Below are 105905 nucleotides of genomic sequence, written 5' to 3'. Positions count from 1 at the left end.
TTATCAATAGGTTAGATGCTGTATTTGCACGAGATGCGCGCAAATTTGCGTAACCGATGCGTACCAAAAAATACCAAGGATTTACAAAGCCTTACATTCATGAGCGGCACCGCCGTTGCGCAGCGTGTTGCGCAAGACGCTGCGCAAGAGGGAGAGCAAAGCCTGATGTCCGACGAACGTTCCGATCTCCTGTCTGGAGCGCCTGCTATCGCCGCATTTCTCGGGATCCCAGAAAGGTCCGCGCGTTATCGGATCGCTTCGGGGCAAATACCGACCTTCAAGTTTCCAGGGAGCACGACGATATGCGCGAATCGATCGACGCTCACAAAATGGATCGCGGATTGCGAAGCTGCGGCGCTTCGAGAAGCTGGCGGCGGACGCCGGCAGGATGGCGTTCAATGAGCGCCGCACCCGAAAGCCAAAATCGCGCCGAAGGGTCCCGCTCTCACGGGGCAATTCCGGAACATGCTTGCGAGGGTTGTGAGGGTTCCGAACGGGCGTCCGGGGGGCGTGGGGGTGCGGGGGCGGTTATAGCTGCCAGCCTGTTTGAGGGACAAGCCGTGCGCTTCTCCATCGTGGATGGTGAGCCGTGGTTCGTCGCGGCCGATGTCTGCGCGGCCCTCTCGATCAGCAAATATCGTGATGCGCTCGCCCGGCTCGATGCCGACGAAAGGGCGTCCACTATTACCGGCACCCCTGGCGGGCCTCAGTCGGTCGCGACCGTCTCGGAAGCCGGTGTGTTCCGGTTGATCTTCTCGTCTCGGAAGCCGGAAGCGGAACGGTTCAAGCGTTGGCTCGCTCATGAAGTGCTGCCAGAGCTGCGGAGAACCGGCCGCTACGGTGCGCCGGCCGCGATGCAGCCCGGAAGCCGTGACTTCTCGGCAGCCTTACGCGCCGTGAAGGAAGCCCGGATGCTCGGCGGCAAAAGGGCGGGTCTGGATGCGTGGGCCGCGTTCGGCTTGCCGACGATCCAGCCGGAGCTTGAGCCGGAACGAGCGGCACGCTCAAAGGCGCTTGCTGTGTCTGATGGCGGGGCGATCGAGCGCTGGTGGGGTGCGCGCCTCTCCGAAGGCTCGTCTCTGGCAGCGGAAAGCCGTTGGTTGAACCTGGTGGCCTGTGATCGGCTCTTTGCGGATTACTGGTCAACTGGCGATGAGAGAACGGCGGATGATCGCTCGTCGCGCACCGCCTTTGGCATGGGTCTCCGGCGTCTCGTGCCTCGCCTGCAACGCAGCCGCCGTACAGTGGATGGCTCTGCGGGGCGGGCCTGGTGCTATGAGCTGCCTGCGCTCGACGAATGCCGGGAGCATTTTCAGCGTGTCACCGGCCGCGCCTTGGCGTAACCTGTGATCCGACGCGGGAGAGAGACCTGTCTTAAAGGGGTAGAAGCCCTCTCCGCGTCCAAGTTGTCCAACCTTGAAAGCCGCTCCGGCGTGAGGTTGGACGCTGCAAGTGCTTGATTTTGCACGGAAGTCCAACCTGTCCAAGCTGTCCAACCTTGTTTCCTCGTGCGCGCGAGATGCGCTTATGAACGGGCAGGCGATTGGAGCGCGTGTTCTTCTCCGGCAAAGTCGAAAATAGGTTGGACAGCTTGGACAGGTTGGACACGAGCCGATTTGACAGGCTGGGGCTCTTGGTGCTGACGTTGCTGCCGGTGGCGTGGCTGATCGTGCACCACGTTCACCACCTCGCCGGGGCTCTGCTCCAAGGTGGTGATGTGGCAAGTGTTTGATGCACAACGCGTTTCACCACCTCCACCACCTTCACCACCTGTTTTGCCTCACGCGCGAACGATGCTCTGCCGTTTGGCGGGTCCATCCCGGTGAATTTTCTTGGGAAACCCAAACGAGGTGGTTAAGGTGGTGGAGGTGGTGATGAGCCAACGAGATCAATGGCTTAGCCGTGCACCACCTCTGAGTTTGTATTCTCCGAGGTGGTGGAGGTGGTGATCTGGCTGGCGGCTTGACCCCTCGGTTCCAGATCGATGAGGGCCAGTTAGATTTTCTCGCCCTTCGGCTCTTCTTTGCGCGCTGGTATTCTGGCGGGGAAGGGCCTGCGGCGGGCTGTGGTATGTATCCCAGCCCAGTGCCAGCCATCCTGAACGTCGCCGGTCACGTCCGCGCGTGGGCGCGAGATGCCAACCCACATCCCGCCTGGCTTCAAATCACCAGGAATGTTGGGGGCCTGGCCATCGAGGTGAGGATGCACGACGAGGTAGGCGGCCGAGGTCTTCTGACGCCACCTGTGCCAGGGCGTCCGAAAGCTCATGATTGCCATGTGGGTCACAGTCGTAGGAGTGTCGCCACGGTTCATTGCCGTGACGATCAATAGCCCTTCCTGATCTGGGTCGCCGTGCGTGCCCAGCAGTGTCATGTTCGGGGCAACAGAGATGCTGATGCGTGGGCCGCTCTCGATCCATCGTCGCAGTTCGAGCAGCAAGGCCGCCGTTGCCACAATCGCCGCATATGTCGCAACCCAAGCTTCTGCGTTCATCGGATCGCCTCCTAAGATGGGATCGAGAAGCATAGCGGGGGGCGGGTCAAAAGTCTGGAAGGCCCCTCCGGCGCGGACCCGCGTCCCCCTCATGCAGAGATTTTTTTCCGCTAATCTGAATTTCTGAGCCGGATTATTTCGGCAGCGCCGTGTCCCGCGCAGTAAGGGCATACAAAAACAAGCTATATCAATGAGTTAAGAGCGTGTGGCCGTGCCAGCCACGCGCTCTTTTGCGTTCCAACACGATTATTTTTCCTTACCCTTGGAGAGACTTATGACTAGCGATCACGAGCGCGAAATTCTGCTGGCTGAAACACTGGCCTTCCTCAGAGCGCAAGAGGCCGCCGGCCGTTCCCTCGAGGGCATCGTGGATGTCCTGTTTTCCTACGCCACTAGCCTGAGCAAGGATGTGCATGGCCACGAGGTGACGGCGGCTGTGCTGTGGAAGCTGGGCGCGACGAGCGAGCGCGAGGCGATGGAAGCCAAGGGCAACCTCGGCACGGCTGTTGAGCAGATGCACGCGAAGATCATCAACACGTTCGGAGCGCTAGCAGGGTCCGGGGTAACGGACGACGAGATCATGGACGGGTTCCTCGCCCTGACCGTGAGCTGGGGCCGCAAGCGCTACGGGTCGGCCTTCATGGCCGATCACCTCAAACTTCTGACCGACCGCATGGCCCGCGAAGCCGCCACGCCGAACGGCCTAAACTGAAGCTTGCGCTTCGAACGCTTCGCTGCCTATTTTGAAGCGTCCGAATCGGGACGCCATCAACGCGACGTTGAGGCATCACCCGAACGGCCACCTTCAGGAACCGGCGGGACGCCGGGCCGCGAAGCTAAACGGGCTCTCCGAGAGCCGGTGCTTTGACGTGCGAACGGTGGCCATGGATAACACCCGCTTCTCTACACCTCTGGAAATCAAGGTCGCGGCCGACGCAGGCGGCGGCGTGGTGGCCGGCTATGCCTCGACCTGGGGTGGCCCGCCCGACAGCCATGGCGATATCGTCGCCAAGGGCGCTTACCTCCGCACGCTCGCGGAGCACAAGGCCGAGGGCTCGCAGCCGCTGATGCTGTGGGCGCATGACCAAGCCGAACCTATCGGCCGCTGGACAGAGCTTCGCGAGGATGAGCGGGGCCTGTTTGTCCGGGGAACTCTCAACCTCGACACGGCGCGGGGCAGGGACGCTTTCGCTCATGTGAAGGCGGGCGACGTTTCCGGCCTCTCCGTGGGCTACATGCTCGGACCTCACGGCTTCAAGAGCGGCGGGAATGGAACCCGCATCCTCACAGACGTGGACCTGTTTGAAATCTCCGTTGTGGCGATCCCGTCGAACCGGCGGGCGCGCGTGCATCTCGAATCCAAGCGCGAGCTGGAAGAGCTGCTGACGAAATCCGGACTGCCGAAACAGGCAGCCGTCCGCATCGCATCGGGGGGCTGGCCGGCATTGGCCGGTGCCGATCCGGAAGAAGCCGCCCTGAAAATCCGCAACGCAGCGGCACGCATCACGCGCGCTGCCGAACTCCTGAGGAAAGCATGATGAGCACGCACGCAATGCCCCGTGGCCTGGCGGCCCTGATCGCCGCCGGTGCCCATATTCAGACGAAAGCCGAGCCGGATGGCCTGGACCTGATCACCAAAGCCATCGAGGACAACACAAAGGCGGCTGGCGACCGCTTTGCCGAGATCGAGAAGAAGGCCAAGGCGACCGACGCTCTCGTTTTCGACATGGCGCAGAAGATGGGGAGCAGGGAGAGCTATGGCGGTGGCATTCGTTCTCAAACGTGGGGCGAACAGTTCGCCCAGTCCGAACACCTTAAGAGCTTTGCCAGCGACTTCAGCCGGCCCGGTCGCATCCGTGTCGAGATGAAGAACACCATCACCAGCTCGATGGGGGCGGGCGGCGATCTGGCCACGCCGCACCGCGATGACATGGTGAACCTGCCGCGCCGCCGCATGACGGTGCGCGACCTTCTGCCGACCATCAAGATCACGAGCGGCAGTGTGGAATATCCGAAGCTCGTCGGCCGCGAGAACAATGCCGCACCGGTTGCGGAAGCAGCTCTGAAGCCGGAAAGCGGTCTTTCCTTCGAACTGGCGACCCTGCCGGTTCGCACCATCGCGCACTGGATTCCGGCTTCGCGCCAGATTCTGGATGACGCGCCTCAGCTCGCGGGCCTGATCGACAGCGAATTGCTGTACGGGCTCGAGCTGAAAGAAGAGGCGCAGCTTCTCAACGGCGATGGCACTGGCCAGAACCTTAGCGGCCTCGTGACGAACGCCAGCGCTTTTGTGCCGCCGTTCGCGCTCGCCACGGCCACGATGATTGACACGGTTGGCCTCGCGATCCTGCAGAATGCCCTCGCGGACCTGCCGGCCGATGGCATCGTGATGCATTCCAGCGACTGGATGCGCATTCGGCTGCTGAAGGACGCAGACGGGAACTACATCCTTGGCCCGCCCGGTGCGCAGGTGGAGCCACGCCTCTTCGGACTTCCTGTGGTGGCCACGCCGGCCATGGCCGTGGATCGTTTCCTCGTCGGCAATTTCGAGGCCGCTGGCACGGTCTATGATCGGTGGGAGGCGCGCGTGGAGGTGTCCACCGAGCACGCAGACTTCTTCACCCGCAACCTCGTCGCCATCCTCGCGGAGGAGCGCCTGGCGCTGGCTGTGAAGCAGGCCAAGGCGCTGACCTACGGCGCATTCGGCAACGCCGAGTGATGGCCGCCGCCGTCTCCGCACGCTCCCTCCGGCCGCATGACGGGCCGGAGGGACAGAAATGGCCCGGCGACGTCTACGAGCGCAGCCAGAGCGATGCCGTCCTTCTCACCTCAAAAAGGGTGGTTGAGGTCGTGGCGACAGCCCCGCGCAAGAAGCGTAAGGGCAACATTGCGGCTGTCTGAAAAGGCCGCTCGTTTTGAAATCGGGTGCCGAGTGATGAGGCTGAACCGGTCAGGCCAATAGCGAAAAGCCACCTCCCTGGCACCCGCGCGGCGACGCGTGTTCTTGAAGGGTCAAGGTGGCGAGACTGGAGTTAAGTTTCACACGGTCCTGCACCAAGCTGTGAGCGGTCCGTGTTGATCGGTGCCGGTGTTGCTGAGCGCGCAAGTTCAAATCGCGCTCGCTCCAAGCCGAGGCACACAAATGATGCCGGAAGCCAACTCCGGTCGGGATGCCGCAATTAAATTAAGAAATTTACTGGAAATACGCAAATTCCGCCGTTAGATCGTCCCATATGCTGTTGAAGAGGTCCTGACATGCTGCTGCGCTTCGCAGTCAAGAACCATCTTTCGCTCCGAAATGAGCAGGAACTTTCCCTTGTTGCGTCGTCGCTTAAGGATGACGAAAGCGGTCTGATCGAGGTCGAGAATGTAAGGCTTCTTCCGTCCATCGTTATCTACGGCGCGAACGCATCCGGAAAGAGCAATCTCCTCAACTCGCTTCAGTTCATGCGCAATGCCGTCGTTCATTCACACGAGCGAGGTAACGCAGGCGACGCTCCGGTTCGGAGACGTCCCTTCGCTTTAGACGGTGCGGCTCTTAAGCAGGAGTCGGAATTTTCAATAGATTTTATCGCTGACAATGTTCGTTATAGCTATGGATTCCGCTGCACCGATTCCGCATATACATCTGAATGGCTTTATCAATATCCAAACGGTCGATCTCAAATGCTGTTTGAGCGCGAGAAGGATGTATTTACGTTCGGGCGATCTCTTAAGGGTCGCAACAAAGTAATTAGCGATCTAACCAGGGATAGTGCTTTATTTGTTTCGGTTGCTTGGCAGAATAGCCACGATCAGCTTTCCGTAGTCGCTAATTATTTTGCGGCCACTTATGGAAAGGTTGGAAGTCAATCGTACTTTTACGGGCAAGAATACATTGATCCTCGGACAATAAAATATTTGAGTTATGTTGGTACGGGTATTTTTGATTACAGAACAGTCGAGGCAAAAATATCCGAGGCCACGAAAGCTTTCCAGCTCGGCTTTGTAAAGCTAGCGAAAGAATCCTTCGGTGAAACGTTTGAACCCCCGGACGTGGAAAAGAGGATCGAGCTAGGACATAGAGGTTCGACCGGCCTAGCGTACCTTCCTTTAGCTCGGGAGAGTTCAGGAACCAAGCGGCTGCTCGATATCTTGGGAGCGGTGTTCAACGCTATCGATGAAGGCACATTGGTAGTCATCGATGAGATAGATGTCAGTCTGCACACTTTAGCTTGTGAGGGCATCATTAATCTGTTCAAAGATAAGACTATAAATAAAAAAGGGGCTCAGCTCATCGCCACAACTCACGATACAAACCTACTTCGGTCGCCCTCATTGAGGCGAGACCAAGTGTGGTTTGCTGAGAAAAATGAGGTAGGTGAGAGCCATATTTATCCGCTCACGGACATTCATACTCGGGTTGGAGATAACTTGGAGAAAGGTTATCTTCAGGGACGATTTGGTGCGGTCCCCTTCTCGGCGGACCCGGCCTCGTGTTTCGGTGACGAATGGCTCCAAGACATTTCTCGAAGCTCGCTAGAAGACCGGCATTCCGACAGCCAAAACGGCGATTCATAGTTTACTGCGAAGGGCAAAACACGGAACCGCATTACTTTCAGGCTCTAATGGGGCGCTACCCAGGGTGCTTAGTGGAGCTGAAGTGTGTTGGTGGTTCCGGCGTTCCGTTCACCGTCGCGGAGAAAGCCGTGGAAAAACTCCGAGCGATCCGAGCCGCGAACCGTCGGCAGGAAAGAAGCTCATTCGAGGAAACGGATCAAGTTTGGGCCGTCTTTGATAGAGACGAACATCCTAAATATGATGAAGCGGTAAAGCTCTGTGAGGCACGTGGAGTAGGCGTTGCAAGGTCAAATCCTTGCTTCGAGCTATGGCTGATTTTGCACATAGAAGATTGTGAGCAGTGTGCAAGCCGTCATGATCTGCAAAATTATCTGAGAAAGATGCGTCCTGAATATGATCCAAATAAGTCAAAGACGCTAGACTTTGCTGCTCTGGTAACTTCCGTTGAAGATGCTGAGAAAAGAGCGAAGGTGCAACTTGCGAGACGGAAGCAAGATAGTAATCCGTTCGATCCACCTTCAACCTCAGTCGGAGAATTGACGTCGCGAATGAGAATGGCCGCGGAACGCTTCAGGGGCTAGCAAGACAAACTTGCGCCTCACGCAAAAGGCTGGCGACCTTGCGGCGCGCCGGCTCTGCGGGCATTGTGTCCGTGGGTGTGAGAACCCGGATCTGGAATAGACACGCGCTCCGATTGGCGTCGGGGGCGTGCGACGTGGATGGCTCTTGGCGGAGCCTGCCACAAGAAGCGGCGCCTTGGCGGGCGCGCTCAACCTGGCCTTTATGGCCGGGGGCGGTGCGCCATGTCCAGAGCTTAGCGGCTTAAAAGCGCGTCGACTTGTCTTCCAGGCAGGTTCTCACCCCCCGGCTGCCCGGTCTGTCACCGGGCGCGGCTGTGAGAAGCCGATACCTGGAAGCTTGAGTTATGATCATTCCCAGCATGATTGAGCCGGCCGGTGCGCCTGTCGGCATGAGCACGCTCGATTCCATCAGCGCAGCGATGGACCGCCTCGAAGCCTTGCACGCGGAAGCGGCGCGCGAGGTCGCGCTTCATGGGCATATCCGGGCCTATATCGAGGGCACGATAGAGCGGTTTATCGGCCTTCTCGATACAGCCGACGCGCCGTTCGAGGATCTTGAAGAGGGCGGTGATCTCGAGCCGAGCTTCGGGGCCTCCGAGGGTGGTCACCTAACCCGCTGGGGACATGGACCGATGCCTGGCGAGGATGAATGCGAGCCGGATCGCGACGACGAGGAGGACGATCCGCTCGAAGAGGATGACCACGGCGGCGGCGATGTCCAAGACGAGCCGCACGACATGCACGACGAGGGCGATTTAGAACCCTCGCTCGGTAGCCGCGATGCCGTGGTGAACCAGGGCGGCTGGGCTTTCAGCCACGGCCCATGGGGCTACGACCTCGAGCTCGAGGCGCACTGACGCACATGCCCGGCCGCACCGCACGGCCGGGCTTCTTTCGTTCAGCGAGGAGCAAAGACCATGGCCAGCGTTGCGAAGCGCGTGTGGGACTACAAAGGCACCGAAAGGTCAGCGTGGGTGGTTCGGTACAAAGAAGGTGACAAGCACCGGAGCCGCCAATTCGAGAGGAAGAAGGACGCCGACAGCTTCAAGCGCAAGATGGAGCGTGAGACAGAGGACGGCGTGCATGTTGCAAAGTCAGAAGGCGAGAGCATCGCGGACCTGTCCGAGAGCTTTTTGCGCATGCAAGAGCTGCGGTGGCAGGATGGCCGGATCAGCCGAGGGGCTTACAAGAACCTGCGGCAAGCAATCGATAAGTCTATTGTCCCCCATCTCGGGAAGCGCCTCGCGCATGAGATCACCGGCCCGGACATCGACGCCTTCTATGTGGGCCTCCGAAAGGAAGGCGGGCTGGCTCCCGTTACGGCGAAGGAGAGGCTGGTGAAGCTGGGGCAGCTCATGGACCACGCACGAAGCCGCGGGGCCATTCGCGTCAATCTCGTCCCCGAAGCCCTGAAGCGACTGCGTGGCGTCGTATCGCCTCCTGTCCGGACGTTCACGCCGGCGGAAGTGGAGAAACTGCTTCGCGCTGCTGAAATGCGGCGGAAGGGGCAACACCCAGGCACGATGCGGCTCGCACGGTGCTTCGTACACATCGCGGCATTCTGCGGCCTGCGTTATGGCGAGATCGCCGGGCTAACCGTGGACCGCATCAATTTCGCCGCCGGCGTGATCGAGGTCCGCCACAGCCTCGATAGCTGGGACAACCTCAAGGAGCCGAAAACGCGAGCGGGGCTCCGAGACGTGCCTATGCCGAGCCATGTTGCGGCGCTGCTTCGCGAGTGGCTGGCCTCCGACTATGTGCCGAACGATCGACGTTTGGCCTTTCGGGTGCGGCTCTCGCGAAGCGACAAGGGGGCGGGTGGGTTCATTCATCCCGGCAGCTTCCATACAGCCTATTGGCGTCCGCTTCTGGAATCCGCAGGATTGGAGGCTGAGGGAGACGAACGGCTGCATTTCCATGCTTTGCGCCACTTTGCTGCGAGCTGGATGATCCGAAACCTAATGCCACTCACGGACGTGGCCTCGCTCCTCGGCCACAAGCGGTTCGACATGACGTTGCAGGTGTATGCCCACCCCATCGTGGGCGGGAACCAGCGCGCCGCAATGTTCCAGAGCATGGCTGACCGACTTCTAAACAGTCCTCAGATCGAAGGCGTGGCGCACGAGATTGCGCAAGACGCGGCGGAATAACTCCGCAGCGTACGCAAGGCTTACGCATGAGCGCCTAAGCCGTTGAGAACAAACGCTTCGAAAATATCATCACAATGCTTTGCGAAGAGCGCCTGGCGCTGGCCGTCTATCGGCCGGAAGCCTTCGTGTACGGCGACTTCGGCCGCGTGGCCTGACCTGAAAACAATCAACAACGATGGGCGGCGCCCGCCCATCGTTCTGTCTCCTTGGAGGAATGCCATGTCGTTGAACACCTATGCCGTCAATCGTGGGCATGAAGGCGACCGCTTCTATCGAGAGGGTGAAACGCGCGACCTGGACGCCGGCCAAGCGACGCACCTTGTGAAGCTTGGTGTGCTTTCGCTGATCGGCCCTGCCAAGATGCCGACACCACAGCCGACAGAGACGGAACGGATTGCCGCGGATCTCACGCAAGCGCGGGATGACGCCGATGCCGAAATGGACCGGATCGCAGCCGAGGTCGTGGACGCTCGCGTGAATGCGGACACGGAAATCGCCCGCATCGCCGCCGAGGTGGTCGAGGCGCGAGCCAATGCTGACGCCGAAATCGCTGGTTTCGCAGCCGAGGTGGAGAACCGTCGCGTGAAGACTGAAGCGCCACCGGCCAACAAGCTGGAAGACGCCGGCAACAACAAGGGCGATGAATTGCCTCCGCTGGAGGCGAAGCATCGTGGCAGCGGTTCTTACTCGATCATGCGAGGCGATCAGGAGGTCGTCGAGAAACTGACGAAGGATCGGGCGGACGCTTTCAACAAGGCCGATGCCGCAGGAAAGCAGGCGATCCTGGCCGATCTTGGAAAAGGCGACTGACGATGACTCTTGTCGTCGTCGGAGTTCCGATCGTCGTTGTGACGGCTGCCCAGGCGCGGGCGTCGCGCATGTTCGAGGAATCCGACGACGACGCGTATATCGAGATGTTGCTGCGTGCCGCGCAACAATCCATCGATGGGCCTCATGGAACACTCGGGCGCGCGATCGGCGAGCAGGTGCTTGAATATGCATTTTCCGGGTTCACGCAGGGGTCTGGATGCGCAATCCGGCTGCCCATGCCAGACGCCAAATGCATCGTCAGCGTCACGTTCGGCGACGGCGATACGATCGCACCTGATCGATACGGTCTTGCAGATGGCGTGCTTTCACCAGCCCACGGGTTCTATTGGCCCGCAGGAATGATTCGCGTCCGTTATCGTGCTGGGTGGGACCAAGCGGATGTGCCGGAGCCGATCCGGATCGCCATCATCATGATGGCGGCTCAGCTTAAGAATATCGGGTTGGTTCAGCACGGCATCCGGAGCGAGACGGTAGACGGAGTGGGCCGCTGGGACTTTGTGCTCCCCGACGCCGCGGCGGCAGCAATCCGCAACGCCGCAGATGCATTGCTGCAGCCCTTTAAGGTGTACCGCGTATGACGCCCGGTCAGGCGCGCGCCACCTATCGGCGAATGCTGGGCAGGCGTGGCGAAACGATCTCCGTCCGGCGTGGCGGTAAGGAACACCCGGCTCTGGCCCGCGTCACCGGCTTTGCGCCGGAGGAGTTGGTCGGCGAGATACAGCAGGGCGACCGCAAGGTGATCCTGTTTGCCGAGGGCCTCGGCATCGAGCCGACTGACCAGGATGACCTGATTGTTCGCGGCTCTCGGCTTGCCATCAAAAGCGTGGACGACAGCACCCGCCGCGTGGCCGGCGAGCTGATCGCCTATGAGATCGTGGCGCGCGGCTGATGGCGCTTCGCACCCGCATCGATCCGATCGCGCGCGACATCGAGTTGCTGATCGCCGCCGATCTTTCGCCCGAGGCGCAGAGCCGTGCATTGGCAGCTTTCGCACGCGAGCAGCTTGCCGATGCCCAGACCACCAATGAGAAGGCGCTCGGCCGTGTGCCGCCGCACGTGACCTTCGTGGACGGCCAGCAGGGCGGCGATGTCGATCGTGTCCGGCCGAATGGCTCGGTCGTGTTCGAGTTCAGCCTGCTCGAGGAATTGTTCGAATGGATCGCCGATCAGCTCGTGCTGCATGCGCCGCAGCTTACCGGACGTTTTGCGGATTCGTTCCTGTTCCTCGCTGACGGCACCGAGGTCCCGACCGGGGCTCCGGCGCCTGAAGCCGGGGAATACGTGTTCATCAACACCCAGCCCTACGCTCGCAAAATCGAGCGGGGGCTGTCCGACCAGGCCCCCGATGGCGTGATGGAGGCCGTGGCAACTCTGGCCTCGAAACGGTTCGGCAATCTGGCCCGGATTCGCTTCAGTTTTCGTGCGCTGCGCGGGCTCGATACGCCCGATGATCGCCAACCCGCAATCGTGATCACGGTGTGACATGGCTTCTCTGGATGTCGTGAGCGCGATCGAGACCTATCTGGCCGAGCGCTGGACGGCCTGCCCCATCGTGGGCGCGCTGACGTCCCGTGATCGCCCGAAGAACGGCGCTGATTTTCTGGCCGTGCAATACCCGGTGGCGAACAGCGAGCAGCTGACCATCGGCGCGCCTGGCAACAATGTCTGGCGCACGGAAGGCGCGATCCGGCTGGTGCTGCACTTCGACCGGCAGACGAGCCGGGAAACGGCCCTGCAGCGGGCGGATGAACTGGCGGCGCTGTTCCGTGGCAAACACATCGGGCCGGTGCTGACGTTCGCTCCCAGCCCGCCCACGATCAACGATGACAATGACGACGGGCTTTATTTCCGGCTGTCGTTCGCGGTTCCCTACCAGCACGACCTGATCGGCTGACCAGCTTCAAGATGCCAATTGGCATCTTGCTCTTCACCCTCGCAGGAGACTTCCATGGCTTTCGCTTCCAGCAGCGAGGCGCGGATCGCGCGCGTCGTAGAAACGGCGTTCGGCATCACGCCGGCGACACCCACGTTCATCACCAGCCGCGTCACCGGCGGCGGCCTTCGGACCAACAAGGCGACGGCCACGTCTGACGAGCTGCGGGCCGATCGCAACGTGACCGACGAAGCCATGGTCGGGCAGGACGTTGCCGGCTCCTACCCGTTCGAGCTGAGCTACGGCAGCTTCGACGATCTGTTCGAGGGTGCCCTGTTCGGCGCCTGGAACAACAACGTCCTGAAGAACGGTGTCGCCCGGAAGTTCTTCACCTTCGAGGAAACGCTCGAGCTCGGCGCGACCGACAGTTTCTCGCGGTTCTCCGGATGCATGGTCAACACAATGTCCCTGGCGATCGAGCGGCGCGGCAAGGTCACGGGGTCGTTCGGCCTGATGGGCCAGAAGGAGACTTTGGCGAGCGCGATCGTCACCGGCGCGACCTACACGCCGGCGAGTGCCGAGCCGATCATGAATTCCTCGTCGCATGTCCTGGCGCTCAACGTCAGCGGTGCGGCCGCCCAGCCGAAGGTCGCGAACCTCAACTTCGAGGTGAACAACGGGCTCCGGACGCGCGCGATCGTCGGCTCGCTCTATTCCGAGGAGTTCGGCGCCGGTCGCTGCGAGGTGACGGGCACGCTGGAAGCCTATTTCGAGAGCAACGAGCTGTATCAGCGCGTGCTCGACCACGGCGGTGGCGCTCTGTCCGCGACGATCGGGGCCGCGGCCAACAAGAAGTATGCCTTCCTGTTCCCGAAGATCATCTTCGGCGATGGCGCCCGGCAGATCGGCGGCAACGGCGACGACGTCATGATGTCGATCCCTTGGCGCGCCGTGTTCGATCCTGCCGAGGCCTGTTCGATCAAGATCACGAGGGCCGTCGCATGAAGACGGTCCACATCCTCGAACCCTTCACCGGATATCCGTCCGGCAAGAAACGTGCCTTCGCCAAGGGCGAAGAGCCGGAGCTGCCGAACGATTTCGCCGACCTCATTGTCAAGAAGGGTCATGCCCGTGAGCTGACGCTTGGCGATAAGCCAGCGACCAAGAGGGTTGGCGAATGAGCGCGTCGCTTATCTCCCTCATCCGCGAAATCGCAGCCGACACCGGCGATCGGTCCGACGAAGAGATTGCCGAGGATCTGCGCGCCCAGCTTCGCGCTGAGATGACCGAGATTCAGGCGAGTGGCGTGCAGCAAACGATCACCATCGCATTGAACCCCGGAACCTATTCTTCGGAAACCCTCGAGCAGCTGTTCAAGCAGATCAACGATGGTCTGCGGGATGGCGGCCCCTTTCACCAGTGACAAGGACACAGCATGAAACTGTCGACCATTAAGACCGACGACACCCGCCGCCAAACGGGCGATTGGGTGCGCAATATCCCGGAGATGGGAGATCTGGAACTGAAGGTGCGCGGTGTCGGCAACGACGATTACCGGCGGCTTCAGGATAAGCTCATCCGTGAAGTCCCACTGCATGAGCGGCGCACGGGCCTTCTTCCCGCCACGCAGGATCGCGTCACTGTCGAGCTTCAGGTCGAGACCCTGCTCGAAGACTGGCGCAACTTCACCGACGATAACGACAAGCCGATTCCGTTCACGAAGAAGAAGGCTCGCGAGTTGTTGGAGGATCCCGACTTCATCATGTTCCGGGATGCTGTGGCCTACGCTGCGACGGTGGTCGCCGAGATCCGCGACGAGGCGAAAAAGGCCGACGTCCAGGACTGACGAACGCCCTGCGCTGGGAACTGGCGTGGGGCGAGCATGTTGCTTTCCTCGAGGAGCTGGCGGCGGAAGGCCCGACGCCGCAGGCGCTGCGCGAACAGCCCGAGCTTCCCGAACATCTGTTCTCGCTCTGGGACGCCTTCCACGAGCTCTCGACCGACCGGCAGATCGGCATGGCCGGCGCCGGTCCCATCATGTTCTCGTCGATCGACCGTTATGCCTGTCGGTTCGGCATCGAGGGCGATGATTTCGACCTGCTGGCCTCCGCGATCCGCGCCATGGATGCGGAATGGCGAGAACATATGGCGCGGCAGGGAAAGACGAAACCATGAGGTTTCGCCCTACGATGGGGCGAAACCCTGGAAGGCAACCATATCTGACGTGTTGGAGGGACCATGGCGAATATCGACCTGAAGACCCTGCTGGATGATGTGCGGACGCGGCAGAAAGCTTTGCACGATCTCATCCTGTTCACTGATCGACAGGCGATGGCGCTCCTGCGGCTATATGCGACGCTGTCGCTTGCGTTGACCTCTGCCGGTGTGGCCAGCCTGCGTCCCGGATCGGCCATTCCTCTGGCGGCTGGACTGGGGCTGCTGGTGGCCTCGGCGCTTTTCATCATAGGCGCGCTGCTCTGCTTCCAGGCCATGAAGCAGGCCTCTATCGCCTTTCCGGGACGCGACGCGGAATTCTGGACCTGGGCACGGCGTGATGACGTCACCGAAGAGGCCGCGCTGGGAGCTTATCTGGATCAGGCCGGGACCACATTCGCCGAGAACTACGATCTGAACGCCACGACGGCGAAACACCTGGCGCGGGCGAAACGGCTCGGTGTGGCCGCGCCCGCGCTGGCACTCATCGTCGCTGTCGGGGCTCAGCGTATCTTCGGCTTGTGAACGTCACCCTTGGCGCCGCGCCGATCCGGTGGAGGAGGTGGGGGCGGCGGCTGTGGCGGGTCTTTGGGATCGGCCATGGTGTGGTCTCCAATGCGGGCCGATCCGAGCACAGAGCTAAACGGGAGTCGAGCATTCGGGTTTGCGCCACGGTGGCGCAAACCATGGGGTTTCGCCGTACGGCACGGCGAAACCCCTGAATTTCGTGCCACGGGGCCCGGAAAACGAGAAACGCCGTGCTCATAGGCGACAAGCAGCGCAAGGGCGTGGCCGTGCCGCGGGCGCTGGTCGAGAACCTGCTCAACGGCGTCCGGCTTATAAATTGAAAGGGCGGAGATGACCTCTCTCAGCACCATCAAGCGGCTGACCGTCGAGGGCAAGACGGTTGGTCTCGATAAGGTGGCGGCGGATCTGCACGCGGTCGAGGCTGCCCAGGAAGGGGTAGCTCGTGCTGCCGAGACGACGGCGAAAGTCACGGAAACTTCCGCGCGTCGTCAGCTTTCTGCCTCTCAGGCGTACGAACGGCAGCGGCGGAACCTCGATGATACGGCCCGAGCGCAAGCAACTTTCGAGCGCGGGCAGAACACGATCAATCGCGCGCTGCAACAGGGTGTGATTGATGCCGAAGAGGCGGCCAGGGCAATGCGGCAGGTCGAGGCCGCTTATCAGGCTGCCGGGATGCGTTCCGCGTCGGCGGTTGACCAGTCGAGCCTCAATCGTCTTCTCGGCGTGAACGACAATCAGGCCGGTGCCGCGCGAGCTTCGGCGGCTGCGTTCGAAGATGCAGCTCGGGAAGCCGATCAACTCGCCGCGAAAGCAAATGCTCTGAGGGGCTCGCTCGACCCCGTCGCCGCGGCTCAGCAGCGTCTCAATGCCGAGTTGGCTGAATATAATTCGCTTGCGTCAGCTGGAGTCATCAGTAGCGGCGAACTCGCGCAGGCCAATGCGATGGCGCATAAGCGCTTCAGTGCCATCGTCGATCCTCTGGATCAGGCCGGGAAGAAAACCGGTCTGGCCGCGCATGAGATGAAGAACCTCGGGTTCCAGCTGAATGATGCCGTCACCATGCTGGCGTCGGGATCGAGCCCGTTTCAGGTGATGGCCACGCAGGGCGGGCAAGTTTACCAAAGCCTGTCTTCCGCGCCGGGCGGCGTCGGGGCCGCCCTGAAGGAGGTGGCGGCCTTAACTGTGACATGGATTGCGCGCCTTTCGCCTTTGATCGCCGTCACGGGGTTGGTGGCCGGCGGCGTCGGCCTGCTGACGCGCTCGCTGAATGAAGGCCGAAAGGATGCCTTGTCCTACGGCGATGTGATGAAGGCCGTGTTCCAGACGATCGGGGATCGCGTCAGCGATCTGTTCGGGCTGGGTGCCGCATCAAAGCTGCTGGACAGCGTTCTCGACGATATCTCCAAGGGCTTCTCCATCGTGTTCGACAACACGATGCGCGGAGCCGACCGGCTTTCGATCAGGATTGCTCATGATTTCAGGGAATTGCCGGACGTCTTCCGGATCGCCGGCGAGAATGCCGCGAACAATTTCCTGCAGGGTATCGAAGCGCTGGTGAACGGTGCGATCGACCGGCTGAACAAACTGCTGGCTTTCATGAGGACCATTCCGGGGCTGGGCGCCGCCATGCCTTCCGATCTGGGCAAGATCGAAATGCCGAAGGTCGACATCGGTGGTGCGGCCGCGGCTGACCGCGTGGCGGTCGGGCGCGCGCAGATGGAGAAGGATTTGGCGGCCACCAGCAAGACCGACTATGCGGGCGGCTGGTACAGCGACATTCTGAAGAACGCGAACGACAACCAGGCCGAGGATGCGAAGAAGAAGGCCGGCGGCGCGGGCCGTCAGCCCCGCGCGTCGGAATATGAGCGCGACACCGAGCGGCTGAAGGAACAGACGGCGGCGCTGCTCGACCAGGCGAAGACGTACGACATGACCGAGGGCGCGGCGACCCGTTACACCGTGGCGCAGGATCTGCTGAGGGCAGCGGCGGAATCCGGCATGCCGATCACCTCGGCACTGACAGAGCAGATCAACGCCACCGCCAACGCCTACGCCGATGCCAAGCTGAAGCTGGAGGGCGCGCGCATGGAGGTCGAGAACCGCGGCCCGTTCGAGGCCATGCATGCGGAGCTTGCCCGCCTCGAGGAGCTGAAGAACGCCGGCGCCATCAGCTGGGACACTTACGCCAATTCGGTGGTGAAAGCGCGGGCGACCGCTCATGGTGCGGTGGCCGGCATGGCTTCGGATGCGGTCGGCATCCTTGGCCAGTTGTTCGAGAACAACAAGGCTGTGGCGATCGCGGAAGCCATCGTCTCGACCTATCAGGGTGTGGCGAAAGCGCTGTCCTATTATCCGCCGCCGATCTCCTATGCGATGGCGGCGGGCCAGCTCGCTCTTGGCATGAAGCAAGTCGCCTCGATCCGCAGCACGACGAAGAATTCGAAGTCGGCGTCGGGAAGCGTGGGCGGCGGGGGATCCGCAGGTGCGGGCTCGGCCACGCCGGCGGCACCTGCGCCGGAGGAGCCGAAGCAGATGACGACCATCGTGCTGAAAGGCGATGTCTATTCGAAACAATCGGTAGAAGAGCTCTTTCGGCAGATCAACGATGGCCAGAAGGACGGCTACCGCATCAACGTGGTCGCCGCCTGATGATCGTCATCAGCAAAAGCCTGGCACTCGCCTACCGCGAGAATCCTGTTTTGTGGGCGGACACGCCCGTTTTCGGCTGGCGCAATGTGGTGACGTTTTCGAACATCAACGCCGACAAGGAGGCTGCGGCGTTCCCGGCTGCGAACCTTGCCAACGAGAGCACCGGCCTCCGCTGGCAAGGCATCGATGCCGGCGCTCATGTGCTCACTGTCACTCCTCCTATGGGCGAGCCGCTCGATTACGTGGGCCTCGCTCGGCACAATTTCGGTACTGGCCGGATCGGGGTGCGGGTCGAAGCCGAAGACCCTGATGATCCCGGCTCCTTCGGCATGGTGGTCGAAGACTTCATGCCGGCCAATGATGCGGCCCTTTTTGTTCGTTTCGCGCCTGTCATCACGACTGCGCTGCGCATCATCCTGATGCCAGCCATGGGGATCAGTCCGCGCGCGGCAGTGCTCTATGCCGGCCGAGCAACCGTGATGCCGCGTGGTGTGGAGCCCGGGTATACGCCGCTGGTGCATGGCATCGAGACCGACGTGCAGAACAATCGGTCCGAGCGCGGCAATTTCCTCGGGCGCATCGTGCGCAGCCGGCAACTCACCTCTTCAGTGAGCTTTCGCTTTCTCGATGCCGCGTGGTTTCGGTCCGAGATGGTGCCGTTTATCCGGAGCGCACAAGAGGCGCCGTTCTTCTTCGCATGGGCGCCGCAATCGCATCCCGACGAGGCCGGCTATGCGTGGCTGAAGGATGACCCGAGCGCGACGATCGCCAATCCGGACGGCAGCTTTGACCTGAACCTCTCCATGAGCGGGATCGGCTGATGTTCGCGCTGACCTTCGTCGAAGTGGATATCGATGTCTGTGGTCTGAACTACGGCGTCGCACCGTGCTCGGCGGTCCTCGGGGTGAAGAGCGACCGCAAGTGCTTCAACACGATCAAGACGTGCCAGGCGCGGGCGGACTTCACGAACAAGCCGGTGACGCTGCGGTTTGCGGTGCCGACCGACGATCTGCCGCCCGATATCGATGCTCTGCCGTGCATCGAGGACGTGTCGTTCAGCCCGGCCACGATCTCGCTCGGAGAGAACCTGGGCATCCGGGCGACATTGTCCGTCACGTTCTCGGATATCCTCCACAGCGACACCGGGCCGGGATTCGATCCCTACTGGCGCGAGCGCGGCTATGACCCTTATCGGCAGGGCACGCTCTGGGGCCGGTTCAGGGCGCGCCAGCCTTACCTTTTCGGTCGCAACATTCGGCTGATCCGCGGCGCGCTCGGCCAGCCGCTCGACCAGATGGAGACACGGCACTTCATCCTTGAGAGCTTCGAGGGACCGACGCCGGACGGCACATACACGCTGAAAGCCAAGGATGCGCTGGTGATGGCCAGCGGCGATCGAGCTCAGGCGCCCAGGATGTCCAACGGCTTCCTGGTCGAGGCCATCACGGCCGATGCCACGACCGCCACCTTGTCACCGGCTGGCATCGGTGACGTGGAATATCCGGCGTCCGGCCTGGTTTCGATCGGCGGAAAAGAGGTGATGTCGTTCACTCGTGCAGGCGATGTGCTGACCTTCACCGGGCGGGGATTGAAGAACACGGTGGCAGAGCCGCACGACGCACAGGATCGGGTGCAGGTCTGCCTTGAAATAATCGCCCAAACGCCGGCCGCGATCATCGCGCTTCTGGAGCAGAATTACGCGTCAGTCGCGCCGGGCTTGATCCCTCTGCCGACATGGGAGGGTGAATCTTCGGCGTTTTATCGTCGCCTGTTGTCACGAACGATCGCGGAGCCGACGGCGGTCGAAAAGCTGATCGCCGAAGTGATCCAGCAAGCCCAGCTTACCCATTATTGGGATGACGTAGGGCGTCAGTTGCGGTTTGGCGTGCTGCGGCAGATCTCGACCGATACGGCGGTATTCGATGAAGACGCCATCATGGCCGGTAGCCTCGATATCAGGGAGCAGCCGGATCGGCGCACTTCACAGGTCTGGATTTACTTCGCCCCCATCAATCCGCTGAAGAAGGTGGACGATGCCGACAATTATCGCTCTTGCCTCCGGGTTATCGATCTGCAGGCGGAGGGGGATTACGGCACGCCGGCGATCAAGAAAATTTTCGCGCCCTGGATCCCGGCTTTCGGACGGCAGGTCGCGCAACGCACGGCCGATATCCAGCTCGGGCGGTTTCGAGATCCACCGCGCCGTTTCAGTTTCAGCCTGTCTAGGACGGGTGGCATCACACCGGTGCTGGGCCGAGGTTACATGATCGAGGCTGGTGTGCTGCAGCAGGATACAGGCGAGCCGGACACCGTCCCTATCCAGATCACACGCCTCACGCCGAAAGATGGGCAATATGACGTCGAAGCTGAGGAGATGCGGTTCATTTCCTTCGACGACGGCGATCTCGGCAACAAGACGCTCATCATCGACGCCAACACCTACAATTTGAACCTGCGCAGCGCGTACGATCAGTTCTATCCCGCGCCGGTTGATGGCGATGTCGTGACGGTCATCATCGAAGATGGCGTGATCGTAGGGTCGAGATCTGCGCTGTTGCCAGCCGTGGACGTTGGTGATTGGCCCGAAGGCGTGGTTATCGACATCAAGCTCTATGGGCGAATCCAAGGCCGAGGCGGCGATGGCGGCGGAACAACGGACGGGGCGGGTCTTCATCGCCCTGGAGACGCCGAAAATAGATACCCGACGGCCGGCGGGCCCGCGCTTTACGTGAGGTATCCGATCAACATCTCCGGCGGTCAAATATGGGGTGGTGGTGGTGGCGGTGGCGTTTATGTCGGCGAGGTGCAGGGCAATTATTATCTGGGCCTGGCTGGCGGCGGCGGCCAAGGCCAAGATGGCGGCATGACTTACCCCATCAAAACCATTAGCGGCACGAATATGGGCACATCTGGGAATAGTGAAGCTCCCGGAAGCGGCGGGAACCAGGGCACGGCTCGCGGCGGTAACGGCGGCGGCGCCGGACAGCCTGGTGGAGATGCCAATGGCCGAGATCGCGCAAATTTCAAATATGGCGGTGCGGCCGGCACTGCCATCGACGGCATTTCCTTCGTGAACGTCTCCGGGGCCGACATTCGCGGCCCGCAGATAAACTGAGGCACACACCATGGCAGATCTTGCACGCTGGCAGGGTTCGATCACGGACCTGGCCGGCACCGTCATGCCCGGAGCCCAGATCGAGGTGCGGGACGAGGCGACCGGCAATCTCGCCGCACTCTTCTCGGATCGCGCCGGAATGGCGCCGCTGGCCAATCCGCTCGCAGCGGATGCCGAGGGATATGCGTTCTTCCATGCGACGGGCGGTGCCTATCGCATCACTGCGAGCCTGGGCGCTTTTTCGCGGGTCTATCGCTTCGTGCCGATCGGGACCGCGGCGGAAATCGATGCCGAGGATCTGGTGCAGCGCTCCGGCGTGGAGTTCGAGGGGCCGGTGTGGCTCGCGGCCGATCCGGTCGAGGCGATGGAAGCGGCCACGAAACGGTATGTCGATCAGCAGCAAGGAGGCGGTGGCGAAGAACCGGAGGTTCGTCGCACCATCAAGTTCGTCGAGGGCGCATATACGCTTCAGCCGAGCGATGTCGACAAGGTGCTTTACTTCAACTTCCTGTCGAACAGCACATTCGCCCAAACCATCCCGATGAACACGTTCCAACGCGGCGACCAGATCGATCTCGTCTATACGGGTCATGGCAAAGCGCAGTTCTCGGCCGCGAGCGGTTTCACGCTGGTGAATGCCGATGGCGTCACCTTCATGGCCACGCACGGCGCCATGGCGACGCTGCTGTTTCTCGATCCGAATATCGCCTTGCTCGGAGGCCGGGTTGGTTGACGGCCTTCTCCTCGCGATGAACTTCATGTTCGGCGCGATCGCGGCTCGCTACGTCGAGCCTGTCGATCCGGTCACGCCCGGCAATGTCACCTACACGTCGGGAACCAACAATTTCACCGTGCCGGCGTACAATACGCTCGTCATCGAGATGTGGGGCGCGGGCGGCTCGGCCGGGGCGGCGCGAACCGATGGGCCTGAAGGCCTCGCTTCCACGATCGCCGCGCTCTCGTTGACAGCTGGAGGAGGCGGCGGCGGCAAGAGAGGTGAGAACGGTGGATCCGGCGGCGCGCGCGGTTCGGCGTCTGGTGGAGACGTCAACACGCAGGGGGGCGCAGGCGGCACCGGCACGAGTCAGATTTCCGGAAGCGGCGGCAATTCTCCCAATGGCGGGGCGACCATCCCCGGAGACAAGGTGACTTCGGTGAAGTCTGGCAACGTTCCGGGCGGCGGCGCCGGGTCGGCCTACAACGCGTCGTCCCGATCGGGCGGCGGCGGTGGGGGTGGCGCTTACCTGAAAAAGACCTTCACGCCCGATGCCGGCGGCCCGCAGGCCGGGGTTTCGTTGTCCGCGATCGTAGGGGCTACCGGAAGCAACGGCGCCCGCGGAGAAATCAGAATTTCGTGGTCCTGACCGCTTTCCAGCCCGCCCCTCCGGCGGGCTTTTTCATGAGGTGAACAATGGCCGAACTGCCTTTCCCGAACTATTCGCGCGGGCCGAATTCGCTCGGCACGCGCATGCGTGTCATCGCGCCCGGCAATGCCAATCTCGATCCGGTGCCGAAAACCGTCACCCATCTGACCGGCGGCGATATCACCATCGTGCCCTTCGCCAATCCGGACGGCGAGGCCATCGCCTTCAAGGGCGTGCCGGCCGGCTGGATCGCGCCCTGTGTGGTGCGGCGTGTGACGGCCGCGACCGGCACCGTGGCGACGGTGGAAGGCTGATGCTCGGCATCGAACTCTCCCTGCCGGCGCTGGCGATGCGCGGAGGCAGCGGCGTTCCGGTTCCGCCGGACGGCTTTGCGCTCCTGATGCTCGACGGCGCTTATCTCACGCTCGATGGTCTCTATCTCGCTGTGCCCGCCTAGTCGCCATCTCGTTAATCCTTGCAATCGGCTGCCTTAGGCGGCTTTTTTCATGCCCGAAGGAAAGCCATGGCTGACATCATCGACCTCGCAAACCCCGGAACCCATGCGGCCTCGCTGCAGGCTGCGCTGCTGGCGCAGAGCGGGCGTGTTCCGACCATCGCCGCGCTCGGCGACAGCATCACCGCCATGGGCGGATCGTTCGTGGCCAACAGGGTCAAGAACGCGCGCGGCTACACGACCTGGATGACGATGCTTGGCGGCCAGCGCTTCTGGATGCCCGACGAGTTCAATTTCGGCGTGGCCGGCCAGCGCACCGACCAGATGCTGGAACGGCTGCCGGCGGTGCTGGCGGCGCGCCCCTCTGTATGCGTGGTTCTGGCAGGGACGAACGACATCCTGCCGATCTCGGGGCGGCCCGGCCTGACGCCTCAGAACAGCATGGATAATCTGCAGCAAATCTTCGACCGGTTGGAGGCGGCCGGCGTCATGGTGATTGCGCTTCCTCCACTGCCCCGATCCGACACCCCCTTCAACGCGGACGACCGCAAAGGCCATGTGCGCCAGATCCGCGAATTCATCCGGGCGCAACGTTATCTCCGCCGCAATTTCCATGTCGTGGATTGTGCCATGGCGCTCGGGGATGCGGTGACGGGCGGGCCGAAAACCAATCCGATCGTGATGCCCGACCTTCTGCATCCGAATTGCCATGGGGCCTATCTGATCGGGGCGGAGATCGAGAAGGTGCTGCGAACGCTCCAGCCGACGGCTCGTGTTCCGCTGGCCGACGCGACTGACCTCTATCACGCAACGCTCAACCCGCGAGGCAACCTCTTCCCCAATGGCCTGATGCTGGGCACCGGCGGGCAAATCGGGGGCGGCGCTACGGGCGTGATGGCGGATGGCGTAAAATCCACCAATGCCCTGCCGGCCGGTGTGTCGGCAATATTCAGCAAGGAGCCGCGTGACGAAGGCGGCGAATGGCAGGTGCTGGAACTGTCCGGCTCGATCACGAACAATGCCGCGCCGACGCGCATCAATATCTGGCCGGTGACGCATTTCAACGCTGCGGTTCAACCGGGCGATGTCGTCGAGGCGTTCTGCGAGTTCAAGGTTGATGCTGGGGCCAAAGGCGTCTGCTGCACGTCGCTCGTGCAATATCTCACGGGTGGAACCGCGTCGAAATTTGCGGCGGACAATTTCGGGCAGGGCGCAGATCCGCTGATCCCGCCTGTGGCGCATGGCGGCACGATGAGAACGCCGCGTCTGACGAAGACAGATTCGACCTATGCCGGTGCAGGAATCGAAGTGTGCGTGCAGGCTACGCCCAGCGGCACGCAGGAGGTGGCGCTGAAGCTGTATTTCAGCGCCCTCGAAATGCGCAAGGTGCTGTAGACGCCGGATCAACCCGCCGCTGCGCCGCCCGCCCGCGATCTCGCCGGCGGGCTTTTTTATGCCCTCACATCATCGGAGAAGACCATGCCCCGCACTTCCGCGGCCGGCATCGCGCAGCTCGTCGCGGACGAGGGCGAGGTGCTGACGGCCTATCGCGACGTTGCCGGCGTCTGGACCATCGGCGTCGGCCTGACGAAGGCCTCTGGCGTGGTGACGCCGAAGGCCGGCATGACGATCACGCGCGCTGAAAGCCGCCACCTGCTCGGCCTTGCGCTCGAGCGCAATTACGAGCCGGCCGTGGCCAAGGCCATGCCGGGGGCGAAGACGCACGAATTCGACGGCGGGTTGTCGTTCCACTTCAACACCGGCGCGATCGGCCGGGCGTCGTGGGTCACCTCCTGGCGCAACCGGGCCAGCGCCGCCGCGATCCGGACGGGCCTCGGCCTCTGGAACAAGGCCGGCGGCAAGGTGGTGCGCGGCCTCACTTTGCGTCGCCAGCGCGAGGCGGACCTCATCCTGCTGGGCAAGTACGCGCACGGCATCACGCCGGCGGTGCGGGACGGTGCGGATGTGGCGCCGGGCCCGATCGAGCCGAGCGGCGTGCTGCGGCGCGGCGCGAAAGGTGAGGTCGTGGTGGAGCTGCAAAAGGGGCTCCAGACGCTCGGCCTCTACAAGGGCGCGGTCGACGGGGATTTCGGAAAGGACACCGAAGATGCCGTGCGCGCGCTGCAGAAGGCGCACCCGCATCTCGTGGTCGACGGCATCGCCGGGCCGGCCACGCGGGCGCAGCTCAAGCGCATGCTCGATGCCCGAAACAAACCGGCTATCGCAGCCGGCGGCGGGGTGGCCACGGGCGGTGGCGGCGCTGCTGTTCCGCCAGACGGCGTACCCGCCGGCTGGATCGTCGGCGGCGTGGCGGCCGTCACCGTGCTCGTCCTCGCCTTCCTCGCCTGGCGCTACCGCGACGAAATCCGCGCCTGGTGGGCCGTTTTCAAGGAGAAGCTGTGATGATGATCGAAACCCCGCGTTGGTTCTGGCCGGTCTGGATCGCGCTTGGCCTTCTCACCGTGCTGCTTGCCGTTCTGAACATTGCGGACGTCATCGCGATACCGTGGTGGCTCGTGCTGCTTCCCGCTCTGCTGCCGCCGCTGGCTGCGGTCTCGCTCTTCGCCCTGCTGGTGCTGGCTTGGATCGCCGGAGGGTCGCATTGATGGATTGGGCCTCTCTCGGGCGAAAGCTCATCGCGGCCGGCGCTCCGGCCATCGGCGGCGCGCTGCTGGGGCCGGCCGGCGCGGCGGCGGGCAAGATCCTCGCCGGCGTGCTCGGCGCGGAGCCAACGCCGGACGCCGTCTCGCAGAAGGTGGATGCTGTCCCGCCCGGCGAAATGCGAAAGGTGCAGGAGGACGTCATTGCGCAATGGGAGGCCATGGCACGCATCGCCGAAGCCGAGACGGCAGCGCAGGCGCAGACGGCCGTAGTGGCGGTGGAGCAGGTCAACCAGACCATCCGCGAGACTGCGGCGGGTGATGGCCTGCTCGGCAAATGGCGTGGCGTCCATGCCTGGGAGCTGACGGCGGAATGCCCGCTGTGGTTCCTGCTGTTCGCCTACACCGTGGTGTTCGATCCGGTGGCCTTGAACGCGCTCGTCGCGGCCTCCGGTCTCGTCAGCATCTACATCGGCGCCCGGTTCGGCGTGATGGGCGTGCATGTCTGGCAGGGCTCGAACGAACGCCAGGCAGCCACGAAGATCCTGCCGCAGGCGGCGGCCGTCATCGGCAGCGTGGTGCGGCGCTGATGCCGGCGCTCATCCTCCGAAATGCCGTCAGCCACTTCCGTGCGCGTGCCACCGAGTGGATCGCGGCAGCCGGCCTTACGGCATGGGGCGTCTCATTGCTCCGCAATGAATTCGCCTTCGCGTCTAGCCCGAATTTCGACAACCTGGCCGCTATGGCGTCGGAATGGCAGTGGGGCCTCATCTGCGCGGCCGTGGGTGCTGTGCGGCTGATCGCGCTGCTGGTGAACGGTACCTACGACGGCTTTCAGTATTCGCCGCATTTGCGGGCCGCCACAGCCTTCATCGCGTGCTTCGTCTGGTGCTCCATCTGGATCGGGTTCCTGCCGAGCCCCACGGCGACGGTGGCGTATTTCATGATTCTGGCTTTCGAGATCAACAACGTCAGCCGGGCTGCGGCGGACATCGGCGCTGCAAAGGTGGAACATGGCCGCACCCGTTCCTGATCCCGGAAGCACGAAGGAATTCCTCGACTGGCTGATCTACGGCGTCGTCGGCGTCGTTACCCTGCTGTTCGCAAAGCTCTCGACCTCGAAGGGAGAAAAGGAGGCAAAGGCCAAGGGTCCCGAATTCCTGGTGACGGGCGGCGGCTTCATGGACATGGAGCCGGTGCGCGATCTGGCTGCCCAGGTGATGGGGCTGTCCAAGTTCTGCGACATCGCCTTCAAGGAGTGGAAGGCCTGTCACGAACAGCAGAGGCGGATTGCCGACGAGCTCGAATGCATCCGCAAGCTGATGCAGGAGCGTGCGGAGGAAGAGCACATCACAGCCGAAGTCGAGCGGCGGGTGAAGGAGGCCCTGCGGTCGGTCGACCGATCGGGATAGTGGCGGGGGCAGGCTTGCGATCGATTGCACGCCGGATACCGAACCGATTGCCAACATAAAAAAGGCCGGGATCAACCGGCCTTCTTTCTGAAGGATTGAAACCCTCGCCAGTACATCCGTGACTGAGGGTCGATAAATCGCTCATGCAGCTCGAAGATTTTCTGCCGACGTTTTGCCGGTGCGGCTGTCTCTCACAATATCGAAGGCGATTTTCTGCCCTTCCATCAGGGGCGGCATGCCTCCGCGTTCAACAGCGGACGCGTGAACGAAGATGTCCGGACCACCGTTGTTAGCCGCGATAAAGCCAAAACCTTTTGTGGTATTAAAAAACTTTACGGTACCATTTTCCATGACGATTTCCTCTCAACTGGCAAAATGCTCGACCAAAGCCACTGACCCTGATCGCGTTATTATCGACAATTATTGGGAAGATCGTCAGCGACGCCAAAGCGCAAAAAACAAAGTCCAAGAAAAGCTCGACTTATATGAGTTAGTGCAGGTGCGAACTTATAACAAGCGCTCGCTCAAGAAGTATTTTTCTTATCTGTAACCTAGGAGCGCCTGTTTCTGAATTGTCTGACCAAAACTCTTTATCCCGCCGGGGCAGTAGAATCTTCCACATTGCGGGTCAGACGTTCCAGCTCGACTTGGTCATAGGGATTGCCCTTTTCGTCGATAATCACAACTCCGTCGAGACCATCTTCTATGAGGCGCTGGACAGCATTTAGCGCCTCACGGGCGTCCTCGGCGGTGATGGACATGCCGCCCCCCGTATTCACGTTTGGCGAGGACCTGATTGTAAACCGCAATCTTTTGCGCCTTTCAAATGGAAGCGACGGCACCTGACACGACGCGAATGTCGCATTCCCGAACCATGCGTTCACCTTTCTCGAGGGCGCTTTTGATCCGATATTGCAATTCACCATCACTGCCTTCCGGCATTTGGCAAATGATATCGTAAGACCCGGTCTCTGCGGCAAGCTGAACTACAGTGCGCATTACCGAAGTTCCAACAGAAAATTCATGAACTTTTCTCATGCGGATTACATGACTGTTTGGCGCCGATAATTCAATGACGAAGAATTATTGGAAAGGTAAAATAAAAAAAGTTCCTATTTCTAAAGATAATGTTTTGGTCGTCCCAACGGAGGGGTGTCATCGGCTTACGCTCGCCAAGCTTGCTGGCAATGGAAGGCTATGAGAACGAGATGATTGTCTACTAAAATTATAGGGTTTTTGCGCAACGCTTGGCGATAAAGTGAGCGAGGCCTATTTTTGAGGCATTGCGTAAAGGCGCCAAGGAGTTAAGGGAGAGGCTCATATTTCTTCAAGAGGTGACCGTGATCGACGACCTTTCGATGACTACGGGAGATCTGGTCGCGCTCATCGCCAAAATGAGGGCGAGAATCGTGGATGAGGCGATCCCAGCCGCCGAGAGGGTCGGAAACCCAAAGCTCGTATTCATCCTCCAGCTTGCATTGGGCGAACTCGACACTGCGGAGGAGCAGGCTCGCGCGCGGCATTAACCCATGTCTAGCCGCTTCAGCTTCTCGGCTTTAGCGACACTGGGGGCAAGCTCAAGGAGGGCCATGTTCATCAAGTGCTTGAGCACCTTCATATCAGCGCGATCGGCCATCTTGTGCAGGTCGATGCAGGCATCGGCGATGCGATCGAGATCCTTGCGGCCTCTCAGGAAGCCCATGGCTTGGCCGGGCGTCACATCGATGATGGTGCCGACCAGCATCTTGCGACCAGACGCGTCCACAAGCCCGCAGCCTGAAGAGAACAGCGTCCGCTCTTCTCCGTTCACATCCAGGCAGTACGTTTCCACGTAGTTTTCGCACTTTACTGCCGCATCACGCACGCGGGTCATGATGCGGTCGAAATCAAGAGGATTGATGAACTGCTTGGCGTACTCCTTCGCTGGAGTACCGTCCGCAGCTTTGACCGGATCGACTCGGAAGAGTTGGGCCATCCGGGTGTTGGCCCATTTTACGTCTGCTTCGACATCGTAACGATACGCGGCGACGGCAACTTCAAGATCTGACATCAGAGGCACTAAAGGATGCAGGAGGCGCCTAATGCGCGTCCTAAGTGCCTGTTTTTGTATCGGCTATACCAAAGTCGAGATAGAGATATTCTACGTAGCCAGCGCCTTTGATGAGCGAGGCGTTACAGAAATAGCGCACCTAGCGCGACCGTCGCCATTCCCATGGCTTGAGGAACGTCCCGCGCCAAAGGCCTCGCTTTGCTGCCCGGGCGTCACGCTCGGCGGGCGCGTATTTTCCCCGGCTGAACGCCGGATAATCGACGGCTAGGCCGCGGCGCACCAATGCGTCGGCAACATCCTGCCTGCCGGCCGTGCAACGCGCCACGGTACGGCCGTAACGATCGACATTGACCGGGGCACAGCGAGTCGGCCGACCTGCCTCGAGCAACTCGTCGAGCGCATCCGCCGCTTCCTTGCCACAGCGGTACGTTTTTCCAACCTCGTTCCGGCAGGTCTGTTGCCCCTCCGGCGTGTCAATGCCCCACAAGCGGACCCGCTGGCCGCGAATCTCGATCGTATCGCCGTCAATGACCGATGCGCGGCCGATGATGGGAGAGGCGCCCCAGGCGGGCGTGATGAAGGTAAGCGCGACGAGCGTGAATAAAGAAGCCTTCAAGGGTGCGGGCAAGTGTAAGGGATGCTCCGAATAGGTTTGACAAACGCAAAAATTATCGTTGTGCATCAACGGGCGTGGCTGCATGTACGAAGCTGGCAAACCTATTGAAACTAGTAGAATAATTCTCTCCCCTTGGGAGCACCATTTCCTCTCCATTTCGAGCTGGATGCGTGGGCCTGCCGAGGTTGCGGTCGTCGCTGCCGAAATCGGTGTCAGGAACCTTGGCGCATGCCTCCGCACGCTGATCATCGGCAAGAAGCCACCCGGCTGGCCTGCATTCCGTAAACTCGCGGGCTCTTGGTGCCGGGAAGGCGAAGCGTGATCGCGTCCCGATAACCGCCGTCGTCAGACGGCCGATCCTCGGCTGTGATGGATGTAGAGGTAGATCAGGCCAATGGGCGCGATAAAGATGGCGAAGGACCAGCACAGCGCCATCGTCATAAGCTTCACGATGAGCACCAGGACGGCGCTGAAGAAGAACAGATTTCCGCCCGTGATGTATTCGACGATGCTTTCATAGACGAAGCGCGAATACGGATACAAAAAGGTGTTTGCCGCGATTATCGCATAGATGCTGAACGGCGGTGATTGTTGTTGATCTCCCAGGGTCAAAGTGGAGATCATCAATGTTGTGAAGATGAGACCGAAGAGAAATTGGCGAATGTAATATCGTGCGGACAAGCCACCGAATGTTTTCGCGATAACGGAGCGCATCCAAACGTCCTCACTGGGCGGCCATTCAAGCTAGCCGCTGATGCTAAGCCGTTGAAAAAGGCCAGATTCGACCCGGCAGTACAAGCAATCGGCGGCGCCTACCCATTCCGGTCCAAGCCGGCCGGGTTTGGCGGCATCGCCTTTATCGCTGCGCAAGCTTGCTGAGAAAGGCCACTTCTTCGGCTGTGTGGGCTCTCGTTAGCGCGTCGTTACGGGTCGGGAAGCGCCCGAACTGACGGATGACGTCGGCGTGTTCTATGGCGAATCGAAGATTGTAGGGATTGCCGAGTTCCTCGAATTTGCGAACCGATTCCGCCTGAATGTCATGGTCTTCGGCGTGCATCATCGGGAGATACAGGAACGCCCGGCGTTCCGGCGGGTAGGATTGCTCCCACCCCTGCGAGATGGCGTATCGTGTGAGCTCCAGCCCCAAAGGATCGGCAGCGAAGGCTTCCGCTTTGCCGCGGTAGATGTTGCGGGAAAACTGATCGACCAGAATGATCGCCGCGAGGAGGTTCTCGGGCGTGTCCTTCCAGCCCTCGGCGCGCGTGGCGACGACCCTGTCCCGCGCGGTGCGAAATCTGGTTTCGATCTCGCGGTCGAGTGCCTGATCCTGCACGAACCATTTGTCCGGCGGCGTGTCTTCAAACCAGAAACTCAACACGTCATGGGCGGTCTCGTCGGGGTTCTTCATCTCTGCCAGTTCCCTCTCCGCATGATGAACATGCCGGCTGCCGCCGATCTGGAGCGCGGCCGTTTCGGCCGTGGATTCTGATGGGAAATCCCATCAGCCTTCAAGTGACTGTTCCACTTCACTTTCCGCCCAGGCTTGACACTCCGCTTCCTTGCGGGTTTTGACACCTCGGTTTCCCGCACAGCTTGCCTCCGCAACTGGCGCGGATCAGTCGCAGAGCAACGAGGGGTCGGGCTATGAGCAAATCGAGACGCTTGTCGGAGCAATGGTACCAGCGCGGCCTGTGGCTGGTGTCGGTTGCCTTCGCTCTCTGCCTCGTCGGCTTCGGCAGCCTTCTCATCGCGGATCTGCCGCAGGTGGAACGGCGCTTGCAGCTCGAGGATTTTCTCGACCAGGCATCCGTTGAGCCCCTCCGGACCGCTCTCGAGGATGCGCAATCCGCTCACGCGTCGGCGTCGTCGGAACTCGATCAGCTCAACCTCAAGCTGGCGGCTGCCCGCAGCGCCTACAACAACGCCCGCGAGACCTTCACAAATTGGCTGGACACAAGGAAGGCCACGAACCTCCCGTCGCAGGACGATGAACTGATCGCGCGGACGTCCGCGCTCGATGCGTTGAAGGCCGAGCAGGAAAACGCCGAGAGAGCCGTTCAGGCACAGAAACAGAAGATGCTCGATGCCCGACAGAGCGAGGCTGCGGCGCGCGAGCAATTGTATGTCCTGCGTGGCGACGCCAGTGAACGCCTCACGGCCGAAAGCAGGAAAGCCGAACTGCGCGTCTTCGGCTACCGCCTTGCGCTGACATTGCCGCTGCTTCTGGTGGCGTTCTGGCTTTTCCGAAGGCACCGCAAGGGCTCCTGGTGGCCTTTCAGCTGGGGCTTCATCTTCTTCGCGCTGTTCACCTTCTTCGTCGAGCTTGTGCCCTATCTGCCGAGCTATGGCGGTTATGTTCGGTACGGCGTGGGTCTCGTCCTGACCGTTGTCGTTGGCCGGAGCGTCATAATTGCCCTGAACAATTATCTTGCCCGGCAAAAGGCGGCGGAGCGGCAACCGGACGAGCTGCGCCGCAACGAGCTGAACTACGACACAGCGCTCGGCCGCCTCGCGAAGGGCGTCTGCCCTGGCTGTGAGCGTGCGGTGAATTTGAGCAGCGGCGACGTCACCTTCTGCCCGCATTGCGGCATCGGCCTGTTCGAGAATTGCCGCACCTGCAATACCCGCAAGAGCGCATTCTCACCCTTCTGCCAGGCCTGCGGCGTCCCCGCCGCCGCGCCGGAAGGTCAGCCGATATAGCGTTTCGAGCGATGTGGAATCGTCGCGCCAAGAGACATCTGGAATGCCGGCTTGATGCGAACTCTGCCGGCCTTCACGGCCGTTTCAGCGCCGGCTCCAGAACGTTTCTCCAGGCGAAGCGTGCGGCGCGTTCGAAGGCCTCATCATTGTCTCCTCGCAGGGATAGCACCTGGGAGGCGACGATTTCGCCTGTCGTCACATCGATCATTTCGATTTTGATCCAGCCGATGAGGGTGCTCATCTTCTGCACGTCGCCGTAGACGAGGTATTCGGCATCGGCCGTCTTCGCGATCGTTCTGAGCAGCGCGCCGCCTCCCTCCCGCAGGGAGCAGATTGGCTTGCCGCAGGCCAAGGGCTGGGCCGGAATGCTGTGGTTCGAGAGTTCCTCGCGAATGGTATCGGCCAGGATCTTCAGGCGCTTTGCATGAGCGGCCGTCTGGTCGGAGAGTTCGCCCGACGTGTCGGTGTAGTCGAAATCGGCCACGAGCACGCCCGACGCCGCGTGCGCAGGTGCGGGCAGTAGGGCCGCAAACAGGACAGCGCAGACAGTCGCTAATTTCCCTGTCGCTGCAAGTGAATGACCGTGCATGTTTGCTTCCTCCGCTCGTGTTTTCTTCGTTTTTGAGCATCGCGTTCTTCGCAGCGCTTTCTGCGAACTTGATGCTCGTCGAGCGGAAAGAAAGAGGCACGGTGTCAGCCGATGCGGTTCTCGCAGGCCACGCCGTCGCGGAAGCAGCGCATGTTGTGGAACGTGACCCGGGCGATCTCTTCCAGCGCCTCCCGGGTCAGGAAGCCCTGATGGCCCGTGACCAGCACGTTGGGGAAGGTCATCAAGCGTTGGAACAGATCGTCGTCGATGATGTCGGACGAGCGGTCGTGGAAGAACAGTGCATTCTCCTGTTCGTAGACGTCGATGCCGAGATAGCCGAGTTGGTGGCTCTTGAGAGCGGCGATCACGGCGCCTGTGTCGATCAGGCCGCCGCGCGATGTGTTGATGAGCATGGCGCCGCGCTTCATGCGGGCGAGCGAGGCGGCGTCGATCATGTGCCGCGTGCCGTCGGTCAGCGGGCAGTGCAGGGAAATGATGTCGGAGCGCCGCAGCAGATCGTCGAGCCCGGTCAGCGTGCCGTAGGGCGCAAAGGCCTCGGACGGGAAGGGGTCGTGGCCCAGAACGGTGCAGCCGAAGCCATGGAGGATGCGGGCCAGCGCCAGGCCGATCTTGCCCGTGCCGACAATGCCCGCCGTCTTGCCGTGCAGGTTGAAGCCCAACAGGCCGTTGAGCATGAAATTACCCTCGCGCACACGGTTGTAGGCGCGGTGCGTGTGGCGGTTCAGCGTCATGACGAGGGCCAGCGCATGCTCCGCCACCGCTTCCGGTGAATAGGCGGGCACGCGGGCCACGAACAGACCGAGCCGGCGGGCGGCAGCGATATCGACATTGTTGAAGCCCGCGCACCGCATCAGAATGGCGCGCACCCCATGGCCGTGCAGAGCCTCGAGGACCGGCGCGTCCAGCACGTCGTTGACGAAGGCGCACACCGCGTGGCTGCCTTGGGCCAAAGCGGCCGTGCGCAGGGAGAGGGACGCCGGCTCGTAGACGAGTTCGAACGGGCCTTCGCCGCGATGATTGTGCAGAGCCTCATCGAGAAAATGCTGGTCGTAAGGCTGCGTGCTGAAAACGATCGTTCGCATTGGGCCCCGTGATGTGCCTTTCCTGGCCGGGAGGGTCCAACGCGCGGGCTCCACACGCAAGGCGCAACGATACGGGGTGCCTGACATGGCGCAGCCGCGCCTTCAGAAAAGGACGCGGCTGCGGAAAAAGGGGCCGGCACTATCGCTGCGGCCCGGAAGGCAAAAGACTCAGTCCTGCTTGTCGCTCGGCTCTTCGTCGTCGAAATCCTCCTCGTCGACCTCCTCGAAGGCCTCCGCGAGCACGTCCATGATTTCCTCGACCTGATCCACGCTGGCGCTAAAAGTCAGCGTGGTGCCCACGCTGGTCTCGATCGTGATGACGAGTTCATCCTCGCTGCGCACATCGACCTGGATGCCGGTGAACTTGTTGTCGGCCATTCGTCTTCTCCCGCTTTGCCGTTGTGAACGCAGATGCGAGCGGTTCGGTCCCACATCCGGCTAAAAAGGTTTAAAGTCCCGCCCTGTCATTTTTATGTGTGGCGTCACATCGTTGCGCTATCAAGACGGCGGCCATTGCGCAGATGTACGGCCACCATCCTCGCCAATGGATCGCGGAGAGAACAATGGACAAGGACGAGCTGATTCGCCTTCGTGCCTATGAGATCTGGATTCAGGAAGGGCAGCCCGAAGGGCGCGAGCGGGAGCATTGGCTGCAGGCGCGTCGCGAGATTCTGGGCGATGGCGCGCCGGAGGAGGGCTCCTTCGAGCCACGGGCCGCAGGGCGCCCGGATCGCCGCTGATTGCGAGGTTCTGATGGACGCGCAGCGCCCGATATAAGGGACCGCGCGTCCGGCGAGCCGAAGAAAGCCTAGGGCCACCAGGTGTTGGGGCAGGCGCCGGTATCGGCGATTTCCGAACGGGGCATCATGATGGGAAACCGCATTCCATCATGAACAAGCGTGCCATCACCGGCCGGGAGCGATCCGCGCCCGCGAATCTGGCGAGCCAGCGAAGCGGCGGCCGCATGCGATCCTTCCATGGTTCCGCGCATGTGGGCGTCGGCCGGTCCGTCGTCGGTGTGGAAATGCTCGCACAAGGACGCGCAGGCCTCGCGCTCCGCATCCACCGCTTCCTGGAGTGCGGCGGCGCCGGCTTCGGCCAGTCGCCGGATGTTGAAGCTGCCGCTGACTTCGGTGCGGCCGTCGGGGCAGAGAAGTTTGAGCCGGCCTTCGCCGGTGTTCATCTCGAGCAGACAGCGCTCGAGAGATCGGGTGATGATCTCGACAGTGTCCATTGACGCGTCTCCCACGTGCCGCCTCTTGCCGAGCGGCTGAAGGGGTGAGCTTAGGCCCCCTACGTTCCACCGCAAGGATATGATTCGCACGAAGTCGAGATCGTGCGGGTTCGGTTCACGGGCGATGAACAAGGTGCGGAGGATTGCAACGCCGAAAGACACTTTTCGAGGGCTCGTGCGTTGGACCCGCATATCCGGAGGGACCAGACATGAAGATTGTCATCGCCATTGCCGCCCTGTTCGCCAGCGCGCCGGCCTTCGCCCAGGGCGCTCACAGCACGACGCACGGAAAGGGCATTCCGCAGGAGGAGGCGATGGTCAGCTGCACCAGCCAGGCGGAAGCCCAGAGCCTCCCATCAGACGAGCAGAAGAAGCAATTCGTGATGGCCTGCCTTACGGGCGCGGCCGGCAAGGGCCCGGCGGCAAAAGCCGCGCCGGCCGAGCAGCAGCGTCAGGTGTGCGAGCAGCAGCGCGACCATCTGGAACTCGCGGGCGGCGAGGGCGAGAATTTCGTCCAGGCTTGCGTCAAGCGGAACGATGATCTCCTGCGGCAGACACCCGGCTGATCGCCGTCAGATCGTCGGGAACTCGTCCATGATGGCAGGCACCCGATCCGGGATCTCGCGGGCCAGGAAGCCGAGCTTTCCCACGGAATGGGCAAGGCGGCGGCCCGCCTCTCCGTGCAGGAACACGCCCCACAGGGCGGCCTGCGCGGGGGCCGCACCGCGTGCCAGAAGGCCGCCGATGATGCCGGCCAGGGTGTCTCCCGATCCGGACGTGCCGAGGCCGACGCTGCCGCCGGTGTAAAGCCAGTCGCCGCCCTGCGCATCGACGATGCGGGTCGTGCTGCCCTTCATCACCACCACCGCACCAAGCGTATCCGCGACCTTCCGGGCCGCAATGACGGGATCGGCCTCGATCTCTTCGCGGGGGATGCCGAGCAGATTGGCCATTTCTCCGGCATGGGGTGTGATGATCGGCGGCATCGGACGTGACCGCATGTCATCGACCATCGCCATCAGACCGCACAGGGCCGCCGCGTCCAATACGAAAGGGAGGCCGGGCGCTGCCCGCAGCAAGCCGGCTGTCAGGGCGTCGGCATCCGCGTCCTCGCGCATTCCGGGGCCGATCACCAGGGCGTCGCAGCGGGTGATCTTCTCGCTCAGAACCTGCATTGCCTCGGGTGCGAAGCCGCCATGGCCGTTTTCCGGCAGTTCCATCACCAGCGCTTCCGGCATGGCCAGGCCGAGCGCGGCGGCGCGGCTTGCGGCGGTCGCGATCTGCAGCTTGCCGGCACCTGACCGCAGCGCACCGAGCCCGGCCAGCAGAGCCGCACCCGGCACATCCCGGCTGCCGCCCACGATAAGGACGCGCCCGCGGTCTTCCTTGCTGCCCTCTTGCGGCTCGGGCAAAGGCAGGGTGCGCAGAAGCTCGGCGTCGAGCGGCTGCGGGCGGCTCATCGCGCGGCCACGTTGGCGTCCGGCTCGGCCGTGACGGGCGCTCCATGCTCGCGCACCGGCGCCACGAAATTGAAGCGCTCAAGCTTCAGGCAGCCGTGACGGCCCTTGTCCGGATCGAAGCGATATTCCGTGATGGAGCAATTGGCCACGTCCTCCGCGCGGTCGATGGCCAGGATCTCTTCCTCGGTCATGTTCTCGATCAGGTAGCGCAGGCACAGCACCACCACTTGATGCGCGACGATCAGCACGCGACAGCCATCATGGTGCAGGCACATCGTATCGACCGCGCTGCGCAAACGCAGGATGACGTCGCACCAGCTCTCGCCGGCCGGCGGGCGATGATAGAATTTGCCGAGCAGGCGACGGAATTCGGCCTGGTCTGGATAGAGTTCCGCAATGCCGGCGCCGGTCAGCCGGTCCAGCACGCCGAATTCCTTTTCGCGCAGCCGCTCGTCGAGCACCAGATTGTCGGTTTCCGGATGGAATCCGCCGGCGTCGCGGATCAGTTCGGCGGTGTGAATCGCGCGGCGGTAGGGCGAGACGAGCACCACTTGCGGCCGCTCGTCCGGAGCCATCTCGGCAAACCAGGCGCCCAATGCGCTGGCCTGCTCCTCACCGCGCGCGCTCAGAGGAACGTCGACGTCGCGGTCCTCGATGTCGATGCGTGAAAGGCCCGAGACCATCGCGGCCTCGCGGGCCACGTTGCCGGCGCTTTCGCCATGCCGGACGATCCAGAGCTGTTGCGGCCAACGCTGCGGCATCACGCTTCTCCCCTGCCTGAACATTATCGGAATGGCCCGGCGCGACGGATTGGCCGCCCGACGCCGGAATAACTCTGCCGAAGGCCGGAAGGTTCAGCCCCTCCGAACGTCTTATTGCGGGCGTGGCGATCCTGCCTGTCCCGGCATAGACTGCTTGCGGTCCCGGCGGGAAACGTTACCTTCCAGGGCAAAGAAGGGAGCCGGCTGAACGGCTTCGGTGCGATAGGAAGAACGCTCATGGCCCGCTCTCGCAGCATCGGAAGGGCGCAGTAATGGCGGTTGTGCCCGACATCGCCACCCGGGTGTGGAACCACACGTTCAAGCTGGACCCCATCGTCCGCAGCCTGCTCGATACCGATTTCTACAAGCTGCTGATGCTCCAGATGATCTGGGGCAAACATCGCGACAAGCAGGTGACGTTCTCGCTCATCAACCGCACGACGCGGGTGCGCATCGCCGACGAGATCGACGAAGCGGAGCTTCGCGCCCAGCTCGATTTCGCGCGCGGCCTTCGCTTCTCGAAGCGCGAGATGATCTGGCTGGCGGGTAACACCTTCTATGGCCGACGCCAGATCTTCAGCCCGGACTTCCTGGCATGGCTGAAGGATTTCCAGCTGCCCGATTACGAATTGCGCCGCGTCGACGGGCAGTTCGAGCTGCATTTCCACGGTCCGTGGAGCCACACAACGATGTGGGAGATCCCGGCGCTCGCGATCATCAACGAATTGCGCTCGCGCGCCGCGCTGCGGGAATTCGGCCGCTTCGAGCTCGACGTGCTGTATGCGCGCGCGAAATCGAAATTGTGGGAGAAGGTCGGGCGCCTGCAGCAATTGCCGAACCTTGTCATCTCCGATTTCGGCACGCGCCGTCGGCACAGCTATCTGTGGCAACGCTGGTGCGTGGAGGCGCTGAAAGAAGGGCTGGGCGGGGCCTTCATCGGTACCAGCAATGTGCAGATCGCAATGGAGGCCGACCTCGAGGCGATCGGCACCAACGCCCATGAGCTGCCCATGGTTACGGCCGCCATGTCGGACACCGACGATGACCTGCGGCAGGCGCCGTATCGCGTGCTGCAGGACTGGCAGCGTTATTACGGCGGCAATCTCCTGATCGTCCTGCCCGACGCCTATGGCACCGAGGCATTCCTGCGCGAGGCGCCGCCCTGGGTGGCCGACTGGCGCGGCTTCCGGCCGGATTCGGCGCCGCCCATTCCGGCGGGCGAGACCATCATGCGCTGGTGGGAAGAGCATGATGTCGACCCGCGCGAGAAGCTCCTGATCTTCTCCGACGGCATGGACATCGATAGCATCGAGGAAACTCACCGGCATTTTGCCGGCCGTGTGCAGATGAGCTTCGGCTGGGGCACCAATCTCACGAACGATTTCCGTGGGCTGTCGAACCGCCCCGACCTCGATCTCGGCCCGATCTCGCTCGTCTGCAAGGTAACGCAGGTCAATGGCCGGCCGGCGGTGAAGCTGTCCGATAATCCGGCCAAGGCCACGGGCGAACCGGCCGACATCGCGCGCTATCGCCACGTGTTCGAAAGCCCCGAGCTGGAAACGCGCGAAGCGCTGGTCTGAGCCGGACGGGGACGCGCGGGGCACCGCAGACGGCCGGCCCTGCGAGGCCGTAATGTCCATCCCGCAAATATACCACCAAAGATGGTTGAGGCTGGAGCCGAGTTGAGATCAACTCGGCTTCCAACTGCGCGACTCGGCATGAGTTGGAAGAGGAAAACACAAGATCAGGGCTGGTGTGCTGGGCGCCGCCGGGGCGAGATCTTCAAGACCGGGCCGATGAAGTTGGAAGAATAAATCCGCCAACGGAAGGAAACGGGCATGTGGCAACAATTATATGACCCCTTCGGCAGCGTGTATCTTTCGGCCGCGATCGCTTCCATTCCCATCGTCGCGCTGCTCGCCCTCATCGCCTCGAACGTGGTGAAGGCGCATGTGGCGGCCTTCATCGCCCTCGTCCTTGCCATTCTCGTTTCCGTCTTCGTTTTCACCATGCCGTTCGGCCTGGCCACCCGCGCCACGCTGCTCGGCATCGCGACCGGTCTGTTCCCCATCGGCTGGATCGTGCTCAACGTCATCTTCATGTACCGGCTGACGGTGGCCACCGGGCGCTTCCAGATCCTCGAACAGACGATCGGCGGCGTGACGGCGGACCGCAGGCTCCAGCTGCTGCTGATCGCCTTCGCGTTCGGCGCCTTCTTCGAAGGTGCGTCCGGCTTCGGCACTCCGGTGGCGGTCACGGGCGCCATCCTCATCGGCCTCGGCTTCTCGCCGCTGGCGGCGTCCGGCCTGTCGCTCATCGCCAACACCGCACCGGTGGCCTATGGCGCTCTGGGCACGCCCATCGCGGCGCTCGGCAGCGTCACCGGCCTCGATCCCTATCTCCTGGGCGCCATGGTGGGGCGGCAATTGCCGTTCTTCTCGCTTCTGGTGCCGTTCTGGCTGATCTGGGCGTTCGCGGGCTTCCGCGGCATGATGGGCGTATGGCCGGCCATTCTGGTGGTGGCGGGCAGCTTCGCGCTCTCGCAATTCCTGATCTCGAACTACATCAACCCCTGGATCGTCGATATCGGCGCCTCGCTGATCTCGATGGCCTGCCTCATCGGCTTCCTGCAGATCTGGCAGCCCAAGAAGCTCTGGCTTTCGCCGGCGCTGCGCTCCAAGGACGAGTCGGCAGCGACCATGCCGCCGCGCAATTCCGAGGAAAAGCCCGCACCAACGCGCGAGCAGGTGTGGGCGGCGCTGATGCCGTGGATCATCGTGTGCGCCATCCTGCTGGTGTGGGGCTCGGGCTGGTTCAAGAACCTCGTGAACCCGATCTTCACCTGGAACTTCCCCGTTCCCGGTCTGCACAACCTCGTGGAAAAGGGCCCGCCCGTCGTCGCCGCGCCGGTGACGGAGAGTGCGGTGTTCGCCTTCACCTACGTGTCCTACACCGGCACGGGCATGCTGCTGGCGGCGCTTATCTTCGGCGTCGTCGTCGGCTTCTCGCCGTGGCGGATGTTGAAGGAATACGGCAAGACCATCGTCCTGCTGCGGGCCTCGCTGCTGACCATCGCGGCCATGCTCGCGATCGGCACGCTGACGCGGTATTCGGGCCTCGACGCAACGCTCGGTCTGGCGTTCGCGAGCGCGGGCTTCCTGTATCCGTTCTTCGGCACGCTGCTCGGCTGGCTGGGCGTCGCGCTGACGGGTTCGGACACGGCGTCGAACGTCCTGTTCGGCGGCCTGCAGAAGATCTCCGCCGAGCAATTGGGCCTGTCGCCCATCCTCATGGCGTCGGCCAATTCGTCCGGCGGCGTCATGGGTAAGATGATCGACGCGCAGTCCATCGTCGTGGCCTCGACGGCGACGGGCTGGTTCGGCCACGAAGGCACGATCCTTCGGTTCGTGTTCTGGCACTCGGTGGTACTGGCCTGCCTTGTCGGCGGCCTCGTCATGCTGCAAGCCTATGTCTATCCGTTCACCGAAATGGTGATCCACTAGACGCCCAAACCGCCCGGCCGCGCTCCCGTGCGGCCAGGCTCACCCAGGGAGGGGATGCGCATGGCGAAGATGTCGGTTGTCCGGATCGTTGCGGCCATCTCTCTCCTGGCCATTCCTCTCGTCCCGGCCGGTGCGGCGTCGCGCCCACCCGTCGGCGGCGAGAACGGGATGGTTGTCACCGCTCAGCATCTCGCCTCCGATGTGGGGGTTGAGGTGTTGAAGCGTGGTGGCAATGCCGTCGATGCGGCGGTTGCCGTGGGCTATGCGCTGGCCGTTGTCTATCCCACTGCCGGCAATATCGGCGGTGGCGGCTTCATGACCGTCCGCTTCAAGGATGGCCGCACCACCTTCCTCGATTTTCGCGAGCGCGCGCCCAAGGCCGCCACCCGCACCATGTATCTCGATGCGCAGGGCAATCCCGTGCCCGGCCTCAGCACCGACGGTTTCCTCGCGGTCGGCGTGCCCGGCACAGTGCGCGGCCTGGAACATGCCCGCGAGGCCTATGGCACCCTGCCAAGGCCGGATCTCCTGGCCCCGGCCATCGCACTGGCGCGGGAGGGCTTCACCCTCAAAGCCGGCGATGTCGCGTCCTTCAAGGAGGGCAATGAGGATCTGGCCAAGGACGAGGCCTCCGCGAAGATTTTCCTGAAGGACGGCTCTCCGCTCGCCGTGGGGGACCGGTTAGTCCAGACCGATCTCGCCGCAACGCTCGCAGCGATCTCCGAGAGCGGAGCGGATGCCTTCTACAAGGGCGCGACCGCGGATGCCATCGTCGCCGCCAGCCAGGCGCGCGGCGGTGTGCTCGCGAAGGCCGATTTCGAGGATTACAAAGTGCGCGAGCTGCGCCCGGTCGAGTGCGGCTATCGCGGCTACACCATCACGTCCTCACCGCCGCCGAGCTCCGGTGGCGTCATCATCTGCGAGATCCTCAACATCCTCGAGGCCTATCCGCTGGCGAGCCTCGGCTTTCACTCGGCCGATGGCGTGCATCTGATGGTGGAGGCGATGCGGCACGCCTTCGTCGATCGCAATTCGGCGCTGGGCGATCCGGCGTTCGTGGAAAACCCGGTCGAGAAGCTGGTTTCCGATGATTACGCCGCGGAAATCCGCGCGAAGATCAGCCGCTACCGAGCTGGCGTATCGGCCAATCTCATGCCGCAGGGCTTCACCGAGAAGCCGGAGACGACGCATTATTCCATCATCGATCGCGAGGGCAATGCGGTCTCCGTCACCTACACGCTGAATGGCTCGTTCGGTGCGCGGGTCATGGCGCCCGGAACAGGCGTGCTGCTCAACAACGAGATGGACGATTTTACGCAAAAGCCCGGCGTGCCGAATCTTTATGGCCTCGTGCAGGGCGAGGCGAACGCCATTGCGCCCGGCAAGACGCCTTTGTCATCCATGAGCCCGACCATCGTCTCGCGCGACGGGCAGCCTGTCATGGTGATCGGCAGCCCGGGCGGGGCGCGCATCATCACCATCACTCTGGGCGTGATCCTCAATGTCATCGAGCATGGCATGGACATCCAGGAAGCCGTGGATGCGCCGCGCATCCATCATCAATGGTTGCCGGATGTGGTGACGATCGAGCCGCGCGCGCTTTCGCCGGACACGATCCGCATCCTCACCGAGATGGGCCACAAGGTTTCCGGCGATGCGGACTGGCCGATCTGGGGCGAAGCAGCCGGCATCCTCGTCGGCGGGCCGAAGCTCGGCGCTGCGGATCTCGCGCGCAAGGAACGCTATTTCGGCGCCATCGACAGCCGCGCCGGCGCTGGAGCGGTCCGAGGCTACTGACCCTCGGGCGTCGCGTCCAAATCTACAGATTCTGCATTGTTGATCTGGGAGCGCAAAGCTTTCCGGGAACGATAATCTTTGCGTGGCACGGAACACGCGGCCGCATGTGGTTGTTCTCAGAATAGTCGCCGGAGGGCGATTTCTCTTAGCGATGGGGACACCAGACCGATGGCTACCACGACCACTTCCGGCACCAATCCCTCGTCCGGAAACACCAATACGAACAATACGCTTGGCAACGCGGCGCAGGACGTCAAATCTGCGGCGCAGAACCTTCAGGCGCAGGGCAAGGATGCCCTGAACGAAGGCGCGCAGAGCCTCAAGGAAACTTCCCGAGCCGTGGCCGGTGATATCCGCGCCGAAGCCTCGACGCTCGCCCAGGGCGCGGCCGACAAGGCCAAGAGCCTCGCCGAGGAACAGAAGAACGCAGGCGCCGAGCGCCTTTCCAGCGTTGCGACGGCAGTCGATCGCGCGGCGGACGATCTGGAAGAGGCGTCTCCCCACACCGCGCGGCTGATCCGTCAGGCGGCTTCGCGAGTCGATCAGTTCTCCGCCGACATCAAGGACCGTTCGGTGGAAGATCTGATCAGCACGGCGCGTGATTTCGCCCGCCGCCAGCCTTTGGCAGTGTTCGGCGGCGCGGTGGTTGCGGGCGTCCTCCTGTCGCGCTTCCTGAAGAGCACGGCTGAGCCCGAGACCCCCGTCTATCGCGGTCAGGGAAACCGCAACACCTCCATCGGCCGCCCGCGCAACGATTGGTCGAACGACGATGATTGGTCGCGCGACGACCGCGCCATCGGTGATCGCGCCGACCCCGTGACCGGTGAGGATCCGCTGTCGCCGGCGCAGCCGCAGCCCGGCAATTTCGGCACGGTGCGAGGAGGTTCGCGCAATGAGTTCTGATCAGGATTTCGAGCGCAACCGGTCCTTGCCGGGCCTCGTTGCCGACCTGTTCGGACAAAGCTCCACGCTGTTCCGCAAGGAAGTGGAGCTGGCCAAGGCGGAATTGTCCGAAAAGGTCACGCAGGGCTTCATCGGCATCGGCATGCTGATAGGTGCGGCGGTGCTGTTCATCTCGGCGCTGAATGTGCTGCTGGCCGCGGCCGTCACCGGGCTGACCGAAGCGGGGCTCGCCCCGTGGCTGGCCTCCATCATCGTCGGCGTGGCGGTCGCCGTCGTTGGCTACATCCTTCTCAATCGTGGCACGGCTGCGCTGCAGACGTCCAACCTCGTGCCGCGAAAGACCGCAGATCAGCTCGCGCAGGATGCTGCGCTTCTCAAGGAGCAGGCTAAATGACGCACGACGCATCCAACAAATCGAGCAGCGACATCGAGCGTGAGGTCGAGAGCACGCGCGCGGGGCTCGAAACCACTTTGGGTGAGCTGCGCGAGCGCGTGCAGCCACGGGCCGTGGTCGACGAGATTTGGGAATTCGCAAGCGGCAGCGGCGGCGGCGAGTTCGCTCGCAATCTTGGCCGCAGCGTGAAGGACAATCCCATCCCCGTCGCCCTCATCGGCGCCGGCATCGCCTGGCTCATCAGCGGCAAGGGCACGCCGTCCCTCGGACGATCGTCCTATTCATCCGTCGATTATGACGAGGACGATTATTATTCGGGCGCTCGCCGCTTCGGATCATCACCGTCCTATTACCGAGACGACACTGTTTCCACACCTTACAGCCGCTCGGATTTCGAGGCTGAGGGTTATGAACGCTTCCAGAACAAGGAGCCCGGACTCATGGACAAGGCCAGAAGCGGACTGAAAGGCGCCGGTGAAAGCCTTTCCAATGCGGCGAAGAGCGCGGCGGACGCGGTGTCCGGTGCGGCATCCTCGGTCAGTGGCGCCGTCAGCGATGCGGCGTCTTCGGTGTCCGACAGCGTCAGCAGCGCCGGCGACCGGGTGTCAGGTTCGACATCGCGGCTGTCGGAGCGGGCCTCCTATTACGGAGATCGCGCCAGCGAGCAGGCGCATCATCTGCGCGATCGGGCATCGCATCTCGGTGATCAGGCATACCGCACGGGCCGTCAGGCCACCCGCCGCGCCGGGGAGATCGCGGATCAGCAGCCGTTGCTGGTCGCTGCTTTCGGCCTCGCCATCGGCGCCATCATCGGCGCCTCCTTCCGGTCGACGCCCACCGAGCGCCGTCTTGTGGGCGAGCAGGCCGATCGTGTGAAGGAGCAGGCCGCGCAGTTGGCCCAGCAGGGCTATGAGCGTGCGGCGGAAGCCGTCAGCAATACCTATCAGGAAGTGAAGGGTGAGGCGCAAGCCCAGGGCTTCACGACCTCCGACGCCAAGGACGCCGCTGGCTCGCTCGGCGATCGCGTGCGCGCCGTCTATGAAAAGGGCAAGGAGACCCTGACCGAGGAGGTCAAGTCCACCGCGTCCGAGGCCGAAAAGAAGGCAGACGATGCGTCGGGCAAGCTGGCCAGCGACATCAACAAGCCGCAGGATTCCTCGCCGAAACCCTACACCAGCATCTGACGATCTCGTTTGATCGTCAAAACCCCGTCCGTTCCGCGGACGGGGTTTTTTATGCTCTGAACTCCAGGTTCAGGCTCAACGATATTGGATCAGGGCCTTCCGTCGCAGATCGGAGACGAACTTTTCGGATTCGCCCTTGCTCTGCTCGCCCGCCAGCTCGTTCTGGATCTCCTGACGCAACGCCGTGTCGTCGGGCGCATCCTTCTTCTCGCAGACGACGACGAATTCGAGACCCGAGCTTCCGGGCGTTACCGGCATGGTCTTGCCGGGCGACAGCTTCGCCATCTCGTCGCGCAGATTGCCCGGCAGCTGGGCGCTCATGCGGATCACACGCGGCTTGGCGGCCACGTCGCGGATTTGGCGGGCGGACGCCACGGCCTGGTCGCAGCTGGAGACCTGCTTGCGGAAGGCCTCGGCCTGGTTGCGACGCTGCGCGGTATAGGCCTGGCTGGATCCCTGCGGCACGACGAACACGATCTGCTGCAGGACGTAGCGGAACGATTGAGCCTGACCGCTCTGTTTGCGCTCCATCATCTGCGCGGCGATGTCCTTTTCGGACACGCCGGATTTGGCCTTGATGAGCGCCGGGATCAGCTTGCGCTGGATCAACTGGGTGCGGATGTTTTCCTTAAAGGTGCGGGAGCTGGCTCCGGCCTGTGACAGGGCCTGGCCGAGCTGCGCCGAAGACAGCTTCATATTGCCGGCGATGGCGTTGAAGCGCTCGTCCACGTCACCGTCGGAAATGGTGAGGCCGCGCCTCTTGGCCTCCTGCTGGATGAGCTGCTCGTCGATCAGCGTCTCGAGGGCTTCCTTGGCGGACACGTTCTTGCGCTGGGTGATCTTGACGAAGGCCTGCCGCTCGCTGATCTCGGTCGTGGTGATCGGCGTCTGGTTGACCAGCGCCTTGATGCGCGTCTGCGCATGAGCCTCGTGCCCGCCCGGCAATGCCACAAGAGCAGCGGCGGCAAAGCCGGCAAGAAGTAGAGTGCGGGCGCGCATGCGGAACGTGGCCATCGTCGACATCGTCTCTTTCAGCAAAGGGAGATCACGCGATCTCCCTACCTAAAGGCCATGCAACATTGCCGAGAATTTGGCAAATGCAGACAATCGGCCTTTTCTTTTCATCTCAGCGCTTGTCGTCGATCCGGTAAAGCTCGTGACAAGAGCTGCAATTGGCGGCAACGACCTTGAACGCCGCCTTGAAGCTGTCTTCGTCGCCGGTCTGCCCGGTTGCGGCCTCGGCGTCGGTGGAGAATTTGACCAGGCGGGTTTCGAAATCGGCCTTGTTCTGCCAGATCGCAGGTGACGACTTCACGCCCGGCGATCCTTCGGCGGTGCGGGAATCGTCGGGAAAAAGACCGGCGAACATCTTGGCCCGGCTGGACATGGTCCGAAACGCCTCGCTTGCCGCAGCTCCGTCGAACTCGGCCTGTCCGCGGTTCATGCGATTGACCTGTCCGAAGGCACGGCCAACCTCCTTCATCGTGGCTTCGCGCTCGGCGCCGAGATCGCGGCTTTGAGCCATGGCGAAACTGGCGGTGACGATGAGACCACAGGCGAGCAGGGCAGTGCGCATGCATTCCTCACGAATGACGGATGGGCGCACAGCCTAGCTTGGAAGGTTTCAAAGGAAAACCGCTGTTTCACTCACGTTCGCGTGCCGGTCACGGGTTGAACCGGATCGGCACGCCAAGGTTCATCCGACCCGCCATTCCGGCGGGAATGGGCGGGATGCTTGCCGAGGTCACGGCGTCGCGCGCTGCGGCATCCAGCGCTGGATTGCCGGATGACCCGGTGACCCGCACCCCCGTCACCTGGCCGGACGCCAGGATCGTGAAGCTGACATGCACCGTGCCACCGCCGCTTGCACCGGACGGGCGGCGCTTGCGGCGCTCGATGGCCGCGCGCACCCGTCCCGTGTAGCGGTTGATCTCGTTCGGCGTGGCGCGCGCGCCGCTGCCGGCCACCTCGCTGCGCTGCCGCGTTGATGCGGCGGCGGCCGAGGCGGCGGAGGCTTGCGACGGTTTGGGCTTCGGCCGCTCCGCGCGTTTCACCGGTTTCGGCTTTTCCGGCTTCTTGGGCTTGGGCTTCTCCACCACCGGCTTCTTGATCACCGGCTTCGGTGGCGGGGGCGGCGGCATCGCGACCACGGCCTCTTCCGCGGGCGGCGGAGGCGGGGTTTCCACGATCTCCTCAGGCGGAGGCTCGGGGAGGGGCTCCGGAGGGGGCTCCTGTTCCACCACCTCGGGCGGCGGCTCCTGAATTTCCTCGACCGGCTCCGGCGGCGGCGGCTCCGGAGGCGGTTCGACCACTTCTTCCACGGGTTCGGGAGGCGTTTCCTCGACCCGCTCTGGCGGCGTTTCCTCGATGGGCTCCTCGACCGGCTCGGGTTCCGGTTCGTCGGGCTGTTCCATCGCGGCGATGGATTCGGTTTCGCCGGCGGTTGCGCTCTCGGTCTCGGCCATTGCGGGAGCAAGGTCGATCGTGATCGTCATCTCGCCCGGCGGCTCGATCGGATCCGGCGGTCGCGAATAGGCGATGGCGAAGGCGGTCCCGGCATGGAGCAACGCCGCGACCGTGAAGGCCGTCAGAAGGCGGCGGCGGTCACGCTTGCGCAGACGCTCCTCAAGGGCGTGCGGGTCTTCGATCTGGAAACCAGCCGGTTCAACCATGGCGATCGTCGCGTCCTAGGGCGTGGCCGGCTGGGGTGCGGCGGGCGCGGGCGCCGGTGCGGAAGGCGCGGCCAGTGCCGGCTCTGCCGGAGCGGCGGGTGCCATCGGAGCCGGGGCGCTCGATCCATCGACGGGCGCGATTGCGGGAGCCGTCGGTGCGCCGCCGGCCGCCATTTCAGCGATCAGCGAAACTTTCTGAAAACCGGCCATCGAGACCTGGCCCATCACTTCCATGATGCGCCCGTAGGGGATGTCGCGATCGCCGCGCACCAGAACCACGCGCTGGTTGTCCTCTGCGGAGAGAACGGCAAGCCTGGCGACGATCGTATCCTCGGTCAGCTCTTCCTCGCCTAGGAACACCTTGCCCTCCTTGTCGATGGAGACGACCGTGGGTTCCTTCGGCTCGGTGGATTTCGCGGCCGCCGTCTTGGGCAATTGCACCGGCACGCCCACCGTCATCAGCGGCGCGGCAACCATGAAAATGATGAGCAGGACGAGCATGACGTCGACCAGCGGCGTCACGTTGATGTCGGAGACGGGCGTGAAGCCGCCGTCCTCGGATTCCCAATTGCCGCCGTGGCCGCCGACCTGAGCGCCCATTATTCCGCTGCCTCGGCGCGGGTCAGCGTGCGGTCGCGGGCGAGCCGGTTGCCGAGCTCGGAGATCACCGCGCTGGTGCGGTAGGCGATGCGGCCGAGATCGACGGAGAATTTATTGTAGGCCATCACGGCGGGAATCGCGGCGACGAGGCCGATCGCGGTGGCGAACAGGGCCTCGGCGATGCCTGGCGCCACCACGGCCAGACTGGTGTCCTGGCTCTGCGCGATGGCGGAGAACGAGTTCATGATGCCCCACACCGTGCCGAACAGGCCGATGAACGGGCCGGCGGAGCCGATGGTGGCCAGGAAGGGCAGCCCCACTTCGACGCGGCGCAGGCGCGCCGTCATCGCGCCCTTCATGGCGCGCTCGATACGGTCGCGGCGCTCGGCGCGGGATTCGGTCGAGTCATAATCGTGCCAGGCGGTCATGCCGGCGGAGAGCACGCTGTTGGGCAGGTCGCCCTTCACGTTCGCGAGATCGCCGGTACGTCCGGCCGTCTCGAAGGTACGCAGATGGCGCTTGATGGCCGAGAACCGAACGAGTTTCTCGATGATGATGGTCCAGCAGATCACCGATGCCAGGGCCAGCATCACCATCACCGATTTCACGATGATATCGGCCTGGAGGAAGAGGCCGAGGAAAGAAAGATCGTGCGCCTCGTTCATGGCGAACCTGTCTGCATAGAAAAGGAAAAACGGCCGAGCCGAGCCGGAGCCACCGCCAGGCTGTGTGGGTCTTTCCTTTCCTCGTACGCCAGCGATGTCAACCTTATTCTGCAAGTCTAAAATTAGAAGAACTAAAAAGTAGAAAGATTCTGAATGTGTGTACGGCCCAGGTCCGAGTGTTCGTCCGATGATGATCTCCGACTTTGGGCTGATTATTGAAAGTGTGCTGAAGCTCTCGATGTCTATATCTTTGCAGTACAGGGGAGCGTTGCAGTATTTCCAGCTGGCTGGATATGTGGTCCGGTGCGGTTGGAGAGTGGCGGGACTTTCAACGAGACTCTTCGGCGATTTTGCGCTACCTGCATGCCCACTGAAGGAACGGCGCGGTGCTCGCGCGGGGCCGCCGTTCGCGGAGGGTGTCAAGGAATTGATGGCTGTTGAAGAGAAGCCTGTATCGCGTCGGCGTTTCAGCTTCAGGCGGGCCGCGCTTCCGGCTCTCATTCTCGTTGCGGGAATGTTGTGCACCGTTCTGGCCAGTGCCCAGCTCATGCGGCAGGTCGAGCAGGTGGAGAGCGCCCGCTTCAACAATCTCGTGCAGGATCAGGCCACGGCCATCGTGGACCGCATCGACACCTATGTGGCGTTGTTGCGTGGAGCTGCGGGATTGTTCGCGGCCAGCGGCGATGTCACGGAGGAGGAGTTCCGCGCCTATTTCAGCCGCCTGAACGCTGTCGAACTCTATCCGGGCGTCCAGGGCATCGGCTACGCCACGATCGTCGCGCCGACCGAGGTCGAGAGCTTCGTCGCGCAGCGGCAAGGCGCGCGGCCGGGATTTGCCCTCAGCCCCGCCACGCCGCGGGATTTCTACACCAGCATCGTCTTCCTGGAGCCGCAGGACATCCGCAACGAACGTGCGATCGGTTTCGACATGTTCACGGAGCCGCGCCGCCGTTCCGCCATGGAGCGCGCCCGCGATACGGGCGTCCGGGCCGCCACCGGCAAGGTCGTGCTGGTGCAGGAGGAAGAGGGGCGCACCTATCCCGGGTTCCTTCTGTACGTGCCGGTCTACGAGACCTCCGACGACAACTTTCCGCAAACGGTCGAAGCGCGCCGCGCCGCCCTCAAGGGCTGGGTCTACAGCCCGTTCCGCACCGGAGACCTGTTCACCAAGGCGTTCGGGCTGCGCAATCGCACGGGTGAACTGCAATATGCGATTTATGACGGCAGCGACGCCGATGAGGCCGATCTGCTGTTCCGCTCCGGCGCGAATGCTCCCGGTCGTTACACCGCGCGCCATATCCTCGATGTGGCCGGCCAGACCTGGGTGATGCGGGCCAGCAGCACGCCCTCCTTCATGGAGGATTCGAACCGGGCGCTGATCCCCTATGTCATCGGCGGCGGATTGCTGACGACGCTCTTCCTGTTCGCGGCCTCGCTGGCCCAGTCCCGTGCGACGGCGCAGGCGCAGATCGCCCGCGAGGAACTCAGCGCTGCCAATAGCGGGCTGGAACATCGCGTCGAGGAGCGCACCGCCCAGCTGGAAAGTGCCCGCCACGCGCTGGAAACCCTCAACCGCAATCTGGAGACGCGCGTGTCGATCCGCACCGCCGATCTGCAGGAAGCCAATGAGGAGATGCAGCGCTTCACCTACATCGTCAGCCACGATCTTCGTTCGCCGCTCGTCAACGTCATGGGCTTCACGAGTGAGCTGGACGTTGCCCGCGAAAGCCTGGCGAAATTCTATCACGATGCGGTGAAGCGGGAGCCGGGCAACGCCGACGAGACCGCGCGCCTCGCCATCGAGGAGGATCTTCCGGAGGCGATCGACTTCATCCGCTCGTCCACCGCGAAGATGGACCGGCTCATCAACGCCATTCTCAAGCTCTCGCGCGAAGGCCGCCGGATCCTGGCGCCCGAGCCGATCGATCTCACGGCCTTGATGGAGACGATCGCCAAGAGCCTCGCTCAGCAGATCGACACCGCAGGTGCGGAGATCGAGATCGAGCCGTTGCCCGAGATCGTCTCGGATCGTGTCGCTCTGGAACAGATCTTCAGCAATCTGGTCGAGAACGCCGTGAAGTATCTTGCTCCCGGCCGTCCCGGACAGGTAAAGGTGCGAGGTTGGAGCGAGGGAACGACCATCGCCATCGATGTCGAGGATAATGGCCGGGGCATCGATGTGAAGGACCACAGCCGCGTCTTCGATCTGTTCCGCCGCGCCGGTGCGCAGGACCGTCCGGGCGAGGGCATCGGCCTTGCCCATGTCCGCGCGCTGGTCCGTCGTCTTGGCGGAACGATTACTTTGAGCTCCGAGGAGGGGCAGGGCTCGACATTCCGGGTCCGCCTGCCGAAGACGTTGACCCGAACGGAAGGACATTCGTGATGCCGCAGCAGAACCCCGTCACGATCATCATGATCGAGGACGACGAAGGGCATGCGCGCCTGATCGAGCGCAACATCCGTCGTGCCGGCGTCAACAACGAGGTCAAGCACTTCGTCAGCGGCACCGATGCGCTCGGCTTCCTGCTGTCGCCGGATGCGCGTGGTCCCGGACCGTTCCTCGTTCTGCTCGACCTCAACCTGCCCGACATGAGCGGCACGGACATCCTGGCCAAGATCAAGGCCGACGAGCATCTGCGCAAGGCGCCGGTCGTGGTGCTGACGACCACCGACGACAAGGTCGAGATCCAGCGCTGCTACGATCTCGGCTGTAACGTCTACATCACCAAGCCTGTCGACTACGAAACCTTCGCGCAGGCCATCCGCCAGCTGGGGCTTTTCCTGTCGGTCATCCAGGTGCCCGAAGCTATATGAGCCAAGAGGCTGCCGCCGCGATTTCCGAAGCCCGTGGCATTCGCGTTCTTTACGTGGATGATGATCCGGGACTGCGGCGGCTGGTCGAGCGGGCTCTGACCCGGCATGGCTTCGACGTGGCCTTCGCCTCGAACGGCGACGAGGGCCTCGAGCGCCTCAAGGTCGAGCAGTTCGACGCGGTTACCCTCGATCATTTCATGCCGGGCAAGGACGGCCTGGCCACTCTCTACGACATTCAGTCCCTCCCGGATGCGCCGCCCGTGATCTACGTCACCGGCGCCGACGAGAGCCGTATCGCGGTGGCGGCGCTGAAGGCCGGCGCCACCGATTACGTCATCAAGGATGTCGAGGGCGTTTTCCTGGAGCTGCTGCGAAGCGCCATCTTGCAGGCGGTGCAGCAGCGCAATCTCGAACGCGCCAAGGAAGAGGCGGAGCGCCAGGTGCGCGAAGCCCGCGACCGGGCGGAGCTTCTGCTGCGCGAGGTCAATCACCGCGTCGCCAATTCGCTGCAGCTGGTCAATTCGCTCGTCACCATGCAATCGGCCATGGTCAGCGATCCGGCCGCGCGTGCAGCGCTCCACGAGACGCAGGGCCGTATCGCCGCCATCGGCCAGATCCACCGCCGCCTCTACACCTCCGACGATGTGCGCTTCGTCGAGATCGACACCTATCTGCAGGGCCTCGTCGAGGAGCTGGAATCGGCGCTGAGCGGAGAGGGGCGTCCCCATCCGATCGAGCTCGAGGCCGAGCCGGTGCGTCTGACCACCGACAAGGCGGTGTCGCTCGGAATGCTCGTCACCGAGCTCGTGACCAATGCCTACAAATACGCCTATCCCGAAGGCACAGAGGGCAATATCCGCATCCGTCTCAGGCAGGGTGTCGATGAGCAGATCAATCTGACCATCGAGGACGACGGCATCGGCTGGACGGGGCAGGGCACGCCGCGCGGCGGTGGTCTGGGCTCGAAGATCATCAACGCCATGGCGCGGATCATCGGCACCCCCATCGAGTTCGACCCCGCGCACAAGGGCACCCGAATCATCCTTCGCTTCTCACCCGTGTGAGCCTTGGCGTATCTCGTCCAGATCCTTCTTCCGCTCTACGATCGCGACGGTGGCGCCATTCCGGCTTCCCGTTTCGACCGTGTTAAAGACGAATTGACGGCGCGCTTCGGTGGCCTCACTGCTTTCACTCGCGCGCCGGCCGAGGGGCGCTGGAAGAACGAGGCCGATTCCGTTGCCCATGATGACATCGTCGTGTTCGAAGTCGTGGTGCCCGAGCTTGACCGCGCCTGGTGGCGGAATTACCGCCTAGGACTCGAACGGGATTTTCAGCAGGACGAGATCGCGATGCGGACCCACGAGGTGGAGCCGCTCTGAGTTCGGCCGCGATCCCGCCGGATTAGGGCGCTAGCGGCTTCGGCCTCGCAATGAAGTGGTGGACGATATGAAGCGGCGGATTCTGGCGGGCATCGGGCTGGCGGCTTTTCTGGCGCTAGGCGCCAATCCTGCACTGGCGCAAGGTGGAGCCGCCTGTCAGGGCGGCAAAAGCTTCGAGGCGTGGCTGTCCGACTTCCGGCGGGACGCGGCAGCGCAGGGCATCTCCCAGCGCGCCATCTCCTCCGCGCTCGACGGATTGGCCTACGACCAGGCGACCATCAACCGCGATCGCGGCGGGCAGGCCGTTTTCACCCAAGGCTTCGTGCAGTTCGCCGCCCGGATGGCCAACGCCAACCGCATTCAGAACGGCCGCGCCAAGATCAAGGCCAATGCCTCGACCTTCCAGCGCATCGAGCGCGAATTCGGCGTGCCTGCTGGTGTGCTGACGGCCTTTTGGGGCCTCGAAACGGATTTCGGCAGCTTCCTCGGAAAAGGTGAGACGATCCGCTCCGTCGCCACGCTGGCCTATGATTGCAAGCGCTCCGACCTGTTCCGCACCCAGCTTCTGGCTCTGCTGAAGATCGTGGAGCGGGGCGATCTGACGCCCGCCGAGATGCGCGGCCCCTGGGCCGGCGAACTCGGCCAGTTCCAGTTCCTGCCGGTGCATTACATCGATTTCGGCCTTGATTACGACGGTGACGGCCACGTCAATCTCATCAAGTCCGATGCCGACGCTCTCGCCTCGGCCGCCAATTATATCCGCCATCTTGGCTGGAAGGCCGACGAGCCCTGGCTTGTCGAGGTGAAGATCTCGGTGGATGTGCCCCTCGACCAGGCCGATCTCACCGTCGAGCACACGCCTGAACAATGGACGAATTGGGGCGTACGTCGTGCAGACGGCAAGCCGATCTCGGGGCCGGCGTCCTCACTCCACCTTCCGCAGGGCCGCCATGGGCCGGCCTTCCTGGCCTACCCCAACTTCAAGAACGTCTATCTGACCTGGAACCATTCGCTGATCTATTCGACCACGGCCGCCTACCTCGCCACCCGGTTCGAAGGGGCTGCGGCGATGTCGACCGGTGACGGCACGCCCGATCTCGACGCCGATGGCGTGCGCGAATTGCAGACGCTCCTGCAGAAGCGCGGCCACGATGTCGGCAAGATCGACGGCATCGTCGGCGCTGGCACACGTGCGGCCATCAAGAAGGAGCAGCTTCGGCTGAGCCAGCCGGCCGATTCCTATCCCAGCGCGGAATTGCTCGCGGCCCTGCGCGCCGGCCGCTAGGCCGGTTCGTCCGGGGGGTAGGCGTGAACGCCGCCGCGAAAATCGCTGACGGTGCCGTTGCCGACATAATCCGGGCCGATGGGCGATTTGCCGTGGCCGCCGGGGATGTCCAGGACGTAAGTGGGCAGGCACAGGCCTGACACATGGCCGCGCAGTGCCCGCATGATGGCCTGTCCCTCGGCGATCGACAGGCGGAAGCGGGCGGTGCCCGGCGCCAGATCCGGATGATGCAGGTAATAGGGCCGTACGCGGCTCTCCACGAAGGCGCGCATCAGCGCGGCCAACACCTCCGGGTCATCGTTCACGCCGCGCATCAGCACGGTCTGGCTCAGCAGCGGAAGGCCGGCGTCCGCCAGCCGGGCACACGCGGCCCGGGCCAAGGGCTGCATCTCGCGAGGATGATTGGCGTGCACGCCGACATAGAGTGTCTTCGAGGTTGAGGCCAGCGCCGCGACCATGTTCGCATCGAGCGCCTCGGGATCGACCACCGGGACACGGGTGTGGATGCGCACGATTTTCACATGCGAGATGGCGTCGAGGCCCGCGAGAATGGCCGCAAGCCGGCGCGGTGACAGCATCAGCGGGTCGCCGCCCGTCAGGATGACCTCCCAGATCTCCTCATGCGCGGCGATGTAGGCGAGGGCCTGCGCCAGGGATTCCGCCGAGAGCGTGCCCATTCCCTCAGGACCGACCATTTCGCGGCGGAAGCAGAACCGGCAATAGACCGGGCAGACATGCACCGGCTTCAGCAGCACCCGGTCCGGATAGCGGTGCACCAGGCCCTCGACCGGCGAGAAGGCGAGGTCGCCGATGGGATCGGCACGCTCTTCAGGCGTGGTGACGAGTTCCTCCAGCGAGGGCACGTATTGCCGGGCAATGGGGTCATCGGGATCGTTCGGATCGATCAGCGCCGCCAGTGCGGGTGGGATGGCGATGGCGTAGTGCGCGGCGACCGAGGACAGCGCGTCGCGCTGCGCCCTGTCGATCAGTCCGGCCTCGGCCAGATCGTCCGGCGTCCGCAGGGTTTTCGCGACATCACCCATCGTCTGGTCTAGCGCCGTTCCGAAGGGGTCATCGGCGTCCACAGGACCTGCTCGATGTGTTCCGCGCCGGTCGCCAGCATCACCAGCCGGTCGAAACCGAGCGCGCAGCCCGAGGCCTGGGGCATGTGCGCCAGCGCCGCCAGAAAATCCTCGTCCAGCGGGTAGGTTTCGCCGTAGACGCGCTGCTTCTCCGCCATCTCCGCCTCGAAACGCGCGCGCTGTATGCTGGGGTCCGTCAGCTCGCCGAAGCCGTTGGCCAGTTCCACGCCGCAGGCATAAAACTCGAACCGCTCCGCCACGCGGCCATCATGTGCGGCCGGCCGCGCCAAAGCCGCCTCCGCCACGGGATATTCGCACAGGATGGTGGGCCGTCCGATACCGAGATAGGGTTCGATCTTCGCCACCAGAACGCGGCTGAAGATGTCGGCCCAGACGTCGTCCTCGGCCACGCGAATGCCGGCCGCACGCGTTTGCGCCGCCAGCGCCTCGCGATCGGTCTCATGCGCGGAGACACTCGCGAGAAGATCGATCCCGGCAAACCGCTCGAACGCCTCGGCAAGCGTCAGCCGCTCCGGCTCGGCGAAGGGATCACAGACGCGGCCGCGAAAGTTCATCTGGCGGCACTCCGCAGTCTCGGCGGCACTCCGCAGGAAATTCACGCAATCGCTGAACAGGATCTCGTAAGGCGCTCCGGTGCGATACCATTCCAGCATGGTGAATTCCGGATGGTGTAGGGCACTCCGCTCGCCATTGCGGAACACGCGGGCGAAATCGAAGATTTTGTGCTCCCCGGCCGCGAGCAGTTTCTTCATCGCGAATTCGGGGGAGGTGTGCAGGTAAAACCGCTCGCGCCCACCGCCGATCTCCACGAAATCCGCGGCGAAGGCGTGCAGATGTGCCTCGTTGCCGGGAGAGATTTGCAGGATGCCGGCCTCTACCTCAACGAACCCCTCCGCTTCCAACACGGAGCGGATCGCCGTCTTCACACGTCCGCGCGCGTTCAGACGGGCGCGCCGCCGGGCATGATGTTCGGGGTGCCAGAAGGGCACGGCTTGGGTCATTGGGTCTTTCTCGGAGCCGCGAAGTGTGCGAGAGGGGCGGCAACGGAAGTTGCGCGGCCCGACGGCCCATCAGAAGGATAGAACGTGAAGGTTATCGCCAGCTCGCTCCGCAAAGGCAATGTCGTCGAGGTCGACGGCCGTCTCTACGTCATTCTCACGGCGGAGAACATCCATCCCGGCAAGGGCACGCCGGTGACCCAGCTCGACATGCGCCGCATCTCGGACGGCGTGAAGGTGTCGGAGCGCTACCGCACGACCGAGCAGGTCGAGCGCGCCTTCGTCGAGGACCAGGACCACACCTTCCTGTACTCGGACGGCGAGGGCTTCCACTTCATGAATCCCGAGAGCTACGAACAGATCGCCGTGCCGGCGGACGTCGTGGGCGATTACGCACCCTACCTTCAGGAAGGCATGAAGGTGCAGCTCGCGATCTATAACGGCCTCGCTCTGAGCCTCGAACTGCCGCAGCGCATGACGCTCGAAGTGGTCGAAACCGAGCCGGCCATGAAGGGCCAGACGGCATCCTCCTCCTACAAGCCGGCTGTTCTGTCCAACGGCGTGCGCACCAACGTTCCGCCGCACATCTCGGTGGGCACCCGCATCGTGATCCTCACCGAGGATGCGAGCTACGTGGAACGCGCCAAGGATTGAGACTTTCGCATCCGATGCGCGGAGATGGCCGGGTTCTCGCCCGGCCTTTTTCGTTCGCGGCTACGAAAACGCGAATTTTGTGGCGAACACGCCTGCCACGATGACCGCGATGATGATGGCGAAGGCCCAGCCGGACTTCTCCTCCATAAACGTCTTGGCCCTCGGCCCGCCCCATTTCAGCAGGGCGCAGGTGAGGAAAAAGCGCACGCCGCGCGCCAGAACGCTCATGATCACGAAGGTGAGGAAATCGAGCCGGGTCAGCCCCGAGGCGATGGTGATGATCTTGTAGGGCAACGGCGTGATGCCGCCGCCCAGCAGCACCATGAGCCAGCCGACATCGTTGTATTTCTCGGCGATCGTCTCGAACTCGTCGGCCAGACCATAAAAATCGAGGATCGCCTGGCCAACCGTCTCGAACAGGAAATAGCCGATCGCATAGCCCGCAATACCGCCCAGCACCGAGGTGATGGTGCAGATCAGCGCATAGCGCCAGGTGCGTTCCGGCCGGGCCAGCACCATGGGAATGAGCATCACATCGGGCGGAACGGGAAAAAACGAACTCTCCGCGAAGGTCACGGCCGCCAGGGCAGGTTCAGCATGCCGATGGCTGGCGAGGGCCATGGTGCGGGCGTAAAGGCTGCGGAACATCGTGACCCTGATTATCTCGGCATGCTGGTTGTAAGGCGCAATGTGGCGGTGGCTTGTCAACAGGTCATTCTACTTGAAGAACAAAAAGCGAACTCTATAATCTGCGCATGGACATCAAGCGCAAACTGGAAATCCTGGCCGACGCCGCGAAATACGACGCATCCTGCGCGTCGAGCGGCACGGACAAGCGCAATTCCAAAGGGAAAGCGGGCATCGGCTCCACCGAGGGCGCGGGTATCTGCCATTCCTATGCGCCGGACGGCCGCTGCATATCCTTGTTGAAGATCCTGATGACGAACGCCTGCGCGTTCGACTGCCTGTATTGCGTGAACCGGGCCTCATCCAATGTGCCGCGCGCGCGTTTCACCGTTGACGAGATCGTCACGCTAACGCTTGATTTTTACAAACGTAATTACATCGAGGGTTTGTTCCTCTCCTCGGGCATCATCCGCTCTCCGGATTACACGATGGAGCAGATCGTGGAGGTGGCGCGGCGGCTGCGTGAGGAGCATGGCTTCCGCGGCTACATCCATCTCAAGACCATTCCCGATGCCGACGAACTCCTGCTCGCCAAGGCCGGGCGCTATGCCGACCGCCTCTCGATCAACATCGAGCTGCCGACGGAAGCAGGTGTCGAGAAATTCGCGCCGGAAAAGAACGTGCGTGCCATTCGCCGCTCCATGGGTCGCATGCGGCTTCGGATCGACGAGGCGAAAGCCGAAAGGAAGGCGCCGCGTTTTGCGCCGGCCGGTCAGTCCACGCAGATGATCATCGGCGCGGACGCCACGACCGACAGCGAGATCCTCGCCACCAGCGCCAATCTTTATGGCTCGTTCGGGCTTCGCCGCGTCTATTTCTCGGCGTTCAGCCCCATTCCCGATGCGTCCTCGCTTCTGCCGCCGCAAGCTCCGCCCCTGGTGCGTGAGCATCGGCTGTATCAGGGCGACTGGCTGATGCGCTTCTACGGTTTCGAGACCTCGGAGATCTTTGCCGGAACCGACGGCATGCTCGACCTCGGCATCGACCCGAAAATGGCGTGGGCGCTGCGCAATCGTGATCGCTTTCCGCTCGATGTGAACCGGGCCAGCCGCGAGGAATTGCTGCGCGTTCCCGGTTTCGGCGTGAAGAGCGTCGACCGTATCCTTCGCGCGCGCCGCGTTCGCGCCATCCGCGCGGATGATCTGACCCGCCTGCATGTGCCGCTGAAAAGCGCGTTGCCCTTCATCGTCCTGCCGGATCATCGCCCGACGAAATTGCTCGACCGGCAGGATTTGCGCCGGCTCGTGAAACCCGAACCCGTGCAATATTCGTTGTTCGGGAATGCCGCATAACTTCATCCTCGCCGGTCCGACCGATTTCGAAGGCTGGCGCGGTGCAGCCCGCCGCTTCGTTCTGGCCGATGTGCCCCCGGAAGAGGTGATCTGGTCCCTTCCAAATACGCCGGATCTTTTCGGTGGAGATGCGGACCCCCCTGAAGCTCGCGCCGCTGTTCTCAACGTGCCGCGCCGTTTCGTGGAGCTTGCGAAGAGCGGCCTGCTGCACAGCGATCCCGAAAGATTCGCGCTGTTCTACCGCTTGCTGTTCCGCCTGAAGCGGGAGCCGCAACTTCTTGATGTGTCGGTCGATCCGGATGTGGCACGTGCCCATCTGCTGGCAAAGAATGTGGGCCGCGACATCCACAAGATGCATGCCTTCGTCCGTTTCCGCGAAGTCGCCAGTGAGGAAGGAGCGCGCTTCGTCGCCTGGTTCGAGCCCGAGCACCACACGATCGAAGCCGGTGCACCGTTCTTCGCGCGGCGCTTTTCCAACATGCATTGGTCGATCCTGAGCCCGGAGGTCAGCGCCCATTTCGACGGCGAACTCACGTTCGGGCCGGGCGCGGGCCGTCACGATGCGCCGGACGATGATGCGCTGGAGGAGATGTGGCGCGGCTATTACGCGGCGATCTTCAATCCCGCGCGTTTGAAGGTCACGGCGATGAAATCGGAGATGCCGCGCAAATATTGGAAGAACCTGCCGGAGGCGTCACTCATCGCACCGCTTATCGCGGACGCCCGCAAACGGACGGATCACATGGTGAGCCATGGGAAAACCGAGCCTAAGCCCAACCGCCAGCGCGAGATAGTTCCCGTGGCGATCGTGCGCTCTGGCAGCAATGATCCGCTCGATGCTGTGAGGGAAGCCGCCCGTCATTGCAGGAATTGCCCGCTGTGGGAGCCCGCCACCCAGACCGTGTTCGGGGAGGGCCCGCCCGACGCACCTCTCCTGTTCCTCGGAGAGCAGCCCGGCGACAAGGAGGATCTGGCCGGACGGCCTTTCGTCGGCCCTGCCGGGCAATTGTTCGACCGGGCCATGGCGGAGGCGGAGGTCGATCGCGCCAAAGCCTATGTCACAAACGCGGTGAAGCATTTCAAATTCACGCCGCGCGGCAAGATCCGATTGCACCAGAAACCGGGCACGCCCGAAATCCGCGCCTGCAAGCCTTGGCTGGAGAAGGAACTCGCCATCGTGCGGCCGGGCCTCGTCATCGCGATGGGTGCGACGGCGGTGCAATCCCTGTTCGGCAAGGCCATGCCCATCGGCGCCAATCGCGGCCGTATCCTGGAGGCGCCAGGCGGGCAGGCGGCTCTCATTACCGTGCACCCGTCCTTCCTGCTGCGCGTGCCCGATGCTGCGCGGAAGGCCGAGAAATACGCCCATTTCGTCGAGGATCTGCGGCTGACGAAGCCTTACGCAGATGCGGCCTGAGCGCCTACCAAACAGCCGATTGCGGCTCATTCTGCAGGATCTCGGCCAGCCGCCGTCGCGTTGCCGGCGTCGTGTCCTCGGGCAGGCGGTCGAGCGGGAAGAACTCGCTGGCCACGATCTCACCGTCCGGCGGGCGAGGGCCGTTCCAGGTGAAGTCTCGTACAACATAGACTGCCACATGATCACGGCGGCTGAAGCCCGGATGGAAGAACAGGCCGTGGAGCAGGGGGGTGCCCGTCACGGTCACATTGGCCTCCTCGGCCAGTTCGCGGCGCAGCGAATTCTCGGCCGTCTCGCCAACCTCCACGCCGCCGCCGGGCAGGTGCCAGCCATCGACATAGGAATGCTTCACCAGCATCACCCGCGCGTCGGAATCCAGCACCGCGCCGCGCACGCCCATGGTCAGGCCGCGCGTCATCAGCCAAAGCGGGGCAGCGACCGGGCGCAGAAGTGAATAGAGGGCGCGCTTCATGCGGACGAAGCTAGCGCGCGGGTTCGATTCTGTCGCTTGCGCAAAGCACTGGAGCCGGCACCGCCGGGCGTGTTAAAGCGCGAGCATGTTCACGCTCGCGCACCTGTCTGATCCGCATCTCGGACCCCTGCCGCGCCCGACGTTCCGCGAACTCTTTTCCAAGCGCATATTGGGCTACACGAACTGGCGTGTACGCCGGCGCGGCCGCCACGACATGACGTGCCTTGCCGCTCTGACGCAGGATCTCCTGGCGCAGAAATGCGATCATATCGCCGTCACGGGCGATCTTGCGGTGATCGGCCTCGATGCCGAATTCGTGCCCGCGCGAGCCTTTCTCGAAACCCTGGGTTCGCCCGATCACGTCTCGGCCATCCCCGGCAATCACGACGTCTATGTCAGCGGCACGGCGGATCACCCGCAGCTGCACTGGGCCGAATACATGGCGGGTGACAACGAGCGTGTGGTTGGCTCGCCCTTCTTTCCCTATGTGCGGCGGCGCGGAAACGTGGCCCTCATCGGCCTGTCGTCGGCGGTGCCGACCGGCTTCCATTCGGCGCAGGGCCGGCTCGGAAAGGAGCAATGCTACGCGCTCACGGACATCCTGCGGCAGCTGGATGAGGAGGGTCTGTTCCGCATCGTGATGATCCATCATCCGCCGAGCGGCACGGGCGATGTTTTGCGGCGCCTCACCGACGCCCGCCGCATCAAGCGGTCGTTGCTGCGCGCGGGCGCGGAGCTCGTCCTTCACGGGCACAATCACCGGCATGAACGGATTTCGCTGCTGGGCCGAACGGGGCCCGTGCCGGTCATCGGCGTGCCGTCGGCCTCCATCGGGCCCGGTCATCCGCATTCTCCGGGCGCCTACAACATCTATCGCATCGACGGCGAGAAGGGCGCGTGGCGCTGCGAGATGATCTCGCGCGGCTTCGCCCCGGGCGACGGCGAGATCACCGAGCGCTCGCGCACCTTCCTGTGCGGTGCGGACATCCCGGCCGCCTCTGGGTCCTAGCGGCTTCCCATCTGCAGCAGAACACCGGCGGCGATGAAGCCGACGCTCGCCGCCACCAGAACCACAAGCAGCAAACCCAGCCAGCCGAGCGCCGAGCGGCGCGGTGAAGGCTGAACTGGCGGGGCGGGTTGTGCCGGCTCGGGCCGTGGGCGGGGTACGTCGGAGGCCAGCGCCTTTTCGCGTTCCACCATGCGATAGGCGACATAGTCCGTGATCGATTGTGTGATCTTCGCGAGATCCTCGCTTTCGGCCAGCAATTGGCGGCCGTTGCGCGTGTCCTGGAAGAAGCGATAGGTCCGCTTGTCGCGGTCCATTTCGACGAAGCCCAGAACGTCGACGAACAGGCGTGCCGGATCGCCCGGCAGGATGGCGGCATCGAACAGATCGATCTCGTCCGGAACCTGCGCGAAGATCGGCTCCAGCCGTTCTTTCAGCAGATCGAGGCGGGCCAGTTCTGCGGTGCGAAGCTCGACCAGCACCCCGCTGCGTTCCGCCGAATCGGAGCGCGCCCGGCGCAGGGCTTCCCGGAGATTGGGCAGGCCGGTGTCCCGGAGGGGCTCCATAGGGTTAATCCATCCTTAACAGAGGAATGAAAGTAACCGCCAAATTGTGTCAAAGAAAGAGCGCGCGACCCATCGTCCCCGGTCGCGGCGCCTCTATTTGCGGATGAGGTAAACGCACGCGGATGCGTGCGGAGGGAAGCGGTTCTGCGGCCGAGAGAAGCCTTGGGTCAGAGGCGGATCTCGGGCCCGATCGGCACGATGCGCGTCGGGTTGATCTTGATGTGGCTCCAGTAATAATGCGTCTTGATGTGGTCGAAGCGCACGGTCTCGGCAATGCCGGGCATACGATGCAGCCGCACCAGAAAGTCCTGGAGGTAGCGGTAATCGGCAATGCGGCGGATGTTGCATTTGAAATGGCCGAAATAGACCAGATCGAAGCGAACCAGGGTGGTGAACAGCCGCCAATCCGCTTCGGTCAAATGATCGTCGCCCGCCAGATACATCGATCGAGACAGACGTTCCTCAAGCTCGTCCAGCGCCGCGAACAGCGAACGGGCCGCTTCCTCATAGGCATCCTGCGTGCTTGCGAAACCGGCCTTGTAGACGCCGTTGTTCACGCGGTCGTAGACGAGCGCGTTGATCTCATCGATCTTCGGGCGCAACCCGGCCGGGTAATAGTCCTCATCCGCGTCGGTGAAGGCGTCGAACGCGGAGTTCATCATGCGGATGATGTCGGCCGATTCGTTCGAGACGATGGTGTGGCGTTTCCTGTCCCACAGGATGGGCACCGTCGAGCGGCCCGAATAATCCGGATCGGCTTCCAGATAGATCTCGTAGAGACGGGATTTGCCCAGCACGTCGTCGGCGGTGCTTCCCGGAAAATCGCCGAAAACCCAGCCCTCGCTCCCCATGCGCGGATCGACGACGGACAGGGAGATCACGTCCTCCAGCCGTTTCAGCCGGCGAAAGATAAGGGCCCGGCTTGCCCAGGGGCAGGCATAGGAGATGTAGAGATGATAGCGGCCCGGTTCGGCCTCGAAACCGCCCTCACCTGTGGGGCCGGGTGTGCCATCCGGCGTGACCCAATTGCGGAACTGCGATGTCTCACGGACGAAGCGGCCGCCGCTCTTGTCCGTGTCATACCATTTGTCGCGCCATTCGCCGTTCAGCAGAAAGCCCATGAATCCCCCGGATTCGCCGTCACGCCGCGGGTAAAAACGTGTGAAAGCCAACGTGGTTGCACATTTTGTAATTAATCATGCGCGGCATCGGGAGACGAGCAAGGAGATTTACGGCCCATGGCCTGATCATCCGCTGGACGCCGGAACGTCTTGATGGTAGCTGCGGCGCATGATCGGCGATGCCATTTCTCTCTTGCGACGATGCTGCGTGCCTGCGCGCCGCCGCGCGCCGTTTTCCTACCGCTGATTTCCTTCGGGATATTCGCGGCCCTTCTCCCCGCTGCCGCACGAATATCCCATGACCTCGCTCCCGCTCGACATCGGTCCTGAAACGCCGGACCTCGCCCCCGCCATTGAACGGCTGCACGAACGCGCCTTCGGTCCGGGCCGTTTCGCCCGCAGCGCGTTCCGCCTGCGCGAGGGTGTGCCGCATCTCCCGGAATTGTCGTTCGTGGCGCGCGTGGCCACCATGCTGGTCGGTTCGGTGCGGCTGACCCCGATCCGTATCGGGAATGCGCCCGCTCTGCTGCTCGGGCCGCTCACGGTCGAACCGGCCTTCATGGATCGCGGTATCGGGGGAACGCTGATGCAGCGCTCGCTGGATGCGGCGCGCGACGGGGGCCATCGCCTTGTCCTGCTGGTGGGCGACGAGCCGTATTATGGCCGGTTCGGCTTTCAGCGCGTGGCCAAGGGGCGCGTCGTGCTGCCGGGACCCGTCGATCCCGGCCGTGTTCTCGTGTGCGAACTGGTGGCCGGTGCCTTCGACGGTGTCGAAGGCGCCGCGGATCGGGCCTAAATCTGGTTTTCGGCGGCGGTCGGCGTGTCCTTGATGCCGGCCGGCACATGGATTTCGACCGCGAGGCCGTCATTGATGCTGAGGCTGGCCGGCGGCACCGCGGCTTCGAACGCGGCCTCGCTGGTCAGATAAGGGCCTGCCTCGTTGCCGTCGTGCTGCACGAACCATTCCTCGCCCCGCTGGACGATCTGATACACAGCCTTCGCCATCCCTGAAGCCTCCCTTGTGGTTACAGGAGACAAACCCGCCTCTGCGCGGCAGGGTTCCACCGTAGCGGGTTCAGCGGCCCTCGCGCGCCCAGACTGCGGCCAGTGCGCCGATCAGCAGGACGAGGCCGACAAGGCCAGCGAAGACCGGGAAAATCGACAGGCCGCGCACCACGCTGGCCTCTGCCTGCCGCACGCCGATCCAGTCCGAGCCATAGGCGCGCGTGCCCTCGCGCACGACAAGGATGCGCGGCACCTCGATGCCGTCTCCATTGGCGAGGAGAGGGCGCACCGATCCTCCGCTGGCGTCGGCCATCGGCTGCAGGCGGTCCGCCGTGGACACCACATCCTGAAATTCGCGCGGATTGGGCGTGCCGACATTGGTGAGCGCCGTGAACGTTCCGTCCTCGGCGCGATGCAGCCCGGTCTCGCCGGTCTCGAGGCTGGTGCGGAACAGGCCGGGTTCCAACTCGCTCAGCGTCAGCGTGCGCGTGGCTCCGGAAGGCAGGGTCAGCGTCACCGGCGGCGGGGCATCGGCCATTGTCTGGCGTTCCACCGTCAACGTTCCGGCCCGCGCACCGAGGCGGAGCGCTTCCTCCTCCAGATCCGGTTCCTTCATCAGCCAGTGCGACAGGCGGCGCAGAAGATCGAGATGCGGCCCACCGCCTTCGAAGCCGCGTGCCCACAACCAGGCATGATCGGACAGAAGCACCGCGACGCGACCTTCGTCCTCTCGTGAAAGGACGAGCAGCGGACGTTCGGCCACGCCCGACATCAGCACGGAGGCGTCAGGGCGGCCCTGCGTGTCGAGCATACGGAACCAGTCGCTCCAGGCCGGCACATCGCCGCTGTCGCCCGGGAGCTTGCGTGTCACGGGATGGCGCTTTCCGGCATCGGTCACGGCAGGCTTGAAGCGCTGCTCGACGACGCCGCCCACCGGCTCGGCCGGCAGCACCGAACCCAGCGGTGTCTCGGAGAGGCTGCCAGGGCCGGCATAATCCGGACCGGCCGCCACCAGCACCGCGCCGCCGCGCCGGACATATTCCGCGATGTTGTCGAAATAGACCATCGGCAGAATGCCCTGGCGGGCATAGCGGTCGAAGATGATGAGGTCGAAATCCTCGATCCGGGTCACGAACAATTCGCGCGTCGGGAAGGCGATCAGCGACAATTCGTTGATTGGCGTGCCGTCCTGCTTTTCCGGCGGGCGCAGAATGGTGAAATGGACGAGATCGACGTTCGCGTCGGCTTTGAGCAAATTGCGCCAGGTGCGTTCGCCGGAATGCGGCTCGCCGGAAACGAGCAGCACGCGCAGCTTCTCGCGGACGCCCTCGATGGACAAGGCCACGCGGTTGTTGGCCAAAGTCAGCTCGTCTTCGGCGGGGGCGGCTTCCAGCTCCACCACGTTCGGGCCGGCATGGGCGATCGGCACCTCGATCTTGGCCTCGCGGCCCGGCACCACGACCGAGCGGGCGATTTCCTCGCCATTGCGTCTGGCCACGATGCCCACGGGCGCGGCACCTTCGATGCCGCGATCCTCGATGCGGAAGCCGATCGTCTGCGTGCGTTCAACGATGCCGAAGCGCGGCGCCGTGGTCAGCACCACGCGCCGGTCGCGCTCTCCCGGACGGCCCGTGACGAGGCCGTGCACCGGCGCGGTGAAGCCGAGCGCGGCAGCATTCTCCGGCACGTCGTGGATCACGCCGTCGGAGATGAAGATAGCGCCTGCCACCCGGTCCGGAGGGACGTCGGCGAGGCCGGCCTGCAGCGCCTTGAACAATTCGGTGCCGTCCGAGCCGGAGCCCGGTGCACCGCCCTCGATCACGCGGATCTCGGTGTTCGGCAGGGCCTGCGCGCGCTGCTGCACCTCTTCCAGCGCCCGTTCCGTGCGCTCCATGCGGCCGTCGAGGTTCTGGCTCGGGCTGCGGTCGACCACGATTGCAAGAACGTTCGGCAGGCGCTCCCTCTCGGTCTGGTTCAGCGAGGGGTTGGCCAAAGCCATCACCAGCAGCACCAGTGCAAGCGCACGCAGCAGCGCGCCGCGCGGCCGGAACACGACCAGCGCAAGGATCGCCGCCACCGCCAGCGCACCTGCCGCGATGAGCCAGGGCCAGTCGAGAAGGGGAGAGAAGGAGAGCTCGAAATCCACGCCGCGCCCTTACTGGCCGAGCCGTTCGAGCAGGGCGGGCAGATGCACCTGATCGGCTTTGTAGTTTCCGGTCAGGGCGTACATCACGATGTTGATGCCGGCGCGATAGGCCATCTCACGCTGGCGCGGATCGCCCGGCACGGTCGGCAGCAAGGGTTGGCCGGTCTCGTCGGCCGCCCAGGCGCCTGCGAAATCGTTCGATGTGATGAGGATCGGCGAGACGCCGTCGCCGGGCCGCACCAGTTCGACCTCGCCGTTTTCCTGCTCCTCGGCGCTCGGCTGCGCTTCCACCCAGAGCGGCCCATCGCGGAAGCGGCCGGGAAAGTCCGGCATCAGATAGAAGCTCTTGGTGAGCACGTGGTCGGGATTGATCTGCTCCAGCTCCGGCACGTCGAGCCCGGACAGGATGCGCCGCAGCGCCTGATTGGCCGCGCCGGATTGCCCCGCATAGGCCGCGTCGCGCGTGTCGAACAGGATGCTGCCGCCGCGCTTCATGTAGCCGTCGATGCGGGCGAGCGTCTCGGCGCTGGGCGTTTGTGCGTTCTCCGACACCGGCCAGTAAAGAATGGGGTAGAAGGCCAGTTCGTCCTTCGAGGGGTCGACGCCCACCGGCGTGCCGGGCTCGAAGGCGGTGCGGGACGAGAGTTCATAGCCGAGCCCTTCCAGCCCGGCCTTGCTGATGCGGTCGATCTCGCTGTCGCCGGTGACGACATAGGCCAGCCGCGTGGTGAGCGCTGCGTCCATGCCCGGATCGCCGCTCTGCGCCGAGGCCGGCTCCGGGGCACCGATCAGAGCGAACAATGCGAGCGCCCCAGCCAGCGCGCCGCGCCGCCGCAGCCGGGTCGTGCTGCCCGACAGCACCAGAACGAGCAGCGTGTCGGCGAGGAGGGCCGCCAGCGCCAGCGTCAGCAGCCAGGGCGCGAGCGGCGTGGGTTCCGCCTGAACATAGCCGCGCACATCGGCCGCGATGCCGTTCAGATCGACTCGTTGAAGGTTCGCGTCCGCCGCCAGCGCGTTGACGGCGACGAAGCCGTCCGGCGGGCCGTATATGCCCGGCGGATGGTCGGCATCGGCGGCGGCGAGGCCTGTCGCCGGCACAGGCCGTGCGTTCGACGGCGGGGCGCGGAAGGTGCCGAAGCCATCGAGCGTACGAGTTGGGGGCAGGGTGGCGATTTCGGCTTGCGATGTGCCGGCCGCTGCGCCGTCCGCCGGCGCCGCCTCGCCCGAAAGAGCGATGGTCCTCCGCAGCATGTCGACGAACACGCCCGATATCGGCAGGTTCGACCACACCGTGTCGGCGGTGACATGGAACAGAACGAGGGTGCCTGTGCCTTCGTGCCGCGCGGTGACGAGCGGCGTGCCATCGGCCAGCACGGCCCATGTGCGGCCGGCGAGATCGGGGTCGGGTTCCGCCAGCACCTGCCGCGAGACCTTGATCTCGTCGGTGATCGGCAGGCCCGAGAACGGGCCGTCTGCCGGAAACGCGCCGAGCCCCTGTGGTGTCGACCATGCCAGAGCGCCTCCGAGAACGCGGCCGCCACGGCGCAGGCGCACGGGCACCAATTCGTCGTTCTCGGCGGCGGCCAGGCGCGACCCGGCGAAGCGGAGCAGCATGCCGCCGCCATCCACCCACCGCCGCAGGGCATCGAGCGCCTGCGGCGTCAGCGTGCCGACATCGGCCATGGCAATGACGGGCAGGCCGTCCTCGATGAAGCGCTCAACGGCTTCTGAGGGCGAGGCGCCCGTTGGCGTGCGGATGTCGGCGAAGGGCTCCAGCGCGCGTGTCAGGTAATAGGTGGCCGACAGGAAGGGTTGCGCCGTGTCCGACGTCGCACCCGAAACCACGCCCACCGAGCGCCGACGCCAGCGTTCGTCCAAAAGCTGCACGCCGCCCGCCGAGCGACCCTCAGCCAGTTCCAGCCGGGCCACTTCGTTGCGCAATTCGATCGGGAGTTCGAGCCGCGCCTGCGCCTCGGTCTCGCCGGCGGTAAAACTGTAGCGCGCATCGCCGAGCGCACGGCCGCGCAGATCATAGGCACGCACCAGTCCGCCTTCCGCCCCGCCGGCTTCGGCGCGCAGCACGCGCGCGGTCAGCGCTTCGGGCGTGTTGTCCGCGCCGGCCAGAGCCCGCGCGGTGTTCTGCGGCATGTGCACCGACAGGCGGCTGTCGTTGCCGAGCCCGCTTAGCGCATTCGCGAAGTCCCGCGCCGCGCCCGTGTCCAGCCCGTCGGAAAACCAGATGAGATCGCTCGCAGGATGCTCGGCGATGACTGCCCGCAGGCCGTCGAGATGGTCGGCGCGTGCCGGAATGCCGGGCTGGGGCAACAGGGTGCGCAGCCGCTCGCGTGCCTGACCGGCGGTGCCGATGGTGAGGTCTTCCGGCGAATGGCCAAGACTGACGAACACGATGGGCCGGTCCGCGCTTTCGGCGGCGACGATGGCCGCATTGACGGCTTCGGTCCGGACCTGCCAATCGGGCGCGGCGGCCCAGCCATCGTCGATCAGCAGCACGACGGGTCCGCTGCCCGGTGCGGCGGCGGGGGCGGGGTTCAGGATCGGGCCGGCCAGCGCCAGGATGATAAGAGCCGCCATGCCGAGCCGCAGCAGGACGAGCCACCATGGCGTGCGCGCCGCCGTCTCCTCGCTGCCGATGTCGAACAGAAGGCGCAGCGGCGGAAAATCAACGGTGCGCGGACGAGGCGGCACCATGCGCAGCAGGAAATAGAGCGCCGGCAGAACGGCCAGCCCGGCCAGCAGCCAGGGCGTGAGGAAAGCCAGCGGAAGGGCGCTCATGCGAACGTTCCCACGCGCTCGGACAGGCGCGCATGCAGGGCAAGCAGCGCTTCGGTCGCCGGATTGCCCGTGATGTGGCGCGCGCTCGACCAGCCGAACGCGGCTGCCGCCGAATCGATCGCGGCGCGATGGGCCGCCAGCCGGTCAGCATAATTCTGTCGCAGGTCCTGCGCGCGGCCGAATGTGAGGCGGGCCGCGCTTTCCGGATCCACGAATTCGGTGCGGCCGGAGAAGGGAAAGCTTTCCTCAACGGGGTCGGATAGGGCGAGGATGTGCCCGCGCGCGCCGTTCCCGGCCAGGGTGCCGATCGCCTCGGCGATCTCGTCCTCGGGCGCCAGAAAATCGCCGATCGCCAATGCTTCGGACAGGCCGGGCAAGGCGACACGGGGCGGCAGGCCGCCCTCGTCCTCACCACCCGTCAGCAGCCTTTGCGCCAGAACCTCGATGATTTGGCGGCTCGCGCTGGGCGCCCCGAGGCCCAGAAGGCCGACGCGCTCGCCGCCGCGCACAAGAAGATCGGCCAGCGCGAGGCCGATCACCACGGCGCGCTCAACCTTCGATTCCTCGGCCAGGCTCGATCGATAAGTCATCGAGCGCGACCGGTCGATCCAGATCCAAACCGTGTGGGCGGCTTCCCATTCATGCTCGCGCACGAACAGATTCTCGCCGCGTGCGGAGCGTCGCCAGTCGATACGGTTGCCCGGCTCGCCGGATGCGAAGCGGCGGAATTGCCAGAAATTCTCACCCGTTCCCGCGCGGCGGCGGCCGTGCAGGCCGTGCATCACCGTGGCGGAGGTGCGGCGCGCCTGCACGACGAGGCGCGGCATCGCGGCCGCAAGCTCCTGCGCCGCCGATCGGTGGCGCAATCCGGGCGATGTGTCTTCGCGGGAGAGGGTGCGGGCTTGCACCATGCGGCGCGTCAGCCCAGCCGTTCGACGAGCTTGCGGATGACGTCCGGCACGTTGTGCCCCTCCGCGCGGGCGGCGAAGGTCAGCGCCATGCGGTGCTTCAACACAGGTTCGGCAAGGGCGGCCACATCGTCCACGGAAGGCGCGAACCGGCCGTCGAGCAGGGCGCGGGCACGCACGGCCATGCTCAGCGCCTGGCTGGCGCGCGGCCCCGGTCCCCAGGCGATGAAGCGGCCGAGCGAGGCGTCGGCGTTTTCCGGCCGGGCCGAACGCACGAGATCAAGGATCGCGTCGACCACGCTGTCGCCCACCGGCAGGCGGCGGATCAGGCGCTGGGCGGACACGAGGTCCTCCGCGCTCATGGCGCGGCGCGCCTTGGCTTCCTCGCCGCCCGTGGTCTCCAGCAGGATGCGACGCTCGTCGTCGCGGCCGGGATAATGCACGTCGATCTGCATGAGGAAGCGATCGAGCTGCGCCTCGGGCAGGGGATAGGTGCCTTCCTGCTCCAGCGGGTTCTGAGTAGCCAGCACGTGAAATGGGTGCGGCAGATCGTGCCGCTCGCCGGCCACCGTCACATGATGTTCCTGCATGGCCTGCAGCAGGGCCGATTGCGTGCGCGGGCTGGCGCGGTTGATTTCGTCGGCCATCAGGAGCTGGGCGAACACCGGGCCGCGAATGAAACGGAAGGCGCGAATGCCACCCGCGCCTTCTTCGAGCACCTCGGAGCCGAGAATGTCGGAGGGCATCAGGTCGGGCGTGAACTGCACGCGCCGGGCATCGAGCCCCAGCACCGTTCCCATCGCCTCCACCAGCTTGGTCTTGGCGAGGCCCGGCACGCCGACCAGCAAAGCATGGCTGCCGCACAGGATGGTCAGCAGCGCCCGTTCGACCACGATCTCCTGTCCGAAGATCACCTCGCCGAGCGCCGCCTTCGCCGCACCGACATGGGCGATGGTCGTCTCCGCGTTGCGCAGGATCATCTGATCGAGGGATTCGGCGTCGGCGGTAATGCTCATGAGGTGTCGCCCTTTCGCCGGCAGCATAGAACGGACAGCCGGCTTCGCAACGTCCGGCTTCGCACTGGCGCGCTTGCCCGAATGCCGCGCCATAAGGTTAGGTGAGGGCCACAAAAGGGGCGAGAGCGTGGCCGCACACATTCCGGCGAGCGGGCATGTGCGGGCAGGCACGCGCCCGCCTTTCCCGCCTATATGAACGTAGCCGTCCGATTCCCGAGGTTTCGCAGCGACATGATCCGCGCCATCCTGCCCAGCCTTCTCCTGTTCCTTCTGCCGTTCGCCGTCTATTTCCTGTGGGCGGCGTGGCAGCGCCGGGTCAACGAGGGAAGCGTGCCGGCGGCACCTTATGCGTGGATCGCGATGGCCGGGCTCGTTCTTGCGATCGGCGGCTTCCTGTTCTTCGTGGATTTCACCTCGGCCACGCCCGAAGGCGTCTACGTGCCGTCGCGCTATGAGGACGGCAAGCTCGCCCCCGGCCATTTCGTGCCCCATGGAACGCCCGCCCGATGAGCGCCGTCGCCGATCTGCTCGGCGATGAAGCCGTCCGCACGATGTTTCGTGTGCTCGATGGCGATGGCGAGACCGCGCGCATCGCGGGAGGCGCGGTTCGCGATGCCCTGATCGGACGCCGCCCACACGAGGTCGATTTCGCCACCACGGCCCTGCCGCAGGAGGTGCAGCGCCGCGCCGGGGCCGCCGGCCTGAAAACTGTGCCGACCGGCATCGAGCACGGCACCGTCACCGTCCTTGTGCGCGGCCAGCCCTTCGAGGTCACCACGCTGCGCCGGGACGTGGAGACCGACGGGCGGCACGCATTGGTGGCCTTTGGCCGAGATTGGGCGGAGGATGCCCGCCGGCGCGACTTCACCATCAACGGCCTGTTCCTCGACGCCGAGGGTGGGGTGCATGATCATGTCGACGGCCTGGACGATCTGAAGGCAGGGAGGGTGCGTTTCATCGGCGAGGCGCGCGCCCGCATTCGCGAGGATTATCTGCGCATCCTGCGCTTCTTCCGCTTCCTGTCCGGCTATGGCGATGGCCAGCCTGATCCGGAGGCCATGTCGGCGGCCGTGCGCGAGCGCGCCGGGCTCCAATTCCTTTCGGCGGAGCGCATCCGCGTCGAATTGTTGAAGCTCCTCGTCACGCGTCGGGCCGAGATCGTGGTTGAGCTTATGGCCGGCCACGGCCTGCTGGGGCCGCTGCTTGGCGGTGTTCCCCGCACGGCGCGCCTGCAGCGGCTCATTGCGCTCGATCGCGCCCGGAATGCGCCGCCCGATGCGGTGCTGCGGCTCGGTGCGCTGGCTTTGTTCGTGCGCGAGGATGCCGAAAGGCTGCGTGCCGGGCTGCGGTTGTCGAACGCAGAAGCCGAGCGTCTCATCGCCTTGTCCGGCACCGCGCCGCGTCTTCATCCCGATCTGTCCGATCCCGACCGGCGCCGGGCGCTTTACCTCCTCGGCCCTGCGGTTTTTCGCGATCGCGTGAGGCTGGCATGGGCGGGCAGCGACGAGGCCGCGCGCCATCCCGGCTGGCTCGATCTGCTGATGTTTGCCGAAAGCTGGGTGGTGCCGGTAATGCCCATGCGCGCCGCCGACCTTCTGGCGCGCGGCGTTCCGCGCGGGCCTGCACTGGGTGCGGCCCTCAGGAAGGCGGAGCAGGCCTGGATCGCGGCGGATTTCCCAAATGAGCCCCGCGCGTTGGAGCAGATCATCGCGTCCGTCGCCGCGGGGTCGGGCGTCGCGGGGGCAGGGGGCTGACAAGCCGGCCGGCTCGCCCCACATCCTGTGCTGAACCGTCCGGAGGCCGTCCATGATCACGAGGAAGATTCTTCTGCTCGCCGGCGCGGCCCTGCTGGGCTCGGCAGCTGCGGCGCAGGCCGAGGTGCGTGTCAGCTTCGTGCATCCGGAAAACTACACCGATGCCGGCACCAGCCCGCGCAAGGGCGCCAAGCCCGGCGCAGGTGTGCTGAAGGAGCTCGACACCTATCTCCAGCGGATTGGAGCGCGCAGCCTGAAGCCGGGCCAGCGCCTCGATATCGAGATCACCGACATCGATTTGGCCGGCGATTTTCGGCCATGGAATCGCCGGCTCGACAATGTCCGTATCCTCGATGGCCTCAGCCCGCCCGTGATCCGGCTGCGCTACCGCTTGACCGAGCGCGGACGCGTCATTGCCCGGGGTGAAGAACGGGTGAGCGACCTCAATTATCAGATGCGCTTCGTGGTCGGCTCGGGCCGCCTGGATTACGAGAAGGCCATGCTGCGCGACTGGTTCCGCAAGCGAATCGTGCAGATGCGCCCACCGCGCGGCGCGGCCTGATCCGTCAGGGCCAGCGGGCCAGGGGCGGCATGGACGACAGGATCGAGGCAACATTGCCGCCCGTCTTGAGGCCGAAAATCGTGCCCCGGTCGTAAAGCAGGTTGAACTCCACATAGCGCCCGCGCCGCACCAATTGCTCCTCGCGATCCGCCTCGGTCCAGGCCGTGCCGACGTTGCGGCGCACGATCTCGGGATAGGCCACGAGGAATGCCTCGCCAACGTCTCGGGTGAAGGCGAAATCGGCTTCGAAATCCCCCGAATCGAGCCAGTCGTAGAAAATCCCGCCGATGCCGCGCGCCTCGTTTCGGTGCTTCAGGAAGAAATATTCGTCGCACCAGGCCTTCAGGCGCTCGTAATCCGCCACGCCGGAATGGGCATCACAGGCTGCCTTGTAGGCGCCGTGGAAATGCAAGCTGTCCGGATCGTCCTGCGTGCGCCGCCGGTCCAGCACGGGGGTCAGGTCGCCGCCGCCGCCGAACCAGGTCTTCGTGGTGCGCACATAGCGTGTGTTCATATGCACGGTCGGCACATTCGGATTGCGCGGATGAGCGATCAGCGAGATGCCCGAGGCCCAGAATCGCGGGTCGACGTCAGCGCCGGGGATCTGTCCGCGGAATTCGGGAGAAAATTCGCCGAACACCGTCGAGACATGCACGCCGCATTTCTCGAACACACGCCCGTGCAGCATCGACATCACGCCCCCGCCGCCCGGCGAGCCGTCATGTCCGGTCCGCTCCCAGGGCGTGCGCACGAAGCGTCCGGCGGCAAACCCCTCGTTGCCGGGCGCGGCCTCCGCCTCGTCCTCAAGGCGTTCGAGCTCGGCGCAAATCCGGTCGCGCAGACTTTCGAACCAGTGAGTCGTGGGATGAACGGTCATCGGGATGGGCTCCGGAAGGGCGGATGCGGTTACTTAGCGGGGCGAGACGCCGCGCCCATGCGGGAAAAGTGGCAAAACCGTGCGACATGGTGTCGTTCGTGAGACGGCACTCTGGACAAATACCAAGGTACGGTGCCAAAACGCAGCCAACGTGGGGCGCGTAATGCGCAGGCCACGCGGATGATGTTGCCCCGCTTCCCGCGGGGTATACGATGCACGACACCATTGAACGAGGTGACCGACGTGTCGACGCCGAGCATGGTTGAACCGACCCGCCGGGACTTTCTCTACATCGCCACGGGCGCTGTAGCGGCGGTCGGCGCGGCAGCCACCGTAATTCCCTTCATCAACTCGATGAACCCCGACGCGTCGACGCTGGCTCTGGCATCGACCGATGTCGATCTCAGCCCCATCGCGGAAGGGCAGAGCATCACCATCAAATGGCGCGGCAAGCCGGTTTTCATCCGCCACCGCACCCCCAAGGAGATCGAGGACGGCAAGGCCGTTCCGCTCGCCGATCTGATGGATACGAATGCCCGCAACCCGAACATCGAGGGTGGCGATGCGCAGGCGACCGATGCCAATCGTGCCGCCGCCGGCAAGGAAAACTGGCTGATCATGATCGGCACCTGCACCCATCTGGGCTGCGTGCCGCTCGGACTGGCGGGCAATTTCGGCGGTTGGTTCTGCCCCTGCCACGGATCGCACTACGACACGGCGGGCCGCATCCGTCAGGGGCCGGCGCCGGAGAACCTGCATATTCCTCCGTATGCCTTCACCAACGACACCACGGTCCGGATCGGTTAACCGGACTCCTGAAGCCGCCAAGGCAGGACAGCGATGAGCGGACATTCCACATATCAGCCGGAAAACCCGGTTCTTAAATGGTTCGAAAGCCGCCTGCCGATCATCGGCCTGGTGCACTCGTCCTTCATTGCCTATCCGACGCCACGCAACCTCAATTATTGGTGGACGTTCGGCGGCATCCTCAGCCTTATGCTGGTGGTCCAGATCGTCACGGGCGTCGTCCTCGTGATGCACTACACCCCGCACGTGTCGATGGCTTTCAACTCCGTCGAGCACATCATGCGCGACGTGAACGCCGGCTGGCTGATCCGCTACATGCACGCCAACGGCGCGTCCATGTTCTTCGTGGCGGTCTACATCCACATCCTTCGCGGCCTCTATTACGGCTCCTACAAGGCTCCGCGCGAGGTCCTTTGGATCCTCGGCGTCGTCATCTTCCTGCTGATGATGGCCACCGCCTTCATGGGCTATGTGCTGCCGTGGGGCCAGATGAGCCTATGGGGCGCCACCGTCATCACCAACCTGTTCTCCGCCATTCCGGTGGTCGGTGAATCGGTCGTGACGTGGCTGTGGGGCGGCTTCTCGGTCGATAACCCGACGCTCAACCGCTTCTTCTCGCTGCATTACCTGCTGCCGTTCATGATCGCCGGCGTGGTTGGCCTGCACATCTGGGCGCTGCACGTCCCGGGCAACAACAACCCGACGGGCGTGGCCGTGAAGTCCAGCTCCGACACGCTGCCCTTCAGCCCGTACTACACGCTGAAGGATGGCTTCGCGATCGTGCTGTTCCTGATGTTCTTCGCGTGGTTCATCTTCTACGTGCCGAACTTCCTGGGCCATGCCGACAATTACATCCCCGGCAACCCGCTGCAGACGCCCGCGCACATCGTTCCGGAATGGTACTTCCTGCCGTTCTACGCGATCCTGCGCGCCGTTCCCGACAAGCTCGGCGGCGTCATCGCGATGTTCGCGGCCATTGCGGTCCTGTTCTTCCTGCCCTGGCTCGACACGTCCAAGGTGCGCTCGGCAGCCTATCGTCCGCTCTACAAGGTGTTCTTCTGGATCCTCGTCGTGGTGTGCCTCCTGCTCGGCTATGTCGGCGGCAAGCCGGCCGAGCCTCCGTACATCCTGATCGGGCGTATCCTCACCGTCTATTACTTCGCGCACTTCCTCGTCATCCTGCCGCTGCTCGGCCTTTTCGAGAAGACCAGGCCGCTGCCCGAATCGATCACGGAATCCGTGCTCGGCAAGGGTCATGGCGCCTCCGTCGTGCCGGCCCACGGCGTGGCCGCACCGGATCGCCAAGGATGACCCACGATCGCATGTCCCGAAGGGCTGAACCGATGACCAGAGGTTTCGTCTCCGCACTGAAGGCGGCCATCATTGCGCTGCCGATCGTCGTCGCGGCGCCGGCCTTCGCGGCCGACGGCCACGGCGGGCTGAAGCCCACCAAGGATAGCTGGAGCTTCAGCGGCCCGTTCGGTCATTTCGACCGGGCCCAGATCCAGCGCGGCTTCCAGGTCTATCGCGAGGTTTGCGCCTCCTGCCATGCGATGAGCCTGGTGTCGTTCCGCAACCTCATGGAGGAGGGCGGTCCGCAATTCACCGAGGGGCAGGTCCGCGCGCTTGCCGCGGAATACAAGGTGATGGACGGCCCCGACGATAGCGGCGAGATGTTCGAGCGTCCCGCTCGTCCGTCGGATCGCTTCCCGAGCCCGTTCCCGAACGAGGCGGCGGCACGCTCGGCCAATGGCGGGGCCTATCCGCCGGACTTCTCGCTTCTGGCGAAGGCGCGCGGTTACGAGCGCGGCTTCCCATGGGTGATCTGGGATCTGATCACCCAGTATCAGGAGCACGGCGTCGACTACATCCACTCGCTGATGACGGCCTACGGCCATGAACCGCCGAATGGCGAGGAGAAGCCGGGCCTTCATTACAACCCGGTTTTCCCGGGCGGCTACATCGCCATGCCGAACCCGCTCAGCGACGGCCAGATCGAATACGCCGACGGCTCGCCCGCCACGGTCGATCAATATTCGCGCGACGTGGCGGCATTCATGATGTGGGCGGCAGAGCCGCACCTCGAGGCGCGCAAGCGCATCGGTTTCCAGGTCATGGCGTTCCTCGCCATCTTTGCCGCGCTCATGTATTACACCAAGCGCAAGGTGTGGAGCGACGTCGCGCACTGAGTGCGGCGTCATTCTCCCCTCCGGCCTCACAAGGCTGTCTCGCGAGGTGCAGGTCATTCGGCCGCTGTTCGCACGCGGCCGCTAGCATTGTCCTGGCGCATCCATGTCCCTCGCTGAAGAACTCAATGGCCTGATCCGGACGATTCCGGATTATCCCAAGCCCGGCATCATGTTCCGGGACATCACGACCCTGCTTCAGGATCCGCGCGGACTGCGTCTGTCTGTGGATGGCCTCGCAGCGGCGTTCGCCGATGTCGAGTTCGATCTCGTGGCCGGCATCGAAGCGCGCGGCTTCATTCTTGGCGGTGCGCTTGCGTATGCCTTGAACCGCGGCTTCGCGACCATCCGCAAGAAGGGCAAGCTGCCCCACCGCACGCTTCGGCAGGAATATCAGCTGGAGTACGGCGTCGATTCCGTCGAGATCCACGCCGATGCCGTCGCCCATGGCGAGCGGGTGCTCCTGATTGACGATCTCATCGCGACCGGTGGCACGGCAGAGGCGGGCATCGCACTGATCCGGCGCCTCGGCGGCACCGTTGTGGGCGCGGGGTTCATCGTCGATTTGCCGCAGCTCGGTGGCGCAAAGCGGCTGGAAGGCCTCGGCGCACGGGTCGAGACGCTCGTCGCCTATGACGGCCATTAGACCGGCAGCAATTCATTCACGATCGTCAGAGGGTGCCCGCCGCCTTGTGCGCGCGGCGGATGGGCTCCGGCAGGCGGTATTTCGGTGCGCAGGCCATGATCAGCGCGATCGTGCCCGCCAGATCGCTGAGATGGCCGGGTGAAACGAACACCGGCTTGCAGCCCGGGCGCGTGCGCAAAGCTGCGCCGATGATCTCGCCACGATGCTTCACGGGCTGCCAGGCGCCGCGTTCCGACCCCACCTCGTCATGGCTGCCGCATAATCTGTTCTTGGCGTTGGCGATCGTCGGCACGCCCAGCCACAGGCCCATGTGACAGGCGATGCCGATGCGGCGCGGGTGCAGATAGCCCGTCCCGTCGAAGATGAAGACGTCCGGCACATGCCGCAGCCGCTCGAAAGCCTCCTGCAAAACCGGACCCTCGCGATAGGAGAGCAGGCCCGGCACGTAGGGGAAGGGCGTCGGCCGCTGCGCCAGCACCGTCTCCACCGGCTCGAAGTCCGGAAAGGTCATCACAACGACCGCCGCTTGCGAGACGTCGTTCTTCACGCTGACGTCCACCCCCGCCACCATCCGAATGGCGGAAACGTCGAGCGGCCGGTCGACGATGACCTCGGACCGCAGCCGCGTCTGCTGCGCGATCGCCTCCTGAGGCGTGACGTCCCAGCGGTTTACCGGGTGAAGCTGCATCAGTTCGCGAAGCGGAAGTGCAGCACGTCCCCGTCGGCCACGACGTATTCCTTGCCTTCCAGCCGCAGCTTGCCGGCATCGCGCGCGCCGGCTTCTCCCTTGAGCGTCACATAATCCTGATAGGCGATGGTCTCGGCGCGGATGAAGCCCTTTTCGAAATCGGTGTGGATCACACCCGCCGCCGCCGGCGCCTTGGTGCCCTTCTCGATGGTCCAGGCGCGCGCTTCCTTCGGCCCGACCGTGAAATAGGTGACGAGGCCCAGCAGGTCGTAACCCGCGCGGATCAGACGATCGAGGCCGGGCTCCGTCAGGCCGAGCGCTTCCATATATTCCGCGCGCTCCTCTTCCGGCAGCACGGCGATCTCGCTCTCGATTCGGGCGGAGATGGTCACGGCCACAGCGCCTTCCTCCGTCGCGCGTCGTTCCACTTCGGCCGAGAACGAATTGCCGGTCGCGGCCGATTCCTCTTCGACGTTGGCGACGTAGAGCACGGGCTTTGAGGTCAGCAGGTTCAGGGCCTGGAAAGCCTTGTGGTCTTCCGGCTTGATCTTGGCCAGGCGCGCGGGCTTGCCTTCACGCAGAAGCGGCAGCACCTGGTTGATGAGGTCGATGGCTTCCTTCGCCTCCTTGTCGGTGCGGGCGCGCTTCTCCAGCGCGGGCAGGCGCTTCTCCAGGCTGTCGAGGTCCGCCAGCATCAGCTCGGTTTCGACGGTCTCGGCGTCGGCCAGCGGGTCGATGCGCCCCTCGACATGGGTGATGTCGTCGTCCTCGAAGCAGCGCAGCACATAGGCCACCGCGTCCACCTCGCGGATGTGGGCGAGGAACTGGTTGCCCAGCCCTTCGCCCTGGCTGGCGCCGCGCACGAGGCCCGCAATGTCGACAAAGGTGAGGCGGGTGGGGATGATCTGGGCCGAGCCGGCGATGGCGGTCAACTGGTCGAGGCGCGGATCGGGGACCGCCACCTCACCGACATTCGGCTCGATGGTGCAGAACGGATAGTTCGCGGCCTGTGCCGAGGCCGTCTGCGTCAGGGCGTTGAACAGGGTCGACTTGCCCACATTGGGAAGACCGACGATGCCGCATTTGAAACCCATGATTATTTCCCTCCGCGCAAAGCCGGCACGATCGGATCGGCCTGTCCCGCCGCCTCCAACGCCAGATGCACCCTGTTCTGAAAACTCGGAGCATCGCCCCGGGCAAGAAGATCGGCATTGTCGGCCACGGCATCTTTCAGCGCCGCCACCCAATTGCTTTCGGATTTGGCGAAATCGCCCATCACATGCGCGTGGACGAGTTCCTTGATGCCGGGATGGCCGATGCCGATGCGCACCCGCACATAATCGTTGCCCATGGCGGCCGTGATGGAACGCAGGCCGTTATGGCCGGCATTGCCGCCGCCGGTCTTCACCCGCAGCTTGGCGGGCGCAAGGTCGAGCTCGTCGTGGAAGACAACGATGTCGGGCAGGGCGATCTTGTAGAAGCGGGCGGCTTCGGCCACTGCGCGGCCGGATTCGTTCATGTAGGTGCGCGGCTTCAGCAGCAGCACCTTGGTGCCTCCGAGATCGGCCTCGGCGGCCTCTCCCTGGAAGCGCGCGCGCCAGGGCGATGAGCCCCAGCGCACGGCAATCGCGTCCACCGCCATAAACCCGATGTTGTGGCGGTTGCCGGAATAGCCGGAACCCGGATTTCCGAGGCCGACGAAGAGCCGCATGGCTCCCTCCGTAATTTACTCGGCTTCGGAAGCCGGGGTTTCCTCGGCCTCGGCTTCGGCCGGAGCGGCCTCTGCGTCGGGCTCTTCCTCGACCACCTTCGGCGCGGTGACGCTGAGAACCGCAAAGTCCTCGTGGTGCGTCGGCTTCGCGCCGTTCGGCAGCTTCACCTGCGAGATGTGCACGGAATCGCCGATCTCGAGGCCGGCGAGGTCGATCTCGATGGCTTCCGGGATCTGCTCGGCCGGAACCGACAGCGAGATCGTGTGCTGGGCGAGGGTGAGCACGCCGTTGTTGTTCTTGAGGCCCGGCGATGCGTCTTCGTTGATCGTGTGGACCGGCACTTCGACCGTCACCACGGAATCCTTGGACACCCGCAGGAAGTCGATGTGGATCAGATGGCCCTTCACCGGGTCGAGCTGGTAATCGCGCGGAATGGCGCGCTCGATGCTTCCGTTGATGTCGATCTCGAAGATCGTGGTCAGGAAGCCGCCGGTGTTGAGCAGGATGAACAGCTCGTTGCCGTTCAGCGAGATGCTCACGGGGGTCTGCTTGGCGCCGTAGATCACGGCAGGAACTTTGTGTTCGCGGCGAACTGCGCGGGCGGCTCCCTTGCCGACCCGGTCGCGCGCTTCGGCCTTGAGAACCTTGGTCGCGGTCATTGTGGTTGTCTCCAAAAGAAAGAAGGCCGACGGAGCGGCCTTCACAAGCATGCCGACGCACCTCCAGGGTGTGGACGCCGGACGGCGGTTCCTATAGCGGCAAAGCGGCGCGAGGGCAAATGCCCGCCGCGCCGATGGCTCAGTCGAACAGGCTCGAGACCGACTTCTCTTCCGAGGTGCGGTTGATGGCCTCGCCGATCAGGCTGGCGATCGAGATGGTGCGGATGTTGCGGGCCACGCGCACAGCCTCGGTCGGCATGATGCTGTCGGTCAGCACCAATTCCTTCAGCTTGGAGGCCGTGATGCGGGCCACCGCACCGCCGGAAAGCACGCCGTGGGTGATGTAGGCGTAGACGTCCTTCGCGCCCTTCTCGATCAGGGCGTCGGCGGCGTTCACCAGCGTGCCGCCCGAATCCACGATGTCGTCGACGAGGATGCAGGTGCGGCCGGTCACGTCGCCGATGACGTTCATCACCTCGCTCTCGCCCGGGCGCTCGCGGCGCTTGTCGACGATGGCGAGCGAGGCGTCGATCCGCTTGGCCACGGCGCGGGCGCGCACCACGCCACCCACGTCCGGCGAGATCACCGCGAGGTTATCCGACTTGATGTTCTCCTGGATGTCGCGGACGAGCGCCGGCGCGGAGAACAGGTTGTCGGTGGGGATGTCGAAGAAGCCCTGGATCTGCCCGGCGTGCAGATCGAGGGTCAGCACGCGGTCGGCGCCGGCGCGGGTGATGAGGTTGGCGACCAGCTTGGCCGAGATCGGCGTGCGCGGACCGGCCTTCCGGTCCTGCCTGGCGTAGCCGAAATAGGGCAGCACCGCCGTGATGCGGCGGGCCGAGGCGCGGCGCAGCGCATCGATGATGATGAGCAATTCCATCAGATGGTCGTTCGCCGGGAACGAGGTCGACTGGACGATGAAGACGTCCTCGCCGCGCACGTTTTCGAGGATCTCGACGAAGATCTCCATGTCGGCGAAGCGGCGGACATTGGCCTTCGTCAACGGCGTCTCGAGATAGGCGGCGATCGCTTCCGCGAGCGGCCTGTTGGAATTGCCCGCGACGAGCTTCATGATACCCCCGATGCCGGCCGTCACAGCGGTCGCGGCATTGCCCTGTTCCCGTAAGGCGGCTCTTAGCAGCGAACCTTGCCGGCCTCAATGCGCGGGGGGTAAAAACACGCGTGCAACAGGGTTAATGTTGCAGAGGTGTGACGGTTCAGGCCAGCGTGATGGCGGCGATCAGGCGACCGTAATCCGGTTCGCCGCGATGGGTGGCACGGCGGTAGGAGTAGAACCGCGTCTCGTCGGAATAGGTGTCGAGGCGAAGATCCTCCACTGTTCCGGTCCCCGCCTCGTTCAGCCGATGCGTGATGTAGCCGCCGAGATCGAACTTGGAGCGGCCGGTATTTTCGGACGGCGCGAAGAAGCGCCCGTTGTGGATATCCTCGGTGCGGAAACGGGCCACGAATTCGGGGCCGACCTCATAGCTTGCCTGGCGGATGCAGGGGCCGAGCACGGCCACGATGTTGGCGCGCAGCGCGCCGAGCTTCTCCATCGCGTCGAGCGTGCTGTCCAGCACGCCGTTGAGCGCGCCTTTCCAGCCGGCATGGGCGGCGCCGATCACGCCGGCGCTCTGGTCGGCGAACAATATCGGGCCGCAATCCGCCGTGGCGATGCCGATCGCGAGGCCGGGCTTCGAAGTGACGACGGCATCGGCCTGCGGCGCCTCTCCGGGCTCCCACGGTTCCAGCGCCACCATCACCTCGTTGGAGTGGATCTGGTGCGGCGTCGCCAGTTCGCCTTCGGCAACGCCCAGAAAGGCCGTCATGCGCCGGCGATTCTCGATCACGTTCGCCATGTCGTCGGCCGAGCCGCGCCCCCCGTTCAGCGATTCGTAAATGCCGGTGGAAACGCCGCCCTCGCGGGTGAAGAAAGCATGTCGAATGCCGTGGATGGACGACAACGCCGGCGAGGCCACGTGCGGAACGGTCATGGAAGTCAGCTTTCGAATCCGGGCGGGGCGGAGAGGGCGGGCGAGGTCACGGCCATCATCTTGAACAAGGAACCCATTCCCGTCACCGCCGGATCGATCACACGCTCGGCACCGCTACGAAGAGCCGCAGCATCGGCGGCCTGCGCGCTGCGACACAGAATCTCCAGCCGTTCACGCAGGCCGAGATTCAGCAGCACCTCGCGCTGCGTTTTCGGGCGCCAGACGCGAGCGCCGGCGGCACGGGCGGCGGTGCACAAGGCACGGAAATCGACATGCGCCGTGAGATCGGCCTCGCCGAGATCGTGCAAGGGCGGGTGAAAGACGTGATTGCGCAGGGCCTGCAGCGTATCGCCCGGGGCGCTTTCCACATGGCCGTAATCCACGATGAGCGCGGCACCGCCGCTCTTGCCGAGGCGTTCCGCGAGACGCGTCATCACCGCAAGGGAATCCGGCGAGGTCTCGGCGATGCTTCCCACAGGGCTCGCGCGCAGCAGAACCGGGATCACAGCTTCCGGCACGGGATAGGGCGTCAGCCCAAGCGCCAGGGTGCCGTTCTCAGCGAGGCCGACCACGCGCTCGCGCCAGCCATCATTCGTCCGCTCATAATGATGGACGGGCAGGGCATCGAAGAATTCGTTGGCCAGCACGATCACAGGACCTTCGGGCACCGCATCTAGCCGGTCGTGCCAGGCAAGAGGAACGCCGAAGTCTCCGAGCGTCGCCTTCTGTGCTTGCCGCAGCACGGGGCTCGTCTCCACGAGATGGACATGGGCGGCGGCGCGCATTGAGGGCACCACCTTCAACGCGCGCAGGGCATCGGCCATCAATGTGCCACGGCCCGGCCCCAGTTCCACGAGGCGAATGGGGCTGGGCTGGCCCATCCCCATCCACACCATGGCCGCCCACAGGCCCATCAGTTCGCCGAAGATCTGGCTGATCTCGGGCGAGGTGATGAAATCACCGCCTGCGCCCAGCGGATCGCGCGTCGCATAATAATGTGCGTTCGCCAGCGCCATCACACGTGCGATGGGCAAGGGGCCTTCGCTCTCGATGCGCCGCCGGATTTCGGCCTCGACGGGCGTCATGCGGCGGCGGGCCGCCGTGCGCGCACCAGCAGGACCAGGCCAAGCGCCAGCATGGGCAGCGACAGCAGCATGCCCATGGTCATGCCTCCCGCCAGAAAACCGAGCTGGGTGTCCGGCTGGCGGAAGGTCTCGCCGATGATGCGGAAGATCGCATAGCCGCCGAGAAAGGTGCCGGTCACCATTCCAGGCCGTTTCAGCCCGCCGAGCTTCACCACCAGCATCACGATCGCGAACAGCAGCACGCCCTCCAGGGCCGCCTGGTAGAGCTGGCTGGGATGGCGCGGCTCTGGTCCGGCGCCGGGAAACACCATCGCCCACGGCACGTCACTGGCGCGGCCCCACAATTCGCCGTTGATGAAATTGGCAAGCCGCCCAAAAAACAGCCCGACGGGCACCACGGCGGCCGCGATGTCGAACACGCCGAGCGGATCGGTTTTCTTTTGCCGGGCAAACGGCCAGAGCGCCAACCCGGCTCCGACCAGCCCACCGTGGAACGACATGCCGCCGTACCAGGGCATCAGCGCTTCCAGCGGGTGCGCGGCGTAATAGCCGGGGTGATAGACAAGCACATAGCCGAGCCGCCCGCCGATGATGACGCCGATGGCGACGAAGATCAGCATGTCGTCGACGCCGGCCATTCCCAGCGGCGGTTCGCGCCCCCACAAATCCCGCGCGCGCACCAGCCGGGTCGCCAGCCACCAGCCCAGCAGCAGGCCGGCCACATAGGCCAGGGCATACCAGCGGATATCGAGCGGGCCGATCGAGACCGCCACCGGGTCGATCATGGGGAAAGGAATGGCAAGAATGGGCATAAGCCGCCTGAATTAAGGGATGGAGCGCGCTGCCGCTTCTCCTTGAAGGCGGGATATGCAATCTCCATGTCCACATTGTCCAGCAATGGCGGAGATCTCGGAAATGGCACAGGCAGGCGGACGTTTGTTCGACAATCTCGGACGTCTGATGAACGACGCGGTGGGCGCCGCCGACAGCGTCAAGCGCGAGATCGACACCGTCGTGCGCTCTCAGGCGGAACGCATCCTCGGCGACCTTGATCTGGTGCGCCGCGAGGAGTTCGAGGCCGTGCGTGAACTGGCCGCCAATGCGCGTGCCGAAAGCGAGAAGCTCGCCGCCCGCGTCGCGGCTTTGGAATCGGAGCTGGCGTTCTCCAATAAAACGCCGGGGGATTCGCAGTCATCGGCGTCCGCCGCCAAGGACTCGGATCCGTCGGCAACGATCTGATTTGGGAAAATCTCTTTTGGACAGCGGCTTGCGCGCCGTGCAGCTGTATCTCCACGCCGCTATATTCCTGAGAGATCGATTCGACTTGTGTCGACCGACGACGTGGTGCCGGCGTGTAGTGTTCGCGCGTAGAGGCGACCAGAGGGAGGCCTCATGATCGGCGTGGACATTGAACGCCTGGAAAACCCGGTCGACGTGGTGGAGCATCTCGCCGCCTCGAACGACTGGATGTTCGACCGGGCGACGGAAGACGAAATCACCATCAATGTCGGCGGTGGCTGGACCGATTATCACGTGTCCATCACCTGGATGCACGATATCGAGGCTTTGCACATTGCCTGCGCATTCGACCTGAAGGTGCCGGAACCTCGCCGCGCCGAGGTGCAGCGCCTGCTGAACATGGTCAACGAGCAGATCTGGATCGGCCATTTCGATTTGTGGAGCAAGGAAGGGCTGGTGCTCTACCGGCATGCTCTTTTGCTGGCCGGCGGCGCTGAGCCGAGCGATCGCCAGATCGAGGCCATGCTCCACACCGCCACCGAAGCCTGCGAGCGCTATTTCCAGGCTTTCCAGTTCGTGGTCTGGGCCGGGCGCACAGCGCGCGAGGCGTTCGACGCCGTCATCTTCGACACGGCCGGCCGCGCATGAGCGAGGCCGGCGGCAATCTGCATCTCCCCGGTCCGCTTCTGGTGATCGGCGCCGGCAAGATGGCCGGTGCGCTTCTCGAAGGCTGGCTGCGTCTCGGCGTCGATCCGACCCAGGTTTACGCCGTCGATCCGTCCCCGGCGGACGAGGTTCGTGAGGCTCTCGAGAGCGCGGGCGTGAACCTCAACGCTTCCGACGTGCCGCAGCCGGCCGTCGTGCTTCTCGCGGTCAAGCCGCAAATGCTCGAGGCCGTGCACGCAACGCTCTCCGCTCATATAGGACCCGGCACTCTCGTCGTGTCCGTGCTGGCCGGAAAGTCGCTCGCCACGCTGGCGCAGGGCCTGCCGGCGGGCACCGCCATCATCCGCACCATGCCCAACACGCCGGCCTCGGTGGGGCGCGGCATCACCGCCCTTGTCGCCAATGCCGCCGTCAGCGCCGATCAACGCGCGCTGGGCGATGCCCTTCTGCAGGCGGTGGGCGAGGTGGTCTGGCTCGACGATGAAGGCCAGATCGACGCCGTCACCGCCATATCCGGCTGTGGGCCGGCCTATGTTTTCCTGCTGGCCGAATGCATGGCGCAGGCGGGCGTCAATGCCGGCCTGTCGGAAGAGCTGGCGGCGCGGTTGGCGCGTGCCACCGTTACCGGCGCGGGCGAGCTCCTGCACCGCTCCGATCTTCCGCCCGATGTGTTGCGTCGCAACGTGACCTCGCCCAACGGCGTCACGGCCGAAGCGCTCGCCGTGTTGATGGGTGAGGGCGGGTTCCAGCCTCTCCTCGACGAGGCGGTGGAGCGCGCTGTCGTGCGCTCGCGCGAACTGGCTGGCTGAGCCGATCGGCTTGGCTCGGCCGACGCGCTGCCCTAAAAAGGGGCAAAGCATTGCAATCGGAGGGACATCGTGGAGAACAAGCCCGCCGCATCCAATCATGAAAAGGCGATCGAGGCGCTGATGGCGCTGCTCGCCGAACGGGATTGGGGCGATATCGGCCTACCCGACATCGCTGCCCGCGCGGGTCTCACGCTTGCGGATCTGCGCGGCGCGTTTCCCTCGAAGGGAGCGATCCTGGCCGCGTTCTCGCGCCAGATCGATCAGAAGGTGCTGAAGCTCGACGCGGCCTCGTCCGAGCTGATCGATCAGCCCGCCCGCGAGCGGTTGTTCGACGTCGTCCTGCGCCGTTTCGATGCGTTGCAGCCTTACAAAGAAGCCATCCGCAGCGCCCGGCGCGGCCTGCTTGCCGATCCGCTCTCGCTTTCGGCGTGGAACCGCGTCGAGGTCACGTCCGCGCAATGGATGCTGGCCGCAGCCGGTATCGAGAAAAGCGGCCCCGAGGCCGCCATGAAGGCGCAGGGCCTCGCCGTCCTGTTCGCCCGCGTGCTCGGCACATGGCTTGACGAGGACGAGCCCGACATGCCCCGCACCATGCGCGAGCTCGACCGGCAACTGCGCCAGGCCGAGCGCCTGCTCGAAACCGCGGACGTGGTGAAGACGGCGGCCCGGCCCTTCCTCTCCATCGCGGAGCGTCTGCTGGCCCGTCGGCCGCGCAGCCGCGCCTCCGATTCCGAAGACGCCATCGACCCCCAGATCTGACGAGGCCCGCGTGAATCCCGGACCCGAAGCGGAAATTTCCTTCATCGATTTTCAGAAGGTCGATGTTCGTGTCGGCACCATCGTCGGTGTCGAGCCCTTTCCCGAGGCCCGCAAGCCGGCGTGGAAGTTGCGCATCGATTTCGGGCCGGACCTCGGCGTGCGCAAATCGTCCGCCCAGATCGCTCATTATGAAGCGGGTCGGCTGCTCGGCCAGCAGGTCATGGCGGTCATCAATTTCCCGCCGCGCCAGATCGGCCCCTTCATGTCGGAAGTGCTGACGCTCGGCGTTCCCGGCCCCGACGGGCAGGTCATTCTGATGCAGCCCGAGCGCGAGGTGCCGAACGGCGGCCGCCTGTTCTGAGCCGCGCCTTCAGACCGGGATGTGCAGCCGGGCCCGCAGGCCACCGAGCGGGCTTTTCGACAGCACGATGTCTCCGCCATGGCCACGCGCTGCGTCGCGCGCGATGGCCAGCCCGAGCCCGGATCCCGGACGGTCGAGATTGCGCGCCTGATCCAGTCGCAGGAACGGCCGGAACACTTCCTCGCGCATGTCTTCGGGAATGCCCGGCCCGTCATCGTCGATGACCACGACGAGATAGCGCTCGTCGAGGCTGGCCGACACGTTGATGGTTTGCCCGAAGCTCAGCGCATTAGTGATGAGATTGCCGATGGCGCGTTTCAGCGCGTCCGGCCGCGCCACGATGCCCGTGCGGCCCCGGAAGGTGAAACTCGGCGCGTGTCCGCCGCGCTTAGTGTCGGCCTCGATCTCCTCCAGCAGCGCCTTGATGTTGATCGGGCGCGCCACCTCGCCGGCATCGCCGCGCGCGAAGGCCACATAGCCTTCCAGCATGCGATCCATCTCGGCGATGTCGTTTTCCAGATCGCTGATCTCAGGCCCCGGCGGCAGAAGCGCCACCTGCAAGCGCAGCCGGGTCAGCACGGTGCGCAGATCGTGGCTGACACCGGCCAGCATGGTGGTGCGTTGCTCGATCTGGCGCTCGATGCGGTCTTTCATGGCGAAGAAGGCACTGGCCGCCCTCCGAACCTCGCGCGCACCGCGCAGTCGGAAGCCCGGCACCTCGCGCCCCTTGCCGAGATTTTCAGCGGCGTTGGCCAGTTGCAGGATCGGCCGGATCTGGTTGCGCAGGAACAGAATGGAGATGGTGATGAGGATGATCGCCGTGCCCACCATCCACAGCAGGAAGATGTGCGAATTCGAGGCATAGGCGTTGTTGCGCGGCACGGTCACGCTGAGGATCTCGCCCGGCAGTTTGATGCGGATCTCGACCTCGCGATCGACAGAGGTGGTGTCGATCCAGAACGGCTCTTCCAGCCGCCGTGCCAGTTCCTGCGACAGCACCCGGTCGAGGATCGAGAACAGCGGCGTCGGCAGTTCGGCCGGCAGCGTGCCATCGGGCAGGAAGGCGATGGTGAGCTTCAGATCCTCTCCCGCGACCCGCTTCAGCACGTCGCGCTCCTCGCCCACGGAGGCATGGCGCGTCAGATCGATCAGGGCCGCGATATCCTGCGCCACGCCGGCCGAGAGGCGGCGCGTCACCAATTCCCAATGCCGCTCCATGAAAACGAGCGCCACCACCGATTGCAGCAGCAGCATGGGCGCGATGATGATGAGGAGCGAGCGGGTATAGAGCCCCTTCGGCAGGAGGTTGCTGAGCCAGAAGCGGCTGGTTTCGGTCGGAGGGGCCGACGCGGGGCGGGCGGTATCGGTCACGATTCCACCAGCAGCCGGTAGCCGCTTCCGCGCACGGTCTGCAGCAGCAGCGGATTGGCCGGATCGCGCTCGATCTTCCGGCGCAGGCGGTTGATCTGCACATCCACGGCCCGGTCGCTCGCGGCCCCGTCTCCGATCAGGGCCTCGCGCGACACCGCGCCGCCGCGCTTGTCCGCCAGCAGGCGCAGCAATTCGCGCTCACGCTCGGTGATGCGGATGATCTCGTCGCCCCGCCGCAATTCGCCGCGCCCCATGTGGAAGCAGAATTCGCCGAACTGCACGTCCTCCGACGCCGAGGCTCCGTTGGTCGGCGCCGCCGCTGCACGGCGCAGCAGGCCGGCCACCCGCAGCAGCAATTCCCGGGGTTCGAACGGCTTGGTCACGTAATCGTCGGCGCCGGTTTCGAGGCCCTTTATGCGGTCCTGCGGCTCGCCGCGCGCGGTCAGCATCAGCACGGGAACATCGGAGACCGACCGAACCCAGGTAGCGAAATCGAGCCCGCTTTCGCCCGGCATCATCACGTCCACGATCATCAGGTCGAAGACGAAACCCGCTGCTCGAGACCGTGCTTCCGCTGCCGAGGCTGCGCTCGTCACGCGATAGCCGTTCTCCGACAGATAGCGCGAAAGAAGCGTGCGGATGCGGGCGTCGTCGTCGACGACGAGGAGGTGCGGCGCACCGTCGGGCAGATTGCCGGGACTGGCCATCACGAGCGCCCGGCGGGATGCGTCACGAGCTGCATCACGTCCTGGCGCTCGTCTGCGTTGATCATCGCCGTCAGGAAGCCGGCCACGATGTCGGCCGCTCCGGGCATGGTGCCGAGCGCACCGGAAATGCGCCGCGCCTGCAGAACCGTCAGTTCACGGGTCAGGGCCTCGCCCTTCGGCGTCAGGCGCAGCAAACGCTGCCGCCGGTCCTCGCGGCCCTCGCGCGCCTCGATGAAGCCCTTGTCCACGAGGTCCCGTAACACGCGGCCGAGGCTCTGCTTGGTGATCTTGAGGATGGTCAGGAGGTCGGCGACCTTCAGGTCGGTGTTGCGGCTGACGAAGTGCAGCACGCGATGGTGCGCCCGCCCGAAGCCGTATTGTTCGAGCAGCACGTCCGGATCGCCGACGAAGTCGCGATAGGCAAAGAAAAGCAGCTCGATCAGCTCCAGCGTCGTTTCGTCCGGACGGGGAGACGCGGATGGCTCGGCGATTTTCGGCGGTGAAATTACGTCAGTCATATTGACATATTATCCCAATGCGCCGAAGAAACACCAGCAAATGATTTTTCGGCGTTCAGCCGGTGGGCCGAGATCAAGCGGCTTTCCGCGCACCGGCCGCCCATCCCGCATCGTTAGCCGAGGCGCGCGAGACGTTCCGGCTGTTTTGAGGAGACGTTCCATGCTTGTCCAGTCGTTCGACAATCGTCCCGGCGAGATCTGGTACGACGGCAAGCTCGTGCCGTGGACCGATGCGCAGATGCACGTTCTTTCCCACGGCCTGCATTACGCCAGCTGCGTGTTCGAGGGCGAGCGCGCCTATGGCGGCGAGATCTTCAAACTCACCGAGCACAGCGAACGGCTGAAGGAATCGGCCCGCCAGCTCGATTTCGAGATCCCGTATTCGGTCGAGGAGATCAACGAGGCCTGCCGCCAGACCCTGGCGCGTCAGGGCTTCCGCGATGCCTATATCCGCCCCGTCGCCTGGCGTGGTTCCGAAATGATGGCGGTCGCCGCCCAGCACAGCAAGATTCACCTCGCCATCGCGGTGTGGGAATGGCCGAGCTATTTCGATCCGGCGCAGCGCCTCAAGGGGCTGAAGCTCGATCTGGCGGAATGGCGCCGGCCCGATCCGCGCACCATCCCGTGCAAGGCCAAGGCCTCGGGCCTCTACATGATCTGCACGCTGTCCAAGCACGCCGCCGAGCGCAAGAACTGCGCCGATGCTCTCATGCTCGACTGGCGAGGACAGGTGGCCGAGTGCACCGGCGCCAACGTGTTCTTCGTCAAGAATGGCGAGGTCCACACGCCCGACCCGGATTGCTTCCTCGACGGCATCACCCGCCGCACGGTCATCGATCTGGCGCGCGCCCGCGGCATCGTCGTGCATGAGCGCGCCATCATGCCGGAAGAGCTGGCGGACATGGACGAGTGCTTTATCACCGGCACCGCGGCGGAAGTCACGCCGGTCGCTTCCATCGCCGACTGGACGTTCGCCCCCGGCGAGGTGACCAAGGCATTGCTGGACGATTACACGGCCGCGGTTCAGCCCAAGACCGCCGTCGCCGCCTGATCGCACCGGCCATCCATGGTAAAAGCCCCGCTTCGGCGGGGCTTTTTCGTTCAGCTGCGTGGTTCGCGCCGCATCCGCACGATCGTGGAATCGTGCTCCGCCTCGGCCAGCTCGACCGGCCTCGGAGCATGCTCCCTCAGATAATCCTCCATGGCGGACGCGGGGGCAGGGCGGCTCAGCAGATAGCCCTGGATGAATTCGCAATGGGCGAGGTTGAGCAGCCGCAATTGCTCCTCCGTTTCGACGCCTTCCGCCACGGTGGGCAGGTTCATGGAAGAAGCAACCGAAACGAGCGATTCCACCAGCCGCTCGGAGCCTTCCTTGCCGCCCAGCTCCTGGATGAACGAGCGGTCGATCTTGATGCGGTCGAACGGATAGCTCCGCATGTAGCCGATCGAGGAGAAGCCCGTGCCGAAATCGTCGAGCGCGATGGTCACACCCAACTTGCGCAATTGCTGCAGCTTCTTGGCGGCGGCCGCCGGGTCGGCGATCAGCACGCCCTCGGTCAGTTCGATTTCGATGCGGCCGGGCGACACATTGTGGCGGGCGAGCGTGTAACGGAAATTGCTGATGAAATCCGGGTCCCGGAGCTGGACCGGCGACACATTGACCGAGACGCGCAGATGCGGCCATCGGCTGTAATCCTGGCACACGCGCTCCAGCACGAAATCGCCGATCTCGCGGATCAGCCCGCTCTCCTCGGCCACTGAGATCATGTGGCTTGGCGGCACATTGCCCATCTCGTCGTCATGCCAGCGCACCAGCGCCTCGAGGCCGACGATGTTGCGATCGGCCGCGCGGGCGATCGGCTGATAGAAGACATCGAGTTCCGAATTGCGCAGCGCGGCACGCAGTCGGTTTTCGAACTGTTTCTTATCGCGTGAGCCGGTGTCCATCGAGGGCCGGAACTGCACAGCCTCCTTCCGGCCGCTGCCCTTGGCGCGATACATCGCCGTGTCGGCCTGACGGATCAGGGTCAGCGGATCGCGCGTCTCCGCACCCGCGCGGGCGAAGCCGATGGCGCAACCGAGGTGGAACTCGATGCCGGCGACGCTGAACGGCTCCTGCATCGCTATGGTCACCGCGTGCGCGACATCCGCAGCCTTCGATGCCGCTGCGCCCGACAGCACAATGGCGAATTCATCGCCTCCCACGCGGGCCAGCACGGCGTCGCCCGGAAGGGCGTCGCTGAGGCGGACGGCGAGGGCGCGGATCATCTCGTCGCCACCGGAATGTCCCGCGCTGTCATTGACCTGTTTGAAGGCGTTGACGTCGAGATAGATGATCGCCAGCGCCCCCCGCGCTGCGGCATCCACGCAATTGGGCGACGCCATGAGCTGGTTGAAGCCGGCGCGGTTCGTCAGATGCGTCAGCGGATCGACGTGGGCGGCCATGATGGCCTTCTGCTCGCTCTGCGCGAGGGCCATCGCCAGCATCCGCGTCCGGTAGCTGATGCAGAACATCGCCACGCAGAACGTGGCCAGCCCGAGCAGCAGCGGCTGATGCCCGCTCAGCAGGATCTGGAAGCCGGGCGCGGGCTGCGTCCAGGTGATGTAGCCGGCGGGCCTGCCGCGCACATCGTCGAGCCGCAGCGCGCTCTCCGAGGATGGGGGGCCGGCCAGGATCTCGAAATCGTGCAGATCGAACGCATCTCCGACCGCCGCCAGTCGCGGCTTGTCGAGATAGCGTCCGAGAACGAGGATCGGCAGATCGCGCGCGTTCAATTCGGCGTCGTTGGAGGACGGGCTGATGCGGCGCGGCGCCAGCAGCAGCACCCTGTCTCCGGCGGCGGCGAAGATCACCTGATGTTCCCGGTTCTCGGACGGGCTCGCGGGGTCGAGCGCGACGGTGATCTGACCGATGATGTCCGGTGTCAGGATGTCGGCCGGCGTCTCGGGGATGTTGCGGCCCTTCCAGCCGTACTGGATCTGACCGTCCGGCGATAGGATCGTCAGCACGTCGATCATTTCCGTGCTGGTCAGGCTGGAGCCCACATGGGAATCCAGCCATTGGCGGTCGTCGTAATCATAGGCTGCGTGAAGGCCGCCGATCCGGACCACGCCGTCGGCGGCGGTTGCCAGCCGGCTGCGGGCCGATTCGATGACTCCGCGGGCCGTTGCGGTCGCCGTCACGGCGGCCTGCGCATTGTGGCTTCGGGCCATCCAGAAGGCGGTGAAGGCGACCATGAGAAAGGTCGTGAGAATGCAGATCACCGACCAGGTCGTGATCTGTCGGCTCAGTCTTGGTCCGCTCGTCTGGTGATGGTCCATGCCGCCGTCCTGAGGACGTTGCCAAACGGCGTGGCCGGCCGCTCGGAACGTCTGTTGGGGGCAGTCTCCATCAAATTTGTTTTTTTTTCCTGTATGACAACCGGATTATCCCCGGCGATTGCAGTCATTACGCGTCTAGCGACGCCAGCGCTCGCGCGCCTCGTCATCGACCGTCTTTGCCGAGACCCATTCCGTGCCGCGCTCGTTTTCTTCCTGTTTCCAGAAGGGTGCGGACGTCTTCAGATAATCCATCAGGAAATTCGCGGCCTCGAACGCGGCGCCCCGGTGTGCCGACAAGGCGATGACGAGCACGATGGGGTCGCCCGGCACCAGACGGCCGTGCCGGTGCACGATCAGGCTGTCGATCAGGGGCCAGCGCCTGTGGGCCTCCGCTTCCAGCCGACCGAGTTCTTCCTCGGCCATGCCCGGAAAATGCTCGAGCGTCATGGCGCTGATCGTGCCGGTCTCGCCGTCCGCGCGGCACAGGCCGGTGAAGGACACAACCGCACCCACATCCGTGCGTCCTGCCGTCAGGGCCGCGATTTCCACGCCGGTGTCGAACGCTTCGGCCTGGATGCGCACGGCCATGGTTCAGCCGCCCGTCATCGGCGGGAAGAACGCCACCTCGCGTGCACCCGCCAGCGCCGCCGCCGGCTTGACGTGCACACGGTCGATTGCCGCCCGCACCACCTTTTCGTGCTCGAACGCGGCCTCATAGCCTTCGCCGCGCGTCTTCAGCCAGGCGACGAGATCGGCAATGGTGAGGATGCCCGTCGGCAACTCCACGTCTTCCTCGGCCTGACCGACGCGTTCGCGTACCCAGGCGAAATAGCGCAGTTTCATGTCCGCACCTCCGGCGCGTCCGTGAACACCTGGCGCAGGCCCGCGCGGAAATAATCGTAGCCGGTGTAGAGCGTCAGCCCGGCCGACAGCCACAGCAGCACGTGCCCGGCTTCCGTGATGTAGGGAATGAGAGCATCGCCGGCAGGGCCCGCCACCAGGAAGCCCACGGCCAGAAGCTGGGCGGCGGTCTTCCATTTGGCCAGCCGCGTCACCGGAACGCTCACGCGCAGCTCGGCGAGGAATTCGCGCAGGCCGGAAACGAGGATCTCGCGGCACAGGATGACGACGGCGGCCCAGAACGAGATCGTGCCGAAATCGTTCTCGGACGTGTTCAGCATGCCGGTGGCGGCGAAGGCCAGCAGGCATGACGCCACCAGCAATTTGTCGGCAATGGGATCGAGCATGCGGCCGAGCGGCGATTGCTGGCTCCACGCGCGGGCCAGATAGCCGTCGACGTAATCGGTGATGGCGGCGGCGACGTAGAGCACGAGCGCCACCCAGCGCAGGGCGAAGTCGTCGCCCAGAAGGCAGCCGACCACAACCGGCACCGCCGCGATGCGGGCATAGGTCAGGAGGTTGGGCAGGCTCCAGGCATAGGCCCGGGAGGCATCGATCGGCGACATGGCGTCCAGATAGGAGAGGGAGGCCGTGGCCGTCAATGGAACGGGGCCCGTTTCCGGCCATGATGGAAAACACTCCTGCCATGCGGCACGATCGCAACGGGAAGACAAGCGGCATCAACCCCTTTAAAGCGAACCGGATACGGAGTCCGATCATGTCGCTGCGCGTTTTCATGGCCATTCTGTTGCTGGGGTTCGCCACCTCCGCGTTCGCCGAGCCCGTTCGGATCCCGGGGCCGGCGGGCGATCTGGCCGGCGAGGCGATCCCTGTGGAAGGTGCGCGGGCGTCGGTTGTCATCATTCCCGGGTCCGGCCCCATCGATCGGAACGGGAACAATTCCCGCATGGGCACGAAGCCCGACACCTATAAAAAGCTGGCAGAGGCTCTTGCGGCCGCAAACATCGCGTCGGTCCGCATCGACAAGCGCGGCTTCTTCAGCAGCGAGGCTGCGATCGCCGATCCGAACGACGTGACCATCGGCGCCTATGCCGAAGATGCCCGCAAATGGGTGGCGAAAGCCGCCTCGCTCGCACCCTGCGTCTGGATCGCCGGTCATTCCGAAGGCGGGCTCGTGGCGCTCGTCGCCGCGCAGGATGCGCCGGAGCAATTGTGCGGCCTCATCCTGCTGTCGACGCCGGGCCGTCCGGTTGGAAAGCTCCTCAGCGAGCAGATGCACGCAATGCCGGGAATGTCCCCGCTGATGCCGGAGATCGATGCCATCATTGCCGATCTCGAAGCCGGCCGCACGCGCGATCCCGGCTTTCTGGCGCCACCGCTTCAAGCTCTCTTCGCGGTTGGCCTGCAGCGCTACATGATCGACCTGTTTTCCTATGATCCCGTCTCGGTGGCGAAGAACGTGAGACTTCCCGTGCTGGTTCTCCAGGGCGATGCCGACATTCAGGTCAAGCCGGCCGATGCCGACCTTCTCTCCGGCGCCCTCCCGCAAGCCGAAAAGCGGATCTTGCCGGGTGGCACGCATATGCTGAAACCGGATGTTCCGGGCCAGCCCTTCATCACCTACAGCGATCCCGCGCAACCGCTCCATCCCGACATCGTGCCGGCAATCGCGGATTTCCTGACCAGCAATTCCAAAGAGCGCTAACGGCTCTCGGCCGGTTCACACCGCCTTCTCGTGGAAGAATTCGTAGACGATCTTCGCGGTGGCGCGGTTGATGCCGGGCACCTTTTCAAGATCGGGCAGACCGGCGCGGGCCACCGCCTTGGCGCTGCCAAAATGGTGCAGCAGCGCACGCTTGCGGCTCGGCCCGATGCCGGCGATCTCGTCGAGCGGGTTCTTGACGAATTCCTTGGCGCGCTTGGCGCGGTGGGTGCCGATGGCGAAGCGGTGCGCCTCGTCCCGCAGGCGCTGGATGAAATAGAGCACCGGGTCGCGCGGCTCGAGCCGGAAGGGCGGCAGATCCGGCATGTGGATGAATTCGCGCCCGGAATCGCGGTCGCGCCCCTTGGCCACCGAAGCGAGCGCCACATGCTCGACGCCCAGCCCGGCCAGGATTTCCCGCGCCACCTTCAATTGCCCTTCACCGCCATCGATGATGACCAGATCGGGCCACATCGGCGTCTCGCCGGGCGCCCCGGTCTCCTCATTGCGCGTGTCGGCTTCCCCCGTCACGGGCAGGCGGGGGCTCTCCTTCACCAGCCGTGCGAACCGGCGTTGCAGCACCTCCCGCATCATGCCGAAATCGTCGCCCGGCGTGATCTCCTCGGAGCGGATGTTGAACTTGCGGTAATGGTTCTTCTGGAACCCCTCGGGCCCGGCCACGATCATCGCGCCGATGGCGGCCTGCCCCATGATGTGGCTGTTGTCGTAGACCTCAATGCGGCGCGGCGGTGAGGGCAGGTTCAGCGTCGTCGCCAGCCCGTCGAGCAGGCGCGTCTGGCTGGCGCTTTCGGCCAGCTTGCGGCCCAATGCCTCGCGGGCGTTCTGATGGGCGTGGCGCACCAGCTCGCATTTGTCGCCGCGCTGCGGCACGGCGATGTCGATTTTCCGACCCGCCCGCACGGATAAGGCTTCCGCCAGCACATCCGAATCCTCGGCCGGGTTCGACAGCAGGATCAGGCGGGCCGGCGGCTTGTCCTCGTAAAACTGCGCCATGAACGCACCCAGCACCTCCTCCGCCGAAAGCGAGCGGTCGGCGCGCGGAAAATAGGCGCGGTTGCCCCAGTTCTGGAACGTGCGGAAGAAGAACACTTGGATGCAGGTCTGCCCGCCCTCCTGATGCAGCGCGAACACGTCGGCTTCCTCTACCGAGCGCGGATTGATGCCCTGGTGCGACTGGATCGAGGTCAGAGCCGAGATGCGGTCGCGGTAGCGGGCGGCGGTCTCGAAATCGAGGTCCTCGGATGCGGCCTGCATGGATTGGGCGAGCCGCTTCTGCACGGCCTGGCTCTTGCCGCAGAGGAAATCCTCGGCCTCCTTCACCAGCGCCGTGTAGTCGTCGAGCGCGATCTCGCGCGTGCACGGGCCCGAGCAGCGCTTGATCTGGAACAGCAGGCAGGGCCGCGTGCGGCTCTCATAGACGGCGTCTGAGCACGAGCGCAGCAGGAAGGCCTTCTGCAGCGCCGTCACCGTGCGGTTCACGGCCCAGGTCGAAGCGAAGGGGCCGAAATATTGGCCCTTGATGCTGCGCGCGCCGCGATGCTTGGCGATGCGCGGCGCCTCATGATCATGCGCGACAAGGATATAGGCGAAGCTCTTGTCATCGCGCATCAGCACGTTGAAGCGCGGCCTCAACCTCTTGATGAGGTTGGCTTCCAGCAGCAGCGCCTCGGATTCGGTCGCGGTGGTCACGAATTCCATGCGCGCGGTGGCGGCGATCATCTGCGCCAGCCGGTCGGTGTGGCCATAGCCGCGCGCATAGTTCGAGACGCGCTTCTTCAGGCTGCGCGCCTTTCCGACGTAGAGCACCTCTCCACCGGCATCGATCATGCGGTAGACGCCCGGCGCGTTCGGCAGGGTCTTCACCGCGCGGCGGATCACCTCGACGCCGCTGCCGGCCGGCCCCTCGGCCTCCTCCTCCAGATCGGCGCGGCCCCAGGCCGACGCATCGACGCGCGATTGCGTTTCCGGCGCGGCCTGTTCGGGGGCGTCGGCCAGAATGTCGTCGGGTTCGAGATCGCGTCTGGTGCCGGTCATGTCTTTGGAAGGCGGGAATCGGATGCGCCCGCACGTCCTCTATCTAGGCATTCCGGGCCGCTTGCTCCAGCCGTCCGGCAATGGGGAAGGCTCGCCACGCGATGGCCATGTTTTTTCCAAAGTGGTGGCGCATCATGCCGGGCTGTGAACGTGAGGCCCGAGCTTCGCAACGAAACCGGCCTCACCAGCGTTCATAGAGTGGAGTGGTGCGAGGCACAGCGTCGCGCGGAGGTGTAAATGAGCAAGAAACTTGCCCTTCTGGTGATCATGGCGGCCTCGGCCGCCCCCGTCGCCGTGCGCGCAGCCGACATGCCCAAGATCGCCCCGCTCGACATCGCCGTACAACGTGCGGGTTACGACTGGACGGGCGCCTATGCCGGCGTCAATGCCGGTTATTCTCTGGGCGAATTCGGCACGTTCACTCCTGCCGAGGGCAGCGACAGCTTCAGCGGCAATGGCGTGCTGGGCGGTTTCCAGATCGGCTACAACCGGCAGCTCGGTTCAGTGGTCATCGGCGTAGAGGGCGACGTACAGGCGTCGGGGATCGACGGCTCGACCTCGTTCCCCGCCGGCGCCACCACCGAATCCCAGCTTAGCTGGTTCTCCACCGTGCGCGGCCGCGTGGGCTACGCCTTCGATCGCACGCTCGTCTATGGCACGGCAGGCGGTGCGGTGGCTGGCCTTGAGACCGAAGCCGGCGGCGTCAGCGATGACCAGACGGCGTGGGGTCTTGCGGCAGGCGCAGGTGTGGAACGTGCGCTCACCGACAAGCTCACTTTGAAAGCAGAATATCTGTATCTCGATCTCCAAGACAAGGGCGTCGACACCGGCGTGCCTGATCAGAATAGCGAGTGGGACGGACACGTGATGCGGTTCGGCGCCAACTTCAAATTCTGACGTGATCTAGCCCGAAATCTGGCAACATCTTGGCGGCGTCCGAAAACGGATGGCCGCCATGTTGCTTATTAAACACATTCATTTTGCTGCGGATGTGCGTATACTGTGATCGTGCACGGATGACGTGGAGGCCGCCGGGGGGCAGGTCCGCAAGCGAGCCGGGCAGGGTACTAGTAAGGGTTAGAGTCCATGATGAACAAAATTGCCTCTCTGATGGCCGGCGCCGCCTTTGTCGCGCTCGCCCCCGCCGCTTTCGCTGCTGATATGCCGGTCGCTCCCGCTCCGTACGAGGCCGTGGCCCCCGTCCCGGAAGCGCCCCTGGCCTATGACTGGACCGGCTTCTACATCGGTGCGCACGGCGGTTACGGCTTCGGCTCGACCGAGGACAGCCTGTTCGACAGCGACACCGAAGGCTTCATCGCCGGTGGTCAGGTCGGTTACAACCAGCAGTTCGGAAACTGGGTTGCGGGTCTCGAGGCCGATGCATCCTACACGGACCTCGACAATGACGACGATGCGGTCGATTTCAATTCCTCGCTGAACTACCTCGCCACCGTGCGCGGCCGCGTCGGCTTCGCCTTCGACAAGGTGCTGGTCTACGGCACCGGCGGTCTCGCTTTCGGTGAGGTCGAATACGATAACGGCGTGGATTCCGGCGCCGAGACGCAGCTCGGCTGGACGGCCGGCGGCGGCGTCGAGGTCGGCCTCAGCCAGAATCTCTCGGTCAAGGGCGAGTATCTTTACGTCGATCTCGGCGAAGAGGATTACGGCGCCGAGACCGTCGAGTTCAACGCCCACACGGTTAAGGGCGGCATCAACTACCGCTTCTGATCTGTCCCCTCAGGAACGACGAAAGCCCCTGCCTCGGCCGGGGCTTTTTTCGTTTACCGTTCCGGCCGGGCACTTAACCGATCATTGACTCTATAAAAAGCAAAACATCCGGGTTACGGATCGTTAAGCCTCTGGAAGTGTTCCGGGATTTAGAAGGTCAACCACCAGGTTGGACTGCTTTGTCTCGGAGTTTTGTTATGCGTTTTTCCCTCTCGAGCCTCCTTCTCGCCGGTGCCGCTTCGTTGTCGTGCACGGCCGCCTTCGCGGCTGACGCGCCCTATTACGGTGGCGGCGACAGCTATGGCGTCGATTCCGGCTACTCAACCCCTTCGGCTCCCGGCAATTGGACCGGCTTCTATGCCGGCGCACATCTCGGCTATGGCTTCGGCGATGCCAACAGCGCCGACACCGACGGCTTCCTGATCGGTGTGCAGGGCGGCTATAACTGGCAGTACAATGCCTTCCTCGTCGGCCTCGAGGCGGACATCTCCTATTCCGGCGTGGGCTATAACGGCCTTGCCGACGAATACGAGATCGACTGGCTCGGCACGGCGCGTGGCCGCATCGGCTATGCCTTCGACCGGTTCGTGGCCTACGGCACCGGCGGTCTGGCGTGGGCCAACGCCGAGTACGACAGCGGCGTCAGCACCGACAGCAACACCCATATCGGCTGGACGCTCGGCGCAGGCGTGGAAGCCGCCGTCACCCAGAACATCTCCGCAAAGGCCGAATACCTCTATATGGATTTCGGCGACGAGAGCTATTCCGGCGCGGGCACGATCGAATCCGACCTGCACACGGTTCGTCTCGGTGTGAACTACCGCTTCTGATCGTCGACTTATTCGGAGAAAAGCCCCGGCCATCGGCCGGGGCTTTTTTCATGGGGGCGTCTCAGGGGGCCCGGGTCTGCGCGAAAGCCGGCACGGCGTCCTCGAAACCATCCACCCAGGCGGCCAGGTTCGGATAATTCTCCCGCCAGCCGGGCACGCGCAGGTCGAAATAGCCGAGCGTACAGGCCAGGGCGATGGCGCCGACGTCCGGCACCTCATCGATCTCGGGCAAAGGCCCGGGCTCCAGGGATTTCAGCCCGCGCTCGACCTTGCCGGATTGAAGCTCCATCCATCCGGCATGCGGCTCATGGCCGGGCCGGTAGCGTGTCTCGTAGACCCGCAGCAGCGCGGCATCGGCGATGCCATCAGCCAGCGCTTCCAGCTTCAGCGCGGCGAGGCGTGCGGTTCCCTTAGGGATGATCTTCCCGCCGCCGGCCAGCCCGTCGAGATAATCAACGATGACACGGCTGTCGTAGAGCGTGTCTCCGTTGTCGAAGACGAGAACCGGGATCTTGCCGAGCGGGTTCTGCTGTCGCACATCGTCCGCTGGATCCATCGTGTCCGTGTTCACCACCTCGATGCGGTCCGAGAGGCCCAGCACGGCAGCGGCGATGCGCACCTTGCGCGCGAACGGCGAGGCGGGGGAATAGCGCAGGATCAGCATGATGGAGGACTCCGTGCGAACAGGTTCGGAAAGCTCGTGCTGCAGGCGGCGCCGCAGCGCGATCAACGGCTAAATCGGCCGGCGGAGGTCAGCGTTCCGTCCGGCGCTCGCCGGCGATCTCGGTGATCCGGAAGCTGCCATGGCCGTTGCGGCCCAGATGCTCGGCCAGAGCCGGCATCAGCACGCGCAGATCGCGCTCCAGCGTCCAGGGTGGATTGACGACGATGAGGCCCGTGCCGTTCAGCCGGGTGATGTCGTCCGGCCGCTGGATCATCAGGTCGACGGAGAGAATCGACGGAATGCCAGCGCCGGCCAGATAGCGAGTCAGATCAAGAATATCGCCGGGGTTCTTGATCGGGTACCACAACATATACGTGCCGGTCGGCCATTTGCGGTGGGCGCGCTCCAAGGCCAACGCCATGCGCTCCAGCTCGCCGCCTTCCTCGAAGGGCGGGTCGATCAGCACGAGTCCGCGTCGCTCCTTCGGCGGCACGTAGGCGTTGAGCCCGGTCCAGCCATCGATCTCCACCGTGCGCACCCGCTCATCGCGGGCGTAGCGGCGGCCGAGCGTCGCGGCGTCCTCGGGGTGCAACTCGCACAGAACGAGGCGGTCGTCCGGCCGTGCTTGGGCGCGCACGATCTCCGGCGAGCCCGGATAATTGCGCAGCGCTCCGCCGGGATTGATCGACAGCACAGCCTGCCGCCACGGCTCCAGCAGCGTCCGGACCTCCTCGGGGAGATCGGCATCCCAGATCCGGCCCACACCCGCGCGCCATTCGCCGGTCCGCCGCGCGGCGTCCGAATTGAGGTCGTAGACCCCGATGCCGGCATGGGTATCGATGTAGCGGAACGGCGCGGTCTTCTGCAGCAGATGCCGCACCGCGAGGGCGAGCACCGAATGCTTCAGCACGTCGGCGAAATTGCCCGCGTGGAAATCGTGGCGATAATTCATGGGCTCCGCCGTTCAGTCGCGCCCGGCGCGCACGGGCGGCATCGTCACCTTGTCGGCGCGGCAGGCGCGGGTGTCGACGTCGGGGCAGGAGCGGAAGCCGAGCTTGTCGCGATCCATGCAGATGCGCACCTCCTGCACCCGCCGGCTGCGGCAGGTCACGGCGATGGCGTCGGGCTTCAGTCCATCATTGGCGGCCAGAAACGCCTTTTCGATCTCACCGGGCGAGAGCGTGCGCCAGTCGGCCACGTTGCGGAAGGTCTCGGGAATGGTGACGCGGCTGTGGGCCGTTCGAGTGATCTGGAAATAATCCTTCGACGACAGGCCGCTGCAGGTGCCGTGCCGGCGCCATTGATGGATGACAAGGCCCGGGCTCGGCATGATGTCGAGCATGGCATCGATCTCGCTTTGCGGCACGCGCGGCGCGGATCGGTTGCAGTTCTGCGGATAGCCTGTCTCGTGTTGCGGCCACAGGCCGTGCACCACGAAGGCAAAGGGTCGCTCGCCCGCGCATTGCGGCGTCTTGCGGTCGGCGCCGTCCGACAGGCAATAGGTCGGCGACCACGACAGCGACAGCACGTAGAAATCGAAAGCGCCCGGAACATTGTCCCGGGCGAGGGCGGTGCCGGCGAACAGGGATGCAATCACCGCCAGAACCAGGCGGCGCAGCATCACGGCTGGGCCATGCGGCAATTCGGTGCGAAGGCCAGATTGCGGTCGACGCCGGTGACGCACCATTCGACGCCCCATTTCACGCCGAGCGTGCCCGTGTCCTTGCCGATCGAATAGAACACCGTGCGCTGCGAACCGTCGTTGAGCCGGGTGTCGGCGGCGCAGAAGCGGCGCGGAATGAATTCCGGACCCCATGAGCGGTAGCCAAGCTCGCGCGGCTCGGCGAAGGCAAGCAGCACCAGCCCGGAATGCCAATAGGTGCGTTCCTTGCTCTCGAACGAATCGGCGATCTCGTTGAACACCTTCGGGCTGAAGCACGGGGGCAGGCGGGCATCATCCACCAGCACCCGGCGTTCGGTCACGGCGGGGGCCGCATAATCGGCCGCCATCGCCACATTCGCCGAAAGAAGGGCCAGGGCAACAAAAAGGGCCTGTGCGGCGCGCGTCATCATCTGGATTGGAATCCCGTGCGTTGATCGGGCGGACGATGGGGCCGCGTGCCCTGTCGGTCAAGGCTTTGGCCATCCGGCCAAATCGCGTTATGCCCCATCGGTGCGCGCGCGCCACACCCGAAGACCGCCAGCGGAGGTGATATGGACAGGTTCAGGACCGCACAGGAGGCCGCATTGGCGCTGAGGCCCGACCAGCCGGTCTACGGCTTCCGGCCCGATGTCCTGAAGGAAGACACGCGCGCCTTCCTCGACGCCTTCCGCGGCCAGACAGCCTACGCCGTGAAGACGAACGGCGAGGACATGGTGCTCAAGACGGTCAGCGAAGCGGGCGTGAAAGCCTTCGATGTCGCCAGCCCCGCCGAATTCGAAGCGGCACGCCGGGCCGATCCGAAGGCCGCGCAATTCTACATGCATCCCGTCAAGGCGCAGTCCGATATCCGTCTCGCCTTCGAGACCTTCGGCATCCGTCATCTCGCGGTGGATCATGAGGACGAAATCGCCAAGATCCTGCGCATCGTGCGCGCGCTCGATCTGGACCCCGCCGACATCACCCTGTTCGTGCGCATCGCCACCAAGGGCCATGCCGCCTACGAGCTGTCGAAGAAATTCGGCGCGGCGCCCATGCACGCGGTCGAATTGGTGGAGCGTATCGACCGGATCGGTTTCCGCTGCGGCATCGCCTTCCATGTCGGCAGCCAGGTGGAAGACCTCTCGACCTATGAGCGCGCGCTCGCCAGCGCCGCCTGGGTGCGCGGCCGCGCAGGCGCGGAGATCGCGGCGCTGGACATCGGCGGCGGCTTTCCCGCCCGCTACGGGCATGATCCCAAACGCAAGGCCCCGCCACCGGTGCCGGACGTGCGCGAACTGATCGGCGATATCCACACCGAGATCGACGAATGGGGGCTGGATGATCTGCCGCTCATCGCCGAACCCGGCCGTGTCATCGTGGCGCGCTCGCTCTCGGTCATCGTCCGGGTGCTGCTGAAGAAGGGCCAGCGCATCTACATCAACGACGGCATCTGGTCGTCATTGTCCGACGCTTGGACCGGCAAGATGACGCTGCCCGCGCGTCTGATCCCGGATCCGGCGCGCCGCCGGCGCTCGGCATCCACCAAGCTCGCGCCGTTCCGGGTGTGCGGGGCCACGTGCGACAGCGTCGATATATTGAGCCGCCCGTTCTGGCTGCCCGAACATATCGACACAGGCGACTGGATCGAGATCGGCCATATCGGGGCCTATTCGCTGTCGCTGCGCACGCGCTTCAACGGCTTCTATCCGGATCGCTTCGTCGAGCTGGAAACACCTTATGAGGATGCGGCGACCGGCGAGGAAGGCTTCGCCACGGTCGAAACCTGGGGCGACGCGGGCAAATAGCCGATGCCGCCTGTGCTTATCAGGGCAGGCGGATCACATAGCTCTTGCGGGTGGTTTCGATCACCTCCCACGTTCCGCGGAAGCCCGGGCGAGCACCAGTCGGTCGCCTTTGCGCAGATGCACGGGCGCACCATCTGCCTCGTCGGTCACGATGGAATGGCCGCTTTCGATCTCGCAGAA

125 protein-coding genes and 2 pseudogenes (2 of these 127 running past the window's edge) are annotated in these 105905 nt (G+C 64.3%); 74 read left to right on the top strand and 53 right to left on the bottom strand.

Going from position 1 to position 105905, the window contains the following annotated elements:
- The 3 genes from ACQ6S1_RS05100 to ACQ6S1_RS05090 all read left to right on the top strand — a co-directional run.
- Positions 1-15 carry the 3' end of a phage major capsid protein gene (locus tag ACQ6S1_RS05100; protein WP_445040056.1) on the top strand. The gene continues 1263 nt to the left of window position 1, outside the view, so 15 of the gene's 1278 nt are visible here — the last part of the coding sequence; its start codon lies off the left edge, out of view; it ends in the stop codon at positions 13-15.
- Complete coding sequence (locus ACQ6S1_RS05095) at positions 16-402, top strand: hypothetical protein (RefSeq protein WP_445040055.1); 387 nt, start codon at positions 16-18, stop codon at positions 400-402. It begins immediately after the preceding gene.
- Between the two features lie 158 nt (positions 403-560).
- Entirely contained in the window at positions 561-1343 is a 783-nt protein-coding gene (locus tag ACQ6S1_RS05090) for a BRO-N domain-containing protein (protein ID WP_445040054.1), read from the top strand.
- 652 nt (positions 1344-1995) lie between these two features.
- On the opposite strand, the gene ACQ6S1_RS05085 is transcribed toward ACQ6S1_RS05090, so the two are convergent.
- Positions 1996-2493 (bottom strand): hypothetical protein, encoded by a 498-nt coding sequence (locus ACQ6S1_RS05085; RefSeq protein ID WP_445040053.1) that lies wholly within the window; start codon positions 2491-2493, stop codon positions 1996-1998.
- 274 nt (positions 2494-2767) lie between these two features.
- Here ACQ6S1_RS05085 and ACQ6S1_RS05080 point away from each other — a divergent pair, with 274 nt between their 5' ends.
- The 8 genes from ACQ6S1_RS05080 (at position 2768) to ACQ6S1_RS05045 (ending at position 9784) form a co-directional block, all read left to right on the top strand.
- The gene (locus ACQ6S1_RS05080) at positions 2768-3205 is read left to right on the top strand and encodes a hypothetical protein (RefSeq protein WP_445040052.1); all 438 of its coding nucleotides are present in this window, start codon (positions 2768-2770) and stop codon (positions 3203-3205) included.
- 172 nt (positions 3206-3377) lie between these two features.
- Positions 3378-4031 (top strand): HK97 family phage prohead protease, encoded by a 654-nt coding sequence (locus tag ACQ6S1_RS05075; protein ID WP_445040051.1) that lies wholly within the window; start codon positions 3378-3380, stop codon positions 4029-4031.
- On the top strand, positions 4028-5212 hold the full coding sequence (locus tag ACQ6S1_RS05070) for a phage major capsid protein (protein ID WP_445040050.1): 1185 nt from the start codon (positions 4028-4030) through the stop codon (positions 5210-5212). The genes ACQ6S1_RS05075 and ACQ6S1_RS05070 overlap by 4 nt, the downstream gene beginning before the upstream one ends.
- Complete coding sequence (locus ACQ6S1_RS05065) at positions 5212-5394, top strand: hypothetical protein (RefSeq protein ID WP_445040049.1); 183 nt, start codon at positions 5212-5214, stop codon at positions 5392-5394. The genes ACQ6S1_RS05070 and ACQ6S1_RS05065 overlap by 1 nt, the downstream gene beginning before the upstream one ends.
- Positions 5395-5748: 354 nt before the next feature.
- The gene (locus ACQ6S1_RS05060) at positions 5749-7053 is read left to right on the top strand and encodes an AAA family ATPase (RefSeq protein WP_445040048.1); all 1305 of its coding nucleotides are present in this window, start codon (positions 5749-5751) and stop codon (positions 7051-7053) included.
- A complete protein-coding gene (locus tag ACQ6S1_RS05055) occupies positions 6984-7634 on the top strand; it encodes an RloB family protein (protein WP_445040047.1) in 651 nt (216 codons plus the stop codon). The genes ACQ6S1_RS05060 and ACQ6S1_RS05055 overlap by 70 nt, the downstream gene beginning before the upstream one ends.
- 344 nt (positions 7635-7978) lie before the next feature.
- Positions 7979-8491: a hypothetical protein gene (locus tag ACQ6S1_RS05050; protein ID WP_445040046.1), complete on the top strand. Its 513-nt coding sequence runs from the start codon at positions 7979-7981 to the stop codon at positions 8489-8491.
- A gap of 60 nt (positions 8492-8551) precedes the next feature.
- Positions 8552-9784, top strand: a complete 1233-nt coding sequence (locus ACQ6S1_RS05045) for a tyrosine-type recombinase/integrase (RefSeq protein ID WP_445040045.1) — start codon at positions 8552-8554, stop codon at positions 9782-9784.
- 20 nt (positions 9785-9804) lie between these two features.
- Here ACQ6S1_RS05045 and ACQ6S1_RS05040 read toward each other — a convergent pair whose 3' ends face one another.
- Entirely contained in the window at positions 9805-9978 is a 174-nt protein-coding gene (locus ACQ6S1_RS05040) for a hypothetical protein (RefSeq protein ID WP_445040044.1), read from the bottom strand.
- 25 nt (positions 9979-10003) lie between these two features.
- Between ACQ6S1_RS05040 and ACQ6S1_RS05035 the strand changes: the two genes are divergently transcribed.
- From ACQ6S1_RS05035 to ACQ6S1_RS04920, 24 genes are all read left to right on the top strand, one after another.
- Complete coding sequence (locus ACQ6S1_RS05035; RefSeq protein WP_445040043.1) at positions 10004-10594, top strand: hypothetical protein; 591 nt, start codon at positions 10004-10006, stop codon at positions 10592-10594.
- 2 nt (positions 10595-10596) lie between these two features.
- Complete coding sequence (locus tag ACQ6S1_RS05030) at positions 10597-11193, top strand: hypothetical protein (RefSeq protein WP_445040042.1); 597 nt, start codon at positions 10597-10599, stop codon at positions 11191-11193.
- On the top strand, positions 11190-11504 hold the full coding sequence (locus tag ACQ6S1_RS05025) for a hypothetical protein (protein WP_445040041.1): 315 nt from the start codon (positions 11190-11192) through the stop codon (positions 11502-11504). Before ACQ6S1_RS05030 ends, ACQ6S1_RS05025 begins: the two co-directional genes overlap by 4 nt.
- Positions 11504-12097, top strand: coding sequence for a hypothetical protein (locus ACQ6S1_RS05020; RefSeq protein ID WP_445040040.1), 594 nt, complete (start codon positions 11504-11506; stop codon positions 12095-12097). The genes ACQ6S1_RS05025 and ACQ6S1_RS05020 overlap by 1 nt, the downstream gene beginning before the upstream one ends.
- Position 12098: 1 nt before the next feature.
- A complete protein-coding gene (locus ACQ6S1_RS05015; RefSeq protein ID WP_445040039.1) occupies positions 12099-12509 on the top strand; it encodes a phage tail terminator-like protein in 411 nt (136 codons plus the stop codon).
- Between the two features lie 54 nt (positions 12510-12563).
- Complete coding sequence (locus tag ACQ6S1_RS05010; RefSeq protein WP_445040038.1) at positions 12564-13493, top strand: phage tail tube protein; 930 nt, start codon at positions 12564-12566, stop codon at positions 13491-13493.
- Positions 13490-13669 (top strand): hypothetical protein, encoded by a 180-nt coding sequence (locus ACQ6S1_RS05005; RefSeq protein ID WP_445040037.1) that lies wholly within the window; start codon positions 13490-13492, stop codon positions 13667-13669. Before ACQ6S1_RS05010 ends, ACQ6S1_RS05005 begins: the two co-directional genes overlap by 4 nt.
- Positions 13666-13911: a hypothetical protein gene (locus tag ACQ6S1_RS05000; protein ID WP_445040036.1), complete on the top strand. Its 246-nt coding sequence runs from the start codon at positions 13666-13668 to the stop codon at positions 13909-13911. The genes ACQ6S1_RS05005 and ACQ6S1_RS05000 overlap by 4 nt, the downstream gene beginning before the upstream one ends.
- A 12-nt stretch (positions 13912-13923) precedes the next feature.
- Complete coding sequence (locus ACQ6S1_RS04995; RefSeq protein ID WP_445040035.1) at positions 13924-14334, top strand: phage-derived protein YdaY family protein; 411 nt, start codon at positions 13924-13926, stop codon at positions 14332-14334.
- A complete protein-coding gene (locus ACQ6S1_RS04990; protein ID WP_445040269.1) occupies positions 14331-14663 on the top strand; it encodes a phage tail assembly chaperone in 333 nt (110 codons plus the stop codon). The genes ACQ6S1_RS04995 and ACQ6S1_RS04990 overlap by 4 nt, the downstream gene beginning before the upstream one ends.
- A gap of 63 nt (positions 14664-14726) precedes the next feature.
- Positions 14727-15227, top strand: a complete 501-nt coding sequence (locus ACQ6S1_RS04985) for a hypothetical protein (RefSeq protein ID WP_445040034.1) — start codon at positions 14727-14729, stop codon at positions 15225-15227.
- A 333-nt stretch (positions 15228-15560) separates the two neighbouring features.
- Positions 15561-17879, top strand: coding sequence for a phage tail length tape measure family protein (locus ACQ6S1_RS04980; protein WP_445040033.1), 2319 nt, complete (start codon positions 15561-15563; stop codon positions 17877-17879).
- The gene (locus ACQ6S1_RS04975) at positions 17879-18700 is read left to right on the top strand and encodes a hypothetical protein (protein WP_445040032.1); all 822 of its coding nucleotides are present in this window, start codon (positions 17879-17881) and stop codon (positions 18698-18700) included. Before ACQ6S1_RS04980 ends, ACQ6S1_RS04975 begins: the two co-directional genes overlap by 1 nt.
- On the top strand, positions 18700-20994 hold the full coding sequence (locus ACQ6S1_RS04970; RefSeq protein ID WP_445040031.1) for a hypothetical protein: 2295 nt from the start codon (positions 18700-18702) through the stop codon (positions 20992-20994). The genes ACQ6S1_RS04975 and ACQ6S1_RS04970 overlap by 1 nt, the downstream gene beginning before the upstream one ends.
- A gap of 10 nt (positions 20995-21004) precedes the next feature.
- Positions 21005-21727, top strand: coding sequence for a carboxypeptidase-like regulatory domain-containing protein (locus ACQ6S1_RS04965; RefSeq protein ID WP_445040030.1), 723 nt, complete (start codon positions 21005-21007; stop codon positions 21725-21727).
- Positions 21720-22358, top strand: a complete 639-nt coding sequence (locus tag ACQ6S1_RS04960) for a hypothetical protein (RefSeq protein WP_445040029.1) — start codon at positions 21720-21722, stop codon at positions 22356-22358. The genes ACQ6S1_RS04965 and ACQ6S1_RS04960 overlap by 8 nt, the downstream gene beginning before the upstream one ends.
- A gap of 47 nt (positions 22359-22405) precedes the next feature.
- A complete protein-coding gene (locus tag ACQ6S1_RS04955) occupies positions 22406-22672 on the top strand; it encodes a spike base protein, RCAP_Rcc01079 family (protein ID WP_445040028.1) in 267 nt (88 codons plus the stop codon).
- Entirely contained in the window at positions 22672-22815 is a 144-nt protein-coding gene (locus ACQ6S1_RS04950; RefSeq protein WP_445040027.1) for a hypothetical protein, read from the top strand. Before ACQ6S1_RS04955 ends, ACQ6S1_RS04950 begins: the two co-directional genes overlap by 1 nt.
- 66 nt (positions 22816-22881) lie before the next feature.
- Positions 22882-24207, top strand: a complete 1326-nt coding sequence (locus ACQ6S1_RS04945; RefSeq protein WP_445040026.1) for an SGNH/GDSL hydrolase family protein — start codon at positions 22882-22884, stop codon at positions 24205-24207.
- Between the two features lie 84 nt (positions 24208-24291).
- Positions 24292-25215 (top strand): glycoside hydrolase family protein, encoded by a 924-nt coding sequence (locus ACQ6S1_RS04940; protein WP_445040025.1) that lies wholly within the window; start codon positions 24292-24294, stop codon positions 25213-25215.
- A complete protein-coding gene (locus tag ACQ6S1_RS04935; protein ID WP_445040024.1) occupies positions 25215-25418 on the top strand; it encodes a hypothetical protein in 204 nt (67 codons plus the stop codon). Before ACQ6S1_RS04940 ends, ACQ6S1_RS04935 begins: the two co-directional genes overlap by 1 nt.
- Positions 25418-26002: a 3TM-type holin gene (locus ACQ6S1_RS04930; RefSeq protein ID WP_445040023.1), complete on the top strand. Its 585-nt coding sequence runs from the start codon at positions 25418-25420 to the stop codon at positions 26000-26002. Before ACQ6S1_RS04935 ends, ACQ6S1_RS04930 begins: the two co-directional genes overlap by 1 nt.
- A complete protein-coding gene (locus tag ACQ6S1_RS04925; protein ID WP_445040022.1) occupies positions 26002-26445 on the top strand; it encodes a hypothetical protein in 444 nt (147 codons plus the stop codon). Before ACQ6S1_RS04930 ends, ACQ6S1_RS04925 begins: the two co-directional genes overlap by 1 nt.
- Entirely contained in the window at positions 26426-26824 is a 399-nt protein-coding gene (locus ACQ6S1_RS04920; protein WP_445040021.1) for a hypothetical protein, read from the top strand. Before ACQ6S1_RS04925 ends, ACQ6S1_RS04920 begins: the two co-directional genes overlap by 20 nt.
- A gap of 141 nt (positions 26825-26965) precedes the next feature.
- On the opposite strand, the gene ACQ6S1_RS04915 is transcribed toward ACQ6S1_RS04920, so the two are convergent.
- From ACQ6S1_RS04915 to ACQ6S1_RS04905, 3 genes are all read right to left on the bottom strand, one after another.
- Complete coding sequence (locus ACQ6S1_RS04915) at positions 26966-27175, bottom strand: cold-shock protein (protein WP_445040020.1); 210 nt, start codon at positions 27173-27175, stop codon at positions 26966-26968.
- Positions 27176-27414: 239 nt separating this feature from the next.
- Positions 27415-27585, bottom strand: a complete 171-nt coding sequence (locus ACQ6S1_RS04910; protein WP_445040019.1) for a hypothetical protein — start codon at positions 27583-27585, stop codon at positions 27415-27417.
- 61 nt (positions 27586-27646) lie between these two features.
- Positions 27647-27862: a hypothetical protein gene (locus tag ACQ6S1_RS04905; protein WP_445040018.1), complete on the bottom strand. Its 216-nt coding sequence runs from the start codon at positions 27860-27862 to the stop codon at positions 27647-27649.
- Between the two features lie 302 nt (positions 27863-28164).
- Here ACQ6S1_RS04905 and ACQ6S1_RS04900 point away from each other — a divergent pair, with 302 nt between their 5' ends.
- A complete protein-coding gene (locus ACQ6S1_RS04900; protein WP_445040017.1) occupies positions 28165-28350 on the top strand; it encodes a hypothetical protein in 186 nt (61 codons plus the stop codon).
- On the opposite strand, the gene ACQ6S1_RS04895 is transcribed toward ACQ6S1_RS04900, so the two are convergent.
- From ACQ6S1_RS04895 to ACQ6S1_RS04880, 4 genes are all read right to left on the bottom strand, one after another.
- Positions 28347-28874: a hypothetical protein gene (locus ACQ6S1_RS04895; protein ID WP_445040016.1), complete on the bottom strand. Its 528-nt coding sequence runs from the start codon at positions 28872-28874 to the stop codon at positions 28347-28349. The two genes, ACQ6S1_RS04900 and ACQ6S1_RS04895, sit on opposite strands and share 4 nt — an antisense overlap.
- A gap of 139 nt (positions 28875-29013) precedes the next feature.
- The gene (locus ACQ6S1_RS04890) at positions 29014-29556 is read right to left on the bottom strand and encodes a thermonuclease family protein (protein WP_445040268.1); all 543 of its coding nucleotides are present in this window, start codon (positions 29554-29556) and stop codon (positions 29014-29016) included.
- Between the two features lie 279 nt (positions 29557-29835).
- Positions 29836-30204: a hypothetical protein gene (locus ACQ6S1_RS04885; protein WP_445040015.1), complete on the bottom strand. Its 369-nt coding sequence runs from the start codon at positions 30202-30204 to the stop codon at positions 29836-29838.
- A 142-nt stretch (positions 30205-30346) separates the two neighbouring features.
- Positions 30347-30898, bottom strand: coding sequence for a DUF924 family protein (locus ACQ6S1_RS04880; RefSeq protein ID WP_445040014.1), 552 nt, complete (start codon positions 30896-30898; stop codon positions 30347-30349).
- Positions 30899-31134: 236 nt separating this feature from the next.
- Between ACQ6S1_RS04880 and ACQ6S1_RS04875 the strand changes: the two genes are divergently transcribed.
- Positions 31135-32190, top strand: coding sequence for a serine endopeptidase (locus tag ACQ6S1_RS04875; RefSeq protein WP_445040013.1), 1056 nt, complete (start codon positions 31135-31137; stop codon positions 32188-32190).
- Between the two features lie 73 nt (positions 32191-32263).
- On the opposite strand, the gene ACQ6S1_RS04870 is transcribed toward ACQ6S1_RS04875, so the two are convergent.
- The 3 genes from ACQ6S1_RS04870 to ACQ6S1_RS04860 form a co-directional block, all read right to left on the bottom strand.
- Positions 32264-32779 (bottom strand): DUF2380 domain-containing protein, encoded by a 516-nt coding sequence (locus ACQ6S1_RS04870; RefSeq protein ID WP_445040012.1) that lies wholly within the window; start codon positions 32777-32779, stop codon positions 32264-32266.
- Positions 32780-32883: 104 nt separating this feature from the next.
- A complete protein-coding gene (locus ACQ6S1_RS04865; RefSeq protein ID WP_445040011.1) occupies positions 32884-33882 on the bottom strand; it encodes a 2-hydroxyacid dehydrogenase in 999 nt (332 codons plus the stop codon).
- A gap of 168 nt (positions 33883-34050) precedes the next feature.
- Positions 34051-34260 carry a hypothetical protein gene (locus ACQ6S1_RS04860; protein WP_445040010.1) on the bottom strand — a complete coding sequence of 70 codons (210 nt, stop codon included), beginning with the start codon at positions 34258-34260 and terminating at the stop codon, positions 34051-34053.
- A 185-nt stretch (positions 34261-34445) separates the two neighbouring features.
- Here ACQ6S1_RS04860 and ACQ6S1_RS04855 point away from each other — a divergent pair, with 185 nt between their 5' ends.
- Positions 34446-34622: a DUF2934 domain-containing protein gene (locus ACQ6S1_RS04855; protein ID WP_445040009.1), complete on the top strand. Its 177-nt coding sequence runs from the start codon at positions 34446-34448 to the stop codon at positions 34620-34622.
- 68 nt (positions 34623-34690) lie between these two features.
- Here ACQ6S1_RS04855 and ACQ6S1_RS04850 read toward each other — a convergent pair whose 3' ends face one another.
- The gene (locus tag ACQ6S1_RS04850) at positions 34691-35116 is read right to left on the bottom strand and encodes a hypothetical protein (protein ID WP_445040008.1); all 426 of its coding nucleotides are present in this window, start codon (positions 35114-35116) and stop codon (positions 34691-34693) included.
- Between the two features lie 209 nt (positions 35117-35325).
- On the opposite strand from ACQ6S1_RS04850, the gene ACQ6S1_RS04845 reads away from it, so the two are divergent.
- Complete coding sequence (locus ACQ6S1_RS04845) at positions 35326-35682, top strand: hypothetical protein (RefSeq protein ID WP_445040007.1); 357 nt, start codon at positions 35326-35328, stop codon at positions 35680-35682.
- 6 nt (positions 35683-35688) lie between these two features.
- On the opposite strand, the gene ACQ6S1_RS04840 is transcribed toward ACQ6S1_RS04845, so the two are convergent.
- Entirely contained in the window at positions 35689-36576 is an 888-nt protein-coding gene (locus tag ACQ6S1_RS04840; protein ID WP_445040006.1) for an NAD(P)H-hydrate dehydratase, read from the bottom strand.
- Positions 36573-37337, bottom strand: coding sequence for a histidine phosphatase family protein (locus tag ACQ6S1_RS04835; RefSeq protein ID WP_445040005.1), 765 nt, complete (start codon positions 37335-37337; stop codon positions 36573-36575). Before ACQ6S1_RS04835 ends, ACQ6S1_RS04840 begins: the two co-directional genes overlap by 4 nt.
- Before the next feature lie 272 nt (positions 37338-37609).
- Here ACQ6S1_RS04835 and pncB point away from each other — a divergent pair, with 272 nt between their 5' ends.
- The 6 genes from pncB (at position 37610) to ACQ6S1_RS04805 (ending at position 45118) form a co-directional block, all read left to right on the top strand.
- Positions 37610-38917 (top strand): nicotinate phosphoribosyltransferase, encoded by a 1308-nt coding sequence (pncB, locus tag ACQ6S1_RS04830; RefSeq protein ID WP_445040004.1) that lies wholly within the window; start codon positions 37610-37612, stop codon positions 38915-38917.
- Positions 38918-39175: 258 nt separating this feature from the next.
- Positions 39176-40840 carry an L-lactate permease gene (locus tag ACQ6S1_RS04825; protein ID WP_445040003.1) on the top strand — a complete coding sequence of 555 codons (1665 nt, stop codon included), beginning with the start codon at positions 39176-39178 and terminating at the stop codon, positions 40838-40840.
- A gap of 69 nt (positions 40841-40909) precedes the next feature.
- On the top strand, positions 40910-42637 hold the full coding sequence (ggt, locus tag ACQ6S1_RS04820; RefSeq protein ID WP_445040267.1) for a gamma-glutamyltransferase: 1728 nt from the start codon (positions 40910-40912) through the stop codon (positions 42635-42637).
- A 168-nt stretch (positions 42638-42805) separates the two neighbouring features.
- Entirely contained in the window at positions 42806-43540 is a 735-nt protein-coding gene (locus ACQ6S1_RS04815; RefSeq protein ID WP_445040002.1) for a hypothetical protein, read from the top strand.
- Complete coding sequence (locus ACQ6S1_RS04810) at positions 43530-43934, top strand: phage holin family protein (RefSeq protein ID WP_445040001.1); 405 nt, start codon at positions 43530-43532, stop codon at positions 43932-43934. Before ACQ6S1_RS04815 ends, ACQ6S1_RS04810 begins: the two co-directional genes overlap by 11 nt.
- Positions 43931-45118 carry a DUF3618 domain-containing protein gene (locus tag ACQ6S1_RS04805; protein ID WP_445040000.1) on the top strand — a complete coding sequence of 396 codons (1188 nt, stop codon included), beginning with the start codon at positions 43931-43933 and terminating at the stop codon, positions 45116-45118. Before ACQ6S1_RS04810 ends, ACQ6S1_RS04805 begins: the two co-directional genes overlap by 4 nt.
- Positions 45119-45193: 75 nt before the next feature.
- On the opposite strand, the gene ACQ6S1_RS04800 is transcribed toward ACQ6S1_RS04805, so the two are convergent.
- The 5 genes and pseudogenes from ACQ6S1_RS04800 to ACQ6S1_RS04780 form a co-directional block, all read right to left on the bottom strand.
- The gene (locus ACQ6S1_RS04800; RefSeq protein ID WP_445039999.1) at positions 45194-46141 is read right to left on the bottom strand and encodes a SurA N-terminal domain-containing protein; all 948 of its coding nucleotides are present in this window, start codon (positions 46139-46141) and stop codon (positions 45194-45196) included.
- A gap of 103 nt (positions 46142-46244) precedes the next feature.
- Positions 46245-46694, bottom strand: a complete 450-nt coding sequence (locus tag ACQ6S1_RS04795) for a c-type cytochrome (RefSeq protein ID WP_445039998.1) — start codon at positions 46692-46694, stop codon at positions 46245-46247.
- A gap of 88 nt (positions 46695-46782) precedes the next feature.
- Positions 46783-47790 (bottom strand): energy transducer TonB family protein, encoded by a 1008-nt coding sequence (locus tag ACQ6S1_RS04790; protein WP_445039997.1) that lies wholly within the window; start codon positions 47788-47790, stop codon positions 46783-46785.
- Positions 47791-47931: 141 nt separating this feature from the next.
- A pseudogene (tolR, locus tag ACQ6S1_RS04785) lies at positions 47932-48390 on the bottom strand (protein TolR); the annotation flags it as partial.
- On the bottom strand, positions 48390-49055 hold the full coding sequence (locus ACQ6S1_RS04780) for a MotA/TolQ/ExbB proton channel family protein (protein WP_445039996.1): 666 nt from the start codon (positions 49053-49055) through the stop codon (positions 48390-48392). The gene ACQ6S1_RS04780 and the pseudogene tolR, both read right to left, overlap by 1 nt.
- A gap of 430 nt (positions 49056-49485) precedes the next feature.
- On the opposite strand from ACQ6S1_RS04780, the gene ACQ6S1_RS04775 reads away from it, so the two are divergent.
- From ACQ6S1_RS04775 to ACQ6S1_RS04755, 5 genes are all read left to right on the top strand, one after another.
- A complete protein-coding gene (locus ACQ6S1_RS04775) occupies positions 49486-51438 on the top strand; it encodes a CHASE domain-containing protein (RefSeq protein WP_445039995.1) in 1953 nt (650 codons plus the stop codon).
- The gene (locus ACQ6S1_RS04770; protein WP_445039994.1) at positions 51438-51869 is read left to right on the top strand and encodes a response regulator; all 432 of its coding nucleotides are present in this window, start codon (positions 51438-51440) and stop codon (positions 51867-51869) included. Before ACQ6S1_RS04775 ends, ACQ6S1_RS04770 begins: the two co-directional genes overlap by 1 nt.
- Entirely contained in the window at positions 51866-52933 is a 1068-nt protein-coding gene (locus ACQ6S1_RS04765; RefSeq protein WP_445039993.1) for a sensor histidine kinase, read from the top strand. Before ACQ6S1_RS04770 ends, ACQ6S1_RS04765 begins: the two co-directional genes overlap by 4 nt.
- 3 nt (positions 52934-52936) lie before the next feature.
- Positions 52937-53248, top strand: a complete 312-nt coding sequence (locus tag ACQ6S1_RS04760) for a hypothetical protein (RefSeq protein ID WP_445039992.1) — start codon at positions 52937-52939, stop codon at positions 53246-53248.
- 67 nt (positions 53249-53315) lie between these two features.
- Positions 53316-54533 carry a lytic murein transglycosylase gene (locus ACQ6S1_RS04755; protein WP_445039991.1) on the top strand — a complete coding sequence of 406 codons (1218 nt, stop codon included), beginning with the start codon at positions 53316-53318 and terminating at the stop codon, positions 54531-54533.
- Here the strand turns inward: ACQ6S1_RS04755 and ACQ6S1_RS04750 are convergent.
- Both ACQ6S1_RS04750 and epmA read right to left on the bottom strand, forming a co-directional pair.
- The gene (locus tag ACQ6S1_RS04750) at positions 54530-55576 is read right to left on the bottom strand and encodes a lysine-2,3-aminomutase-like protein (RefSeq protein WP_445040266.1); all 1047 of its coding nucleotides are present in this window, start codon (positions 55574-55576) and stop codon (positions 54530-54532) included. The two genes, ACQ6S1_RS04755 and ACQ6S1_RS04750, sit on opposite strands and share 4 nt — an antisense overlap.
- Before the next feature lie 8 nt (positions 55577-55584).
- The gene (epmA, locus tag ACQ6S1_RS04745; RefSeq protein ID WP_445039990.1) at positions 55585-56637 is read right to left on the bottom strand and encodes an EF-P lysine aminoacylase EpmA; all 1053 of its coding nucleotides are present in this window, start codon (positions 56635-56637) and stop codon (positions 55585-55587) included.
- 84 nt (positions 56638-56721) lie between these two features.
- Here epmA and efp point away from each other — a divergent pair, with 84 nt between their 5' ends.
- Positions 56722-57288 (top strand): elongation factor P, encoded by a 567-nt coding sequence (gene efp, locus ACQ6S1_RS04740; RefSeq protein WP_445039989.1) that lies wholly within the window; start codon positions 56722-56724, stop codon positions 57286-57288.
- 60 nt (positions 57289-57348) lie between these two features.
- On the opposite strand, the gene ACQ6S1_RS04735 is transcribed toward efp, so the two are convergent.
- Positions 57349-57936 (bottom strand): YqaA family protein, encoded by a 588-nt coding sequence (locus ACQ6S1_RS04735; RefSeq protein WP_445039988.1) that lies wholly within the window; start codon positions 57934-57936, stop codon positions 57349-57351.
- 107 nt (positions 57937-58043) lie between these two features.
- On the opposite strand from ACQ6S1_RS04735, the gene ACQ6S1_RS04730 reads away from it, so the two are divergent.
- Both ACQ6S1_RS04730 and ACQ6S1_RS04725 read left to right on the top strand, forming a co-directional pair.
- A complete protein-coding gene (locus tag ACQ6S1_RS04730; protein WP_445039987.1) occupies positions 58044-59267 on the top strand; it encodes a putative DNA modification/repair radical SAM protein in 1224 nt (407 codons plus the stop codon).
- Positions 59257-60684, top strand: a complete 1428-nt coding sequence (locus ACQ6S1_RS04725) for a UdgX family uracil-DNA binding protein (RefSeq protein WP_445039986.1) — start codon at positions 59257-59259, stop codon at positions 60682-60684. Before ACQ6S1_RS04730 ends, ACQ6S1_RS04725 begins: the two co-directional genes overlap by 11 nt.
- A 4-nt stretch (positions 60685-60688) precedes the next feature.
- Here ACQ6S1_RS04725 and ACQ6S1_RS04720 read toward each other — a convergent pair whose 3' ends face one another.
- Positions 60689-61156, bottom strand: coding sequence for an NUDIX domain-containing protein (locus tag ACQ6S1_RS04720; RefSeq protein ID WP_445039985.1), 468 nt, complete (start codon positions 61154-61156; stop codon positions 60689-60691).
- 85 nt (positions 61157-61241) lie between these two features.
- Here ACQ6S1_RS04720 and ACQ6S1_RS04715 point away from each other — a divergent pair, with 85 nt between their 5' ends.
- Entirely contained in the window at positions 61242-62165 is a 924-nt protein-coding gene (locus ACQ6S1_RS04715; RefSeq protein ID WP_445039984.1) for a metallophosphoesterase family protein, read from the top strand.
- On the opposite strand, the gene ACQ6S1_RS04710 is transcribed toward ACQ6S1_RS04715, so the two are convergent.
- A complete protein-coding gene (locus tag ACQ6S1_RS04710; protein ID WP_445039983.1) occupies positions 62162-62728 on the bottom strand; it encodes a hypothetical protein in 567 nt (188 codons plus the stop codon). The two genes, ACQ6S1_RS04715 and ACQ6S1_RS04710, sit on opposite strands and share 4 nt — an antisense overlap.
- Before the next feature lie 167 nt (positions 62729-62895).
- The gene (locus ACQ6S1_RS04705; RefSeq protein ID WP_445039982.1) at positions 62896-63849 is read right to left on the bottom strand and encodes a glutathione S-transferase family protein; all 954 of its coding nucleotides are present in this window, start codon (positions 63847-63849) and stop codon (positions 62896-62898) included.
- A gap of 298 nt (positions 63850-64147) precedes the next feature.
- On the opposite strand from ACQ6S1_RS04705, the gene ACQ6S1_RS04700 reads away from it, so the two are divergent.
- A complete protein-coding gene (locus ACQ6S1_RS04700) occupies positions 64148-64645 on the top strand; it encodes a GNAT family N-acetyltransferase (RefSeq protein ID WP_445039981.1) in 498 nt (165 codons plus the stop codon).
- Here ACQ6S1_RS04700 and ACQ6S1_RS04695 read toward each other — a convergent pair.
- The 5 genes from ACQ6S1_RS04695 to ACQ6S1_RS04675 form a co-directional block, all read right to left on the bottom strand.
- On the bottom strand, positions 64642-64854 hold the full coding sequence (locus ACQ6S1_RS04695; protein WP_445039980.1) for a hypothetical protein: 213 nt from the start codon (positions 64852-64854) through the stop codon (positions 64642-64644). The two genes, ACQ6S1_RS04700 and ACQ6S1_RS04695, sit on opposite strands and share 4 nt — an antisense overlap.
- 70 nt (positions 64855-64924) lie before the next feature.
- Positions 64925-67000, bottom strand: coding sequence for a hypothetical protein (locus ACQ6S1_RS04690; RefSeq protein ID WP_445039979.1), 2076 nt, complete (start codon positions 66998-67000; stop codon positions 64925-64927).
- A gap of 9 nt (positions 67001-67009) precedes the next feature.
- Positions 67010-69793 (bottom strand): DUF4159 domain-containing protein, encoded by a 2784-nt coding sequence (locus ACQ6S1_RS04685; protein ID WP_445039978.1) that lies wholly within the window; start codon positions 69791-69793, stop codon positions 67010-67012.
- Positions 69790-70704 carry a DUF58 domain-containing protein gene (locus ACQ6S1_RS04680; RefSeq protein ID WP_445039977.1) on the bottom strand — a complete coding sequence of 305 codons (915 nt, stop codon included), beginning with the start codon at positions 70702-70704 and terminating at the stop codon, positions 69790-69792. The genes ACQ6S1_RS04685 and ACQ6S1_RS04680 overlap by 4 nt, the downstream gene beginning before the upstream one ends.
- Before the next feature lie 8 nt (positions 70705-70712).
- Positions 70713-71717 (bottom strand): AAA family ATPase, encoded by a 1005-nt coding sequence (locus tag ACQ6S1_RS04675; RefSeq protein ID WP_445039976.1) that lies wholly within the window; start codon positions 71715-71717, stop codon positions 70713-70715.
- 231 nt (positions 71718-71948) lie between these two features.
- On the opposite strand from ACQ6S1_RS04675, the gene ACQ6S1_RS04670 reads away from it, so the two are divergent.
- Genes ACQ6S1_RS04670 through ACQ6S1_RS04660 form a run of 3 tightly spaced genes read left to right on the top strand, consistent with a single transcriptional unit; the run spans position 71949 to position 74033 of the window.
- Positions 71949-72227, top strand: coding sequence for a DUF6111 family protein (locus tag ACQ6S1_RS04670; RefSeq protein ID WP_445039975.1), 279 nt, complete (start codon positions 71949-71951; stop codon positions 72225-72227).
- A complete protein-coding gene (locus tag ACQ6S1_RS04665; RefSeq protein WP_445039974.1) occupies positions 72224-73471 on the top strand; it encodes a CCA tRNA nucleotidyltransferase in 1248 nt (415 codons plus the stop codon). Before ACQ6S1_RS04670 ends, ACQ6S1_RS04665 begins: the two co-directional genes overlap by 4 nt.
- Before the next feature lie 52 nt (positions 73472-73523).
- Complete coding sequence (locus tag ACQ6S1_RS04660) at positions 73524-74033, top strand: DUF3016 domain-containing protein (protein ID WP_445039973.1); 510 nt, start codon at positions 73524-73526, stop codon at positions 74031-74033.
- A gap of 4 nt (positions 74034-74037) precedes the next feature.
- Here ACQ6S1_RS04660 and hemF read toward each other — a convergent pair whose 3' ends face one another.
- The gene (gene hemF / locus ACQ6S1_RS04655; protein WP_445039972.1) at positions 74038-74910 is read right to left on the bottom strand and encodes an oxygen-dependent coproporphyrinogen oxidase; all 873 of its coding nucleotides are present in this window, start codon (positions 74908-74910) and stop codon (positions 74038-74040) included.
- A 258-nt stretch (positions 74911-75168) separates the two neighbouring features.
- On the opposite strand from hemF, the gene petA reads away from it, so the two are divergent.
- The 4 genes from petA (at position 75169) to ACQ6S1_RS04635 (ending at position 78549) form a co-directional block, all read left to right on the top strand.
- The gene (gene petA, locus ACQ6S1_RS04650; RefSeq protein WP_445040265.1) at positions 75169-75717 is read left to right on the top strand and encodes a ubiquinol-cytochrome c reductase iron-sulfur subunit; all 549 of its coding nucleotides are present in this window, start codon (positions 75169-75171) and stop codon (positions 75715-75717) included.
- A gap of 33 nt (positions 75718-75750) precedes the next feature.
- Positions 75751-77028, top strand: a complete 1278-nt coding sequence (locus ACQ6S1_RS04645; protein WP_445039971.1) for a cytochrome b — start codon at positions 75751-75753, stop codon at positions 77026-77028.
- A 32-nt stretch (positions 77029-77060) separates the two neighbouring features.
- Positions 77061-77906 (top strand): cytochrome c1, encoded by an 846-nt coding sequence (locus tag ACQ6S1_RS04640; protein WP_445039970.1) that lies wholly within the window; start codon positions 77061-77063, stop codon positions 77904-77906.
- 103 nt (positions 77907-78009) lie between these two features.
- A complete protein-coding gene (locus tag ACQ6S1_RS04635; RefSeq protein WP_445039969.1) occupies positions 78010-78549 on the top strand; it encodes an adenine phosphoribosyltransferase in 540 nt (179 codons plus the stop codon).
- A 25-nt stretch (positions 78550-78574) separates the two neighbouring features.
- On the opposite strand, the gene nfi is transcribed toward ACQ6S1_RS04635, so the two are convergent.
- From nfi to lgt, 8 genes are all read right to left on the bottom strand, one after another.
- On the bottom strand, positions 78575-79237 hold the full coding sequence (nfi, locus tag ACQ6S1_RS04630) for a deoxyribonuclease V (RefSeq protein ID WP_445039968.1): 663 nt from the start codon (positions 79235-79237) through the stop codon (positions 78575-78577).
- Entirely contained in the window at positions 79237-80331 is a 1095-nt protein-coding gene (ychF, locus tag ACQ6S1_RS04625; RefSeq protein ID WP_445039967.1) for a redox-regulated ATPase YchF, read from the bottom strand. Before ychF ends, nfi begins: the two co-directional genes overlap by 1 nt.
- A 2-nt stretch (positions 80332-80333) precedes the next feature.
- Positions 80334-80948, bottom strand: coding sequence for an aminoacyl-tRNA hydrolase (gene pth / locus ACQ6S1_RS04620; RefSeq protein ID WP_445039966.1), 615 nt, complete (start codon positions 80946-80948; stop codon positions 80334-80336).
- A 15-nt stretch (positions 80949-80963) separates the two neighbouring features.
- On the bottom strand, positions 80964-81608 hold the full coding sequence (locus ACQ6S1_RS04615) for a 50S ribosomal protein L25/general stress protein Ctc (protein WP_445039965.1): 645 nt from the start codon (positions 81606-81608) through the stop codon (positions 80964-80966).
- Between the two features lie 139 nt (positions 81609-81747).
- Positions 81748-82680: a ribose-phosphate pyrophosphokinase gene (locus tag ACQ6S1_RS04610; RefSeq protein WP_445039964.1), complete on the bottom strand. Its 933-nt coding sequence runs from the start codon at positions 82678-82680 to the stop codon at positions 81748-81750.
- A gap of 145 nt (positions 82681-82825) precedes the next feature.
- Complete coding sequence (gene pgeF, locus ACQ6S1_RS04605; RefSeq protein WP_445039963.1) at positions 82826-83602, bottom strand: peptidoglycan editing factor PgeF; 777 nt, start codon at positions 83600-83602, stop codon at positions 82826-82828.
- A 5-nt stretch (positions 83603-83607) separates the two neighbouring features.
- A complete protein-coding gene (locus ACQ6S1_RS04600) occupies positions 83608-84687 on the bottom strand; it encodes a class I SAM-dependent methyltransferase (RefSeq protein ID WP_445039962.1) in 1080 nt (359 codons plus the stop codon).
- The gene (gene lgt, locus ACQ6S1_RS04595; RefSeq protein ID WP_445039961.1) at positions 84684-85499 is read right to left on the bottom strand and encodes a prolipoprotein diacylglyceryl transferase; all 816 of its coding nucleotides are present in this window, start codon (positions 85497-85499) and stop codon (positions 84684-84686) included. Before lgt ends, ACQ6S1_RS04600 begins: the two co-directional genes overlap by 4 nt.
- 103 nt (positions 85500-85602) lie before the next feature.
- On the opposite strand from lgt, the gene ACQ6S1_RS04590 reads away from it, so the two are divergent.
- The 5 genes from ACQ6S1_RS04590 (at position 85603) to ACQ6S1_RS04570 (ending at position 88521) form a co-directional block, all read left to right on the top strand.
- Positions 85603-85926: an accessory factor UbiK family protein gene (locus ACQ6S1_RS04590; RefSeq protein WP_445039960.1), complete on the top strand. Its 324-nt coding sequence runs from the start codon at positions 85603-85605 to the stop codon at positions 85924-85926.
- Positions 85927-86079: 153 nt separating this feature from the next.
- Positions 86080-86574, top strand: a complete 495-nt coding sequence (locus ACQ6S1_RS04585) for a type III secretion system chaperone family protein (RefSeq protein ID WP_445039959.1) — start codon at positions 86080-86082, stop codon at positions 86572-86574.
- On the top strand, positions 86571-87401 hold the full coding sequence (proC, locus tag ACQ6S1_RS04580; protein ID WP_445039958.1) for a pyrroline-5-carboxylate reductase: 831 nt from the start codon (positions 86571-86573) through the stop codon (positions 87399-87401). The genes ACQ6S1_RS04585 and proC overlap by 4 nt, the downstream gene beginning before the upstream one ends.
- A gap of 69 nt (positions 87402-87470) precedes the next feature.
- Entirely contained in the window at positions 87471-88160 is a 690-nt protein-coding gene (locus tag ACQ6S1_RS04575; RefSeq protein ID WP_445039957.1) for a TetR/AcrR family transcriptional regulator, read from the top strand.
- Between the two features lie 10 nt (positions 88161-88170).
- Positions 88171-88521, top strand: coding sequence for a tRNA-binding protein (locus tag ACQ6S1_RS04570; RefSeq protein WP_445039956.1), 351 nt, complete (start codon positions 88171-88173; stop codon positions 88519-88521).
- Positions 88522-88530: 9 nt separating this feature from the next.
- Here ACQ6S1_RS04570 and ACQ6S1_RS04565 read toward each other — a convergent pair whose 3' ends face one another.
- From ACQ6S1_RS04565 to ACQ6S1_RS04555, 3 genes are read right to left on the bottom strand one after another with little or no spacing between them, the layout of a single operon-like run.
- The gene (locus ACQ6S1_RS04565; RefSeq protein WP_445039955.1) at positions 88531-89892 is read right to left on the bottom strand and encodes an ATP-binding protein; all 1362 of its coding nucleotides are present in this window, start codon (positions 89890-89892) and stop codon (positions 88531-88533) included.
- Positions 89889-90599 (bottom strand): response regulator, encoded by a 711-nt coding sequence (locus ACQ6S1_RS04560; protein WP_445039954.1) that lies wholly within the window; start codon positions 90597-90599, stop codon positions 89889-89891. Before ACQ6S1_RS04560 ends, ACQ6S1_RS04565 begins: the two co-directional genes overlap by 4 nt.
- On the bottom strand, positions 90599-91117 hold the full coding sequence (locus ACQ6S1_RS04555) for a MarR family winged helix-turn-helix transcriptional regulator (RefSeq protein ID WP_445039953.1): 519 nt from the start codon (positions 91115-91117) through the stop codon (positions 90599-90601). The genes ACQ6S1_RS04560 and ACQ6S1_RS04555 overlap by 1 nt, the downstream gene beginning before the upstream one ends.
- A 160-nt stretch (positions 91118-91277) precedes the next feature.
- On the opposite strand from ACQ6S1_RS04555, the gene ACQ6S1_RS04550 reads away from it, so the two are divergent.
- Positions 91278-92168: a branched-chain amino acid aminotransferase gene (locus ACQ6S1_RS04550; RefSeq protein ID WP_445039952.1), complete on the top strand. Its 891-nt coding sequence runs from the start codon at positions 91278-91280 to the stop codon at positions 92166-92168.
- Between the two features lie 50 nt (positions 92169-92218).
- Here ACQ6S1_RS04550 and ACQ6S1_RS04545 read toward each other — a convergent pair whose 3' ends face one another.
- From ACQ6S1_RS04545 to pgsA, 4 genes are all read right to left on the bottom strand, one after another.
- On the bottom strand, positions 92219-94438 hold the full coding sequence (locus ACQ6S1_RS04545; RefSeq protein ID WP_445039951.1) for a putative bifunctional diguanylate cyclase/phosphodiesterase: 2220 nt from the start codon (positions 94436-94438) through the stop codon (positions 92219-92221).
- 135 nt (positions 94439-94573) lie between these two features.
- The gene (locus ACQ6S1_RS04540; RefSeq protein ID WP_445039950.1) at positions 94574-95026 is read right to left on the bottom strand and encodes a molybdenum cofactor biosynthesis protein MoaE; all 453 of its coding nucleotides are present in this window, start codon (positions 95024-95026) and stop codon (positions 94574-94576) included.
- A 3-nt stretch (positions 95027-95029) separates the two neighbouring features.
- The gene (moaD, locus tag ACQ6S1_RS04535; RefSeq protein ID WP_445039949.1) at positions 95030-95281 is read right to left on the bottom strand and encodes a molybdopterin converting factor subunit 1; all 252 of its coding nucleotides are present in this window, start codon (positions 95279-95281) and stop codon (positions 95030-95032) included.
- Entirely contained in the window at positions 95278-95904 is a 627-nt protein-coding gene (gene pgsA, locus ACQ6S1_RS04530) for a CDP-diacylglycerol--glycerol-3-phosphate 3-phosphatidyltransferase (protein WP_445040264.1), read from the bottom strand. The genes moaD and pgsA overlap by 4 nt, the downstream gene beginning before the upstream one ends.
- Positions 95905-96056: 152 nt before the next feature.
- On the opposite strand from pgsA, the gene ACQ6S1_RS04525 reads away from it, so the two are divergent.
- Positions 96057-97004, top strand: coding sequence for an alpha/beta hydrolase (locus tag ACQ6S1_RS04525; RefSeq protein WP_445039948.1), 948 nt, complete (start codon positions 96057-96059; stop codon positions 97002-97004).
- 15 nt (positions 97005-97019) lie between these two features.
- On the opposite strand, the gene uvrC is transcribed toward ACQ6S1_RS04525, so the two are convergent.
- Positions 97020-99056, bottom strand: coding sequence for an excinuclease ABC subunit UvrC (gene uvrC, locus ACQ6S1_RS04520; RefSeq protein WP_445039947.1), 2037 nt, complete (start codon positions 99054-99056; stop codon positions 97020-97022).
- Between the two features lie 22 nt (positions 99057-99078).
- Here uvrC and ACQ6S1_RS04515 point away from each other — a divergent pair, with 22 nt between their 5' ends.
- The 4 genes from ACQ6S1_RS04515 to ACQ6S1_RS04500 all read left to right on the top strand — a co-directional run bounded on the left by ACQ6S1_RS04515 (position 99079) and on the right by ACQ6S1_RS04500 (position 101614).
- The gene (locus ACQ6S1_RS04515) at positions 99079-99204 is read left to right on the top strand and encodes a hypothetical protein (protein WP_445039946.1); all 126 of its coding nucleotides are present in this window, start codon (positions 99079-99081) and stop codon (positions 99202-99204) included.
- Between the two features lie 89 nt (positions 99205-99293).
- Complete coding sequence (locus tag ACQ6S1_RS04510; RefSeq protein WP_445039945.1) at positions 99294-99953, top strand: outer membrane protein; 660 nt, start codon at positions 99294-99296, stop codon at positions 99951-99953.
- 189 nt (positions 99954-100142) lie between these two features.
- Positions 100143-100784: an outer membrane protein gene (locus tag ACQ6S1_RS04505; RefSeq protein ID WP_445039944.1), complete on the top strand. Its 642-nt coding sequence runs from the start codon at positions 100143-100145 to the stop codon at positions 100782-100784.
- 197 nt (positions 100785-100981) lie between these two features.
- Positions 100982-101614 carry an outer membrane protein gene (locus tag ACQ6S1_RS04500; protein ID WP_445039943.1) on the top strand — a complete coding sequence of 211 codons (633 nt, stop codon included), beginning with the start codon at positions 100982-100984 and terminating at the stop codon, positions 101612-101614.
- A 61-nt stretch (positions 101615-101675) separates the two neighbouring features.
- Here ACQ6S1_RS04500 and ACQ6S1_RS04495 read toward each other — a convergent pair whose 3' ends face one another.
- The 4 genes from ACQ6S1_RS04495 to ACQ6S1_RS04480 all read right to left on the bottom strand — a co-directional run bounded on the left by ACQ6S1_RS04495 (position 101676) and on the right by ACQ6S1_RS04480 (position 104351).
- Complete coding sequence (locus ACQ6S1_RS04495; RefSeq protein WP_445039942.1) at positions 101676-102278, bottom strand: glutathione S-transferase; 603 nt, start codon at positions 102276-102278, stop codon at positions 101676-101678.
- An 88-nt stretch (positions 102279-102366) separates the two neighbouring features.
- The gene (locus ACQ6S1_RS04490; RefSeq protein ID WP_445039941.1) at positions 102367-103230 is read right to left on the bottom strand and encodes a 23S rRNA (adenine(2030)-N(6))-methyltransferase RlmJ; all 864 of its coding nucleotides are present in this window, start codon (positions 103228-103230) and stop codon (positions 102367-102369) included.
- Between the two features lie 12 nt (positions 103231-103242).
- On the bottom strand, positions 103243-103899 hold the full coding sequence (locus ACQ6S1_RS04485; protein WP_445040263.1) for a ribonuclease T2 family protein: 657 nt from the start codon (positions 103897-103899) through the stop codon (positions 103243-103245).
- Positions 103899-104351, bottom strand: a complete 453-nt coding sequence (locus ACQ6S1_RS04480; RefSeq protein WP_445039940.1) for a hypothetical protein — start codon at positions 104349-104351, stop codon at positions 103899-103901. Before ACQ6S1_RS04480 ends, ACQ6S1_RS04485 begins: the two co-directional genes overlap by 1 nt.
- Before the next feature lie 141 nt (positions 104352-104492).
- Here ACQ6S1_RS04480 and ACQ6S1_RS04475 point away from each other — a divergent pair, with 141 nt between their 5' ends.
- Positions 104493-105725 (top strand): type III PLP-dependent enzyme domain-containing protein, encoded by a 1233-nt coding sequence (locus ACQ6S1_RS04475; protein WP_445039939.1) that lies wholly within the window; start codon positions 104493-104495, stop codon positions 105723-105725.
- 19 nt (positions 105726-105744) lie between these two features.
- On the opposite strand, the pseudogene ACQ6S1_RS04470 reads toward ACQ6S1_RS04475, so the two are convergent.
- Positions 105745-105905 (bottom strand): annotated as a pseudogene (locus ACQ6S1_RS04470) (cupin domain-containing protein) (it continues 195 nt past the right edge of the window).

It is taken from the genome of Terrihabitans aquatilis (genome assembly GCF_052542005.1).
Note: the sequence above shows the minus strand (reverse complement) of the source record. Positions and strands in the feature narration are given on the sequence as shown.

What these genes read in the sequence shown, in the direction of transcription:
- ACQ6S1_RS05015 (WP_445040039.1), top strand. Translation starts at nt 12,099, where the DNA reads ATGGCTTCTCTGGATGTCGTGAGCGCGATCGAGACCTATCTGGCCGAG.
- ACQ6S1_RS05065 (WP_445040049.1), top strand. Translation starts at nt 5,212, where the DNA reads ATGGCCGCCGCCGTCTCCGCACGCTCCCTCCGGCCGCATGACGGGCCG.
- ACQ6S1_RS05080 (WP_445040052.1), top strand. Translation starts at nt 2,768, where the DNA reads ATGACTAGCGATCACGAGCGCGAAATTCTGCTGGCTGAAACACTGGCC.
- hemF (WP_445039972.1), bottom strand. Translation starts at nt 74,910, where the DNA reads ATGACCGTTCATCCCACGACTCACTGGTTCGAAAGTCTGCGCGACCGG.
- ACQ6S1_RS04645 (WP_445039971.1), top strand. Translation starts at nt 75,751, where the DNA reads ATGAGCGGACATTCCACATATCAGCCGGAAAACCCGGTTCTTAAATGG.
- ACQ6S1_RS04800 (WP_445039999.1), bottom strand. Translation starts at nt 46,141, where the DNA reads ATGTCGACGATGGCCACGTTCCGCATGCGCGCCCGCACTCTACTTCTT.
- ACQ6S1_RS04705 (WP_445039982.1), bottom strand. Translation starts at nt 63,849, where the DNA reads ATGGGCTTTCTGCTGAACGGCGAATGGCGCGACAAATGGTATGACACG.
- ACQ6S1_RS04525 (WP_445039948.1), top strand. Translation starts at nt 96,057, where the DNA reads ATGTCGCTGCGCGTTTTCATGGCCATTCTGTTGCTGGGGTTCGCCACC.
- ACQ6S1_RS04975 (WP_445040032.1), top strand. Translation starts at nt 17,879, where the DNA reads ATGATCGTCATCAGCAAAAGCCTGGCACTCGCCTACCGCGAGAATCCT.
- ACQ6S1_RS04980 (WP_445040033.1), top strand. Translation starts at nt 15,561, where the DNA reads ATGACCTCTCTCAGCACCATCAAGCGGCTGACCGTCGAGGGCAAGACG.
- ACQ6S1_RS04515 (WP_445039946.1), top strand. Translation starts at nt 99,079, where the DNA reads ATGCGCCCGCACGTCCTCTATCTAGGCATTCCGGGCCGCTTGCTCCAG.
- ACQ6S1_RS04815 (WP_445040002.1), top strand. Translation starts at nt 42,806, where the DNA reads ATGGCTACCACGACCACTTCCGGCACCAATCCCTCGTCCGGAAACACC.
- ACQ6S1_RS04965 (WP_445040030.1), top strand. Translation starts at nt 21,005, where the DNA reads ATGGCAGATCTTGCACGCTGGCAGGGTTCGATCACGGACCTGGCCGGC.
- ACQ6S1_RS04485 (WP_445040263.1), bottom strand. Translation starts at nt 103,899, where the DNA reads ATGCTGCGCCGCCTGGTTCTGGCGGTGATTGCATCCCTGTTCGCCGGC.
- ACQ6S1_RS04970 (WP_445040031.1), top strand. Translation starts at nt 18,700, where the DNA reads ATGTTCGCGCTGACCTTCGTCGAAGTGGATATCGATGTCTGTGGTCTG.
- ACQ6S1_RS05045 (WP_445040045.1), top strand. Translation starts at nt 8,552, where the DNA reads ATGGCCAGCGTTGCGAAGCGCGTGTGGGACTACAAAGGCACCGAAAGG.
- ACQ6S1_RS04875 (WP_445040013.1), top strand. Translation starts at nt 31,135, where the DNA reads ATGAGCAAATCGAGACGCTTGTCGGAGCAATGGTACCAGCGCGGCCTG.
- ACQ6S1_RS04660 (WP_445039973.1), top strand. Translation starts at nt 73,524, where the DNA reads ATGATCACGAGGAAGATTCTTCTGCTCGCCGGCGCGGCCCTGCTGGGC.
- ACQ6S1_RS04885 (WP_445040015.1), bottom strand. Translation starts at nt 30,204, where the DNA reads ATGCGCTCCGTTATCGCGAAAACATTCGGTGGCTTGTCCGCACGATAT.
- ACQ6S1_RS04805 (WP_445040000.1), top strand. Translation starts at nt 43,931, where the DNA reads ATGACGCACGACGCATCCAACAAATCGAGCAGCGACATCGAGCGTGAG.
- ACQ6S1_RS04935 (WP_445040024.1), top strand. Translation starts at nt 25,215, where the DNA reads ATGATGATCGAAACCCCGCGTTGGTTCTGGCCGGTCTGGATCGCGCTT.
- uvrC (WP_445039947.1), bottom strand. Translation starts at nt 99,056, where the DNA reads ATGACCGGCACCAGACGCGATCTCGAACCCGACGACATTCTGGCCGAC.
- proC (WP_445039958.1), top strand. Translation starts at nt 86,571, where the DNA reads ATGAGCGAGGCCGGCGGCAATCTGCATCTCCCCGGTCCGCTTCTGGTG.
- ACQ6S1_RS04840 (WP_445040006.1), bottom strand. Translation starts at nt 36,576, where the DNA reads ATGAGCCGCCCGCAGCCGCTCGACGCCGAGCTTCTGCGCACCCTGCCT.
- ACQ6S1_RS05075 (WP_445040051.1), top strand. Translation starts at nt 3,378, where the DNA reads ATGGATAACACCCGCTTCTCTACACCTCTGGAAATCAAGGTCGCGGCC.
- ACQ6S1_RS04685 (WP_445039978.1), bottom strand. Translation starts at nt 69,793, where the DNA reads ATGAGCGCCCTTCCGCTGGCTTTCCTCACGCCCTGGCTGCTGGCCGGG.
- ACQ6S1_RS05030 (WP_445040042.1), top strand. Translation starts at nt 10,597, where the DNA reads ATGACTCTTGTCGTCGTCGGAGTTCCGATCGTCGTTGTGACGGCTGCC.
- lgt (WP_445039961.1), bottom strand. Translation starts at nt 85,499, where the DNA reads ATGCCCATTCTTGCCATTCCTTTCCCCATGATCGACCCGGTGGCGGTC.
- ACQ6S1_RS04610 (WP_445039964.1), bottom strand. Translation starts at nt 82,680, where the DNA reads ATGAAGCTCGTCGCGGGCAATTCCAACAGGCCGCTCGCGGAAGCGATC.
- ACQ6S1_RS04870 (WP_445040012.1), bottom strand. Translation starts at nt 32,779, where the DNA reads ATGCACGGTCATTCACTTGCAGCGACAGGGAAATTAGCGACTGTCTGC.
- ychF (WP_445039967.1), bottom strand. Translation starts at nt 80,331, where the DNA reads ATGGGTTTCAAATGCGGCATCGTCGGTCTTCCCAATGTGGGCAAGTCG.
- ACQ6S1_RS04615 (WP_445039965.1), bottom strand. Translation starts at nt 81,608, where the DNA reads ATGACCGCGACCAAGGTTCTCAAGGCCGAAGCGCGCGACCGGGTCGGC.
- ACQ6S1_RS04850 (WP_445040008.1), bottom strand. Translation starts at nt 35,116, where the DNA reads ATGGACACTGTCGAGATCATCACCCGATCTCTCGAGCGCTGTCTGCTC.
- ACQ6S1_RS04490 (WP_445039941.1), bottom strand. Translation starts at nt 103,230, where the DNA reads ATGAATTATCGCCACGATTTCCACGCGGGCAATTTCGCCGACGTGCTG.
- ACQ6S1_RS04915 (WP_445040020.1), bottom strand. Translation starts at nt 27,175, where the DNA reads ATGGAAAATGGTACCGTAAAGTTTTTTAATACCACAAAAGGTTTTGGC.
- ACQ6S1_RS05085 (WP_445040053.1), bottom strand. Translation starts at nt 2,493, where the DNA reads ATGAACGCAGAAGCTTGGGTTGCGACATATGCGGCGATTGTGGCAACG.
- ACQ6S1_RS04510 (WP_445039945.1), top strand. Translation starts at nt 99,294, where the DNA reads ATGAGCAAGAAACTTGCCCTTCTGGTGATCATGGCGGCCTCGGCCGCC.
- ACQ6S1_RS04825 (WP_445040003.1), top strand. Translation starts at nt 39,176, where the DNA reads ATGTGGCAACAATTATATGACCCCTTCGGCAGCGTGTATCTTTCGGCC.
- ACQ6S1_RS04540 (WP_445039950.1), bottom strand. Translation starts at nt 95,026, where the DNA reads ATGGCCGTGCGCATCCAGGCCGAAGCGTTCGACACCGGCGTGGAAATC.
- ACQ6S1_RS05050 (WP_445040046.1), top strand. Translation starts at nt 7,979, where the DNA reads ATGATCATTCCCAGCATGATTGAGCCGGCCGGTGCGCCTGTCGGCATG.
- ACQ6S1_RS04755 (WP_445039991.1), top strand. Translation starts at nt 53,316, where the DNA reads ATGAAGCGGCGGATTCTGGCGGGCATCGGGCTGGCGGCTTTTCTGGCG.
- ACQ6S1_RS05020 (WP_445040040.1), top strand. Translation starts at nt 11,504, where the DNA reads ATGGCGCTTCGCACCCGCATCGATCCGATCGCGCGCGACATCGAGTTG.
- ggt (WP_445040267.1), top strand. Translation starts at nt 40,910, where the DNA reads ATGTCGGTTGTCCGGATCGTTGCGGCCATCTCTCTCCTGGCCATTCCT.
- ACQ6S1_RS04475 (WP_445039939.1), top strand. Translation starts at nt 104,493, where the DNA reads ATGGACAGGTTCAGGACCGCACAGGAGGCCGCATTGGCGCTGAGGCCC.
- ACQ6S1_RS04665 (WP_445039974.1), top strand. Translation starts at nt 72,224, where the DNA reads ATGAGCGCCGTCGCCGATCTGCTCGGCGATGAAGCCGTCCGCACGATG.
- ACQ6S1_RS04895 (WP_445040016.1), bottom strand. Translation starts at nt 28,874, where the DNA reads ATGTCAGATCTTGAAGTTGCCGTCGCCGCGTATCGTTACGATGTCGAA.
- nfi (WP_445039968.1), bottom strand. Translation starts at nt 79,237, where the DNA reads ATGCAGCTTCACCCGGTAAACCGCTGGGACGTCACGCCTCAGGAGGCG.
- ACQ6S1_RS04780 (WP_445039996.1), bottom strand. Translation starts at nt 49,055, where the DNA reads ATGAACGAGGCGCACGATCTTTCTTTCCTCGGCCTCTTCCTCCAGGCC.
- ACQ6S1_RS04790 (WP_445039997.1), bottom strand. Translation starts at nt 47,790, where the DNA reads ATGGTTGAACCGGCTGGTTTCCAGATCGAAGACCCGCACGCCCTTGAG.
- ACQ6S1_RS04845 (WP_445040007.1), top strand. Translation starts at nt 35,326, where the DNA reads ATGAAGATTGTCATCGCCATTGCCGCCCTGTTCGCCAGCGCGCCGGCC.
- ACQ6S1_RS04560 (WP_445039954.1), bottom strand. Translation starts at nt 90,599, where the DNA reads ATGGCCAGTCCCGGCAATCTGCCCGACGGTGCGCCGCACCTCCTCGTC.
- ACQ6S1_RS04905 (WP_445040018.1), bottom strand. Translation starts at nt 27,862, where the DNA reads ATGAGAAAAGTTCATGAATTTTCTGTTGGAACTTCGGTAATGCGCACT.
- ACQ6S1_RS04750 (WP_445040266.1), bottom strand. Translation starts at nt 55,576, where the DNA reads ATGGGTGATGTCGCGAAAACCCTGCGGACGCCGGACGATCTGGCCGAG.
- ACQ6S1_RS05025 (WP_445040041.1), top strand. Translation starts at nt 11,190, where the DNA reads ATGACGCCCGGTCAGGCGCGCGCCACCTATCGGCGAATGCTGGGCAGG.
- ACQ6S1_RS04640 (WP_445039970.1), top strand. Translation starts at nt 77,061, where the DNA reads ATGACCAGAGGTTTCGTCTCCGCACTGAAGGCGGCCATCATTGCGCTG.
- ACQ6S1_RS04810 (WP_445040001.1), top strand. Translation starts at nt 43,530, where the DNA reads ATGAGTTCTGATCAGGATTTCGAGCGCAACCGGTCCTTGCCGGGCCTC.
- ACQ6S1_RS04675 (WP_445039976.1), bottom strand. Translation starts at nt 71,717, where the DNA reads ATGAGCATTACCGCCGACGCCGAATCCCTCGATCAGATGATCCTGCGC.
- ACQ6S1_RS04600 (WP_445039962.1), bottom strand. Translation starts at nt 84,687, where the DNA reads ATGACGCCCGTCGAGGCCGAAATCCGGCGGCGCATCGAGAGCGAAGGC.
- ACQ6S1_RS04555 (WP_445039953.1), bottom strand. Translation starts at nt 91,117, where the DNA reads ATGACTGACGTAATTTCACCGCCGAAAATCGCCGAGCCATCCGCGTCT.
- ACQ6S1_RS04735 (WP_445039988.1), bottom strand. Translation starts at nt 57,936, where the DNA reads ATGTTCCGCAGCCTTTACGCCCGCACCATGGCCCTCGCCAGCCATCGG.
- ACQ6S1_RS04835 (WP_445040005.1), bottom strand. Translation starts at nt 37,337, where the DNA reads ATGCCGCAGCGTTGGCCGCAACAGCTCTGGATCGTCCGGCATGGCGAA.
- petA (WP_445040265.1), top strand. Translation starts at nt 75,169, where the DNA reads ATGGTTGAACCGACCCGCCGGGACTTTCTCTACATCGCCACGGGCGCT.
- ACQ6S1_RS04585 (WP_445039959.1), top strand. Translation starts at nt 86,080, where the DNA reads ATGATCGGCGTGGACATTGAACGCCTGGAAAACCCGGTCGACGTGGTG.
- ACQ6S1_RS04505 (WP_445039944.1), top strand. Translation starts at nt 100,143, where the DNA reads ATGATGAACAAAATTGCCTCTCTGATGGCCGGCGCCGCCTTTGTCGCG.
- ACQ6S1_RS04635 (WP_445039969.1), top strand. Translation starts at nt 78,010, where the DNA reads ATGTCCCTCGCTGAAGAACTCAATGGCCTGATCCGGACGATTCCGGAT.
- ACQ6S1_RS05035 (WP_445040043.1), top strand. Translation starts at nt 10,004, where the DNA reads ATGTCGTTGAACACCTATGCCGTCAATCGTGGGCATGAAGGCGACCGC.
- ACQ6S1_RS04890 (WP_445040268.1), bottom strand. Translation starts at nt 29,556, where the DNA reads ATGCACAACGATAATTTTTGCGTTTGTCAAACCTATTCGGAGCATCCC.
- pgsA (WP_445040264.1), bottom strand. Translation starts at nt 95,904, where the DNA reads ATGTCGCCGATCGATGCCTCCCGGGCCTATGCCTGGAGCCTGCCCAAC.
- pth (WP_445039966.1), bottom strand. Translation starts at nt 80,948, where the DNA reads ATGCGGCTCTTCGTCGGCCTCGGAAATCCGGGTTCCGGCTATTCCGGC.
- ACQ6S1_RS05010 (WP_445040038.1), top strand. Translation starts at nt 12,564, where the DNA reads ATGGCTTTCGCTTCCAGCAGCGAGGCGCGGATCGCGCGCGTCGTAGAA.
- ACQ6S1_RS04590 (WP_445039960.1), top strand. Translation starts at nt 85,603, where the DNA reads ATGGCACAGGCAGGCGGACGTTTGTTCGACAATCTCGGACGTCTGATG.
- ACQ6S1_RS04950 (WP_445040027.1), top strand. Translation starts at nt 22,672, where the DNA reads ATGCTCGGCATCGAACTCTCCCTGCCGGCGCTGGCGATGCGCGGAGGC.
- ACQ6S1_RS04770 (WP_445039994.1), top strand. Translation starts at nt 51,438, where the DNA reads ATGCCGCAGCAGAACCCCGTCACGATCATCATGATCGAGGACGACGAA.
- ACQ6S1_RS04920 (WP_445040021.1), top strand. Translation starts at nt 26,426, where the DNA reads ATGGCCGCACCCGTTCCTGATCCCGGAAGCACGAAGGAATTCCTCGAC.
- ACQ6S1_RS04725 (WP_445039986.1), top strand. Translation starts at nt 59,257, where the DNA reads ATGCCGCATAACTTCATCCTCGCCGGTCCGACCGATTTCGAAGGCTGG.
- ACQ6S1_RS04700 (WP_445039981.1), top strand. Translation starts at nt 64,148, where the DNA reads ATGACCTCGCTCCCGCTCGACATCGGTCCTGAAACGCCGGACCTCGCC.
- ACQ6S1_RS04765 (WP_445039993.1), top strand. Translation starts at nt 51,866, where the DNA reads ATGAGCCAAGAGGCTGCCGCCGCGATTTCCGAAGCCCGTGGCATTCGC.
- ACQ6S1_RS04925 (WP_445040022.1), top strand. Translation starts at nt 26,002, where the DNA reads ATGCCGGCGCTCATCCTCCGAAATGCCGTCAGCCACTTCCGTGCGCGT.
- ACQ6S1_RS04880 (WP_445040014.1), bottom strand. Translation starts at nt 30,898, where the DNA reads ATGAAGAACCCCGACGAGACCGCCCATGACGTGTTGAGTTTCTGGTTT.
- ACQ6S1_RS05005 (WP_445040037.1), top strand. Translation starts at nt 13,490, where the DNA reads ATGAAGACGGTCCACATCCTCGAACCCTTCACCGGATATCCGTCCGGC.
- ACQ6S1_RS04495 (WP_445039942.1), bottom strand. Translation starts at nt 102,278, where the DNA reads ATGCTGATCCTGCGCTATTCCCCCGCCTCGCCGTTCGCGCGCAAGGTG.
- ACQ6S1_RS05070 (WP_445040050.1), top strand. Translation starts at nt 4,028, where the DNA reads ATGATGAGCACGCACGCAATGCCCCGTGGCCTGGCGGCCCTGATCGCC.
- ACQ6S1_RS04855 (WP_445040009.1), top strand. Translation starts at nt 34,446, where the DNA reads ATGGACAAGGACGAGCTGATTCGCCTTCGTGCCTATGAGATCTGGATT.
- ACQ6S1_RS05060 (WP_445040048.1), top strand. Translation starts at nt 5,749, where the DNA reads ATGCTGCTGCGCTTCGCAGTCAAGAACCATCTTTCGCTCCGAAATGAG.
- ACQ6S1_RS05055 (WP_445040047.1), top strand. Translation starts at nt 6,984, where the DNA reads ATGGCTCCAAGACATTTCTCGAAGCTCGCTAGAAGACCGGCATTCCGA.
- ACQ6S1_RS04860 (WP_445040010.1), bottom strand. Translation starts at nt 34,260, where the DNA reads ATGGCCGACAACAAGTTCACCGGCATCCAGGTCGATGTGCGCAGCGAG.
- ACQ6S1_RS04955 (WP_445040028.1), top strand. Translation starts at nt 22,406, where the DNA reads ATGGCCGAACTGCCTTTCCCGAACTATTCGCGCGGGCCGAATTCGCTC.
- ACQ6S1_RS04695 (WP_445039980.1), bottom strand. Translation starts at nt 64,854, where the DNA reads ATGGCGAAGGCTGTGTATCAGATCGTCCAGCGGGGCGAGGAATGGTTC.
- ACQ6S1_RS04680 (WP_445039977.1), bottom strand. Translation starts at nt 70,704, where the DNA reads ATGGTGCAAGCCCGCACCCTCTCCCGCGAAGACACATCGCCCGGATTG.
- ACQ6S1_RS04545 (WP_445039951.1), bottom strand. Translation starts at nt 94,438, where the DNA reads ATGGACCATCACCAGACGAGCGGACCAAGACTGAGCCGACAGATCACG.
- ACQ6S1_RS04795 (WP_445039998.1), bottom strand. Translation starts at nt 46,694, where the DNA reads ATGCGCACTGCCCTGCTCGCCTGTGGTCTCATCGTCACCGCCAGTTTC.
- ACQ6S1_RS04715 (WP_445039984.1), top strand. Translation starts at nt 61,242, where the DNA reads ATGTTCACGCTCGCGCACCTGTCTGATCCGCATCTCGGACCCCTGCCG.
- ACQ6S1_RS04940 (WP_445040025.1), top strand. Translation starts at nt 24,292, where the DNA reads ATGCCCCGCACTTCCGCGGCCGGCATCGCGCAGCTCGTCGCGGACGAG.
- ACQ6S1_RS04995 (WP_445040035.1), top strand. Translation starts at nt 13,924, where the DNA reads ATGAAACTGTCGACCATTAAGACCGACGACACCCGCCGCCAAACGGGC.
- ACQ6S1_RS04670 (WP_445039975.1), top strand. Translation starts at nt 71,949, where the DNA reads ATGATCCGCGCCATCCTGCCCAGCCTTCTCCTGTTCCTTCTGCCGTTC.
- ACQ6S1_RS04865 (WP_445040011.1), bottom strand. Translation starts at nt 33,882, where the DNA reads ATGCGAACGATCGTTTTCAGCACGCAGCCTTACGACCAGCATTTTCTC.
- ACQ6S1_RS04550 (WP_445039952.1), top strand. Translation starts at nt 91,278, where the DNA reads ATGCTTGTCCAGTCGTTCGACAATCGTCCCGGCGAGATCTGGTACGAC.
- pgeF (WP_445039963.1), bottom strand. Translation starts at nt 83,602, where the DNA reads ATGACCGTTCCGCACGTGGCCTCGCCGGCGTTGTCGTCCATCCACGGC.
- ACQ6S1_RS04720 (WP_445039985.1), bottom strand. Translation starts at nt 61,156, where the DNA reads ATGAAGCGCGCCCTCTATTCACTTCTGCGCCCGGTCGCTGCCCCGCTT.
- ACQ6S1_RS04985 (WP_445040034.1), top strand. Translation starts at nt 14,727, where the DNA reads ATGGCGAATATCGACCTGAAGACCCTGCTGGATGATGTGCGGACGCGG.
- ACQ6S1_RS04775 (WP_445039995.1), top strand. Translation starts at nt 49,486, where the DNA reads ATGGCTGTTGAAGAGAAGCCTGTATCGCGTCGGCGTTTCAGCTTCAGG.
- ACQ6S1_RS04945 (WP_445040026.1), top strand. Translation starts at nt 22,882, where the DNA reads ATGGCTGACATCATCGACCTCGCAAACCCCGGAACCCATGCGGCCTCG.
- ACQ6S1_RS04710 (WP_445039983.1), bottom strand. Translation starts at nt 62,728, where the DNA reads ATGGAGCCCCTCCGGGACACCGGCCTGCCCAATCTCCGGGAAGCCCTG.
- ACQ6S1_RS05000 (WP_445040036.1), top strand. Translation starts at nt 13,666, where the DNA reads ATGAGCGCGTCGCTTATCTCCCTCATCCGCGAAATCGCAGCCGACACC.
- ACQ6S1_RS04500 (WP_445039943.1), top strand. Translation starts at nt 100,982, where the DNA reads ATGCGTTTTTCCCTCTCGAGCCTCCTTCTCGCCGGTGCCGCTTCGTTG.
- ACQ6S1_RS05095 (WP_445040055.1), top strand. Translation starts at nt 16, where the DNA reads ATGCTGTATTTGCACGAGATGCGCGCAAATTTGCGTAACCGATGCGTA.
- ACQ6S1_RS04480 (WP_445039940.1), bottom strand. Translation starts at nt 104,351, where the DNA reads ATGATGACGCGCGCCGCACAGGCCCTTTTTGTTGCCCTGGCCCTTCTT.
- ACQ6S1_RS04910 (WP_445040019.1), bottom strand. Translation starts at nt 27,585, where the DNA reads ATGTCCATCACCGCCGAGGACGCCCGTGAGGCGCTAAATGCTGTCCAG.
- ACQ6S1_RS05040 (WP_445040044.1), bottom strand. Translation starts at nt 9,978, where the DNA reads ATGGGCGGGCGCCGCCCATCGTTGTTGATTGTTTTCAGGTCAGGCCAC.
- epmA (WP_445039990.1), bottom strand. Translation starts at nt 56,637, where the DNA reads ATGACCCAAGCCGTGCCCTTCTGGCACCCCGAACATCATGCCCGGCGG.
- moaD (WP_445039949.1), bottom strand. Translation starts at nt 95,281, where the DNA reads ATGAAACTGCGCTATTTCGCCTGGGTACGCGAACGCGTCGGTCAGGCC.
- ACQ6S1_RS04930 (WP_445040023.1), top strand. Translation starts at nt 25,418, where the DNA reads ATGGATTGGGCCTCTCTCGGGCGAAAGCTCATCGCGGCCGGCGCTCCG.
- pncB (WP_445040004.1), top strand. Translation starts at nt 37,610, where the DNA reads ATGGCGGTTGTGCCCGACATCGCCACCCGGGTGTGGAACCACACGTTC.
- ACQ6S1_RS04730 (WP_445039987.1), top strand. Translation starts at nt 58,044, where the DNA reads ATGGACATCAAGCGCAAACTGGAAATCCTGGCCGACGCCGCGAAATAC.